The organism is Mucilaginibacter aurantiaciroseus, from assembly GCF_024055595.1.
Taxonomy (GTDB): Bacteria; Bacteroidota; Bacteroidia; order Sphingobacteriales; family Sphingobacteriaceae; genus Mucilaginibacter; species Mucilaginibacter aurantiaciroseus.
The window spans coordinates 575,655-690,997 of record NZ_JAMXOF010000001.1 but is presented as its reverse complement, the minus strand read 5'-3'; the positions used below and the strand labels follow the sequence as shown (position 1 = coordinate 690,997).

Below are 115,343 nucleotides of genomic sequence, written 5' to 3'. Positions count from 1 at the left end.
TTTGCATCGGCCAAAGGCAGGTCAGGGTGGCCTGTCATACCAACGGATCCCCAGTTACCGCTACCACCTTTTATTATTTTTCCTGCCAGCATATCAATATCGCTTTCCTTGTATCTTTTGGCGATATCAACCAGCGCAGGGCCAATAACTTTACTTTGCGCGTTGTGGCAGGTGTTACAATCGCTGTTTGCCATTAATGCTTCGCCTTTGTTGGCCGGCGTACCGCTGTTGTTATCGGTACCAATTTTATTTGCTGCTGTACTGTTAGCCGCGTTGCTTTGTTGTGCTACAGCGTTGTTGTTGCTTGATGCTGCACTGTCCGTTTTATCACCTTGCGTTGCGTTGCCACCACAGGCTGCCAATGCCAGGCTTATACCTAATATTACGAATACCTTTTTCATTTTGCGTTGTGTTTATTTTAGAGCGTTTTTATTACGTTTTATTTATAATCCAATTAGTGATCTGTTAAATGCGTCATCGCTGCCCGATGCCGCGAAATCATCAAAGGCACGATCTGTTATCCTGATGATATGGTTTTTGATGAACTGCGCGCCTTCGCGGGCGCCATCTTCCGAGTTTTTTAAGGCACACTCCCACTCCAGCACTGCCCAGCCTTTGTAATCGTACTGGGTTAGCTTGCTAAAGATACCTTTAAAATCAACCTGCCCATCTCCTAACGAGCGGAAACGGCCTGCGCGGTCGATCCAGTCGGCATAGCCACCGTAAACACCTTGCCTGCCCGTAGGGTTAAACTCGGCATCCTTTACGTGGAACATTTTGATGCGTTCGTGGTAAATGTCGATGTATTCCAGGTAATCCATCGCCTGCAATACAAAGTGCGATGGATCATATAACAAATTAGCACGCTTATGGTTGTTTACTTTGCTCAAAAATCTTTCGTAGCTCACACCGTCATGCAGGTCTTCGCCCGGGTGGATCTCGTAGCAAAGGTCAATCCCGTTCTCGTCAAATACGTTCAGGATCGGTTCCCAGCGTTTGGCAAGCTCGTCAAAAGCAGCATCAACCAAACCTGCGGGGCGCTGCGGCCATGGATAAACCATGCCCCAGATAAGCGCACCACTAAAGGTAACGTGCGCATCCAAGCCCAGGTTTTTTGATGCTTTGGCTGCTGCATGTAACTGCGATACCGCCCATTTTTGCCTTTCGGCAGGGTTGCCTTTAACCTGTGCGGGTGCAAAGGCGTCGAACAGGCTATCGTAAGCAGGGTTAACCGCTACTAATTGGCCTTGTAAATGTGTAGACAGCTCAGTAATTTCTAAACCGGCTTCGTTCACAATACCTTTTATCTCGTCGGCGTAGGTTTTGCTATCGGCCGCTTTTTGCAGGTCGATAAAGCGCAGATCATTGGTTGGCAGCTGCACACCTTTGTAACCTAAACCGGCTGCCCACTGGCAAATCGACTTCAGATCGTTAAACGGTGCTTCGTCACCAATAAACTGGGCTAAAAATATGGCCGGTCCTTTAATGGTAGTCATGTGTTAGATAGTATATTTTGTCCACTTCTCGTTGCTCTCGTTTGATGCAACAACATTGTTTATAAATGCCATGCCCCTGATACCATCGTCGATAGACGGGAAATCGAGCCATTCGGCATTTGGTTCCACTCCTTCTATTTTAGCACTAAGCGCTAAAGCGAAATTGCGGTATAAGTTACCGAAAGCTTCTAAATAACCTTCAGGGTGGCCTCCCGGTGTGCGGCAGTTTGATGTAGCGTAGGTTGATAATCTGTCGGCATAGTTGCTACCTGCGCGTAAAGTTTCGGCAGGTTTGTCTATCCATTTCACGGTTAGGGTATTTGGCTCCATCTGGGCCCATTCTAAACTACCTTCTTCACCGTACACACGGATCTTAAGGGCGTTCTCCTCACCTGCTGCAACTTGCGATGCGATCAGTGTACCTGTAGCGCCTTCTTCAAAGCGTAAAAGTACCGCGCCGTCATCATCAAGCATACGGCCATCAACCACAATATTTAAGGAAGCATTAAGCTCCGTAATCTTCAAACCTGAAATATATTCGGCAAGGTGGGCTGCGTGTGTACCAATATCGCCCATACATCCACTTTTACCCGATTTTTTAGGATCTGTACGCCATGCTGCGCCGGCATTTCCCTCACGTTCAGACAAGCGGCTTAACCAGCCCTGCATATACTCAACATAAATCTTTCTAACTTTACCAAGCTTACCGCTTTTAACAAGCTGCCTGGCCTCTTTTACCATTGGGTAACCAGCGTAAGTGTGAGTAAGTAACAACATCAGGCCGGTTTCTTCAACCTTAGCTTTTAGCTGCTGGGCTTCTTCTAATGTAAAAGTTACGGGTTTTTCTACCACCACGTTAAAGCCATTCTCTAAAGCCTGCATTGCCGGGGCAAAGTGGGCAAAGTTTGGTGTAACAATGGTTACAAAGTCCATACGTTCATCCGCCGGCTTTTGAGCCTCAGCTTTAAACATATCATCATAGGTGTCGTAAATTCTGTCGGGAGCTAAAAAAAGCAGTTTGCCGCTTTCCTGTGCTACATCGGCATGCATGCTTAGTGCACCGCATACTAAATCAATTTGGCCGTCCATGTTGGCTGCAATACGGTGGATGGCCCCGATAAAGGCATCCTTTCCGCCCCCGATCATGCCCATGCGCAATTTTCTGTTACTCATATTATGGTAGATAAACTTTTAAGCCCTGCCCCGCAAGTTAGCAGGGAGGATTTAAAAGTATAAAATTTAGAATTAAAAACAAAAGCCCTTCCGCAGGAACGGAAAGGCTTATTTTATAATGTCCTATGAAAGTGCCCAGGCCCTGTCCCCTTTTTTGTAGGGATAGTTTCCATCATATTTTCCCGGTACCGCTACGTAGCGTAATGCTTTTGTAGCGCCTTCTTCTGATGTGAAGAAACCCAGCAGGGTTAATTGTTTAATCATGGTGAAGTAGTGGTTAGGATCTTCAGGTTTTTTAGTTTTTGAGTATTCCTTTGCTTCTTTGTCAAGGTCGGTCAAAATCTCGGTACGTTGCTTGGCGTCTGCTTCCATAAAGCTCTTTTTAAACTTTTTGTCGGTTGCTTCGTTTAGCTGAGATAAACCTTTATTGAAGATCTTCTGGTCAGCTGCCGTGTAGCAATCACGTACCATAATGGCCATAAAACCACCAACGTTTGCCGCTTTAGCACCCGGGGTTTTGGTTTCTGGTAAAATAGTTTCGCCAACCTCATTTAAATATGCGGTGGTTTCTTTTGAAAAAAGGTCATCTGTGTTAACCTTGCTTCCGGATTTACAGCCTGATATGAAGAACTCGGCACCTATTACCGTTCCTCCAAGTATCAAACCAACTCTGCTTATCGCGTCTCTTCTATTCATTTTTTATAGAATTATGAGTTAATATTTTAATTGTTTTTTATTACTAAGCCTTCAGCTCAAAACCCGCAGGGTATTGGCGTTTAACGTACTGGTTAACAGCATCAAAGTTGGTAACCTTCATGGCATTGTTATCCCATGTGTATTTAAATTCACCGCCTTTAAGATCATGGCCACGTACCGCTAAATTAGCCATCAGTAACGCCTCGGTAAGCGGGCCGGCAACTTCAAACGGAGAGCTTACTTCCATTTTACCGTAACCTGCTAAACATGCCTCTACCCACTGCGCGTAGTGGCCGTTAGCGCCACCCGGTACACGTTTGTATTTTTGAGGTGCCTTCGCATCTTTGGTACGCTCTTTTGGCAACAAAGTAGCCGCATCAGAATAAGTACTGGCGTACATTTTACCTTTTGAACCAATAAATAACGTACCGTTACCTTCTTCGCCACCCCATTTTTCGTTAGGGCCAAGCTCTTCAGGTCTTTCCGGTTGGATACCACCATCCATCCAGTGAAGGGTAACATCACCTTTTGTTTTGGCTGTTTTTGGGAATGTTAACGTGATATGGCTTGATGGAGGGCAGCTCTCAGGGAACGATCCTTTCCTAAACGAATCAACATAAACACTACCAACACTTGCCTGTACATCTTTAACATACTGAAGGCCTAACACACGGAAAGGGGCTTCAACCAGGTGGCAACCCATATCGCCAAGGGCGCCGGTTCCATAATCCCACCAGCCACGCCAGTTAAAGGGAACAAGTTTTTCAACGTAATCCTTTTTAGGTGCTGTACCTAACCACAGGTCCCAATCCAGTTCTTTTGGTATATTTTGGCTTGGATCGGGCCATTTGATGCCTTGCGGCCATACCGGGCGGTTAGTCCAGCAGTAAATAGTATCCACATCGCCAATAAGGCCTGCATCGTACCATTCGGCCATTAAACGGGTACCATCATTTGATGCACCCTGGTTACCCATTTGGGTAACCACCTTAAATTTCTTGGCAGCATCCGTTAATAAACGGGCTTCCCAAATATCATGCGTTAGGGGTTTTTGCACGTAAACGTGTTTGCCCTGCGCCATAGCATTGTAAGCTATAATAGCGTGGTTATGATCTGGAGTTGATACAGACACGGCATCAAAATGCTTGTGCTCTTTATCGTACATCTCGCGCCAGTCCTTATAGTACTTAGCTTTGGGGAATGCCGCTCTTGATTTTGCTGCGCTACGGTCGTCAACGTCGCACAGGAAAGCAATATTAGCTTTTCCGCTTTTAGCAAAGTTCGCAATATCACTTTCGCCCTTACCGCCGGCACCTACACCTGCAACATTAAGCATATCGCTTGGTGCGGTGTAACCGGTTCCGCCTAATACAAAACGTGGCACAATCATAAAGCCCGCGGCGGCTAATGCACCCGATTTTATAAAGTTCCTTCTCGAGGGGTTTGATTCCTCGTTCGTTATGGTTTCTTTCTCTTCAGTCATTGTAAGTCGAATTTCAATACTGTTAAATATTACCTTTCTTAAGTTCTTTTACCGCGAAGTCTACCGCACGGGCTGTAAGCGCCATGTAAGTAAGCGACGGGTTTTGGCAGGCTGACGATGCCATTGCCGCACCATCTGTAACAAATACGTTTTTGGCATCCCAAACCTGATTGTTGCCATTCAATACAGATGATTTTGGATCGCGGCCCATACGTGCCGTACCCATTTCGTGGATACCACGGCCTAATACAGGGTCAGTTGTGTAAGATTTTACATCTTTAACGCCTGCATTTTCCAGCATTTCTTTTGCATCGTTCATCATATCGATACGCATCTTACGCTCGTTATCTTTACACTCTACATCAAAAGCCAGGATAGGCAAGCCCCATTTATCTTTGTTGGTTTTGTCGAGTGTGATCTTGTTTTCGTGATACGGCAATGTTTCACCAAAACCGCCCATACCAAATCCCCAGCTTCCCGGTTCAGTTAAAGCATCTTTAAAATCGCCACCGATGTTTAATTCGGCAATATCACGGCTCCAACCGCTGCGGCTACCGCCACCCTGGTAACCAAATCCACGAATGTAATCGCGTTTTTCGCCATTTAAGTTACGGTAACGTGGTATGTATATACCATTAGCCCTGCGGCCAAAAGTGTATTTATCTTCAAAGCCTTCTACACGGCCACCAGCACCAACACCTAAGTGGTGGTCCATCACGTTATGACCAAGCTGGCCGCTGCTGCTGCCTAAGCCGCCTTCCCATACGTCGGTAGCAGAGTTCATTAACACCCAGGCGCTGTTTAGTGCCGATGCGTTAACGAAAACTATCTTTGCGAAAAATTCATATGTTTTGTTGGTTTCAGCATCCAATACTTCAACGCCTTTAGCTTTCTTGGTGTTTTTATCGTAAAGGATCTTGGTTACGATAGACCATGGGCGAAGGGTTAAGTTACCAGTTGCCACAGCAGCCGGTAAAGTAGCAGATTGTGTACTGAAATACGCACCAAACGGACAGCCTAACCAACACTTGTTACGGTACTGGCAATTTGTACGGTTGTTATGCGGCACGGTGATGTTGGCTGTACGGCCAATTACAAAGTGACGGGTATCTTTATAAAACTCTTTATAACGTTTCTGAACATCTTTTTCAACAATGTTCATTTCCATCGGCGGCATAAAATCGCCATCCGGAAGAATTGGAACGCCATCTTTGTTACCGGAGATACCTGCAAAGCGCTCTGCATAACCATACCAGTCGTGCAGGTCTTTATAACGGATAGGCCAGTCTGTACCTATGCCGTCTTTAGCGTTAGCTTCAAAATCGGTATCGTGCCAGCGGTAAGATTGACGGCCCCACATTAATGAACGGCCACCTACCTGGTAACCCCTAAACCAGTCGAAACGCTTAATTTCTGTGTACGGACTTTCTTTTTCGTTGGTCCAAAAATCCAGATTGGTCTCATTTAGTGGATAATCGCGTTTTAATACCGGGTAATCATCAATCATTTGTTGCGTACGGCCGCCCCTGTGTTCAAATTCCCACGGGCCTTTGTTTGCGTTTACGTAATCTTTGATGTGCTCGATATTTTTACCGCGCTCCAACATGATGGTTTTTAAGCCCTTCTCGGTCAGTTCTTTAGCAGCCCAGCCGCCTGAAATTCCTGAACCAATGACAATAGCGTCATAAGTGTTTGTAGACATAAAAGTATAGCGTTTAATAAAATGTTTTAGTAATTGGTTGTTCCGTCTAATGTATGAATAAAAATTATTTTACAAACTTTTTTCATTGTGTTTTTTATACACAATAAACCTCTCCCCAACCTTTCTTCGGTAGAGAGGGGCTTTATCGTGTTCCTTTCGGGTGAGGATTTAGGTGGGGCTTATATATTCCCCTTTTTCATTTCGCCTATTGCATGGTCTACCGCGCGGGCAGTAAAGGCCATGTAGGTAAGCGATGGATTTTGGCAGCCTGTTGATGTCATGCTCGCGCCATCTGTAACGTAAACGTTTGAACAAGCGTGCAGGCGATGCCATTTATCAAGCATTGATGTTTTTGGGTCTTTACCCATCCGTACGCCACCCATTTCGTGAATATCTAGCCCCGGTGCCCGGTGGTCGGTTGATGCCTGGATATTTTTGAAACCGGCCGAGGTAAACATTTCTGTCATCTGCTCCACGTAATCCTTTTTCATTTTCTCGTCGTTGTCATCATAATCAACCGAAATTCTCAATTGAGGTACTCCGAAAGGATCTTTCAGCGATTTATCTAACGCTACGAAGTTCGTTTCCTTAGGGATGGTTTCGCCCATCATGTGCGAGCCTACGTGCCAGCCGCTCAGGTCTTTTTTAACGAGGTTCTTTTTTAGATCTTCGCCAATGCCGTCGCTGCTGTGCTGCTCCCAGCGATAAGCGCTAAAGCCTGCCGCGTAACCGCGTAAAAAGTTAGTTTCCTGCTTATAAACATTTCTGAAACGAGGCATATAACCACCACCAGCCGGGTTACGGCCATCAGTGGTCCATTCCTTAGCCCCGTCATACTCGGCATTTATATGTGCCGAATAATTATGGAATGCTACGTATTTACCCAACGTACCGCTATCGTTACCCAAACCATTAGGGAAACGGTGCGATGTTGAATTAAGCAGTATGAGGTTACTATTTAAAGCCGCCGCATTTACAAAAATAACGTTGGCATAATATTCTATCGCTTCTTTGGTGTTGGCATCAATAACCCTTACGCCCGTAGCCTTGCCCTTTTTCTCATCGTAGATGATAGACTCCACAACCGAATGCGGCCTCAACGTGCAATGCCCCGAGCGTAACGCCCATGGAATAGTAGATGAGTTAGCACTAAAGTACCCGCCAAACGGGCAGCCGCGCTGGCAAAGGATACGCTCCTGGCATTGCCCCCTGCCCTGGTCCAGGTGGATCTGGTTTGGTTTTGATAAGTGTGCGCAACGGGCGCTTATTACGTGCCTGTTCTTATAATTTTTTTTAATGTGGTTACTAAAGAATGTCTCCACCGCGTTTAACGGGAATGCAGGTAAAAACTCACCATCGGGCAGTTCTGCCAGGCCATCTCGGTTACCCGAGATACCAGCGAATTTTTCTACATAACTGTACCATGGTGCAATATCCGCGTAGCGGATAGGCCAGTCTACCGCGAAACCATCACGTGCGGGGCCTTCAAAATCAAACTCGCTCCAACGTTGGGTTTGGCGTGCCCATAACAAGGATTTACCACCGGTTTGGTACCCGCGGATCCAGTCGAAAGGTTTTTCCTGCACATAAGGGTGCTCGGCATCCTTTACAAAAAAGTGGGCCGCATCCTCGCCAAAGGCATAGCAACGGTTCACTATGGGGTTTGCTTTCTGCACATCATCGGGCAAAACGCCATGATGCGGAAACTCCCATGGATATAAGTTTGTTGTTGGGTAATCTTTTAAATGCTTTACATCGCGGCCACGCTCCAAAACCAGGGTTTTAAGGCCTTTATCGGTAAATTCTTTCGCGGCCCAGCCACCACTCATGCCCGAGCCTATAACAATGGCATCAAACGTACGGTCCTTAATACTATCTATATTTAAATTTGCCATTATACTGCTGCAAGCTTTTTAACAGGGAAGTACGCGTTGTACCTGCCCGGAACCAATTCATAAACTATTTGCTTCGTCATAAAATATTTAGACGTAGTGTAACCAAACACGGTTTGGTCTTTTACCATTTTGTAAAAAGCGGTAAGCTTTGTAACATCCTTGTATTTTTCGTTTTTAGCGTTAATATCAACAGTATTTACAAAAGCTGTGCGTTCTGCAACGGTGGCTTCGTTAAACGATTTACCGAGTTGTTTTTTGGCGGCATCCGCAAAATCGCAAAGGCCTTTTATAAAATCGGCCTGGTGCTCTTTGTCGTAGCAATCATCTATCATTTTAAAAACAAACAGGTTGATGCCTAACTCGGCAGCACCCGGGGTATCTGTTTTTGGCAGGATGGTTTCGGCAAGGTTGTTAACCACTTTTTCCTGATCGGCATCTACCTTAAGCTTTTTTAGCTGTACAACAGGTTTACCCTTATCTGTTAGGCACGACGGCAAAATTGCCGCGCTGCCTAAAATAAGGGCCATGTTCCTGATGGCGATGCGCCGGTTCATATTTAAATTCAATGGGGAGGGATTAAATGTTATAAATACGGTTACGAGAGTGTAAGATAGTTTTTAACTCCTAATATCCCCACTTTTTCATGGTTTGTAAGTCAATTTTTACACAATCCATCGGGTCAAGGCCCTGGTATGATTCCTGTTCGATGATCAGATACACCGTACCGCCTACCTTTTTAGCTGTTTTCAGCACTTCTTTAACAGGTAAAACACCTTTACCAAGGATGGTACTTTCGTAACCGGTACCTTCATTTTTATCGGCGCTTTTTATCTCGTCCTTCACGTGCATGGAGATAAACCTTCCCGGGTATTTCTCAATAATACCCATGGCGTTGTTCTCGCGGCCGTACATGTTACCAATATCCAGTTGCTGCGATACTTTTTCAGGATCGGTGTTTTGCATAATGTAGTCGAACAGGCGGATATCGCCTACCATAGTGGTAAATTCAAAATCGTGGTTGTGGTAACCAAACTTCATGTTATACTTTTGGCAAAGCTCGCCACTTTTGTTAAACTGATCCATCGTGCTTTTAAGCAGGTCTGTGTCGTGCCTAACCTTATCGTCCATCCACGGGCTGATCACAAATTTTTGGCCCATGGTGGCTGCGTCTTCAACGGTAAGTTTCCAAACGTCGGTAAAATCGTTGGTGGTAGCGTCCCAATGCGCAGATGTCATCACGGTGTGGCCGCTCGGCATTTGCAAACCCAGGTCGTCCAGTCGTTTTTTAAATTCTTTTGCCGTCCAGCCGTAAAACTTGCGGTTTACATAATTGGCATGCTCTACATGCTGGTAACCCATATCGGCCAATTTTTTAAGCGTGGCGGCAGGGTCTATCATCATGGCATCGCGTACCGAGTAAAGCTGTAAGCCTACCCTTTGGATCTGGGCCGGCGCTGCAAATATACTTTTAGGCATTATAGCTGCCGCTGTGGCTGCAATGGCACCGGTTTTTAAAAAACTTCTGCGTGATGGATTCATTTTATTTGAGATTTAATTGAATTTAGTTTTTACTTATAGGAAACGTTGGGAAAAGCAAACTAGTATTACTTACAAACGCAATATGCTTACTATCTGGCGACCATGACGGCGTATTGATGGTACCCTGCCCGCCATAAAGGTAGGCTACCACTTTTTGTTCGCCACCGCCTATTGGCATTACACGTATGTAAACATGTTTATAAAAAGGATGCGCCCCCGGCTCCACTTCGTTTTTCAGGAAGGTGATAAATACGATGGACTTGCCATCGGGCGATACATGCGGGAACCAGTTATTATTATCGTCGTTGGTGATCTGGGTTTGATTAGTGCCATCGGCATCCATGCGCCAAACCTGCATCAGGCCGCTGCGTACCGAATTGAAGTAGATGTGTTTACCATCCGGTGTATATTCCGGCCCGTCATCAAGGCCTTTGGCTGTGGTAAACCTTTCTTCGGCGCCACCGGCAACCGGTATGCGGTAAACATCATATTCGCCACCGCGCTCACCACAAAATACCAGGTATTTACCATCCGGCGACCAACCATGCATATAAGACGCGCCTTTACCAAAAGTAACTTTGCGTGCTTCGCCACCTTTAATAGGCACCACGTAGCCTGTTGACGGGCCACCATCGCCACTGCTAATGGTGAGCCATTTGCCATCGAAAGATATTACGTGATCATTATTGTTATTTTTTGCTTTGCCTGTGTTGATGGCTTTGGGAGTATTGGTAGCCAGGTTGAAATTGTACAGTGTGCCCTCGCTGTTGTAGATAAGCGATTTACTATCAGTTGTCCAGTTTGGTGCCTGTAATGATTTTGGAGATTGATATACAATGCGGCTGTTATGGGTTTCCATATCCAGCAGTTCAATACTGCTGCCAATGTATTCCTTATCGCGCACCAAGGTTGGCGGTGCAGGCACTACAATGCGAACGTTATTGAAAACAGCCTTCTCTGTAACATCAGCATTGTGCGAACATACAAATACACCTACGTATACATCCTCGCCCAGGTTAAGGTCTATTTTTTGCGGCGGGCCAAATAATTCGCCTTTGCGCGCTACCGACATGGTAAAACTATTACCAACCCTTTCTAATTGTAATACGCCGGCACTAATAATCTCACTCTTTTGTTCTCGGGTGCTATCCCCGGCTGTTTTACGGTATTGTAACGAGGTTAGGCCATCACCATGCACAACAGTGTTTATATGGGCCGAATTAGCTGCTAACGTTGTGCGTACCATTAAACCAAACTTACGGTGTGCTTCTTTTCCGTTGCTTGTAAAAGCCGCGTTTGTTCTTAGTAAAAAATCGCCTTTTATTTTTTTCCAAACGAAGTAAAACTCGTCCTTGTCAAGCCAAATATTTGTGCCCGAGCCCGAAACCGTATACTGCTGCGATTTGGCGTCGTAAGCCACCGTACCCGGATGTTTTATCACCCCAATATCTGTACTGCCATCAAATATGCCAACGGGTTTGATTTGCGCATATACATGTGCGGCAAAAAAAGCAGTTACCAGCAAGCCGGTAAAAACGCAAATAGTTTTTTTAAACATCAGATTATTAGGTTATGAATAATTGGTTGCCGAAGTTATATATTCATTTCTAAAAATCACAGCGCTAAATCGCTTTTAAACAAAAAAAGGGGCACTTTCGTACCCCTTTTTTTTAGTTTGATGTTTATTAAATCTCTGTAGCAAATACCTGCTTGCCTGTTGTTGGGCAAAACTCCGGTTCTGCAACAAACTTTACAGGTTCGGCCTTAATATAATCTTTATAGAATTGTTTTTTTGAATCGTGGTAGTGGCTTACTGCACCTATTGTGTGCATAAACTTAATAAAATACCAAGCGCTATCAACCTGGTGCGGCTTAAAGCCCGAACGCGCGCTTTTTGGGTACAAGTGGTGGTTGTTATGCCATTCGCCGGCAACAATACCGGGCCAAAGCTGGTTAACCGACATATCCTTGCGGTTATGGTCTACACCTTCGCGGCGTTTATCTTCGCCTTTACCGTGGCCTTCATAATTAAAGGTACGTACACCTACAGCCCAAAAACCGGCCGCGCCAAATATAGCGCAAGCTAAGCCTATGCCGCCAAGCAGGTAAAATACGGTAAACCAAAATGCCCAGTTGGCAATTACACCCAGTACCATGTGGAACGGGTTTACTATTGAACCCCATTTTTTATATTGGGCATAAGTGTTACAGGTAACCCCGGTGTGTTTCATTAAAGTAATACAACGGTTAAAGCCTTTTTCATCCAGGTTACGGTTAACCGGCTGGTGGTTTGCATCTGCCAAAAAGCAGTACAGGAAACCGCCCTGCGCGTTGTATGGGTCGCCCGGGGTGTCAGACAACGCGTGGTGCACGTGGTGCGATATAGCGTAGATCTCTTCAGGAATAATTTTAAGGGTAAGGTTTTGAGTTACAAAACGCCAAAAGTTATTACGGAATTTGAAAGCGCCGTGTGTGCAATACCTGTGGTACCAAATGGTACCGTGGGTACCCATCACCATCATGCTGTAAATAAAGGCTACAACAAGGCCTTTAATTGAAAAGTACTTAAAAAGGAACAAAAATAAAAACGGCGCAAGGAACAATACCATGCCCCAGCTCATGAAAGAAAGCCAGTTTTTTTTATCCTTAAATATGTTTAGTCGTGTAAAAAGTTCCGAGAAGATCTGTTTCGGCGTAGGCTTAAATAGTTCGCCATTCGCATCCTTCCATCCGTAAGATGGTTCCTGTAGCACATCATGTATAAATGCCATTCGTATCGGTAGTTAGTTTAATTAATATAGGTTAATCATAGGGAATATACGCAATAAAGATAGCCATTGATTTTGAAAACCAGCTAAAAAATTAATAAAATAATAAAATTATCAGTCAAATACGTGCCCCGTTGCAACAATTATACAATCACTGCACAACTCCCTGCAACAATCATATGATGGATAATATAATGCTCAAACTTTACTGATACCTTCATTGTGGTAAAGCTAAATAACGGCATCCATTGTAAAATATTTCCTCCTCACGCTTTTCGGCATATTTTTTACCGGAAGGGCCATTCGCGCAGCAACCGCGTGATATTAATAATACGGTTACCGATACCCTTGGCGATGTAGGGGGCGTAACGATTAAACTACCCCCGGCGGCAAACAGCATCATTGTGGGCAGCGACCTAAGCGGCAAGTTCCATTTCCCGCAGGTATAGGCAAAAAATTTCAAGATCACTGTTTCGGGCCCGGGTTACCAGGTATTTACCCGCCGGTATGTGATGGATAACGATACCAAGCCCATCCAGCTTGCCCCTATTAAATTAACCATCCAAGTAAACAAATTAACCTACGTGGAATAACAGTTTATTAAAAGCCATTTGGCGGCCCTGCGTTTCCAGGTGTTTGTCCTGTTGAACTAAAATACAGGGATTACGCGCTTGGTTAGCGGTAACCAGATCATCGATACGCGCAACAACCGTTTGGGCCGGTACTTTATGTTATCGTTCACCTTGCGCCTACAGCAGTTTGCCGGGAGGCAGGGCCGTGGCGGTGTTAGTGGCCGCAGCGAGCGTGGTGGTGGTGGCCGAAGTGGAAGTGGTGCATAATTTTAGGTTTTTACCTATCTTTATAAAATGACAACCGCTGATAAAGTTTATCCTACTAAAAAAGGATTCATTATTTACATTGTAATTGGCCTGTTGCTTATTATGGAGGTAAGTTACTTTTTTAACGGGCTGTATCTATCGGCAGTGTTGCTAATAGCTTTAACAAGCGTTATCGTTTTTCCGTTGATGAATACCCGCTACACCATTACCGCAGATAACACCCTAAAAGTTAAATGTGGCTTTTTTGTGAACCTCAGCATCCCAATTGAAAGCATCCGCAAAATTACCTCCACCAAAACTATTTTAAGCGCCCCTGCCCTTTCTTTCGACAGGTACGAGGTTTTTTATAACAAGTTTGATTCGGTGGTGATATCGCCCACCAATAAAAAAGAATTTATTGCCGATCTGCAAAACATAAACCCGGCTATTGAGTATATTCATGGCGTTAAATAACCATACCCTACCTGCTAAAATGTTAAAAAATTACCTGCTACTATTTGCTGCTATAACCTTTGTAAATACCTGCATGGCGCAGGATACCGTTGAAGTAAAGCGCAAGATATCTACCGATGTAACCGAAGTTTACAAGGTGTTAGCAAAAGACGTTAACACGCGCCAGGGCTTATTTAAAGCGCTGTACAAAAACAAGATCCCGGTAGCCAGCGGGCTTTATGTAAATGACAAAAGGATGGGCCTTTGGAAGTTTACAGACCGTGATGGAGTGATCATACAAACATATGACTATACCAACAACCGCCTGTTTTATGAAGCGAAGGAAGACACCACATCTCGCCTTAGATATTTTGTTGATAAGGAACTTAAAGAGGGTGATAAAGTTACCAAGCCTATAAAAATGGGCGGTACTTTTTATGGCTACCTCCCTTATCTCACCTTGTTTACGCTCCCAAAGGAATTTAAAGAAATTGACCGTGATGCGGTTGTAGCAACTGTTGAACTGCTGATAAGCCCTGGCGGAAGGCTTGCGGATTATAAGGTAAACCTAATGCAATATGCAACTGTAGAACCTTTTAAAACCATCAACATGAATATTAAACTGCCCGACCCGGCCGACCTTGTGTTTATACCCGCTACCTTAAACGGCGAACCAATTGCCTGCAGGGTGATCATCCGTTGCGTGGTAAACAGCAGGTTACATTTAGATTTTGAATGAGCCCCAAGTCTGGAGGGGAAGCTGAATAGCTAAGTTTGATAACAAGCACGCCGAATGATGAATTTCATTCGGCGTGCTTGTTATGTAATAAATCCTGCTCCTCCGTTAGCTAACGGAGGAAGGAGGGCTCTGATTAATGATCCTGGTGACCATCCGGGCCGTGCGCGTGTCCGTGAGATAACTCTTCGGGCGTTGCAGGGCGAACGTTCAGGATCGCACCTATAAAGTGAAGGTCCTGACCTGCCATCGGGTGGTTAAGGTCAGCAATTATGGTATCCTCGTTTATAGATACCACCTGGCCCTGAAAACGGTTGCCATTATTATCCTGCAAAGGCAAAACCTCGCCAATTTGCGGCAAATCTTGTCCCTGGAACATTTCTTTTGGCAGGTTAGCTACAGCTTCTTCGTCAAATTCGCCGTAAGCCTCTGCAGATTTAATATGAAAATCGTAAGTATCACCTGTAGACAGGGTGCTTAATTCCTCTTCAAATTTTGGGATCATCTGGCCTGCGCCAAACAAAAAAGTAAGTGGCTGCTCTTGTGTCGCGCTTTCTTGTAAGCCTTCTGTTCCGTCTTCTTTTTTAACATACAGGTCGTATGTTAATGATACTACGTGTTCTGGTTGAATTTTCATTGGTAATAGTTTTTGCAGGCTTGGAACTCCATCCCGGCGTTAGCCGGGTTATTACAATACCTGTTTATTTGTATAAGCAATTAGTTATTTATTTGTTTTAACGCGTCGCTGATATTGTATGCCGGCAAGCCGCAGGTTTTATCCCTGCATACAAATATCCGCGTTTGGCTGTTAAACTTTTCTGCCAGCAAAGGTAAACTTCCATCTTTACCGCCCAAGATTATTTTATTGGGAATGTAATTTTGTTCCATTTCAACGCGCTTGGCTTCAGCGTCGTTCCCGGTAATGGCCACCTCGTAGGTGCCAAAAACCTCATCGAGCAGTAATACCTGCCAGTTGGAATAGGCCGTACCATATTTAGCCAAATGTGGTACAATGTTGCGCAGCAGCTGTGCCGATACCTCCAGGTAGCCCTCGTTATCAAAAAACAGTCCCAGCTTTTTAAGGTTGCGCGCCATTACCGAGTTTGATGCCGGGATCACCCCATCCATAATTTCGGATTTACGGGCGATAAGCACCTCATCATTGTCGGCTGTGTAAAAGAAGATGCCACCCTCCGGATTGTAATAATGGGCCAGGGTATAATCTGCAAGCTTTTGCGCCCGGATCAACCATGTTTCGTCGAATGTGACTTCGTACAGGGCGATGAAGGCATCTATGACGTTGGCATAATCATCAAGGAAAGAAGCCTCTCCCCAGCCCTCTCCTTCGGAGAGGGAGCTTTTGTAAACTCGCCTTACTTTGGCGCCGGATATTAAATTCTCTGTTATAAAATCGGCGTTTTTCAAAGCCAATTCCAGATATTCGGGTTTGTGGAAAGCGCGGTAAGCCTCGCAAAGGCCTTTTAGCATGAGGCCGTTCCATGATGCAAGTATTTTATTGTCTAGTCCCGGGCGGATGCGCTTGCCGCGGGCATCCAACACTTTTTGGCGGGATGCGGTTATCCTGCTTACCAGGTCATCAACTTTTAAGCCGAGTAATTTTGCCAGTTCGGCATCCTCTTCGCGGCGGTAAAAAACGTTGGATCGCTCTTCTTCCCAGTTGCCATCTTCGGTAACGTGGTAATAGATGTTGAACACGTCGGCATCGTTGCCCAATATCTCTTCTATCTCTGTTTTTGTAAAGATGTAAAACTTACCTTCCTTACCCTCGCTATCAGCATCAAGCGCGGAGTAAAAACCATTTTGGGGCGATGTTAGTTCTCGACTTATAAAAGTGATTATCTCATCTGCGATGGTTTTATAAAGCGGGTCGGGCTGCCAGATGTAGGCCTCGGCGTAGAGGCTCAGCAACTGCCCGTTATCGTATAGCATTTTTTCGAAGTGCGGCACATGCCATACCCCATCCACCGCGTAACGGGCAAAGCCGCCGCCAATATGATCATAAATGCCACCGAATGCCATTTTTTTGAGGGTGAGCTTAACATTTTCGGCAAGTTCATTGTCTTTCATCAAATGCGCGTAACGCATCAAAAACAGCGAATTATTAGGCATCGGGAATTTGGGCGCGCCGCCAAAACCACCCTCAACCGGGTCTATGTACCTGCGCCATGTGGCCAATATGGTTTCCAGGTCGGCTTTGCTATATTGGGGCTGCTCGGTTACAAATGCAACGCTCTCGTATTGTTTGATGCCATCGGTTAGGCGCACGGCGTAGTCTTCGGCTTCTTCGGGTTTGGTTTTGTAGAAATCGGCCAGGTTAAACAGCAGGCTCGTCCAGTCGTTTTTACGGAAGTAGGTACCACCGTAGATGGGCCTTTGGTCGGGCAGGCAAATACAGTTCAGTGGCCAGCCGCCACGACCACTCATCAATTGAATAGCACTCATGTAGATCTGATCTACGTCGGGTCGTTCTTCCCTATCCACCTTAATACACACAAAGTATTCGTTCATCACCCCTGCAACGGCCTCGTCCTCAAAGCTCTCATGCTCCATTACGTGGCACCAGTGGCATGCCGAGTAACCAATGCTTACCAATATCAGTTTGTTCTCGTCCTTAGCTTTTTGCAGCGCTTCTGCCCCCCATGGGTACCAGTTAACCGGGTTATTGGCATGCTGCAGTAAATATGGCGAGGTGGAGTTGGCAAGTTTGTTCATGCGGGTGGATATAAGTGGCGCTGTTAATGAAATTAACAAGCATGCAATTTGTTTTGTAAGGAATGCAAATCTGATACTTATTATTGAAGATATTATCAGCAAAAAGTTAAAAGTTGATTACAATTATACATTATACTTGCGTAAGTAAATCCTATTATGAAATTAACCACCTTGCCTTATCTAATTTTATGCTCATTGTTTTTTTTAATCATCGCTTGCCAACAGAAAAAATCCGCCGTACCAATTAGTAGCGGCTTAGATATAGATAGCGCACGATTAAACGAATATCAAGAGGTTTCGCTTATATCATTAATTGCCAATCCGGAAAAGTATAATAAACGGCATGTGCGTGTTATTGGTTATTTAAATCTTGAGTTTGAAGGTAATGGATTATATTTTCACAAAGAAGATTATGATAGGGCGATTGAAAAAAACGGCTTATGGGTAGAGATGTCAAGAGATAGTATTTTTTCGCCCCAAATAAAGAAATGCAATCGTAAGTATGTTTTAATTGAAGGTACATTTGATAGCGAAAATACCGGCCACAAAGGTATGTGGAGTGGTTCATTGAAAGATATTAAAAGGTTAGAAGTATGGCAAAGCTTAAGTACGCTTCCTGCAAGTAAGCCTTAACCCTTACACAAATGAATACCAAACTAAAAGCCGCTAAAACCATCATGTTCCTGGCGGCGGTATATAATATTTTCTGGGGTATAATAATATCCGCTTACCCGCAAATAATACTTTTTGGCAACCCGCCTACCGATTTCCTGCTCATCATTTTGCGATGCGTGGGGATGCTGGTTGGTGTTTATGGCATCGCTTATTATTTTGCATCTAAAGACCCGGTGGCTTATTGGCCGCTGATACTGGTTGGCTTTATTGGCAAGGTGCTTGGGCCAATCGGTTCGGTATATTACATCTGGCTGGGCAAACTGGCCCCGTCCTTCTTTTAAGTAAATGTTTGGAACGATATGATCTGGCTTGTGCCATTTGGTTGGATCATTTTTCAGGCGATAAAAAAGAGGTTATAACAATATCCATAAAATAGTTTGTTAGGGGTTGTTTTTCTCATCGAAATAACAGTACAAATTAGCCGGATAAAGTTCGCCGCAGGGCGTTTCAAAGTCGTTTTTTGGTGGTTTAAGGGCGAATAATTTCGCCGATTTTCGCCGATTTTTTAACTATTAAGAAACATGGTTTTTCGCCGGCGATTGCACAATCGTTAACAAGATTGGGCACGTTGAAAATTTCAGTTACCAAATTATTTAGCTTTCCCGTGCAAAACACTAATTTCGCGGTACAAGAAAAGAGGAACAGGATTTGGATTATTTAGAGGGGTTAAATCCCGAACAAAAAGCAGCAGTATTACAAATAAAAGGCCCGGTAATGATCATTGCCGGCGCGGGTTCTGGCAAAACACGGGTTATTACATTTAGGGTTGCGCACCTTATCCGCAGCGGTGTGGATAGCTTTAATATACTGGTACTTACGTTTACCAACAAGGCCGCCCGCGAGATGCGCGAGCGTATCAACCACATATGCGGCCCCGAAGCTAAAAACATCTGGATGGGTACCTTCCACTCCGTTTTTGCCAAGCTTTTAAGGGTGGAGGCCAACCGCATTGGCTACCCAAGCAACTTCACCATTTACGATACCGACGACAGCAAAAGTGTACTGCGCGCCATACTCAAAGAGATGCAGCTGGACGATAAGATGTATAGCGTAAACGCTGTTTTGAACCGTATTTCTGCCGCAAAAAGCAGTTTGCTTACCCCCGGTGAATATCAAAATAATGCTCAAATACAAGCTGACGATGATTCGGCGAAACGCCCGTTAATTGGAAAGATATATGAAACTTATGCGCAACGCTGCTATCGCGCGGGTGCTATGGATTTTGACGATCTACTGTTCAAAACCAACCAGCTGTTAAGAGATCATGCGGATGTGCTTAATAAATATCAGCACAAATTTAAATATGTTATGGTTGATGAGTACCAGGATACAAATTACTCGCAATATATGATTGTTAAAAGGTTAGCCGCTGTGTATGAAAACCTTTGTGTTGTTGGCGATGACGCGCAAAGTATCTATGCTTTCCGTGGGGCAACCATTCAAAACATCCTCAATTTTGAAAAGGATTATCCTGATCTTCAAATATTTAAGTTGGAACAAAATTATCGCTCTACCCAAAATATTGTAAACGTTGCCAACAGTATTATAGCCAACAATAAGGACCAGCTTAAAAAGAATGTGTTCTCTGAAAAGGAAACAGGCGACAAAATAAAGGTAATGCGCGCTTTTAGCGACAATGAGGAAGGCAAACTGGTTGCAGATGCCATTATGTACCAGCGCAGCTCAAACGGCCTAAAATGGCACGATTTCGCCATCCTGTACCGTACAAACGCCCAGTCGCGCTCTATGGAGGAGGCCTTGCGTAAGAATGGTATCCCATATAAAATTTATGGTGGCTTGTCGTTTTATCAGCGTAAAGAGATCAAAGATCTTATCGCCTACTTCCGCCTAACGTTTAATCCTAATGATGAGGAGGCGCTTAAACGGGTTATCAACTACCCAAAACGTGGCATTGGAGATACCACGCTAGACCGGATCATTGTTGCTGCCGATAAAAATAATATCACCCCCTTTGAGGTGATCCTGGAATCATCAAGATACATCGAGAAGGCACCTGCATCACTAAGCGCCTTTGCCGTCATGATCCAGAGTTTCCAGGTGATCACCAAAAACCAGACTGCTTACGAGGCGGCATTGCACATTGCGCAGCATTCGCGCTTGCTTAAAGACTTGTACGAAGATAAATCTGTAGAGGGGCTTAACAGGTATGAAAACATACAGGAGCTGCTAAACGGGATCAAGGAGTTCTCGGAACGGGAAGACATTGAGGAAAAAGGGCTTGACATTTTTATGCAGGATATTGCCTTATTAACCAATGACGATAAGGATAAGAACAAAGATGCTGATACGGTGTCGCTGATGACCATCCACTCATCCAAGGGGCTAGAGTTTCCGCAGGTACATGTTGTGGGGTTGGAAGAAAACCTGTTCCCGTCGCAAATGTCTCTCAACTCGCGCAGCGACCTGGAAGAAGAACGCCGCCTGTTTTACGTAGCCATCACCCGCGCAGAGTACAAATTAACCATCAGTTACGCCACATCGCGTTTTAAATTCGGCACACTTATTAGTTGTGAGCCAAGCCGTTTCCTGGATGAGATAGACGCCAAATACCTCGAACTTGATTTTACAGCCAAGCCGGCTTCATCTTTTGACGATGAACGCAACGCCTGGACACGTAAAAACGACACCTATTCTAAACCAAAAGCAGCCACTGCGCCTCCTGTAAAAACAACATCTATACTGGCTAAAGCGCATGTGCCATCGCCCGATTTTAAACCGTCTGACACCTCAAATTTACAAGTAGGCATGCAAGTAGAGCACGAGCGTTTTGGCTTTGGCAAAGTACTTACACTGGAAGGTAACAAGCCGGATATTAAAGCAACCATATTTTTTAAAGAAATTGGCCAAAAACAATTGCTTTTAAAATTTGCCAAACTAAGTATAATAAGTGGGGTGGAGTAACCTATTATTCCCAATTTATGTGGCAGTAATTCCACAGTTTCCCACAAGGCAACATTAACTATGTGTTAATTACACACAATAAGCGTATGTTTAGTGTATGGCATTAAGTTTGACTAATAGTTAGTATCCTATTTTTCTAATTAACTATTATTATGTATATGATGAGTGAGATTATCAAAAAGAAAACAAATAAATCGGCCGGTAAAAATATTCGTACCCTGCGCCACGAACACGGCTGGAGCCAAGAAGATGTTGCAAACCGTTTAGGCATATCTATCCCCGCATTCTCAAAAATTGAAACCGGAGTGACGGATATTAATCTATCGAGGCTTGAGCAAATTGCCAATATTTTTGAGGTAAGTGTTGTTAACCTGCTTTCGCTTGAATACACCGAAGAGCCAAGCACACAAGATGTAAGCCTTAGCATCATCCAGAAAAAACTGGTTGACAGGGAAGCCGAGATCACCAATTTGCAACGTAAAGTAATTTTACTTTATGAAGAATTGCTGAGCAAAGGCAATGTTGCTATCTAATTTCACAAGTACTGTTCAATAAATACAACAGTTAGTCGCTATTTTATTACGGTAATAAATCGATTTTTATTCACTTTCATTTAATTATTTTAAGTTAATCTTAATTAATTAAGCGAGATTAAAATAAAGGCCGATTTATTATCGTTTTACGTTTAAAATCAATCCAATTGCCCGGATTGGATTTATAATTGCAATGGCATAAGTATAACACAGAAGTGAACTACTATGTCAAACTACATGATATCTATTGCCAATACCGACCAGCAAACCATAGGTACTATACACGATAGGCGCAGCAAGCTAAAGGTTAAAGCATTCGGGTTATTCAGATCCCGTTTAAAACCGCGTGAGGGCGAGGTGAGGTTTTTTGTTACTGCCGGCGATGAGACCTTAGCGTTTGAAACAGAAGGTTATAAAAGGCACAAGCAGTTACTTATCCTGCAAATGATATCAAGGTATTGTATGTACTTAGGGTTGATTGAAGCACAAATCCATAGCACCTATCCGAGGCTATAATATATTACTTAACCTGTAGTCCTGCCGGTATCGTTGAGCATTTCGCTCATTTCGATGATCTTTTGGTCGATATCAGAAACGCACTTATCCATCATATTGATACATTCTTTTTCGTCCACCAGGCCTTCTTTCTCCAGGTTCATCAAACCGCGCAGGGTGGCAATAGGCCCACGGATCTGGTGCGAAAGATAGGATGAGTATTCGGAAAGTTTCTTGTTCTTTATCTGCAGATCCTTGGTACGCTCATCAATAATTTCTTCGAGGTGATGGTTCACCCTATCCAGGTTATCTTTCTGGCGCGAAACTTCTTCGTTCAAATCGGTAAGCTTTGTATTGGTAATGGTTTTGCGTTTAACATTGCTCACCAGCAACACTATAACTACCAACAAAAGGCCTGCTACTACTGTAACGGCCCAAAACTTAATCCGGTCATTTTGCTGCCGCTGAATAGTTAGTTCATTTTCGCGTTGCCTTGCCTGCTGCTTAAACTGTTCCTGCAACATGTTAATCTGGGTAGATTCGTTGGAGGCATAAATAGTACTATCCTGCCTAAATATCGTTTGTAAATACGTGAGGGCTTTCTCGTAGTGTTTCTGCTTTGCCTCTAACTGGTAGTTGGTGTAGTTGTAATCAGATTCCAGCTTTTCATCTTTAAGGGCCTTTGAATAAGCCTGGCCTTCTAATACTACCTTAGTAGCATCAGCAAAGCGCCCCTGCGCTATATATAAGGATGCAAGGGTAAGGTTGGTACTGGCAACAGGTTTGTTCAAATCCTTTTCTTTAGCGGCTTTATTGGCAGCCAGCAAAAGCTGTTCGGCTTTATCATACTGGTTTAGGTTAAAGTAAATTACCCCCCTGTTTTGCAAGGCCTGTATAGTATTAAATGTATCTTTTATAGCTAAAAATATGGTGTTACCCTTGTCGTAGTAACTTAACGCCTGGTAAAAAATCTTCTTACGGTAATAAACATTACCAATATTTAAATAGGTGGATCCTATAAGTTGCTGATCATTTAATTTTTGACCGATTGCCAGCGATTTTTTCAGGTACTCTAATGAGCTTGTATAGTTATTATCGAGGTATAAGTTTCCAATGTTGTTGTAAACTTTAGCCTCACTGCGCAGATCTTTGATTTTCGCAAAACTTGCAAGGGCCTGTAAGTAATCCCGGATAGCGGCGCTTGCCTGGTTCAAATAATAATTACCTATCCCCCTTACGCGGTAAGCCTCACCAATACCCTTTTCATAACCCGCCTTTTCTGCAAGGGTTAAGGCCTTATTAGCAAAGGCAACCGTCTGTTCGGGATTGGTACCGCGGTTATCATAAGCCAGCTTATTAAGCTTATTTACCTCATTAGTATCCTGAGCGGCAACGTTGATTTTATCTACTGCGCGTGCAGTAGCACATTTAATCAGAAATATAAAAAGCAGCGTAAAAATTCTATTCATTAGGGCTCTATACGTTGATATAATGGTGAAAGTTATAAAATAATTACAAACTACATCTTTTTAAGTTAAAGTTAAAAAAAAACAACAAGAAATTTTTTTTTAAACATTGCATAATAATTAAAAAACATAATTATATTTGTGATGTTAATTTACTGATTGTTAAGAAGTTACACAGTTATTAACACGTTATCGTAATATACGTTAATAGGTAAAACTTAACTATTTAATTAACTAATAGTTAGTAAAAAATAGTTAAACTATAGCAAATAGTTGTATAATTAAAAATTGCTTAAGGGATAAATAAAACTGGTAAATTAAGAGTAAATAAAATATGAAAAAAATAGCACTTGCATACGTAGTTATACTTAGTGGATTGTTAGTATCCGGCAGCGTAAAACCCACAAATATTCGCATTGCGATGAACATGTTTTTAAAGGCGACCACAGGTATCAGAAAAGATATTGGTACTGCAGACTAATTTAAAACAAACAAGAATAAAAATATTAAAACACAGCATATGAAAAAGTTAATTATCGCAGCAGCATTAATCTTAACAACAGGCGTTTTACCGTCATACACCAAACAGGTTAATGTAAGACCGGCGGCAACAATTGAGCAAAACAACATCACATTCAGAAAAGACGTTGGCACCGCCGATTAATTAACCCTATCGAAATATTTAACACCCCTTAAAAATCAAATAATACAGTTATGAAAAAGATATTAATAGTAGCATCAATCATTTTATCAACAGCGGTTTTACCATCGTACACCAAACAGGTAACTGTAAAACCAATTGCCAACATTTCAATTGACTTAAGCCTGGCGCTTGTTAAAAAAGACATTGGCACTGCCGACTAATTATCTAACATCATAACAATAACAACCATGAAAAAATCAATCATAGCAGCAGCAATCATCATCTTAAGCGCAGGCGCATTACCATCATGCACAAAAAACGCCGAGATTAAACCAACTGCAACTTTTGAAAAAAGCACAGTAGCCAACAAAAAAGACGTAGGCACTGCAGACTAATTCGCAACAGCGATAAATAACAATTACACATACAAACACAAATAACATCGCAACCACAAAACACATAACACATATCATGAAAAAATTAATCATAGCAACAGCAATCATCTTTAGCGCACTTACAGCAACTACCGTTAACGCAGCAACTTTCACAAACAAAAAAGACGTTGGCACTGCTGACGCTAAAAACAAAAAAGATGTTGGTACCGCAGATAACAAAAAAGACGTAGGCACTGCTGACGCTAAAAACAAAAAAGATGTTGGTACCGCTGATAACAAAAAAGACGTAGGCACTGCAGACTAATAAACAATCACAACATATATCAACCACACTCACAAATAACATCACAACCACAAAACACATATCATGAAAAAATTAATCATAGCAACAGCAATCATCCTTAGCGCACTTACAGCAACTACCGTTAACGCAGCAACTTTCACAAACAAAAAAGACGTTGGTACTGCTGACGCTAAAAACAAAAAAGATGTTGGTACCGCAGATAACAAAAAAGACGTAGGCACTGCTGACGCTAAAAACAAAAAAGATGTTGGTACCGCTGATAACAAAAAAGACGTAGGCACTGCTGACTAATAAACAACAGCGATAAATAACAATAACACATACAAACACGAATAACATCACAACCACAAAACACATAACATGAAAAAATTAATCATAGCAACAGCAATCATCTTTAGCGCACTTACAGCAACTACCGTTAACGCAGCAACTTTCACAAACAAAAAAGACGTTGGTACTGCTGACGCTAAAAACAAAAAAGATGTTGGTACCGCAGATAATAAAAAAGACGTTGGCACTGCTGACGCTAAAAACAAAAAAGATGTTGGTACCGCTGATAACAAAAAAGACGTAGGCACTGCAGACTAATAAACAACAGCGATAAATAACAATAACACATACAAACACAAATAACATCATAACCACAAAACACATAACACATATCATGAAAAAATTAATCATAGCAACAGCAATCATCTTTAGCGCACTAACAGCAACTACCGTTAACGCAGCAACTTTCACAAACAAAAAAGACGTTGGCACTGCTGACGCTAAAAACAAAAAAGATGTTGGTACCGCAGATAATAAAAAAGACGTTGGCACTGCTGACGCTAAAAACAAAAAAGATGTTGGTACCGCTGATAACAAAAAAGACGTAGGCACTGCAGACTAATAAACAACCATCACTACAGTTCACCAGCAAATACAACAAACATGAAAAAGATAATCATAGTCGCAGCATTAGTGTTAACATCAGCAGTAACTGCATTTTCGCTTACTACCAAAACTGATAACAAAGTAAATGCTAACAAATTGAAAGAAGACGCAGTAACAGTTAGTGTAAAGAGCGCAAACACTCCAAAAGCAGACGTAGGCTCAGCCGACTAACTGTAAGTACCATATCGTAGATATCATGAAAAAAACTATCGTAGCCGCAGCATTAATATTAACATCAGCAGTAACCGCATATTCGCTTACAATTAAAACTGATAATAAAGCTGAAGCGAACAAACTAAAACAGGATGCTATAACAACTTCTGTTAAAAGCACCGCCGCCCCAAAATCAGACATAGGCACTGCTGACTGATCTTCGCGTTAAACTTGTATCAACATAAAACAAAAATGCCCCGCTATAAATAACGAGGCTTTAAATAAAGTAGAAGTTTTTAAAAACTCAATTTTTCATTTATATATTATAAGGCCGGTTTGGCAGCAGTTTTAAATTTGCTACAATTATCAAGCTTATATATTATAGTATAACCCGCGGCCCCGTCAGTTTCCTGGCGGCCATCTTTAGTAACCTTAAATGGTTTCTGGCCCAACTCCTGCGCAGATAGTTTAAACGCAACAGCCATTGTATCTTTCGTCCCTTCCTGCAAAAAAGTCCACACCGCTTTAATATCGTTACCTTTCATAGTACCTTCAAGGGTTCCCTTACGCGCATCCTTCTCTTTGGGTAGCCATTGCATTTCGCCATTTACCTTTTCGGCATTAATAATTAAATGTATTGCTGTAGTATCCTGGTTGCTTGTGCCCTCGGTACGCAAAAAGCAATACTCCATATTTTGGGCGGGTGCATTCAGCCTAGCCCCTTTAGAGGTATCTTCTGCAACCGTTTTAGTTGTATCCGACCCTTTGTTTCCGTTACCTGTACACGAGGCCAGGGCCAGCGCGCATATGCTTAATATAGTGTATGGTTTCATGCTAAATATTTTATTGTTTGATTAATAAACGTCGGGTTTGTTAAAAAGTTCGATACTTTATTATACATGCATCATTTCAGACAGCTTATATTAAAGGTATAAATTATGTTGATATAAACCTTTACCATATTATGCTGGTGCTTGCCTATCAGGGCCGGGGCTTGATGACCGAAGCTATTGACGCTATAACCCGCTATGCTTTTGACAAAATTATGCTGCATTGTACCGAATGCTAGCGTAAATCCGTCCAATCTACCTTGTATAGCTGTAATAGAGAAAACAGGCTTTGTAAGAGCGCGTTACTTTAAGCAGAGTTTCTATTATAGCGATGAATTTCCCGATTCGGCCATTTATTCGATAATATGTGCAAAAAAATCATCTTTTGTATAATTTGTTAGTTAAGTATAAATACATATATTGCCTTCATTATTATAAACATTACCTGTTAGGGTGCTAAACAAACTAACAGATAATTAAAACAAAAACATAATTAATCCAGTTACAATTAAAATTTAAAAAAAACTAAACATGGCAGCTTCAGGAATCACAGCGTATTCAGTAAAGACTAAAACTAAAAATGTTCCAATGATCGATCCGGTTATCGACATCAAATCTGGCAGATACATTGCTACAGGTAAAGATGCAGAAGGTAACAAAATGGCAGCTATAATGGGCAAAGCTACAGCAGAAGAGCACGTTAAAGCAGGTAATGCAAAAAAAGGTTCTGGCTGGTAAATAATATTAATCCAATAAAAAACCTGCCTCAATTAGGCAGATTTTTTATTGGATTAATATTTAATACGGTTAGGCCCACACCTTATATGGATTTACTGACAGGCTGGCGTTGGTATATCGGCCATCGTGGCTTACTTCTTCCCCTACCCAATCGGGTTTTTCAAATTGTTCATCTTCGCTTTTAAGTTCAATTTCTGCAACAATAAGTCCGTTGTTTACGCCTCTAAAAACATCAACTTCCCACAAATGCCCTCCATAGTTAATGTCATAACGTATTTTCTCTATATATGATGTAGCAAAGTTTTGCAATATCTCGTTACCCTCGTTAACAGGTATAGTGTACTCATACTCGCTTCGGCTAATGCCTGTAGTTGCCCCCTTTAGCGTAATATAAGCGACTGTATCCGTAACACGAATCCTTACCGTGCGTTTTTCTTCACTTAATATATAGCCTTGCTTATACAGCTTACCATTGGGTTTTATAACTTTTTCCCATTTGGTATGGTCTACCAAAAATTTCCGTTCTATTTCTGTTGGCATAAGCTAATGTTTTGTAGCACTTAATTTACAATAATACTATTTTTAAAAAATCGTTTATACAGTTTACTTAATCTTCAATTTCATCAGCCTAAAAGTTAATGAAATGTTAAAACTTAAACCGCTTAATATGCGGTAAAGCTAAATGTTTATATTAGCCAAGCTACTTTAACTATTATAATGAGCCTGAAAAAATTCGCGCTGACCACACTTTTGGCCACCTGTTTAATTGCCCCTGCCTTTGCCCAACGTGATACTGTTGCCCTAAGTACCATTATTACCAAAACGGTCAACTACATCACCAACTTCCCGATAGAGAAAGTTTACCTGCATTTAGATAAACCCTATTATGCCGCCGGCGATACCATTTGGTTTAAAGCATATGTATCGCTTGATAAGCATCAGCCATCAAACCTTAGTAATATAGTGTATATAGATATTGCCGGCCAGGATTCTATCATGAAACTGGTTAAACTGCCGGTTATAAATGGCGTAGCCCATGGTAACATCATCCTATCGCCCGATACTTACAAACAAGGCAACTATCATTTAAGGGCCTATACTAACTGGATGCGTAATTTCGAAACGGATTATTATTACAATAAAACCATTACCATTGGCAATGCCATACAAACCCAGGTTAACACCAGTATTACATTTAACCGCACAGCAGGCCAACCCAAAGTTAGCGCTACTATCACCTACACTCAACCCGGTGAAGTATTAGCCAACAAAAAAGTAAACTGGAGCATAACTAACCCCACCGGCGATGAATTAAGCAAAGGCAAAGGCACTACCGACGTCAACGGCGTACTAAATGTTGTACTTACCGAAACTGCCGTTGCATCGCTAAAAACCGCCACGCTAACAACTAATTTAGAACTGCCCGGCAAAAAAGAAACGCTTAAAAAATTCCTGCTAACCGCCGCCGCCGCCGACCGCGACGTGCAGTTTTTTCCCGAAGGAGGCGAGCTTACTCTTGGCGTACGCTCAAAAATTGCGTTTAAGGCCATTGGCACTAATGGGCTTGGTGTAAATATTAAAGGCACCATTACTGATAATGTGGGTGCAGTTATAGCAAATTTAGAATCGTCCCACATGGGTATGGGTATTTTTGCGCTAATGCCTGAGGATGGTAAAACCTACAAAGCCAACGTCACGTTTGGAGACGGGGTTACAACAACTTACGAAATGCCGCGGATAAAACCTGCCGGTATCACGTTATCCGTTTACAATACCGATGCTGATAACATTAATATAAAACTATCTGCAAACGATCCGTATTTTAAAGCCAACCAGGGCAAGATCTATTACGTAGCGGCCCAAAACGGCGGTGCTATTTATTTTGCAGCTAAAACTGCTTTAGAAACGCTAACCTACAGCGCGGCCATCCCCAAAAATAAATTCCCAACAGGGCTTATACAATTAACTTTATTTAGTGATCGTGGCATTGCCCTGGCCGAGCGTATTGTATTTATTAAACGTAATAACGCGCTTAACCTAACCATAGCACCAGATCGTAAGACGTTCTCGGTAAGGCAAAAGGTAAAGTTTGCAGTATCTGCAAAAAATAATGCTATACCTGCCGAGGGAGAATTTTCTGTAGCAGTTATTGATGAAACGAAAGTGCCCGTTGATGAAGACAGCGAAACCACTATTATGAGTAACCTTTTGCTAACATCAGACATTAAGGGTTACATCGAAAAACCAAACTATTATTTTGTAAGTAAGGATCCTAATGTAGATGCCAATTTGGATATCCTAATGTTAACGCAGGGGTACCGCCGTATTTCGTACCGTAATATTATAACCGGCAAGTTCCCGCAGATCTTCCTTACACCCGAGCAGCAAGGCCTGGAAGTGAGTGGCATTTTACGCAATAACACAGGCATGCCAATTTCTAAAGGTAACCTGCGTATCCAGATACCGGCTAAAAATTATTATGCAGAAACCGTAGCAGATATGAGCGGCAATTTCAAGTTCTCCAAATTAACCTACCCCGATTCGGCACAGGTAATTATCAGTGCGCGTAATAATCCCAATAGCAAAAGCATGATGATATCGGTAACCGGAGACAGCTACCAACCGGCCACAAAAAATACAAACGCTTTAGATGAAGTTGCCAATATAGACAGCACCTACAAAAACTTAATGTTAAACAGTAAGCGCCAATACGATAATTTGCACATTTTAAAGGAAGTGGTTATTAAGTCTACATCTTTAGTGAAAAAAGCAACCCATAGTGACTACGGCACCCTATCTGCCCTGCCTATGATGTCCGACCAGCAAATCCCAGGCGAACGTTTTAAAGATTGCCCAAACCTATATGTTTGCTTGCCTACAATGTTATTAGGCGTATCGGCAGAAAATAATGCCCTCTATTTCACAAAAAACATATCCAATCAAAACAAACTACCACTGCAGGTATTTTTGAACGGTAGCCCCGTGGACTACCAAACGCTTAACGGCTATCGTGGTAACGATGTAGAAACAATAGAGGTATTTAAATCTGACGGATTAAGCAACATCAACAAAAATTACATGTCTGATGGTATTATATCCATTATTACTCGTAAGATCAAAACCGATAAAATAACCTTCGCACAACTGCAAGAGATGCTCCCTAAAGGCAACTTACTTAGTTACAATGCGCAGGGCTACAGTATCCCGCGTGAATTCTACTCACCTAAGTACGACCCTTTAAAATCAGGTACCTTTGGCGGCGATCTGCGCAGCACAATTTTTTGGAGCCCCAAAATCAAAACCGATAAAACAGGGTTAACATCTTTCGAGTACTTTAATTCGGATAGCAAAGGCAGTTACCGCGCGGTTATAGAAGGCATGGACACCGAGGGTAACCTGGGCAGGTATATATTTAGATATACCATAAAGTAAATCGGCATGTTACGTTTGCATTATTAATTTATTTACATACGCTAAGGTAAACTAAACCTAACCCGTATGGATGCATCACTTATTTACTGGCCTGCCGTTGCTGTAGCAGGTTTATCGGGCTTTGCTGTTGGCGGTATCTGGTATGCACCTCCCGTATTTGGCAAAGCATGGATGGCAGACAGTAACAACAGAACTGTTACAAAAAGGCAAAAAAGCGAAGATCTTTGGTTTCACGTTCTTTTTATAGCTGATAATGACGGTAAACCTCGCGGCTTTTTTGGCCAATGCTAAAACAGATGTTGCCTGGGGCACTACGGCGGGTTTCATGGCCGGTGTATGGACGTTTTTTGCTATCGCAACCGCCTCATTATTTGAACTTAAAACCTGGCGCTACATTTATATAAATGGTGGCTATAGCGTGGTATTATTAACCATTATAGGTACTATATTAGGTGCCAAGCGGTAAGCATCACTATTAAAATCTCCTATATTTGTTATCATTTTAATTACTCCAACCAGGCGATATGACACTTCTGTGAACCGTTGCCCCGAACAATAAGCCTTATTTAGCGTTTATTCATTTTACCATAAGAACCAATATTATGAGTGACGCAACAACATCAACATCGCCAAAAACATTTAGCATAGGCGGCGACCTGGAGATTAACCGCATAGGTTACGGCGCAATGCGCATTACCGGCAAAGGCATCTGGGGCCCGCCAAAAGACCACGACGAAGCTATTGCCGTTTTAAAACGCGCGATAGAACTTGGAGTGAATTTTATTGATACTGCCGATAGCTACGGCCCGCATATTTCAGAAGAATTAATAGCCGAGGCATTATATCCATACCCTGCCGATTTGATCATTGGTACAAAGGGTGGCTTGCTCCGCACCGGGCCCGATCAATGGCCGGTAAATTCGAGCCCCGAGCATCTAAAAGAAGCACTTGAAGGTAGCTTGAAACGTTTAAAACTTGATCAGATAGACCTTTACCAATTGCACCGTATTGACCCTAACGTACCTGCCGAGCAAAGCTTTGAATTTTTAAAACAAGCACAAGCCGAAGGAAAGATCCGCCATATTGGTTTATCTGAGGTTGATATCGACGATATTAAAAAAGCACAGGACTATTTTGAGGTGGTATCGGTACAGAATATGTACAGTGTGGACAACCGTAAGTGGGAAGGCGTACTAAATTTTTGCGAGGATAACGATATCGCGTTCATCCCATGGTTCCCGCTGAATGCAGGTAACGTGGCAGCACAGGAAAAACTCCAAAAGGTAGCTGAAAAATATGGCGCAACTGTACACCAGGTTGCTTTGAGTTGGTTACTAAACCACTCTAAAAACATCCTGCTGATACCGGGTACATCAAGCGTAGCTCACCTGGAAGAAAACATGAAAACAGCCGGCGTAGTGCTGGATGCTGAGGACATTGACGAACTGGATGGTATATCGCCTCCTGTTGGATAATTCCAAAATATCTACTATAACAAAAAAGGATGCTGAAATGATCAGCATCCTTTTTTGTTAATATGTATTTTTGTGCCTGTGAAAAGCAAAGAGGAAATATTAAACAGCTATTATTCGCATGGCGAGGACGGCACACCAGAAATAGCAGCCTATGGTTTACTACAAGCCATGGAAGAATACCGCCAACAAGCAGAAGAAGCCGCTTTTAACGCAGCACGAGAGCTTGATGGCCATAAGCCAGCCTTCACCAACTTTGTAGACTATCAAGCCAGCCTTCAAGCTAAAACAGAACAGCTACCCAAAGAAGATACAGTACGCTTAGTAGCTGACAGCATCATAGAACAATTCCTGCCCGATGACCCCGCCGAGCAAACTTTTGAATTTAGCTTTAAAGCCGAAGGCACAAACCAAACCGTTCTTTACAAAAGAAACGCCGCCGGCCAATGGATATATGCCGAAAAAGTATAATCTTTCTCTTCCAAGTAGTCTTGTTTCCTGACTCTTAATTTCTTGTCTCTCTACTAAACATTTGCTACTTTAAACGGCTTAACATCCACCGTTTCCCAGATCTTTTGGGTAATGTAGGATTCGCTTTGCTTCCAGGCCTCGAGGCCGTCTTCGCTCTCAAATTGCAGCACCATTACCGATCCTATCATCTTGCCTTCGTCGTTTAGTACGGCGCCGCCTAAAACGTAATTGCCGCTTTCCTTTAAAGCTTTGGCTCCATCAAGATGGTGCGGGCGGATGTTCATGCGGCGTTCAAGTGCGCCTTCGTCGGTATAGTCGTAGCCTGTAACAATATATTGGTTCATAGTAGTTTTGTTTAATAACGGATAATTAACAAATAAATGCAAGTTCTGTTTAGCATGCAAATTTATTGTTCTAAAAAAACTTTTGCCTATCGTTACGGAATAACTGTATAATTTACAATATTTGTTTTCCCAACTATAAAACCAATTTATGAGAACTGATCTGAAACAAGAATTTGTTAAACAGTACGGTAAAGAAGCAACCAAAACCTACTTTTCACCCGGCCGCGTAAACCTTATTGGCGAGCATATCGACTATAATGGTGGCTTGGTTATGCCATGTGCCATCACATTCGGCTCTTGCTTACTGGTATCGCCCAATAACGAAAACGTGTTCCGTTTCAAAAGCCTCAACTTTAACGAACAAGCCGAAGTACCTTTAAACTCCGAGCATAAAAAAGTTGGCGAGGTTTGGTATAACTATCCTGTTGGTGTGATTGCCCATTTTTTGAAGGATGGTAAAAAGCTGCAAGGCATTGATATGCTGTTTTATGGTGATATCCCTATTGGCTCGGGCCTTTCCTCTTCTGCATCCATAGAGGTGGTTACCGCTTATGCGCTCAATGATCTTTTTACGGCAGGTTACAGCCGCCTTGACCTGGTTAAGCTTTCGCAAGCTGTTGAGAATAAGTTTATTGGCGTAAACTGTGGCATTATGGACCAGTTTGCCGTTGCCTTTGGCGAGAAGAATAAAGCCCTGATGCTAAACTGCGATACGCTGGACTACCAGGCAGTCGACAGTAACCTTGGCGATTACCTGCTGGCAATCATCAATACTAACAAACCTCGTAAACTGGCCGAATCTAAATACAACCAACGCGTACAGGAATGCCGAAGCGCCCTTGTTGCCCTAAAACAGGAACTGGATATCAATTACCTGTGCGATATTGATGGCGCAACGTTCGAAAAATACAAACACCTCATAACTGACGCCACTGTACAGGACCGCGCCAAACACGTGGTAGCAGAGAACGATCGTGTAAAACTGGCCGCAAAAGCGCTTAGCAATAATAACCTTACCGAGTTTGGTAGGCTGATGTATGCATCGCACCAATCCCTGCGCGACCTTTACGAGGTAAGCGGCATAGAACTGGATACCGTGGTAAATTATGCTAAAACAAACCCCGACGTAGCTGGCGCACGTATGACCGGTGCAGGCTTTGGTGGCTGTGCCATAGCATTGGTTAAAAAAGACACCTTTGATAAATTCAGCAAAGAAGTAAGCGCTTATTACACAGATAAAATTGGTTACGCGCCATCCGTTTATGCATCATTAATTGGTGATGGTGTAGGTATATTGAATGAAGTGGTGAGCAGTAAATAGTGAATGGTGAGTAGAGAGTGGTTAAAAACGATAACCATTGATATATTTGCACTTTATTAATACCCTTCTATGCGCAAGTTAAAACTGGACGAATTGAACCGTGCTACTGTAGATGAATTTAAGGCTCAGGACAAATTACCTGTGGCCGTAGTGCTGGATAATGTGCGCAGTATGCATAATATTGGCTCTATCTTCCGCACATCTGATGGTTTTGCAGTTGAACAGGTTTGCCTTTGCGGCATAACCGCCCAGCCGCCGCATCGCGAGATAGAGAAAACCGCCCTTGGTGCCACACAATCCATCAACTGGACATATTTTGAAACACCCTTGCAAGCTGTGGAAGCCCTCCGCGCAGATGGTTATAAAATAATAGCTATTGAGCAAGCCGAAAACAGTATTATGCTCAACACTTTCACCCCTGCGTCAAACGAAAAATACGCGCTTATCTTCGGCAACGAGGTAAATGGCGTGAGCGACGAGGTAATGCAAAATATAGATGCCTGCATTGAGATTCCGCAGTTTGGCACCAAGCATTCGTTCAACATTGTGGTATCGGCAGGTATTGTTTTGTGGGATTTCTTCTCGAAGATAGTTCGCTCTTAGTTCATGGTTCATGGTGGGGACCCGCGCTAACCGCGTTTTGAAAATGATTAAAATATTGACGACAGGTAAGAAAATCCATCGGAAAAATAGGCACATTCAGACAGGTGTCTCACTATTTATATTAGAAAACGAAACACTTTTTACAAGCGCCTCATAATCAATTAATTAAAATTTGACTTTATGCATTAAAAAGTCAACTAAAATTGTAAGTTTTTGAAAATTAGTGACTTATATTTTAAAAAAAGTGTTCCACTATTTTCTGAATGGGACGGAATGGGACACCCTTTTTGATGACCCGTACTGAAATAAGTTTACACTTATGGTTGTAAATATCGTATAATTTACAGGTTTTTCATTCACCTAAATTCGCCCTCAGATCACCATAAAACGACAAGAGAACAATACTAAAAAAGCCCTTGCAGAATTAACTGACAAGGGCTCGGGATTATAACTTACTGACTAATTATTCTTAATAAAACACCTGGTCGAACTGGTTAACCGCGTCCTTACTTTCCAGGTTGGAGTGGCCCATCAAAAACTCATCTACCTTGCGGGCAGCTTCGCGGCCTTCTGATATGGCCCAAACAACCAATGACTGGCCGCGGCGAATATCGCCCGCTGCAAACACTTTGCTTACATTGGTGCGGTAAACACCCTCTTTGGCTTTAACATTCTTGCGCTCATCAAGCTCTACGCCTAACTGCTCCAGGGTCCCTTCAAACTGCGGGTTCACAAAACCCATCGCCAGGAATACACGCTGGCATGGTATTTCGCGCTCGCTGCCTTCAACTTCGTTGAATTTGATCGGGCGGCCCATTACATCAATCTCCCAGCTTACATCGGTCACTTTAAGGGCTCTTAGGTTACCTTCAGCGTCCCCTAAAAACTCTTTAGTGTTGATGCCCCATGAACGTTCAACGCCTTCCTCGTGCGAGCTGGTGGTCTTTAAAACCATTGGGTAAGTTGGCCATGGCATGTGTGATGTACGTTGTTCCGGTGGTTGCACCATTACTTCAAACTGCCTTACAGAACGTGCGCCCTGGCGGTTTGATGTGCCCACGCAATCGCTGCCGGTATCGCCACCACCAATAACAACCACATCTTTGTCGGTAGCAAAAATATCTTCCACTTCAACAGCGATGCTGCTAACACGTTTGTTTTGTTGTTTCAGGAAATCCATGGCGAAGTACACGCCTTTAAACTCCCTGCCGGGGATAGGTAAGTTACGCGGGATAGTAGATCCACCTGCCAGTACTACCGCGTGGTGGTTACGCAATACCTCATCGGCAGCTACGTTTTTACCTACTTCGGCATTGCATTTAAACTCGATGCCATCCTCTTCCATGATTTGGATACGGCGGTCTATCACCCATTTCTCCAGTTTAAAATCGGGGATACCGTAACGCAGCAAACCACCGGGGCGGTCGTCGCGTTCAAAAACGGTAACAGCGTGGCCTGCTTTGCTCAATTGCGCTGCGGCAGCTAAACCTGCAGGGCCGGAACCTATTACGGCTACCTTTTTGCCCGTTTTAATTAACGGGGCAACTGGTTTAACCATATTTTTAGAATAAGCAACCTCTATAATATGTTTTTCAATTTCCTCGATAGCTACCGGTGGTTTGTTGATGCCCAGTACACATGCAGACTCGCATGGCGCAGGGCAAATACGGCCGGTAAACTCCGGAAAGTTATTTGTTGACGATAAGATCTGGTACGCTTCGTCCCAATTTTTGCGGTATACGGCATCATTAAACTCGGGGATAACATTGCCAAGCGGGCAACCCGAGTGGCAGAACGGGATCCCACAGTTCATGCAGCGTGCCGATTGCTGGTTTAGTTTTTCATCAGAATACAAACCAACAAATTCATTAAAGTTTTTTACCCTTTCAACAACAGGCGTTTTTTGGGGAAGCTCCCTGTTAAATTCCTGAAATCCTGTAACTTTTCCCATTCTGATATTTAGCTTACGGTTTGATACTCTAATTTTTCTAACACTTTTTTATATTCTTTAGGGAATACTTTTACAAATTGCGATGATGCCTTACCCCAATTCTTCAGGATACTTTGCGCCAGCTTGCTGCCGGTTAGGCTAACATGCTTCTTCAGCAAGGCGGTTATCTGCTCTTCGTCTTTTAACGATAGCGGGTCAAGGTCAACCATTTCGGTATTGCAGTTTTCTGCAAAGTTGCCCTTAGGGTTGTAGATCCACGCTAAACCACCGCTCATACCTGCCGCGAAGTTCCTTCCGGTTTCGCCCAGGATAAGTGCGCGGCCGCCGGTCATGTACTCGCAACCGTGGTCGCCAATACCTTCTACAACCGTTGTAGCGCCCGAGTTACGCACCGCGAAACGTTCGCCTGCCATACCCCTTACATACAACTCGCCGCTTGTTGCACCATATAGGGCAACATTACCTATCAGGATGTTATCCTCGGGCTTAAACGTAGCGTTTGCAGATGGATAGATGGCTAATTGCGCGCCGGAAAGGCCTTTACCAACATAGTCATTGGCTTCGCCCTCCAGCTCAAAAGAAATTCCTTTTGCAGCGAAAGCGCCAAAGCTTTGCCCTGCAGATCCTTTAAATTTATAGTTGATGGTATTGTCGGGCAAGCCCGCAGAACCATAGATCTTCGAAATTTCATTCGATAATAAGGTACCTATGGTACGGTTCACGTTGATAACATCAAACGTAGCGAATACCGGCGTTTTATCTTCCAGCGCTGCTTTAGCGGCTTTCAACAATTCCCAGTCGATGATCTCGTCCATACCATGGTCTTGTTTTTCGCTATTATAAAGCGTGCTGCCTTTGCTTACCGTAACCGGGTGCAGGATAGCCGACAGGTTAATGGTTTTCGCTTTCCAGCTTTTTAAGTTTTCTTTAACCTTTAAGAACTGTACGCGGCCAACCATTTCGTTAATGGTACGGAAACCAAGCTCGGCCATGATCTCGCGCAACTCCTCGGCCATAAAGCGGAACAGGTTTACAACGTGATCCGGGCTACCGCTGAACAATTTCCTTAACTCAGGGTCCTGCGTGGCAACACCAACCGGGCAAGTGTTCAGGTGGCATTTACGCATCATTATACAGCCACCGGCAACAAGGGCCGCGGTTGCAACACCCCACTCCTCGGCACCCATTAAGGTAGCAATAGCCAAATCGCGACCGGTCTTTAACTGACCGTCAGTTTGCAATACTACTCGGCTGCGCAGTTTGTTACGTACCAATGTCTGGTGCGCTTCGGCAAGGCCAAGCTCCCATGGTAAACCGGCATGTTTAACCGAACTTATTGGTGATGCACCTGTACCGCCATCATATCCGGCGATCAGAATAACATCCGCGTGTGCTTTGGCAACACCCGCCGCTATAGTACCTACCCCTGCTTTGGATACCAACTTAACGTTGATACGTGCAGCACGGTTAGCGTTCTTTAGATCAAAAATCAGCTGCGCCAAATCCTCAATAGAATAAATATCGTGGTGCGGTGGTGGCGATATTAAACCAACACCCGGTGTAGAGTGGCGTGTTTTAGCTATCCAGTCGTCAACCTTGTGGCCCGGCAGTTGCCCGCCTTCGCCCGGTTTTGCACCCTGCGCCATTTTTATCTGTAACTCATCGGCATTGGTAAGGTAATTTGAGGTTACCCCGAAACGTGCCGATGCAACCTGCTTAATAGCCGAGCGCATCGAATCGCCGTTCGCCATTTTCTCATAGCGCATTTCGTCCTCTCCGCCTTCGCCGGTATTGCTTTTGCCGCCTATGCGGTTCATGGCAATAGCCATAGTGCTATGCGCTTCGTGCGAGATAGAACCGAACGACATCGCGCCTGTTGCAAAGCGGGTCATGATGTTTTCTATCGGCTCAACCTCGTCAATGCTTATCGCTTCGCGGTGATGGGCAAAATCAAGCAAGCCACGGATGGTGTAATGCTTGTCTGCCTGCTCATTTATCGCGGCAGCATAATTTTTATATACCGTGTAGCTGTTGCTGCGGGTTGCATGCTGCAGCAAGTGCACCGTGGTTGGGTTAAACAAGTGGGCTTCGCCGCGGCGTTTCCACTGGTAAATACCACCCTCGGGCAATAAATGATTTTCTGTTTTGGGGCTGTTAAAGCCAATTTTGTGTTTGCAAAGCGATTCTTTAGCGATCTCGTCCAAGCCTAAACCTTCTATACGGGTAACCGCGCCGGTAAAGTAATGGTCAACCACCTCTTTATTCAATCCCAGTATCTCGAATACCTGCGAACCGTGGTATGATTGCAGCGTAGAGATCCCCATTTTAGAGAAGATCTTCAACAAGCCATCGTTAACCGATTTTACGTAGTTTTTGTAAAGGGTTTTTATATCAAGGCTGGTTTCTAAATGCCCGTTATTCTTTAAAGTTTCAATAGTAGATAGCGCCAGGTACGGGTTAATAGCCGTAGCACCGAAGGCTAACAAAGTGGCAAAGTGGTGTACTTCCCAAACGTCGGCGGTTTCGGCAACAATACCTACCGCGCCACGGCGGCCTTTTTTAATTAAGTGGTGATGCACGGCAGATACCGCTAATAGCATCGGGATAGGCGCATGTTCCGAGTCGATAGCACGGTCGCTTAGTATTAATACCTCAAAGCCATCATCAACGGCGTCTTCGGCATAGCGGCATAGCCTTGCAATACCTTTTTTCATCGATCCCGGGTTGCCATCTGCATTATAGTAAGTTTGCAGGGTTTTAGCGTGGAACATCCCGGTATCTATAGAACGCAGTTTTTCTAACTGGTGATTTTTTAATATCGGGTGGTTTAGCACAACGCAATGGCAGTGCATTTTATCCTCGTCCAACAAGTTACCGTTGTTACCGATGAAGGTAGCCAAACTCATCACCAAACGCTCGCGGATAGGGTCTATCGGCGGGTTGGTAACCTGTGCGAAGAACTGCTTAAAGTAGCTGGAAAGGTGCTGTGGCTTGTCAGACAATATCGCCAAAGGCACATCGGTACCCATTGAGCCAATTGGTTCTTTACCATCCAAAGCCATTGGTTTGATGATGGTATCAATATCCTCGCGGCTGTAACCAAATACCTGTTGGTAACGGTAAACAGCATCAGCACTAAGGCTGGCGAATGATAAACGCGGCTCAGGCAAATTACCTAAACGGATCTTATAATTATCAAGCCAGGTACCATAAGGCTGCTGGCCGCTGATTTCTTTTTTAATTTCTTCATCTGTTATGATCTTCCCTTTTTCGGTATCTATCAATAACATTTTGCCCGGTTGCAGGCGCCCTTTGCGAATAACTGTGCTTTCGTCGATCTTTAAGGTACCTGCCTCTGATGCGGCTATAACGCGGCCATCATTGGTGATCACAAAACGAAGCGGGCGAAGGCCGTTACGGTCAAGCAAGGCACCAACCAATTTACCATCGGTAAAACTGATAGCGGCCGGGCCATCCCAGGGTTCCATTAAAGTAGCGTGGTATTCGTAAAATGCTTTTTTAATTGGGTCCATCTGCTCGTTGCCATCCCATGCCTCAGGTATCAGCATCATCATTACGTGTGGTAACGAGCGGCCGGTGTGCAACAAAATTTCGATGATGTTATCCAAACAGGCACTATCTGACTGGTTGTTATCGATAACCGGCAAAAGCATCTCCATTTCCTCGTTGGTGAAATAGGCAGACGCGAAAGATTTTACGCCCGAATAGAACCAGTTAAGGTTACCGGTTAGCGTATTTATCTCGCCGTTATGCGCAATTAAGCGGAAGGGCTGCGCCAGTTTCCACGACGGAAAGGTGTTGGTTGAGAAACGTGAGTGGATTAAAGCCAGGCCCGATGTAACGCGGGGATCGGCCAGATCAGGGAAGTACTTACGCAATTGGTAAGTGGTTACCTGCCCTTTATAAATAATGGTTTTACAAGAAAACGAGGTAAAGTAAAAATGCTCTGCCGCTGCCGGGATAGTTTCGGTAACAGTTTTATTGATATAGCGGCGCAAAACGTAAAGTTTACGCTCAAAATCTTCGGTGTTGGTAACCGCGCGGGGGCGTGCAACAAACAGCTGTTCGCTATCCGGCTCTGCCTGGCGGGCGGTTTCGCCAATTACAGATGAATTAACATTTAACTTACGGTAACCTAGTAAAGTAAAGCCCAGTTTTTCGATAGCAGCGGCAATAATTTTGCGGCTGGCTTTCTTCAAAGCGGGCTCTTTTGGGAAGAATAACATACCTACACCGTACTCGCCCGGCTCGGGTAAACTGATCTCCAGATCAGAACATTCTTCCATTAAAAACTCGTGGGGGAGTTGTATAAGGATACCTGCGCCATCACCACTTTCGGGGTCGCAACCACATGCACCACGGTGCTCCATATTCTCTAACATGGTTAAGGCATCGCTAACAATAGCATGCGATTTATGACCGTTTATATGTGTAATAAATCCTGTTCCGCAGGAATCGTGCTCAAATTCTGACCTGTATAGGCCCTGCTGGTTACAATCAGTTTGGTCCATTCTCTTATCCGCTTATTAGTGATGCGGGTAATAACGAAATTACCAAATTTTCATATTTTTATAAAATAGATACTTATTTTTTTAAATTTATCAAAACAATGGCGTTTTTTTGCAATTCAATTATTAAGTCGACAATAATCATATACTTTATGTATGAATTTAATAATTCTTAACGTTTATTTAATATGCGTACATAGCAAATAAACATAATAATCTAATTTTGCCAAAGGCCCTCCCAACCCTCCCCGGAAGGAAGGGCTTAAATTCTCCCCTATCGGTGTAGATATAGAGGGGGCTTACTTATACCTTATATTAACATGGCCGAAAAAATTAAAGCAGTATTTTTAGACAGAGACGGTGTTTTAAACCGCGAAATGGGTGATTACGTATGTAAACTGGAAGATTTCCACGTACTGGATAATTTTGACGCGCTTAAAGAACTGCAAAACCGTGGCTATATGCTACTGGTAGCTACTAACCAGGGTGGTTTAGCCAAAGGCTGGTATACCGAAACTGAACTTGGTAAAATGCACGTGCACTTAAAACAGGTTTATCAAGAACATGGTGTAGAAATAACCGACTTTTTCTACTGCCCCCACCACCCCAACTTTACCGGCGACTGCGATTGCCGCAAACCAAAACCGGGTTTGCTTTTTCAGGGGATTGAGAAATATAACATCGACCCATCCCGATCATACTTTATTGGCGACCGCGAGCGCGATGTAGAGGCCGGCACTGCGGCAGGCGTTAAAGGTATTTTGATTGATAGCGACCAGCCCATAAGCACCGTTTTAGATCAGATAGCATAATCATCGATGAATAAAATATCCTTTATTATATTTATACTGACGGCCTTTGTGCTTACTACCGCATCTGCACAAGACGAAAATTACCAGGCCAGGCAGCAATTTAATCAGTTTAAAATGAAGAGCAGACTTAAGCCCGAAACCGGTGAGATCAATTACCGCGGTTTGCCTAAGCCCGAACTGCAATCCAAACTAAATAACATCTTAAACGTTTCTGTTGATGACTTTGTAAGAACGTGGAATGACAGGCCTACAGAAAAGAAGTTCCTGGAGGATATAAAGTTGGGCCTATCCCGCTTCAATGGTTTTTATGCCGACCTTGATGCCGAGGATAAAACCCACATTTGTGCGTACTTTGCCAAACTGATGGACGACGTGGGCATGGAAAGCCCCGAAGCGCTATTAAACAGATGGATCCAAAACCTGGAACCTGCCGACAAACAGTAAACGAACTACATGCAGATACCTGACAAATTAAAAAACTACGACACGCTACTGTTTTCGGCGATGGCTTTTTATGCCATATACCTGTTTACCAGTTATAGCGGCATAGGTATCTCGCCCGATTCTATCATGTACACCAGCGCCGCCCGTAGTTTTGTTGCGCATGCCACCCTGCATACGTTCAATAACATCCCCATTGTAGATTTCCCGGTATTTTACCCGCTATTTTTAGGCCTTATTAGTTTTGTAAGCCAGACAGACCCTGTTGCTTTTGGCGCGGTACTCAACATGTTTATGTTTGCCACGCTGGTATTTACCAGCGGGTGGATCATGTCGCGGTTCGTACCGTCTTCGCACGTATATAAATGGCTGGTATTGGCGGCAATCATATTAAACCCCGGCTTGTTGCAGGTGTACTCCTATCTATGGTCGGAAACACTTTTTATCCTCGAGGTACTGCTCTTCATCATCGTTTTCCGCAAATATTTGCTTACCCACGCAGGCAAGTGGCTCATCTTTGCTGCCGGTATTGCCGCTGTGGCTTGTATCACCCGTTATGCTGCGGTAACTATTGTTGGTACAGGTGGCTTGTTATTACTGCTGGACAGAAAACTTCCCATCAAGAAAAAGATCACCCATATATTAATATACGGTGCTATATGTATTTCGTTGCTGGTTGCTAACCTTACTTTTAACGCCCTGCATACCGGCACGGTAACCGGGCCAAGGGAACCATCTATCACCTCATTCAGCCAAAACCTTTATTACTTCGGCAGCGTATTTTGCGAATGGATGGGCATGACGCCGGATATGTACCCTGTGTTCGCTTTACCACTGGGTGTGATTATTTTGGTTGGCTTTATAGCCGCGCTGGCCTTTAATTTCACCCGCCGAAAACTGGACAGTTTTGAGAACTTAGCCATCACCTTCGCCTTGGTTTATGGGTTATTCATTGTGCTGTCGTCCACTTTTTCACGTTACGAACGCATCAATCCGCGTTTGCTGGCGCCGATGTACATCCCTGCTTTATGGGGTTATACCAGTTGGGGCCTGCTGCTGTTGAAACGCATATTAAATAAACGTGTACGCATAGCCGTTGCTGCTATTTTTATACTGATGATGCTGGGCTATATCACCAAGATCTTTTTGGTGGACAAACAGCGCTACAACGACCAGATAGCCGACGAATACGGTAACCCCGGCTACACCGATAACGACTGGATGGACTCCGAATTTGCTAAATATTTAAAAACGATAGATAAAGGCATGTTTGCGCCGAATGTGGGTATATATTCGGATGCACACGAAGCGGTTTACTTCTTCTCGGGAATGTCATCATACCTGGTGCCGCATATATTCTTTAAAAAGGATGTAGAGAAATTTTACAAGATCAAGCGCTTTTACCTCATCTGGTTCAACAACCTCGAGAACCCGGAACTTATCAACATTAAAGACATCCAAAAGGTAAAAAAACTGAAAGTTATAAAGCAGTTTGACGAGGGTGCTATTTATGAGTATGAGGGAGAAAGATAGTCTGAACTCAAATTTAGGAATTTAGGCTAATTCATTCTGTTAATTCATTAATTCCAAAAATTCGATTTCAAACAATTACATAAGCACTTATACATATTGCCATTCTTATAAAAAAGCATATCAAAAATTATATTTTTTATAATCATTTTCACATAAAATTTTGATTTAATAAAATAGGACATATATTTGCATCGCTTACCCAAAGCAAAATATAAAAATGAACGGACTTAACATATATCATTTACATCTGCACCATCACCACCATGTGGTGATCAGATAATATATGTTTCTACGCGAAATATCGTCCTCCGTTTATATTCATTTCCTAAAAATCAATTTGTGAAAACATTAAAAATAGCGATCCAGAAATCGGGTCGGCTCAACGAAAAATCCGTTGAATTATTAAAAAATTGCGGCCTTAATTTCGAAAATTATAAGAGCTCGCTTATCTCCCCTGTATCAAATTTCCCGTTAGAGATCCTTTTTCTGCGCGATGATGACATCCCCGAATACGTGCAAGACGGCATTGCCGACCTGGGCATTGTAGGCGAAAACGTTATAGAAGAAACCGAGGTGGAAGTTAGCTATCTGCAAAAACTTGGTTTTGGTAAATGCTCATTAAAAATAGCGGTGCCAAACAACAATAGCATCACCGCTTTAGATCAGCTTAATGGTAAAGCTATTGCTACAACCTACCCTGTTATATTAGGAAAATACCTTAAAGAAAAAGGCATTACATCCGACATTCGCACCATTTCGGGTTCGGTAGAGATCTCACCGGGCCTTGGTTTAAGCGATGCCATTTGCGACCTGGTATCTACCGGCGGCACATTAAAAAGCAACGGACTTGTGCCATTTGCGGATGTGATGAGCAGCGAAGCGATATTGATTGGCCAAAAAGGCAGCGAGAACGATGACCTGATCAAAGAACTGATCCAGCGCATCCAGTCGGTATTGCGTGCTAAAGAAACCAAGTACGTGGTACTAAATGTAGAGCGTAAAAACCTTGACGCGGTAATCGCATTATTACCGGGCGTTAAAAGCCCATCGGTAGTGCCATTGGCCGAGGTTGACTGGATGGCAGTACACACCGTTATCCCCGAGCGCGATTTTTGGGACCGCATTAGCCAGTTAAAACAAGCCGGCGCGCAAGGCATTGTAGTAATGCCAATAGAGAAGATAATATTATAAAGCCCCACCCAAACCCTCTCCGCTGGTAAGCGGAAGGACTTTATGGAGTGGGTATAAAAAAATAAAAGTCTCCCCTACCGGGGGCGATTATTCACAAGGTGTTGTTCTTATGGTGTTCATGAGGGCTACGCCGTTTAGAGGGGCTTATGGAAACATTCAATTATTCAGACTTAAGTAAAAAAGACATCGCCCGCCTGGTACAACGTAATGTTGACCCTGCGAACGAGATACGTGCTTTGGTTGAGGAGGTTATAGAAAACGTTAAGCAACATGGCGATAGCGCCCTGATTGACTACGCCAGCAAGTTTGACAAAGTTGACCTGACCAAACTTTACTTGGACAAGGCCGAACTGGAAGAGATCGCCTCAGCGATATCCGAACATCAGCAGGAAGCTTTGCAAACGGCTTACGCCAATATCTATAAATTCCACAAGGCGCAATTAAAAAACGAGGATAAGGTAGAAACCATGCCCGGCGTAACCTGCTGGCGCGAGCTAAGAGCAATTGAAAAGGTTGGCCTTTATATCCCCGGTGGTACGGCTGTATTGCCATCTACATTTTTAATGCTGGGTATCCCCGCAAGGATAGCGGGATGCAAGGAGATCGTAGTTTGCTCGCCACCGCAAAAAAACGGCAAGGTTAACGCGTTTATCGCCTATGTAGCGTTGATGATGGGTATTAATAAAGTTTATTTAGTTGGTGGTTCACAGGCCATCGCCTCAATGGCTTACGGTACGGAAACTATTGCGAAGGTTGATAAGATCTTTGGACCAGGCAATCAGTTTGTAACTAAAGCAAAAACCATTATTCAATCAACCACTACTACTGCTATCGATATGCCTGCGGGCCCTTCGGAAGTTTTGGTGATTGCTGATACAAGTGCCAAACCTGCTTACGTAGCCGCCGACTTACTGGCACAAGCCGAGCACGGGATAGACAGCCAGTCGATACTGGTTTGTACTTCGCAGGATATCGCTGATAAAACTTTGGCAGAAGTACAAAAGCAACTGGCCGTTTTACCACGTGCCGAAATTGCAAAACAGGCATTGGATAATTCATACATCATCATCACCCAAAATTTGGATGAGGCGATGGATTTCAGTAATGAATACGCGCCCGAGCACTTAATTTTAGCAACCGAAAAATGGAAAGAGTTAACGCCAAAAATCATCAACGCAGGTTCTGTTTTCCTTGGTAATTTAACCCCGGAGAGCGTGGGAGATTATGCATCGGGAACCAACCATACATTGCCAACCAGCAGTTATGCAAGGGCATATTCGGGTGTATCGGTAGATTCGTTTGTGAAGAAGATAACCTTCCAGTATTTAACCGAAGAAGGCATCCAAAATATAGGCCCCTCGGTAGAGATACTGGCCGAAATGGAAGGCCTGCACGCGCATAGGAATGCGGTAAGTGTGAGGATGAAGAAATAAGAAGCAATGAAATAACAAATAAGCGCGTCATTGGGGCGAAAGCCTCACCTAAATCTTTCTTAAAGGAGAGGATTTAAAAACAATAGAACCCCTGCTTTGGAAAGGGCCGGGTGAGGCTACCTCGCAATGACGGACGGAACTAAAGACTATACAATGTTCGAGTTAAACAACATATTACGCGAAAACATCAAAAACCTAACCCCCTACTCATCCGCACGTGATGAGTATACGGGCGAGGCAAGTGTGTTTTTGGATGCTAACGAAAACGCGTTCGGTTCGCCTTTGGAACAGGCCTACAACCGCTATCCCGACCCTTTGCAGTACCAGGTAAAGATGAAGCTGAGCGAAATTAAAGGCGTACCTGCCCGCAACATCTTTTTGGGCAATGGCAGCGATGAAGCCATCGATATCCTGTTTCGCAGTTTCTGTAACCCGGGGGTAGACAATGTGATAATTGTACCGCCAACGTACGGCATGTACCAGGTATCGGCCAACATTAATGATATCGAGGCCAAAAAAGTATTACTTACCGAAGAGTACCAGCTCGACCTTGACGGCATTTCCGAAGCTATTGATAAAAACACTAAACTGATCTTTATCTGCTCGCCAAATAATCCAACGGGCAATTCCATCAACCGCGATGATATTGAAACCTTACTGGCAAACTTTAACGGTTTGGTTATTATAGATGAGGCTTACATCAATTACAGTCGCCAAAAAACTTTTATACAGGAATTGACCGAGTACGCCAATTTAGTTGTGCTGCAAACCCTTTCCAAAGCCTGGGGGCTGGCAGGTTTACGTGTTGGGATGGCCTTTGCCAGCGAGGAGATCATCGAAGTGATGAACAAGGTTAAGCCACCTTATAACGTGAATGAGGCGTCGCAACAACTGGCTTTGCAAGCGCTAAACAACGTATCGCTGGTAAACCTATGGATAAAAGAAACGCTTGAACAGCGCGACAAACTGGTGCTTACCTTAAAAGAGTTTAATTTTGTGCTGGACATTTATCCATCCGATGCCAACTTCATTTTAGTAAAAACCATCAACCCAAAAGCCATTTACGACTTTTTAGTGCAACACGGCATCATCATTCGCGACCGCTCTAAAGTGGAGCTTTGCGAGGGCTGCCTGCGCATTACCATTGGCACGCCAAATGAAAATAAAACACTGATAGAAACCTTACAGCAATACAAATAATAATGAGCAAGCTGCAAAAAGTACTTTTTATTGACCGAGACGGCACCATCATTAACGAAACACCCGATGAGCAGATAGATTCGTTCGCGAAGCTGACGTTTTACCCCGGCGCTTTACAATACCTGCCTAAAATTGCCGCCGAATTGGATTTTGAGTTAGTAATGGTAACAAACCAGGATGGTTTAGGCACAGCCGTTTACCCGGAGGATACCTTTTACCCGGTGCATAATTTTATTCTCAAAACGTTTGAGAACGAGGGTGTACACTTTTCAGATCAGGCTATTGACCGTACGTTCCCGGCTGATAACGCCCTTACCCGCAAACCGGCAACGGGCTTATTAACAAAATATCTGGATGCAACTAAATACGATCTGATCAATTCATTTACCATTGGCGACCGTAAGAACGACGTCCTGCTGGCTAAAAACCTGGGCGCAAAAGCTATTTGGTTAAATAACAAGTCGGGTTTGGGCGATGGTGAGTTTAAAACTGAAACAGATAGCGATATTGCCGGTGTAGTAGCCTTGCAAACCATAGATTGGAATGATATTTACGAATTTTTAAAGCTGGGTCAACGTGTTTTTGAGCACAGCCGGGTTACAAAAGAAACCGACATCCGCATCAAAATAAACCTGGATGGTACGGGTGAGGCTAAAGTTTCAACAGGCCTGCACTTTTTCGACCACATGCTGGACCAGATCGCCCGCCACGGCAGCATCGACCTGGAAGTTACCGCAAAAGGCGACTTGCATATCGACGAGCATCATACCATTGAAGATACCGGCATTGCGTTAGGCGAAATTTTCGCTACCGCATTGGGCAATAAAATGGGTATTGAGCGCTATGGTTTCTGCCTGCCTATGGATGATTGCCTGGCACAGGCCGCCATAGATTTTGGCGGGAGAAACTGGATAGTATGGGATGCCGCATTTAACAGGGAAAAAGTTGGCGACGTTCCTACTGAGATGTTCTACCACTTTTTTAAATCGTTCAGCGATGCCTCTAAATGTAACCTAAACATTAAAGCCGAAGGGCAAAACGAACATCACAAAATAGAAGCTATATTTAAAGCCTTTGCCAAAGCCATAAAAATGGCCGTAAAGCGCGACGTTAATAAAATGGTTTTACCTTCTACTAAAGGACTTTTGTAGGGAGGCAAGATGACAGGAAACAAAAAAATCAGGACAAAAAATTCTTGATTCTTAGGTCTTGACATCTTGATTCAATTTTAAAAATATGATTGGTATAATTCGATATGGCGCCGGGAACATTTTTTCGCTTACTGCTGCTTTAGAGCGGCTGGGGATCGGCTATGGTATGGTGAACACCGAGGCCGATCTGCTACAGTTTGACCGTTATATCATTCCGGGTGTTGGGCATGCGGGTGCTGCCATGCGAAAATTGGAACAAACAGGCTTGGTTCCGGCTATAAAAGCGCTTAAAAAACCCACGTTGGGTATTTGTGTGGGAATGCAGCTACTTACGGCTTACAGCGAAGAGGCCGATGCTAATTTGCTTAACCTGTTCCCTATCAAAACCTTAAAGTTTCCGCATAAAAACAGTTTTAAAGTACCGCATACGGGCTGGAACCAGGTGTTCGCTGAGAAAGAAAACCCCTTATTTGAAAATATACCGCTTGGGTCACACTTTTACTTCGTACATTCATACTTTATTGAGTACGATCAATCATTCACTTTGTCTTCAACCAGTTACATAAATAAATTTTCGGCATCAATTTGGCATGATAACTTTTACGGTGTGCAATTTCACCCTGAAAAGTCGGGCCCTTATGGCGAAACATTATTAAAAAACTTCTCTAAAATATAAAACATGTATATTATTCCTGCCATTGATATTCTGAATAAAAAAGTTGTGCGCCTGCGCGAAGGTGATTATCAGCAGGTTACAGAATACGATGTTACCCTCGAAGAAATGATAGATAGGTACCAGAGCAACGGTACCAACTTCATCCATATAATTGACCTTAACGGTGCCAAAAACGATTTTAGCAACCAGCAATATCTGTTTGATGTGATCCGTAAAACAGACATGCAGGTGCAATACGGTGGTGGCATCCGCAGTATTGATAAGGTTAAGGAACTGATAGATGCCGGCGTTCACCGCGTTATTGTGGGCACACAGGCTATTACTAACCCATCTTTTTTAGAGGACTTGAGCAAAGCCGTTTGTGGCCGCGATAAATGCAGCGACCAGGTGGTAATCGCCATTGATGTGTTAGACGAAGTAATAAAATACTCAGGCTGGATGGAAAGCTCGCCCATTAAACTAATGGATTACGTGGACAAGTGCCTGGCGCTTGGTTTCTTCCGTTTCTTGTGTACTGATATTAATAAAGACGGTAAACTGGGCGGCGCGGGTGTAGACTTGTATAGCAAACTGCTTGACCATTCTCCGTTCATCAAACTTATCGCATCGGGTGGTGTAAGCTCAATGGCTGACATCGACGAACTAAGTAAAATAAAGGTGGAAGCCTGCGTGGTAGGCAAAGCCATTTACGAAAACCATATCAGTATCGAAGAAATTAAAAATTGGAATTTGGAATCTTTGATGTCCATATAATCGCGTCCGAAAGACGCATACCCAAACCGCCATTGCGAGCGTAGCATAGCAATCTCTTTGCTATACAGAGCCGTCGCTCTGTATAGCAAAGAGATTGCTTCGTAGCTCAAAATAACGATCTTATAAAATCATGCTCGCTAAAAGAATTATTCCCTGCCTTGACGTTAAAAACGGCCGCACAGTAAAAGGTGTGAACTTTGTTGACCTGCGCGATGCCGGCGACCCTGTAGAACTTGCCTGGAACTATTCGCAGCAAGGCGCGGACGAACTGGTTTTCCTGGATATTACCGCTACGGTAGAGCGCCGCAAAACCATGGTAGAATTGGTAAAATCGGTAGCGAGGCAAATTAATATCCCCTTTACTATTGGCGGTGGCATAAACGAGATTGCCGATGCCGATGCATTGCTTAATGCCGGTGCTGATAAGATCTCCATTAATTCTGCCGCGGTACGTAACCCGGCTTTGATTGATGAATTGGCAAAGGCGTTTGGGGTACAGTTTGTGGTGATAGCGGTTGATACAAGGGTGATTGGTGATAAAAATATCGTCCATCTGAATGGCGGGCGCTTAGCAACAGAAAAACAAACCTTAGACTGGATCATAGAAGCCGAAAGCCGTGGTGCAGGCGAGATACTGCTTACCTCCATGGACCACGATGGCACCAAAGCAGGCTTTGATAACGGTTTGCTTAAATTAGTGAACGATACGGTAAACATCCCCGTAATAGCATCGGGTGGTGCAGGATCGGTGCAGCATTTTGTGGATGTGTTTCAAAAAACAAACGTTGATGCCGCGCTGGCAGCATCGGTATTTCATTACGGTGAGATATTGATACCCGATCTAAAATCGGTTTTAAGAGAAAATAATATTGAGGTGAGGGTGTAAAACCCCACTCAAACCCTCCGAAAGGGAGGGCTTAACAAGAATTTAACAACAATAATTACAAATCTCTTCGCTAACCAGCGGAGGAGATTTAGAGGGGGCTTATGAACATCGACTTTAAAAAAACAGACGGTTTAGTGCCGGTAGTGATACAGGACGAGCAAACGCTTGAGGTGCTGATGCTGGGTTATATGAACCAGGATGCATACGATAAAACAGTGCAGGAAAACATCGTTACTTTCTTCTCACGTTCAAAAAACCGCTTGTGGACCAAGGGCGAAACCAGTCAGAATTTTTTGCATGTAAAAAGCATGCATATCGATTGCGATAATGATACCATCCTGATAAAAGTAAAAGCCGACGGCCCAACCTGCCACACCGGCGCTCGCAGCTGTTTCCAAACAGAGTACAACCAAAACTTTTTGATGCAGCTGGAAAACATCATTACCGACAGGTACGAGAACCCTAAAGAGGATTCGTATATCAACAAACTGCGTAAAAAAGGACTTAAAAAGATCACCCAAAAAGTTGGTGAAGAGGGCGTTGAAGTGGTAATTGCCGCCCTTTACGAAACAGAAACAGAACTGGTTGATGAAGCATCCGATCTGATGTTTCACCTGTTGGTACTACTAAAAGAAAAAGGCTTAAATTTGGAGCGCATAGCAAAGAATTTAGAGGAAAGACATAAGTAGTTCATAGTGGATAGTTTATGGTTCATAGCAGCTCAAACACCATGAAGTATCCACTATCAACCTATAGCATGGATGTACAAAAATCAGCAGAATTAACGGGCCACAGCAACCCTATATTTAGCCTGGAGCTTTCTCAAAAGCCCGGCATATTGTTTACCGGGGGTAACGATAAAGGGCTTGTTGAATGGAACCTGGAAACCAACTCGTTCATTAAAGTAATGTTCCCGGTGATGGCTTCTATTTATGCTATCCATTGCCCTGCGGGTTATCCTTTGATGTTTGCAGGTTTACGCAGCGGCGAGGTGCTGGTGTTCAACTTTATCGAGCAAAAGATAACGCATCGCTTAAGGCATCACGTAAAACCCATCTTCGATATAAAATCATCAGCCAAAAAAGATGAGCTATTGATAGCATCCGAGGATGGCACCGTATCTGTTTGGAGCTTAAAAACCTTAGAACTACTTCATAGCATAAAGGTATCAAACGATACCATACGCTGCATTGCCATAAACCCTTCCGAAAACCGCATTGCTTTTGGCTGCCGCGATAACCGCGTTGTTATTTACGACTTGGAAGATTACAGCCTGATAAAAGCTTTGATAGGCCATACCATGGCGGTATTCTCTTTGCAATACTCGCCCACCGGCGATTACCTCGTATCCGGCGCACGAGATGCACAGATAAAGATCTGGGATGTTAAAACGTATTCGCTAATTCAAAATATTCCCGCGCACCTATTTGCGGTTAACCATATCCTCTTCCATCCTACCCAACCATATTTCGCTACAGCAAGCATGGATAAGAGCATCAAAATTTGGGATGCGGTTGATTTTAAGCTCCGAAAGATTATTAGCAGAGAAAAAGGTTACGCCAGCCATGTATTATCAATTAATAAATTGGCCTGGAATGGCGACCAACTCCTTTCTGCAGGTGATGACAAAAAGATAGTTATTTGGAATACAACCTTTTAGAATATTCTCAATAACTCTAAATTTAATTAATAATTACCATTTTGTTCACAATGGTTCAATCTGTTCATTTTATTCATTGTATTTTTAACTATAACAGTCTACCTACAACTGGCGCGGAGGTACAAGCGCAGACTGGAGCAACGTCGCCAACTGGCGCATTGGCGCAGCTACTGTGGCACCCGCAAACCCACCTACTGCAACAGACAACGTTTTTATAGGGGTAAACGGCACCACTTTTACTAATCAAGCTCAAATTAATTCAGGATATCTACAACTGTTGCTTCGGTAACAATGGGCACGTTTAAAACAGTTAATCTTATTGTTAACGGTATCCTTACTGTTACCGGGTCAATTTTGCAAAATCACGATGGTGCAACTGGTTTAAAAAAAGTGCACCGAATGTTTTACTGATGGCTGGTTAAGCATATTAATGATCTTGAGAGTAGCTTATGGTGCTTACGCTAGTAGCAGATCAAAAAAACGGGTCAAAAAAAACAAGAATGAAAAAGAAATGAGTTTTAAGAATATCGCTTCACAACTTTAAGCCTGTGGGTATGGCGCTTAAGTTCTTCCGAGTAGATGCCCTCAGTATCGATAGAATCTATCTTAACTTTGCCGGAGGCATGTATTATTTTACCCCCGCCCATAATAATACCCACGTGGGTGATGCGCCCTTCGGGGTTATTGAAGAAAGCAAGGTCGCCGGGTTTTGCTTTTAGTACCGATTCTACCAGTTCGCCCTGTTCTGCCTGTTGCGAGGCATCGCGTTTTAAAGCTATTCCCCTTAATTTATAAACTACCTGGGTAAAACCCGAGCAATCTATCCCAAAATGTGTGCGGCCACCCCACAAATAGGGCGCGTTTAAAAACGATTGGGCAATATTTAATATACTATTAGTATCGCCGATGGTGCCTATGATCTCAAATTTTTGATTGCCAATGTAACTTGTAGTCCCTTCTAAAAAAGCAAGCGAAGCACCCGCGGGGAGATGAATTACAGTATTATCTATAATTTTCCAGGCTTGGGTAACGGCGCTAAAGGTTACAGGCGGCGGTGTTTGTACAAGGCGCTTATAAGCCAGGTGGCCAAGCATAACAAACTGTAAACGATCTATCCAACCGGTATAATTGTCATAAGCAGTGGTGATTTGAACCCACTTATCTTTCCACTCTAAAATCTCGAAGGCTTCTCCAAACAAAACTTGCGACACCATTTCGCTGCGGTCATTTGGTTCGGCACGTAAGGGTACAACGCTTAAATTACAGATTCCGTATTCCATTTATCAAGTCACAGATTATGACGTTAAAGTAGTTATAAACTTTTGTTAAACAAAAAAGGGGATAGCATTATCTGCTTTCCCCTTTTTAATAAGTATTTTAAAATTATCCGTTTTGATGCAACCAGTCTTTTTTGGCGTGCAATTCTTCTTCGGTTTCGCGTACATCTTCGTCATCCACACAGCAATCAACCGGGCAAACAGCAGCACATTGCGGCTCGTCATGAAAACCAACACACTCGGTACATTTATCCGGAACTATATAATAAATATCGTCAGACAATGCAGCCTGAGTTTCTTCGGAATTTAAGGTATTACCGTCGCCAAAATCAATTATTCCTTTTAAATCTGTCCCGTCGCTAAAGCGCCAAGCCGCACCTGCATCATAAATAGCATTGTTTGGGCACTCTGGTTCGCAGGCCCCGCAGTTTATGCATTCATCGGTGATTATAATCGCCATATTATTTAAATATTCTTGTAGTATTCTATTTACCTTTGCCCTATAATTCGGGTTGTGCAAATATAACAAAAAAAGGCCTTAAGGGTTTAGCCCGTTAACATATATATGTCAAAATTTAATATTCCGGGTATAGTAAATACATTTTCGGCGTTGGGGGAACTGTTGGCCGCGCCTGATCATGAACTAATGGAAGTAATAGAGACCGAACGCCAGCACAACGCCTGGTTTACACCCCAAAGCGTATTAAATGCCGTAAAAGCTAACGGCGAAATGCTTAACAAAACCGACCTGGAGCAATGGATTGGCAAATACAATATTGCACAAGGTGGCAACAAAAAAGTTGGTTTGGTACTTGCCGGCAATATCCCGCTGGTGGGCTTCCATGATGTGCTTTGTGTGCTGGCAACCGGCAACCATGCGCTTATAAAAGCCTCCTCGCAAGATTCGCGCCTGATCAAATACGTACTGAACAAATTGGTGGAGATAGATGGTTCATATGCCGATAAATACAGCATAGTAGAAAGGTTAGAAAATTTTGACGCTATCATCGCCACCGGCAGCAACAATACATCGCGCTATTTTGAGTATTACTTTGGCAAGGTGCCCAACATCGTCCGTAAAAACCGCAACAGTATTGCGTTGCTTACAGGCGATGAAACAGCAGAGCAGTTAGCTGCTTTAGGCCACGATATTTTTGATTATTTTGGCTTGGGATGTCGTAATGTATCTAAGCTTTTGGTGCCCGAGGGTTATGTATTCAATTTCTTTTTTGAATCGATAGAGCACTTTGCCCCTATCATCCATCATCACAAATACAATAACAATTACGATTATAATAAATCTATTTACCTGGTAAACCGCGACTTGCATTTGGATAACGGCTTCCTGTTATTGAAACAGGATACCCGATTAACTTCACCCCTGGCCTGCCTGTTTTACGATACCTATACCGATCTTGCAGCAGCCGAACGATTATTGCAGGAACAAAGCGAAAACCTGCAGTGCATTGTCACCAATGCTAGTATAAAAACAGAAAACCAAGTGGTAACGTTTGGCCAAAGCCAGCACCCCCGGTTACAAGATTATGCCGATGGTGTAGATACGATGGAATTTTTGTGGAGCTTAAGCTGAAAGCCGAATGCTAAAAGCAAAAAGCTTATTTCGGAATAACGATACGGCTTTCGGCTAAAAAAAGTAAATTTGAAACCTAAAGCTTTAAGCGCTCTGCTTTTAGATTTTAGTTAAAAATATGTACATTATAAAAGTAAAAGGCGTTGCCAAAATACCAGATTACGTGCAGTTGCGGGACGATAAATTCACCTTGCTAGCATACTTTAGGGTAGACAGGCCCGAGAAATCGTTACAAAAAATTGGCCTTTCTGATAAACATGACTACATTATGGGCGTTGTTAAAGAGCTGCCCTTTGGTAAAATATTAAAATTAGAGCTGTAAGTAAAATGATTGGAAACTCTATTATAAAACTAAATAACGTTGATATTTTTCAGCAAAAACACCTGGTTTTATCAAACGTAAACCTGCATATTGATAAAGGCGATTTTGTTTGGCTTATTGGCCAAACCGGTTCAGGTAAAAGTAGTTTGCTAAAAGTTATTTATGGCGATCTGAACATTACCAGCGGCACAGGCCACGCATGTGGCTACGAGTTAAGTAAACTTGCTACCAAAGATGTGCCTTACCTGCGCCGCAAGCTGGGTATAGTTTTCCAGGATTTTCAATTATTGACAGATAGATCTGTTGAGCAAAACCTGCATTTTGTATTACGTGCCACCGGCTGGGACGATAAAAAACAAATTACCGACCGCATTTTAGATGTATTAGAAAAAGTTGGCCTGCGTTCTAAACTTAAAAAAATGCCTCATGAGCTTTCGGGCGGCGAGCAGCAACGCGTAGTTATTGCCCGTGCATTGCTTAACAATCCCGAGATCATATTAGCTGATGAGCCTACAGGTAACCTGGACCCTGATACTTCTGAAGAGATCGTTTTACTGCTTAAACAAATTAGCCAAAGCGGCACCGCTGTTGTTGTTGCCACACACGATTATCATATCATCCGCACCTTCCCATCGCGTATTATCAAATGCGAGAACGGTAAGGTTTTAGAGGACGTGCAGATTGCATAGTTTTTAGTAGCAGTTGCAGGTAGCAGCAGCAGTTTTAAACATACTGCCACTGCCACTTTTAACTGCCACATTACTTTCTGCCAGTATTTACAACATTTTCAAACCACTACTGCCAGCTTGTCGGGTTTAACCCGATGGCAGGATACTTGATTAGCACTACTTGCTATGAATTTTAACGACATGCTAAAGAAAAAAAATAAAGGAAATTCAGAAACTCCTGAAAATACCGCCGAAGTGACCAATGAAAACGGACAAGCTGACGGACAGGAACAAACTACTGAAACCACAGAGGCCGAAAATGGCCCTTCTGCCGAGGAAAAACATAAAGAAGAGTTAACCCAGGCAAATGATAAATATTTAAGGCTTTATGCCGAGTTTGATAACTTCCGTCGCCGTACTATCAAGGAGCGCGAAGATGTACGCAAAACAGAAGGTAAGGACATTATTATTGCCCTGTTGCCCGTTTTGGACGATTTTGAACGCGCTTTACGTGCTATGGATACGGTTACCGATGTTGTGCCTGTTAAAGAAGGTGTTGCTTTGATACAGCACAAACTAAAAAATATCCTCACCCAAAAGGGTTTAAAAGAAATGCAATCCATAGGCACCACGTTTGACCCTGATTTGCACGAGGCCATTACCAACATCCCTGCCCCGACTGACGATATGAAAGGCAAGGTAGTTGATGAAATGGAAAAAGGTTACGAGCTTAACGAGAAAGTTATCCGTTTCGCCAAAGTAATTGTTGGAGCGTAAGGATAATTAGTGATTTAGTGAATGACTGATTTAGTGATTAAGTTAGTCGGCAACAGATCCTTCTTAATTCAAATACAGATTACAAAGCGTTAAAGATAAGTGATGCGGAAATCATCAATTCACTATCCCGATAGCTATCGGGACAATAAATAAATAATTAAAAACAATGGCTAAAAGAGATTATTACGATGTGCTGGGGATTAGCAAAGGCGCAGAGGCTGATGAGATAAAAAAGGCATATCGTAAAATGGCTATTAAATATCACCCCGATAAAAACGAAGGCGATAAAGAGGCTGAAGAAATGTTTAAGGAAGCTGCCGAAGCCTACGAGGTTTTAAGCAACCCCGAAAAACGCCAGCGCTACAACCAGTTTGGCCACGCTGCCAACGCGTCATCACCAAATGGTGGTGGTTACGGTGGCGGCAGCATGAATATGGACGACATATTTAGCCAGTTTGGTGATATATTTGGTGGTGGTAGCCCGTTCGAAGGTTTCTTTAATGGTGGCGGCGGTGGCCGCCAGGGTGGTGGCCGCAGGGTTGCCCGCGGCAGTAACCTGCGCATTAAAGTAAGGCTTTCGCTTGAGGAGATCGCTAACGGTGCCGAAAAGAAAATAAAAGTAAACAAGCAGATTCTATGTAAAACCTGTGACGGTACAGGTGCTAAAGATAAATCATCTTTCCAAACGTGTAAAACTTGTGGCGGCCAGGGTGCTGTACGCAGGGTTACCAATACCATTTTGGGCCAGATGCAAACAACCAGCACCTGCCCTACCTGTAACGGCGAAGGATCTACCATTACCTCAAAATGTACTGTTTGCCATAGCGACGGCGTTGTACGTGGCGAAGAAACCATCACCATAAACGTACCTGCCGGTGTAAGCGAAGGCATGCAGTTAAGCATGAGCGGCAAAGGTAACGCAGCCCCACGTGGTGGCGTACCGGGAGACCTGATCATATTGATAGAAGAGATTCCTCACGAAACTTTAAAGCGCGACGGAAACAATGTGATATATGACCTGCATGTAAACTTTGTTGATGCAGCATTAGGTACCAGTATAGAAATACCTACCATTGATGGTAAGGCCAAAATAAAACTAGAGCCTGGCACACAAGGTGGTAAAATATTGCGCCTGAAAGGCAAAGGCGTACCGGAGGTAAACTCATACCACCGCGGCGATCAATTGATCCACATAAACATCTGGACACCAAAAGCCCTGAGCCGCGAAGAACGCGAAGCTTTAGAAAAATTACAAGGCTCACCAAACTTTAAACCCAACCCCGGCAAAAACGAAAAAAGCTTTTTCGAACGGATGAAAGAATATTTTGAATAGGTTTTGAGATGAAAGCAGAAAAATAAACGACGAAAATTTTAGGAGCCCGTGATCAAATTGATCATGGGCTTTTTTGTTTTTATAGCTCACTAACGGTATCTTTAACGCATACCTAATTCTCGCCATCTTGTTATATTATCCCTTATATTTTTCTTTCATTTCCCCATTGCTTAAAAACCGGCTATTAAAAATAATTACCAAACAGAAGCGGAATTGCAGCATCAAAAGATAGAGCGGTCAATGATTTATTTGCCCGATACCCTACACCTTTACGACCCCAATTCCTTAGTATTGTCTCTATCCGCAGATGGGAAACAATTCAACAAGAACTACATTATAGCCAATGAGCTTTACCACCTGAAACAAGAGCGACTATGGAAGGACGGCCAATATGGCTATCCGGTCAGCATGGTCTACAATGGCGAAATGTACGTGATCATTTCCAGGCAAAAAGAATCGGTAGAGGTTTTACAGTTTAAATTAAATCAGCTTAAATAGCCCTTGGTTGTAACAATAATATCCCTGCAATATCTAATTTAGCATAAAATTAAACCCAGTTATGCTAAGTATTCGCAACATTGTTAAACAATACGCCGGCCACCGCGCGTTAAACGATGTGAGCCTGGAGGTTGAAAGCGGCAAAATATTTGGCCTGCTTGGGCCAAATGGCGCCGGCAAAACCTCGCTCATCCGTATCATTAATCAAATTACAGCGCCTGATAGTGGCGAGGTATATTTTAACGGCGAAAAGTTAAACCAGTCGCACATCGAGCGCATTGGCTATCTGCCCGAAGAACGCGGCCTGTACAAAAAAATGGAGATAGGCGAGCAAATGATCTACCTGGCCCGCTTAAAAGGTCTAACCCGCGATGACGCTACCAAGAAACTTAAATTCTGGTTCGAGAAACTGGGCATGGAAACCTGGTGGAAGAAAAAAATCGAAGAACTATCTAAAGGGATGCAGCAAAAGGCACAGTTTGTTGCTACCGTTTTGCATGAGCCAGATTTGATCATATTAGACGAGCCCTTTAGCGGCTTTGACCCGGTAAATGCCGAATTGATAAAGGATGAGATCTTAGAACTAAACCGCAAAGGCGCTACCATCCTCTTCTCTACCCACCGTATGGAGTCTGTTGAGGAACTTTGCGACTCTATCGCCCTCATCCATAAATCGCATAAGATATTGGATGGCCGTGTTAAGCATATCCGCAACTCGTACAAAAACGAAACTTACCTGGTAGAATATACCGGCGAGCCGCTTGCCTTTGATGGCTCGCAGCCGTTTGATATTATCAGCGAACTTGCGGGCGAGGATAACAGCAATACTATCAAGCTAAAACTGAACAACAGCAATACCGCTAATGATGTGTTGCAGTACCTGTTACCTAAAACACGCATCAACATGCTGCAGGAAGTTATCCCGAGCATGAACGAGATCTTCATCGAAAAAGTAAACTTAATTGCCTAGGTCATGAACAAAATATTACTCATCATACAGCGCGAATACGTTACCCGTGTGCGCAAAAAAGCATTTTTGATTATGATGTTTGCCGTGCCCTTGCTATTGGCAGGCATGACCGCATTGATCGCTTATGTGGCGAAGGACAACAACCAAATCACCAAACCGCAGATAGTTAAGGTTATCGACGAAAGCCATTTGTTTGAGGGAAAACTAAAGAATGCTAAAAACATCCAATTTATCCCTACCAACGAGCCGATAGAAAAGGCCAAACAAGAGCTTAAGGACAATGAAGACCTTTCGGTATTATTGATATCCAAGGATTATGCGCACAAGCCTGTGCAGTTCTTCTCTAAAAAGAAACCATCTTTCACGCTTACCGGCGAGGTGGAAAACCAAATGAACGAGATCGCATCCACCAATACTATGCTGGCTAACCACATTGACACCGCATTGCTTAACCAGGCAAAAAAAAACAGGGTTAATGTAAGTGCAATGGAAGTTACAGAAGCTGGCACAAAAGATGCTAATGTTGGTGCGAGTATGGGCGTGGGCATTGCCTGTGCAATCCTCATTTATATGTCGCTGTTTATATATGGTGCACAGGTAATGCGTGGTGTTATCGAAGAAAAAACAAGCCGTATTATTGAGGTGATCATTTCGTCTGTAAAGCCGTTTCAACTGATGCTGGGCAAAATTATCGGCGTTGGCCTGGTGGGTTTAACCCAATTTACTGCTTGGATAGTGTTATCTATTATCGCCACAAAATTTGCGGGCAATAACTCTTCAAGTGGCATTATGGGTGCTTTACAAACCCTGCAAACCATCCCGGTTGGTTACGTGCTCGGTTGTTTCCTGTTTTACTTTATAACCGGCTACTTGTTGTACAGCGCGTTGTTCGCGGCGGTAGGCTCAGCGGTTGACAGCGAAACCGAAACGCAGCAGTTTATGTTCCCCATTACTTTACCACTATTGTTTACTTACATTTTGTCTGTATCAGTATTATTCCAGGCACCGGATAGTCCGTTGGCTGTTTGGTTATCCATCATACCATTTACAGCCCCGGTTGCCATGATGGTAAGGATCCCGTTCGGCGGCGTGCCCGACTGGCAGTTAGGCCTGTCGATGTTTATGATGGTAGTAGGCTTCCTATTCACCACCTACGTAGCAGCACGTATTTACCGCGTAGGCATCCTGATGTATGGTAAAAAAGCAAGCTTTAAAGAATTGTCTAAATGGTTCTTTTATAAAGAGTAGTTTCCTAGACTAACAAATTTTAAAAAACCCTGCCTAAGCCAAAACTTTTGCAGGTTTTTTTTAATTTAGCTGTTGATGAATAACAAGCGCATTGCCGTAATGGATCTCGGTACAAATACCTTTCACCTACTGATAGCAGAAGGCCCTGCAGATAACTTTACCGAAATACTGCATCTTAACGAAGATGTAAAACTGGGCAAGGGCGGCATCAACAAAGGTATCATCCAGCCAGAGGCATTTGAACGCGGTATTGCGGCTATGAAACGCTTCCGCAGTTATATTGACGTCAACAGCGTTACCGACATTAGGGCTATTGCTACATCAGCCATCCGCAGCGCGGCAAATGGGCAGGATTTTATCCGCAAGGTAAAGGAACAGGCCCACATAGATATTGAACTGATAACCGGCGAACAGGAAGCGGCCTATATTTACGAAGGCATTAACGCAAGCGGATGCCTTACAGATGATAACGCCCTTATTATGGATATTGGCGGTGGGAGTGTGGAGTTCATCATCGGCAATACTGATGAGGTGCTGTGGAAACAAAGTTTTGAGATTGGCGCCGCCCGCCTGATGGACAAGTTCCACCAAACCGACCCAGTACCTGTACAAGCCATTAAAGAGCTTACCCAATATTTAAACAGCAAATTACCCGAGCTATTCCTGGCGGCCTCAAAATACAAACCCGCTATCCTCATCGGTTCATCAGGCGCGTTCGAGAGTTTTGCCGAGGTGATTGAACTGGAAAAAGGCAAAAACTTCAACCTCAAACAAACCAAAGTTTACAATTTTGATATAGATGAACTGCTGGACCTGATAGAACGCCTCATCAAATCATCGCACAGCCAGCGTGCTAAAATAAAAGGCATTATCCCGGTACGGGTAGATATGATCGTGGTGGCCAGCCTCATTACCATTTACATGATGCAAAAAATGGGCATAGCCGATGTCACCATGTCTACCTACTCATTAAAAGAGGGCGTACTGGCGCAAATGCTGAGTTAGAAAACACGCTTTAGTTTGTACCACCATACTTTGTAAAATGGCACTTTGCGAACTATCACGATTGCCCCGCCCAATACTTGCGACTGCATTCTTAACGAAATACAGTTGGACTGATTTGTCAAACTTGCAATATTTGCCTCGTAATTTTGATAGCCAATAAAGGATATTGATAAAGTTTCTGATGTTGTTGGCACACGCAAGATAAATTCTCCTGCTGCATTAGTTACAGTACCTTGGTTGGTTCCTTTAATACGGATACTTACACCCGGCAAAATGCTATTATCATCATCTGCAATAATCTTACCTTTTACAACTCTGTAGGCAATACTATTCGGCAACGTTATATTTCTATCTGTACTAACAAATTGTGAAACAGCCACCCTCCCTATTGTTACCGTTGTTTGTGCCTTAACTGTGGTAAATAAGCTTGTAACCGCAGCCGCCAACGCCAGCTTTTTCCAACTAAAATGCGGCTTCTCATCTATAACAAGGTAATTATTCAGCCCAACCAATTGTTGTTCGCTAAATCTGCCGCATAAGTTGCCATGCTTTGCAAAATAATTGATGACCTCATTATTACTCATCACAGTAAAGTCGATAACGGTTTTACTGCAAGAGTCGCAATGCCTACCTTGATCAACCGATGTCATCTGGTTCCAGTTTTCGTGGCAGGGCTGTGAGATGGCGATACTTTGTATAGGCTGCATAATGTTGTGTTTTATGGTAAGATGCTGTATGAGTCGGTTTTCCATAAAGTCATCAAAAAACAATCCCGCATCCTTTGTATCTTGCTCTCCTTATCGTCATCATACATGAAAAAACTTATCGGTGCGTCCTTGCTCCTGCTTTCTGCCACCTTTGCTCAGGCGCAAAAAAAAACTAACGATACCATTATTACCAGCTACCAGCCTGCGCTGCTATTCGCTCCTATTACTTATACCGAAAAGGGGAACGAGTTCCACTCCGTAAACGGCGACCCGGGGCCAAAGTACTGGCAAAACCGGGTAGATTATAAATTGGCCGTAAAGCTGGATACTGTTACTAAAAGCATAAGCGGTACTGCCGATATTAGCTATACCAATAATAGCCCTGATGCCCTTCAATATTTATGGCTGCAACTGGACCAAAACACTTATAAAAAAGATGCCCGCTCTAACTTTGTTACCGGCGCGCAGGCTACGCAGCATACCTCCGGCTACGAGATTGAATCTGTAGAGGTTGTTTTAGGGAACATTCGCACTAAAGCCAATTATAAAATTACAGATACCCGCATGCAGGTGCGTTTGAATACGCCTTTGTTGAAAGAGCTTATTAAACTAAGCATCAAATACCGTTATACCATCCCCGGTAATTTTGGCGGCCGTACCGATTATGTGGATACCAAAAATGGCAAGATCTACGAGATAGCGCAGTTTTTCCCGAGGATGTGCGTTTATGACGATAGCAGAGGCTGGGCAACTGCGCCATTTTTGGGAAGCGGCGAATTTTACTGCGAGTATGGCGATATTGACTACACCGTAACCGTACCATGGGATGTGTTGGTGGCCGGCCCAGGCGACTTGCTGAACCCCAAAGAAGTTTTGACCGCTAAACAAATTGCAAGATTAGAGGCTGCGCGCAACAGCGATAAAACCATCATGATCCGCAGCGCGGCAGAAATTAAAGACCCTTCATCGCGCCCTATAAATAAAGGCACATTAACGTGGCATTACAAAATGCTGAACACCCGTGATGTGGCTTTCGGCGCATCTAAAGCGTTTATTTGGGATGCCGCGAGGGTGAACCTGCCCGGTGGTAAAAAGTCGATGGCTATGTCGGTTTACCCGGTGGAGAGCGAGGGCAACGATGCCTGGGGCCGTGCGACAGAATACCTAAAAGGTTCAATAGAATATTTTTCGGAAAAGTGGTTTGTGTACCCATGGCCGACAGCCATCAACGAGGCTGGGATTGCCGGCGGTATGGAATACCCCGGAATTGTGTTCGATGGGATAAACGATAAGGGTAAAGAGCTTTACTGGGTTACCGCGCATGAAATAGGCCACAACTGGTTCCCGATGATCGTAGGCAGTGACGAGCGCCGCTTTGCCTGGATGGACGAAGGGTTTAATACGTTCATCGACATCTATGCCTCGGATGCCTTCAACAAAGGCGAGTACGCCCCTAAACGCGATGGCGAATATGCACCGGGTGGCGGCAATCCTGCCGACGAGATCATAGAACATATCATCGACCCAAATTCGCCCAGTATAATGACTGCACCGGATGCTATACCCGAAAAGTATCGCCATCCCTTAACCTACTTTAAACCTGCCTTTGGTATGGTTTTGATGCGCGAGCAGATCTTAGGGAAAGACAGGTTTGATTATGCTTTTAAAAACTACATCAAAAAATGGGCGTACAAACACCCTCAGCCCGATGATTTTTTCCGTTCGATGGAGAACGGCGCCGGCGAAGATCTGAGCTGGTTCTGGAAAGGCTGGTTCTATAATAACTACAAACTGGATATAGCCCTGATAGATGCCAAATACGTGGATAAAGACCACAATAAAGGTGTAAAACTAACCATCGCCAATAAAGAAATGATGGCTATGCCATTTACCGTTGAGGCTAAACTGAAAGATGGCAGCAAGCAACGTACCTATTTCCCGGTTGAAACCTGGTTGCAAAACAAGGTAACCACCTACATTTTACCAATAACGCAGGATGTAGAAAGCGTTACCATTGACCCCGATAATGCGTTACCGGATGTGAACAGAAAAAATAATAGTAGGAAGTTGTAACCCATCATGTAATTGCGAGAAACGTTGTGACGTGGCAATCTCAGAGGACATGCGGAATGCTAAGGTTACCACGCTATCGCTCGCAATGACATAGTTTTATTATTCTGAAAATTTTAAAATTCTGTTAATTCTGATTCAGACCATCTTCTTCAACTGCTGATATACCTTCTCTGTAGGTAAACCCACCACATTGGTATATGAGCCGTTGATCCGCTCGATGCCGATAAGGCCGATGCGTTGCTGGATGCCGTATGAGCCGGCTTTATCCATGGGCTGGTATTCCTCTACATAACTGCGGATCTCTTCATCCGTAAGCTTACGGAAAAACACTTCGCTCCTGTCGTAAAATTTATTGTACTGGCCTTTGTAGAGCAGGCAAACGCCTGTATAAACTTCATGCACCTTCCCCGATAAACGCTGCAACATTTCAATAGCATGCTCGGTTGATTCGGGTTTACCCAATATCAGGCCATCGATGGCTACGATGGTATCTGCTGTAAGTACGATCTCGTCATTTACATCCTCATCAAAGGCTTCAGCCTTTTTGGCAGCGATGAAAAGGGCGATTTCCGCAGGCGTTAAACCATCCGGGTACGATTCATCCACCTCTTTTAAAACCACACGGAAATCAATATCCATCAGCTTTAAAAGTTCCTGCCTGCGTGGTGATTTAGATGCGAGAATGATTTGTGGGAATTTTTGATTCATCGTTTATGAAAGTTGATGGTTCATAGATCATGGTTTATACTAAGAGTTGATTAATGATAGCTATAGTAAGATCAAGAGCGATACAATGAATTATCAACCATGATGCAAACGCTAAAATCTAACTATTCGCAAAAACTTACCAGCTATACGCCTCGGCGCTCATCCATTTGCCCTGTACCTTCATTACCTTTTCAATAATGTCGCGGGCGCAGCCTTTACCACCTGCGTAAGGCGATACATAAGCGCTAATGGCTTTGATCTCTTCGGCGGCATCTGCGGGGCAAACCGGCAAGCCAACCAATTTCATTACAGCCAGATCGGGAATATCATCGGCCATGTAAAGGATGTTGGCCGGGTTAATACTTTTCTCCTCGATATAGATCTTAAACCTTTCAGATTTGGTATGTGCACCTAAATAAACATCGTTTACACCCAGGCTATTTAAACGGAACAAAGCACTTTTAGACCTGCTACCAGATATTGCTACAACGTTATAACCGCATTTAACAGCCAGTTGCAGGGCGTAACCATCTTTAATATTAAAGGCGCGGCTTTGCACACCGGTTTCGGTCACAAATATCGACCCATCGGTCAGCACGCCATCCACATCAAAAATAAACGTGGTAATATCTTTAAGCTTGGTTAAAAAAGATTCCATTGTTTGGGATTACACAAATTTAATATGATTTCACCGATTGCAAAGCATGTACACATCTAAAATTTGCACATCTGCACATACAAAAAACTACTGGTTATCTCTCCACTCATACACCCAGGCGCTTTGTATTTGTTCCAGGTGGCCTTCGCTCGATTCTTCGCGCGTGCCTTTAAAGTTTGGCAGGCTAAGTACCCAATCCAAAAGCTCGGTAAAGCGGATGCGGTATATTTTTGATTCACCAAAATCGTCACCAAACTTTTCGTAAAGGCTCATGGCTATGTCCTCATGGTCGTTCCAGTGTATTGGCAAAGCGAATTTATCGTCGTTCATGTTTTCTCTTGATTCTTAATTCTAAATGTCTTGATTTTACAGTTAGTGTCCCATAAAGCCCGATTGATCCGGCAGGGTAACTTCAATATCGCCATCAATGATAACACACTGGCAACCCAGGCGCGATGTAATGCGCGGGTTTACAGCCCTATCGATAAAGTCTTCTTCCTTATCAGATATCTCCTGGATGTTATCCATCCCTTTGTTAACATATATATGGCAGGTACTGCAACCGCATACGCCACCGCAATTATGCTGCAGGTCGATGCCGTTTTCCAGACAAACGTCTAAAACAGATTCTCCTTCGGCAATAGCAAGTTCCACGCTTTCGTGGTCCTTCTCCTCAAAGTTAATCTTTACTTTAAAAATATTCATTTTGTCAAAAGTAACAAAATTACTTATTCCAGTTGCGGGTGTTTTGGTTTTTGATAATATCCTGACTTAAACGTGTATAAATTTCCTGCAAGTCGGGTTTGCCGTTAAGCATCTGCAAATGGGTTTGCATGGTTTGTTCATCGTTACGCATAGCCGGGCCTGTTTGTACACCGCCAGGTGAGTGCTTTTTTATTTTATCAGCAGTTTCAGCTATCAGCGGGCGTAACATGTCGAAACCCATGTCGCTTCCAGCCAAAAGCTGCTCACCTATATTATAAAGGTGATTAGTAAAATTACAGGCAAACACCGCAGCTAAATGCAACACTTTGCGCTGCGCGGAATTTACACGGTATACGTTATTGCTGATGTCGCGGGCGAGCCTTTCCAACGTTTTAGTAATTGCTTCATCGGCACCGTCGATGCAAAGCGGCACTTCTCTAAAATTCACCTCTTTGGTTTTGCTGAAGGTTTGTAGCGGATAAAATACACCCGCGTTCGGTGTGCTTTTTAAGATTTCCTGCAGACCTACGGCCCCGGAAGTATGCGCAATAAGTTTATTATGGGTGGATAAACGCGAGACAAATGACGCGATGGCATCGTCTTTTATGGCGAGTATGTAAATATCGGTATCGGGTCTGATGTTTTCAGTTTTATCAATTGCTTCTGCCCCTACGTGGTACGCTAACAGTGAGGCACTGTGCAGGTTACGGCTATAAACCTGTACAATGCTATGGCCTGCATTTTTAAATGCCGCCGCCAAATGAGTGGCAACATTGCCCGAACCAATAATAGTAATGCGCATAACAACTATATAAATAGATGGCGCTAAATTAAATATTTAAAGTATTTTTAATGACTTAAATGTGTCAACCTAATTGATATGAAATTTTTGAAGAAACTCTTCTGGTTCATCGTAATCCTGTTGGTGTTTGTAGCCGCTGCAGGCTATATTATTTACGACCATTACAACGTCGAGAAAAAAGAACTGACCTACGACCTCCGTAAAAATAGCAACGGCAGCTACATCGAACTTAGCAACGGCGTTACCCACTACGAACTTGACGGCCCAGATACCGGCAAAGTGGTGGTACTCATCCACGGCTTTAGCGTACCCTATTACATATGGAACGGTACTTATGAATACCTAACCGAACACGGTTTCCGCGTTTTACGATACGACCAGTTTGGCCGCGGCTTTTCCGACCGGCCGAACGTTACTTACAACAAACAGCTTTATTTTGAGCAGTTGAACGAACTGCTGGACAAACTTCACCTTAAAAAACCGGTAAGCCTGGTTGGTGTATCATTCGGCGGCGAGGTAGCTACAGATTTTACAGCCGCTTATCCTGATGCGGTAAATAAAGTGGTATTGATAGACCCGGGCTATGTTGCCGAAAAACCAAAGTACCCATCCTTTGTGCTTGATTTTTACGAAGCTACCCATGCCGAACAACGCGCGCTTGGGCAAATGACTGATTTTAAATACCCAACCCGCCACCCAAGTTGGGTTGACCAATACCAGCCGCAGATGGAATACAAAGGCTTCCGCAGGGCGCTGATCTCGACATTATATAACTACAACTACAATGCCCGCGAGGCCAATACTGCCCTGAATGATAAACATAAACAGGTTTTACTAATATGGGGCAAGGAAGATAACACCGTACCGTTTAAATACAGCGATTCGGTACGAAGCGTGCTTAAAACAGAGTTTTTACCTGTAGATGATGCCGGCCACCTGCCTTACATTGAGCAGGACCAGATTGTTAACCCCGCTTTGGTAACATTTTTGAAGAAATAGTATCTAACTAAAAACAAACACTAATTAAACTACTATGGACATTTCCTTAATTACCACCAGCACCGGGTTAGACGGTTATAAAGTTGTTAAACATTTAGGCGTTGTACGCGGCATTACCGTGCGCAGCCGCAGCGTTATAGGCAATTTTGCCGGTGGCATCCAATCGCTGTTTGGCGGCAGGCTTTCTGTTTATGTAGAACTTTGCGAGAACGCCCGCGAAGAAGCTTACCACCTGTTGATACAACATGCCCAAGCTTTAGGGGCAAACGCCATCATAGGTATGCGTTATGATGCCAACGAGGTGATGCAAGGCATTACCGAAGTATTGGCTTATGGTACCGCTGTGGTGGTTGAGAAAGTGGCGGAATAAATATTTTAATTGTCATGGTGAGCTTGTCGAACCATTTATCTTGCGCACAAGTCTTCGACAAGCTCAGACTGACAAAACACAATAATCTTCTATCTTTGCTTCAAATTACACTCCTATGCAAGTAATAAAGCAATATATAGAAGAGAACAAGCAACGCCTGCTTGACGAATTATTTGAACTGCTGCGCTTCCCATCTGTTAGCGCCGATCCAAAATACGCGGCCGATGTTTTAAACGCTGCCGATTTCGTAGCCAAAAAACTTACCGACGCCGGTGCCGATAACGTGGAGGTTTGCAAAACTGCAGGCTACCCTATTGTTTACGGCGACAAAATAATTGACGCTTCCCTGCCAACAGTTTTGGTTTACGGCCATTACGATGTGCAACCGCCGGATCCGTTGGAATTATGGCATACCCCACCCTTTGAGCCAACCGTGCGCGATGGTAAAATTTATGCCCGTGGCGCTTGTGATGATAAAGGCCAGTTTTATATGCATGTAAAGGCATTTGAACTAATGATGCAAACCGATACCCTGCCCTGCAATATCAAATTTATTATAGAGGGTGAGGAAGAAGTGGGTTCCAACAATCTGGGCATCTTTGTAAAAGAAAATAAAGACCGATTGAAGGCTGATGTGGTATTGATCTCTGATACCTCAATGATCAGCATGGAGCATCCGTCTTTAGAAACAGGCTTGCGTGGTTTATCATACCTGGAAGTGGAAGTGACCGGCCCTAACCGCGACCTGCACTCCGGTGTTTACGGTGGCGCTGTGGCAAACCCGGCAACTGTTTTGGCTAAAATGATCGCGTCGTTACATGACGATGATAACCATATCACCATCCCCGGTTTTTATGACGATGTTACCGAACTTACCCCTGCCGAACGTGCAGAACTAAACGCAGCACCATACGACGAGGAAAAATATAAAAAAGACCTTGATATTGCCGAAACCTGGGGCGAAAAAGGTTATACCACATTTGAGCGTACCGGCACCCGCCCAACCTTAGAAGTTAATGGTATTTGGGGTGGTTACATTGGCGAAGGCGCCAAAACCGTATTACCATCTAAAGCAAGTGCCAAAATTTCGATGAGATTGGTACCTAACCAAACCTCAGAAAAGATCACCCAATTGTTTACAGATCATTTCCTGAAAATAGCGCCGAAATATGTTAAGGTAAAAGTTACCCCGCACCATGGCGGTGAGCCGGTAGTTACCCCTACCGATAGCGTTGCATACCGTGCTGCCCAAAAAGCCATTGCAGAGGCATTTGGCAAACAGCCTATCCCCACCCGTGGTGGCGGCAGTATCCCAATTGTGGCCCTTTTTGAGGCGGAATTAGGCCTAAAAACGGTGTTGATGGGCTTTGGTTTGGACAGTGATGCCCTGCACTCACCAAATGAGAAGTACGATATCTTCAACTACTATAAAGGGATTGAGACAATACCGTTGTTCCACAAGTATTTTGCGGAATTGAGTAAGTAGAATAGTTTTGAATTTATCGAATTAAGGAATGAACAGAATTTATAAACTTTCATTCATAATTCGATAAATTCTTTAATTCCTTAAAATTCAGATTCAGATAGTAATTTTGTCACACCCACTCAAAAACTCCTCATCAGCATCTGCTCCGATACCAATAGCGTTACTGATGTTTAGTTTGTAGCCATCGTAAGTAACACCGCCAACGCACGGGTCAACAAGATGGCCGAGCATGCAGGTATCCATATCATAAAAATGAATATTGGGGCTGGCGTAAACAAAATGCAGCTTTGCGCTCAGGGCTATTCGGCTTTCCAGCATACCACCCATCATACAGGGGATGCCACGCTCGACAGCTATGTCGTGAATTTTCTTAGCTTCTAATATCCCGCCCGATTTTGCCATTTTGATATTGATGTAATCGCATGAATTGCTTTCTATCTGCATCCTCGCATCGTGATGGTTATACACACTTTCGTCAGCCATGATTTTTACGGGCGATAACTTCATCAGTTCGGGCAGGCGGTCGTTGTACCAGGTGCGCATGGGTTGTTCGCAAAACTCAATATCGTAGGCGCCAATCGCCAGCAAAGCAAAAACAGCATCATCAAAACTCCAGCCCTGGTTGGCGTCAACCCTTATCTTCATTTGCGGACCAACATCCTCGCGAATTTGCTTAATGCGTTCCACATCGGTTTCGGCACCTTTGCCCAGTTTTACTTTCAGGATATTTGCGCCGGATGCTTTAAAGTCGATTGCTTTCTTTGCCATAACTTCCGGCGTACTGATGCCAATGGTGATATCGCTTTCTATCACACGCTTCTCTCCTCCCAAAAATTGGTATAAAGGCTTGCCCGCGTTCTTAGCCGCAATATCAAAAAGTGCAATATCAAATGCGCTCTTAATAGTAGTGTTACCCGCAACGGCATCATGTAATTGCTGCATCCGGGCGGGGATATCAAGCGCATCCTTGCCTATCCACAACCCGGCAAAATATTTAGCCATCACCAAACAGGTATCCTGCGTTTCGCCAACGATCATCGGGAAGGCTGAACATTCGCCCACGCCATAAAAACCAATATCAGTATGGATGCGGATAAACACATTTTGCGCGTGGTCCATAGTACCGGTTGCAATGGTAAACGGCTTCATGGGGATACTGAAACGGTATATATCGATGGAAGTGATGGTAACTGACATGGTAGAATTGCTTATCGCTAAATTAAGCGAATTAAATGTCGGTTTAAAAAAAATGTACATTAACACATTTATACTATATTTGCGTTAGTACTTCGTACTAATTCATTTCGGTTCTCCGGTTTCTGCCCTATGTTCTAAGAAACTGTCCATGCACCGAAAACATCTTCAAGACAATTTATTTAAATAAAAAAATACATGGCATTAACAAATTTGCCTGGTCCGTTTGATTATAACTCAACCAGGAATAAACTTTTATTAACCGAATACGGCCGTAACGTACAAAACATGGTGAAATACATCGTGGCGTTACCAACAAAAGACGAGCGCAACAAATACGCGCAGGTAGTGATAGACCTGATGGGCTTTTTAAACCCGCACCTGCGCGATGTGGCCGATTTTAAACACAAACTTTGGGATCATCTGCACATCATTTCAGATTTTCAGTTGGATGTTGATTCGCCGTACCCAAAACCAAGCCCGGAGGCCATCCACATGAAACCCGACCCGCTTAAATACCCGCATCAGCGTATCAGGTACAAGCACTATGGTAAAACCATCGAGATGATGATCGAGAAGGCCAAAGCGATTGAAGAGCCGGAGCGTAAACGCCACATGGTGCAGGCGATAGCCAACTTCATGAAAATGGCTTACGTGCAGTGGAACAAAGATTCGGTTGCTGATGAAACCATTCTGTCGGATCTTTACGCATTATCCGGCGGCACATTAAAACTGGAAGAAAACATCAACCTAAACCGTGTCGAGTTCCGTGCTAACCCATACCAAAACAACCAGAACAATAACAACAGCCGCGGGCGTACCAACAATAACCAAAACAACCGCAGTGGCAGTGGTGGTAGCAGCAGCGGCGGGCGTACCAATAATAACAACCCGCGCAGCAACAATAACAACAACCAAAACAACCGCAACCGTAACCCGGGAGGGGCAAAAAAATACTAATTGATCATTAGTTCATAGTTGATGGCTAATCGTTCATAGCAAGAATTTGCTACAGGCTATAATCGCGATTATTTTATAATCTTTGTGCCATAAGCATGATCTGACCATATGAATTAGGCCATGAACTATGAATTATCAACCATCAACTAAAAATGAGAAACGCATTCGAAATACAGGGCGGTAAAAAGCTTAAAGGCGAGATCATCCCCCAAGGCGCTAAAAACGAAGCATTACAAATTATAGCGGCGGTTTTATTAACCGGCGAAAAAATGACCATCAGTAATATTCCTGATATACAGGATGTTAACAAACTGATAGAATTACTGGGCGACATGGGCGTTAAGGTTAACCGCACATCGCGCGATACCTGCACATTCGAAGCCAAAGAGATTGACCAAGATTTCTTTAATTCTGAAGCATTTAAAACCAAGGGCGGCGGTTTACGCGGCTCTATTATGATATTGGGCCCGCTGTTAGCACGTTTTGGCAAGGCGTCTATCCCAAAACCGGGTGGCGACAAAATTGGCCGCCGCAGGCTGGATACCCACTTCCTGGGTTTCGAGAAACTGGGCGCACGCTTTGATTTTAATCCCGAGAACGGTTTTTATAACGTAGATGCATCAAACCTGCAGGGTACTTACATCCTGCTTGATGAAGCATCGGTAACCGGTACGGCAAACATTGTAATGGCAGCGGTACTGTCAAAAGGGACAACCACCATTTACAACGCGGCCTGCGAACCTTACCTGCAGCAGCTTTGTAAAATGCTTAACCGCATGGGCGCCAAAATAAGTGGCATCGCATCAAACTTACTGACTATTGAAGGCGTTACCGAACTTGGTGGTACCGAGCACCGTATGCTGCCGGATATGATCGAAATAGGCTCGTTCATTGGCCTTGCCGCCATGACGGGTTCCGAGATCACCATTAAAGATGTGCATTACGACGAATTAGGGATGATCCCTGACGTATTTAAACGCTTAGGTATTAAACTGGAACGCCGTGGTGATGATATTTACATCCCATCACAAGACCATTACGAGATTGATACTTTCATAGATGGATCATTACTAACCGTTGCAGATTCACCATGGCCGGGCTTTACCCCCGACTTATTAAGCATCGTGTTGGTAGTAGCCACACAGGCAAAAGGATCGGTATTGATTCACCAGAAAATGTTCGAAAGCCGTTTATTCTTTGTGGACAAATTGCTGGATATGGGCGCAAACATCATCCTTTGCGATCCGCACCGTGCTACCGTTATCGGTCTTGATAAAATGGTGCAGCTGCGTGGTATCTCCATGACCTCGCCGGATATCCGCGCGGGAGTATCGCTACTAATCGCTGCATTATCGGCACAGGGACAATCTACTATCTACAACATCGAGCAAATAGAACGCGGCTACCAAAATATAGATGAGCGCCTTATTGCGCTTGGTGCTGATATAAAACGCGTTTAAGATATTATGGAATACTAAATATTGAATTTCGAATAATGAAGTGAACTAACTTCATTATTCGGAGTTCTAAATTCCTTGTTCGATATTATTTCTTTTTATCTATTTTTATCGAAACCAATAAACCCTATAATGCCTTACAAAAACCGAAGGTCATCATATTCTACCTTTATACTGATCTTTGTTGCGTTAAAAATCATCCTTAATTTGCTTGCCATAAGCAATTTTGGCTTTCACCGCGATGAGTTACTGCACTTGGTTTTAGGCGACCATTTGGATTGGGGTTATAAAGAAGTACCACCACTCATTGCCCTGCTGGCAAAAATAACCCTTAAAGTTTTTGGCGATTCTGTTTTTGCGGCGCGCATCTTCAGCACTGTAGCAAGCGGCTTTATTGTTTGGCTTACCGGCCAGATAACCACTGAATTGGGTGGCCGCAGGTATGCCATCACCATCGCTTGTTTATCACTGATCTTCGCCCCTGCCTTTGCCGCGAGCGGTTATTTATTCCAACCCGTGGTGTTCGATCAACTTTGGTGGGTGCTAACGGTTTGGCTATTTGCCAGGTATTTAAATACAGCAGATGTAAAATACCTTTACTGGATTGGTGCAGCTGTAGGTATAGGGATGCTTACCAAATATACCATGGCATTTTTTACCGCCTCGCTTATTGTAGGGATACTTATTAGCCGTGAGCGAAAGTTGTTGTTTAATAAACATGTTATTTACTCAGCGCTTATAGCCGTTTTGTTATTTCTTCCTAATATAATCTGGCAGTTTGCGCACCATTTGCCGGTTATCCACCATATGCGGGAACTGCGCGAAACCCAGCTTGATTACGTAAAGCCTATAGATTTTGTGATGCAGCAGTTATTGGTAAATGGTGTTGCACTATTTGTTTGGTTCACCGGGTTTTGTTTTCTGCTATTCGCGTTTAAACTGCGCCGGTTCAGGTATCTCGCTATCGCATACATATTGATATTTTTGTTCTTGCTGGAGATGAACGGTAAAAGTTATTACCTGTTTGGTGCCTACCCTATGCTATTTGCAGCAGGTGGGTTCGCTTTAGAGCGGATGCTGAACCGTACCTACTATGTGTTGCGCACGTTAGCCGTTTTACTATTTATTGTTCCTAACCTGCTATTACTGCCACTGGTATTGCCAATACTACCGCTTGGCCGTACGGTTAACTTCATCAAAAGCACCCAACAGCATTTACCGTTTCTTGCCTTCCTCACGAAATGGGAAGACCAAAAACAGCATCCCCTAACCCAAGATTATGCCGACATGCTGGGCTGGGACGAAATGGCTAAAAAAGCCGCTGATACTTATCATAGCCTTACCCCAGAGCAACAAAAGCACACCCAAATATTTGCAGATAATTACGGCCAGGCAGGTGCGCTGCATCATTATAGGCACAAATATAATTTGCCCGAAGTGATCAGCCTAAACAGCAGTTTCCAGCTTTGGGCTGCAGATAGTTTGAGCGCGCACTATATTATTTATGTGGATGATGATGACAACGTAGAGCGCAGGCTTAGCCCGCTTGTAGAAAGCTACCGCGAAACAGGAAAAGTATTAAACCCGCTGGCCCGCGAACATAATTCGCGGATCTACCTCATCATCAACCCATCGCTTAAGCTCAACGAAGTTTACAAGGCAGAACTGGCTAAGAAAAGGTTACAGTAAAAATTGTGCCATGATGTGTTTGTCGAAACATTTATCGATTTGATAAGTCTTCGACAAGCTCAGACTGACTAAATCTAATCAATCCTTGTCAAGCTAAACAATTGTGAAGCATCTCATCGCCACCTTTTGATTCCCTTATCAGATCGCCTTCGCTATACAGGTGACAAAATATACGATCTCTCTAAATTCCGCTCAGATCATCCGCCGGTATAACCAGCTTTAGATGTTTGGATACTTTTTCAAATAAGGTGTCGGGTACAAAGGGCTTGGTCAGATAATCGCACATACCGGCTTCGTAGGCTTTACTATGGGTTTCGGGCATAGCATCGGCTGTAAAAGCAATTACAGGCAGGTTAGGGTTGCTTAGTTTGATGACCCGGGTAGCTTCAAAACCATCCATTACAGGCATCTGCAAGTCCATAATAACCATATCATAGTTTCCGGCGTTCACCATATCAACCGCAATTTGCCCATTCATGGCCTCATCTACTTTAGCCTGCCATTTCTTTAGGAATTTGGAAGCGATCATCAGGTTCATCTTGTTATCATCAACTACCAAAATGTTCATCCCATTAAGATTTAGCGGCAATACAATATCTGCAATGGCATTGGTGTACTCCGGTTCGGTAACAGGCGCGGCAGTTTTGAAGCGGATGCTGAAAGTAAAGCTGGTGCCTTTCCCCAGTTCACTAAATACCTGGATGCTACTTTCGTAAAGCTCTATAAGGCGTTTGGTAATGGTTAAGCCAAGGCCGGTTCCCCCATAATTATGGGTAATGGTTTGCGGGCCTTGTATAAACGGATCGAACACGATAACCATATTCTCTGCTGCTATACCGATGCCTGTATCGTTAATAGTGAACTTGATGCTCACCTCATCGCTGTTCAGCTGTTCCTTTTCAAGGATGATGCTTACTTTTCCCTCATGGGTAAATTTAACGGCATTGCTTACGAGGTTTATTAATATCTGACCAAGGCGGATTTGGTCGCCCATTAAAAAGTCGGGGATAGTTTCGTCGGCAATCAGTTCAATATCCAGGTTCTTTTCAACCGCTTTGGCATAGAATGATTGCCTGATGTTTTGCACCAGTTGGTGGATGTTGAACGGTATATTGCTTAATTGAAGTTTACCAGCCTCTATCTTATTATAATCTAAAATGTCGTTGATGATAGCCAACAAACTCTCGCTGCTAAATTTTAGGGTGTTCAGGTATTCTAATTGCTCGGGCTTGGGGTTTTCTTCGAGCAGGAGGTTTGTTGTGCCAATAACCGCATTCATGGGCGTGCGGATCTCGTGGCTCATGATCGACAAAAACTCCGATTTAAAGTGCGACGAACGCTCGGCCTGTTCCTTAGCCGAGATCAGTTCCTGCCTTACTTTTTGCTGTACTGTAATATCCTCGCCAATACTGGTGGTTTCTTTAATGTTGCCGTTCTCATCATAACTAACCGTGTTTTGCCAGCTAATGGTGCGCAGTTCGCCGTCGCGGCAAATAATAGGATTAACGTAGTGTGCCCGTATCGAGTTTGTTTTGAACCATATTTTCAGGATGTCTTGATGTTCGTGTGGTACAAAATGTTCCATCCAGTCCATACCCAATATTTCCATCTGGCTGTACCCAAGCAGGTTTGCCAGGTACTTGTTACAAAAAATAACTTTACCATCAGCATTTAACGATAAAGCTGCCAGTTTAATGGTTTCCAGCACCAGTCGGTATTTATTTTCGGTACGGCGATAATCAATTTCGGCCTGTTTGCGTTGGGTAATATCCTGCAGGGTGCCGATGATCTTGCGCACGCTGCCATCCTCGCGGTACATTAATTTGCCGGTAATAACACTAATGTGCTTGACAGTGCCGCTTGGGGTAATGATGCGGTATTCGTAGGACGAACCGCTGCTATCGCCACTTTTAAACAGATGTTTTACAATATATTTATCATCGGGGTGGATTTGGTTTAGTAGCATCCGGCCAAAGCGCGATGCTGAACCATCTTGGTTTTCAATCTCGTAAATAGAATTTACCTCGTCGCTCCACGATAGCATGTGTGTGTTGCTATCGTATTTCCAGTTACCAATTTTGGCAATGGTTTGTGCCTCTATTAATTCGGCCTGGCTAACCTTTACAGCTTTTTCGGCCAGCTTAGAATCGGTAATATCCTGTATAATGCCTACTACCCGTTTTAAACTACCATCTTCGTTCTGTGATACCTCACCGCGTAAGATCCTCAGATATTTAAGGTTACCCTGTGGTGTGATGAATTTATGCTCCAAACTATTTTCGCTAACGGAATTGATGTTGGTGAAATAGTTAACAGCAAGCTCACGATCATCGGGGTGAACCATGCCCATGTAATATTCAAAACGGCTTAAATCTTCAGGCGCTTCATCAACTTCTAAAATTTTAAAAAGACTTTCAGACCAGTAGTTTTCTTTGGTTTCGTCATCGTACCACCAGTTACCGGTTTTGGCAATATCCTGCGCCTGTAACAAAAGATTTTTATTTTCGATAAGGGCGTCGGCATGTTTCTTTTGCTCAGAAATATCTGTTACCGAAACCGAGATGCGTTTGGTGTAATTGCCATGAACATCAAGCACCGGCGAGGCTTTGGCTACAAACCAGCCCGGCTCGCCATAAACCGATTGAAATTCTACCGTGGTGGTTTTTTGAAAGCGCATTACATCTTCATACACTTCATCAAAAGGCTTAGCCCTTTCGGGGCCAATGGCTTCGACAATAGTTTTATTCAAGAATGCATCAACCGTTAAATAATCGGGGCTGTTGGGGCCAAACCAAACGTTAATGCAAATACGGTTCTCATCAAACTCGAAAATACTATCGTTAACCGAACTTATCAGCGCGTGCATTTGCTGCTGGCTGTGGCGCAGCTTTTCGGTATTGGTTAAAAGTGATTCGTTAAGTTGTATAATATTATTTACCGCTTTGGTAAACTGCATTTTATATGCCAGCATCACTAAAAACGACACGTAGGCTATCACGGTAAATATACACAGCAAAATTATTAATATGTTAACCGATATGGCAACTTTTGGTGCCGTGTAATAAGCGGCAACAACCGCTACAAAATTAACGAGGCTGATACTTACAAATTCGCGCCGTTGTTTACAGAATAACGATAACGCAATAAATATAGTGATAGAACTAAAAACATAAACGTGCGAAAAACCGTTTACACTAATCAGCACAAAATTATTTACAAAAAGGAAAGAGCATATGGTGGTATATACCATAGCTTTAAAAAGTCCTTTATTTTTACTGTAAGATAACCCCAATGTTACCAGACAAAAAGCGCAGTTAATAGCTCGCAGCCAAAGCGGGTCGTAAGAATTATCGAAACAAAGGTAATGCAGCGCAGGGCTGGCTATTAATAAGCCCAATAAAATAAGCCTGTAAATAGTTATGTCGTTTTCAACCAATAGCAGCGCCCTGTTTTTAAATGACATATACAGTAGGGAAATTTTTATTTAAGCCAAACAAAATTGGGTGGTTAACAATAATTAGTTAATAAGAATTTTACAAAGAGTAAATATATCTTACAGGCCATTAATACGCAGATTTATTTACATTTGTTGCAAATACATATTTTTTCTATGTCTGAAACTGCACAATTAAAAATTGGTGATAAAACATACGATTTGCCGGTAATAGAAGGTACCGAAGGCGAAAAGGCTATTGATATTTCTAAACTGCGCGACCTAACCGGTTATGTTACCTTAGATATTGGTTACAAAAATACAGGTGCCACCAAAAGTGCCATCACTTTTTTAGATGGCGAAGTAGGTATATTAAAATATCGCGGTTACCCAATTGAGCAACTTGCCGAAAAATCGACATTTATTGAGGTTGCTTATTTGTTGATATACGGTAAACTGCCAACTACAGACCAATTGCAAGCTTTCGAGTTTGAAATAAGCCACCATACCCTTGTACACGAGGATATGAAAAAGTTCTTCGATGGTTTCCCTTCGGGTTCGCACCCAATGGGTCAGTTGTCATCGTTAATTGGCGCTTTGGCTGCATTTAATCCTGCATCTTTAAAACAAGGCCTGTCTGCCGAAGAGATCAACATCGAGATCATTAAGCTTATTGCTAAAATGAGCACGATAGTATCTTGGATCTATAAAAAATCGTTAGGGCATCCGGTTATTTACCCTCGCAATAAAATGGATTATGTGACAAACTTTCTTCACATGACCTTTGGCCAGCGTACCGAGGATACCGAAATTGACCCTGTTGTAGTAAGCGCGATGAATAAATTACTGATACTGCATGCAGATCATGAGCAAAACTGCTCTACATCTACCGTGCGTATCGTTGGTTCATCAGATGCTAACCTTTACGCTTCTATATCTGCAGGGATCTCGGCACTTTGGGGCCCGCTTCATGGCGGTGCAAACCAGGCTGTTGTAGAAATGCTTCAAAAAATTAAAGAAGACGGCGGCGACGTTGATAAATGGGTTGCCAAAGCAAAAGACAAGAACGATCCTTTTCGATTAATGGGTTTTGGCCACCGTGTGTACAAAAACTTCGACCCGCGCGCCAAGATCATTAAAAAGGCCTGCTATGATATCCTTGAGAAATTAGGCATCAACGACGAAACTTTAGAGATAGCCAAAAAACTGGAAGAAGTTGCTTTAAGCGACCCTTACTTTGTTGAACGTAAGCTTTACCCTAATGTAGATTTTTACTCGGGTATTATTTATACCGCGCTTGGTTTCCCTACAGAAATGTTTACCGTGCTGTTTGCCTTAGGCCGCCTGCCGGGATGGATTGCCCAATGGAAAGAAATGAAAGCGAACAAGGAACCTATTGGCCGCCCACGCCAGATCTATGTTGGTGAAACCAATAAAGATTATACTGATATAAAAAGCAGGTAATTAAAAGCCTAACCCCAGCCCTCCCCAACGAGAGGGAGTAAAATATAATAGTCTCACCTAAATCCTCTCCTTTAACGAGGTTTTAGGTGAGGGCACAAGCCCGCCGAACGACGGGCTTTTTTTGTAAAACGATGACACCACGCGAACTACTTAAACAATATTGGGAACATGACAGCTTCCGGCCGTTGCAGGAGGAGATCATCACATCCGTATTGCAAGGCAGGGATACGTTGGCTTTGCTGCCTACAGGTGGTGGAAAATCGGTATGTTTCCAGGTGCCGGCTATGGCTATGGAGGGAATTTGTATTGTGGTATCCCCGCTTATTGCCCTGATGAAAGACCAAGTCGAGAATCTGAAGACCAAAGGTATCGAGGCGATATATATTGTATCGGGAATGGGCAAGCGCGAGGTAGATATCGCTTTAGATAACTGCGTTTACGGCCCGGTGAAGTTTTTGTACCTATCGCCCGAGCGTTTATTGTCTGACCTGGTGCGCGAGCGGATCAAGTACATGAAGGTAAATCTGTTTGCGGTTGATGAGGCACATTGTATTTCGCAATGGGGCTACGATTTCCGCCCGTCGTACCTGCACCTGTCCGACCTGCGGGAACTGCACCCCAACGTACCGGTACTTGCTCTTACCGCTACCGCAACTGCCGAAGTACGCGATGATATACAGGACAAGCTTCTTTTTAAAAACGGCATTGTTTACCAGCAAAGTTTTGAACGCAAGAACCTGCGCTACGTGGTACAAAATACCGAGGATAAATTGCGCAAGTTATTGGATGTGGCCCACGGCATCAGTGGCAGCGGTATAGTATATGTACGCAGCCGAAAGGAAACCTTTGAAATAGCCAAGCATTATAATCAACATAACATTAGTGCCGATTATTACCATGCAGGCCTGCCAACAGAAGAACGTTCGGCAAAGCAGGACGCCTGGAAAAATAACCGTACCCGTATAATCGTATCAACCAATGCCTTTGGGATGGGGATCGACAAACCGGACGTTAGGTTTGTAATTCATAAAGACATGCCCGAGAGCCTGGAAGCCTACTATCAAGAAGCAGGCAGAGGAGGGCGCGACGAAAAACGTGCTTACGGTATTTTATTATACAACCAAACCGACAGGCTAAGGCAGGAGAAGCGCTTTATCCAGAACTTTCCATCTATCGAAGAAATAAAACAGATCTATCATTTTTTGGCAAATTATTGCCAGATAGCCTATGATGCAGGGGAAGGCATCAGCTTTGACCTTGACTTGGGCGAGTTTTGCAGTCGTTTTCAACTGGATGCTATTAAAACCATCAATGCCCTTAAGTTTTTGGAGCAGGATGAGTACCTCGCCTTTAACGAAAGCGTGTTTCTGCCATCGCGGTTTAGGTTTGAGGTGTTGAACGAGGAACTTTATAACTTCCAGATCCAAAACCCGGGATGGGATCCTTTCATTAAAACGTTACTGCGCTCTTATGGGGGTTCGTTCGAGAATTATGTACGCGTAAAAGAATATGATATTGCTAAACGTACAGGTATGAACACCCAGCAGGTGATTGATGGCTTAAAGCAATTACAGGATTTTAACCTGCTGAGCTACATGCCTCAAACCGATAAACCACAGATAACCTGGCTTAAAACAAGGCAGCATGCCAATAACCTATATATTAATAAGCTGTTCATAGATCAGCGTAAAGAAACCTATCGCCAAAAAATGATAGCCGTTTTTGCTTACGCCGAACATAAGCGTTGCCGCAGCCAGATGCTGCTGAGTTACTTTGATGAAACCAATGCCCCAAAATGTGGCGTATGCGATGTTTGCCTTGAAGAACGCCGCCAAAAAAATGCCGACGAGATCTTTGATGACATCACCAACGAGATAGTGCAGCTGCTAAGCACCGACACCTATACGATAGATGAACTAATTACCTCCCTAAAGCTCGGTTCCGAAAAAGAACGCATCGAAACCATCCGCCTGCTGCTTGATGCCGGTAAGGTTAAAACGGATGGTGGAAATTATTATTTGTAGGGTGATCCCCCGTCATCATTAATGACGTGTTTTTAATAAAGTTTTCTTTTTCAATCCGCTATATCCCCGCCACTGTTACACCCGCTTGAAAAAAAAATCCGCCATTTCACCGTCACAAACAAGCCGTTTACCGACATAAATTACCCGTACATCTATTAGAGCCAAAATGGCTGTAACGTTTTGAAAGTGGTGACGTCATATGGGTGTATTTAAAACAAGAAAATAATTAACACACTCACATTCAAAATAATAATAAAATGAAAACTTCAGTTTTAACCATAGTAACCATCTTCACTTTAGCATTAGGTACAGTAACATCAACCTTTGCATCTGTTACAAATAATAACAACGAAGAAGTAAGTACAGTACTTACAAATGTTAGCAAGATCAACAAAATAGAATTACACGGAAACGTTGAACTGTTCGTATCTGACGGCAACGCGGATGAAGTGAAGGTTTACAACAAATACTACGCAGAAAGCGCATTGGTACAAAGCCAGAACGGTACATTGCGTATCTCATCATACACTGATAAAAAATTAGTGGTTTGGGTAAAAGCTGCCGACCTGCAATCAATTGTTGCCAACGACAACTCAACCGTAAAATCATTCGGTAGTCTTGATAAATTGGATATCAACGTAACGCTGAACAACAACTCATCTGCCGATTTGAACCTTGACGCTTACAAAGCAAGCATCAACGTAAATGACCGTGCTAAAGCAAATATCAGTGGTACCGTTAACGACTACAGCCTTGTACAAGACCAGTCTGCAACTGTAAACCATACTAACCTGGCTGCTGCTAACCGTAGCAAAACAGTAAAAAACAAATTTGTTAAAGCTGAAGTATCTGAGTTAGCCGTACTGTAAGCATTACTTTTGCAAAAGTTCAACATATATTTAGGAAGCCATCGCTATAAGCGGTGACTTTTTTGTTTATAGGCGAGTTGTCACGCTAAGAGTTTACTCACCCCGACTACGCTTCGCTAGTAGACCCTTTCTGCTGCGCAAAGGGGGTAACGCACATTGTTATAAATAAATCCCCCTCTCTGCTGCGCAAAGAGGGGGCAGGGGGTGAGTTAACTCGTTGATAGCATCTGTCAATCTAATACCCTGCATCCTGATTCCTCCCCTCCTGCTTCAAAATATCCTCCTTTTCACCGACTGTTTTCTACCATTTACCGATAGAAACCCGCACTGTATCTAATACACCCAAAACGGCTGTAACGTTTCTCACGCACGTTCGTCATATAGGTGTATTTAATAACATAACACAACTTATAGTATTCATAATCATAATATTAATAAAATGAAAACAACAATCTTAACCATGGTAGCCGTAATGATTATGGCAGTGGTAACCACAACAAACACTTATGCAAGCGTTAATAATACTAACGAAGAAGCAGCAACTGTATTAACCAATATAAGCAAGATCAACAAGATAGAAATCCACGGAAATGTTGAGCTTTATGTATCTGACGGCGCTACCGACCAGGTTAAGGTTTACAACAAATACTACTCAGAAAGCGCTTTAGTGCAAAGCAAAAATGGCGTGTTAAGGATTTCATCTTACAAAAATCAAAAATTAGTAGTTTGGGTAACCGCAGCAGACTTACAAATCATCAACGCTTATGATAATGCTGAAGTAAGATCATTTGGTAAATTAGAAAAATTAGAGCTTGAAGTTAACTTATACAACACCGCAACTGCCGATTTAAATTTAGAAGCCTATAAAGCAACAGTAAACGTTAACGATGATGCCAAAGTAAGTTTAACAGGTAACATCAACGATTATAACTTAACCTGCTCACACCCTGCAAACGTTAGCCACAAAAATTTTGTAGCCGTTAATACTACCGCACAAACCACAGGGCCGGCAATTGCCAAAGCAAAACAAAACGAAATAGCAGTTTTATAATCAGCCCTACTTTGCAAAAGTCCATCATATATTAAAAGCCGTTAGATTAATCAGCGGCTTTTTTTACTTTTAGTGTAACTTCAACCCGTAAACCATCGTCCAAACACTAAACTAACAAAACATGAAAAACTTAAACTTTAAAATAGTGCTGCTGGTAGCAGCTGTATCCATCACCTTGTTCTCATCGTGCCGCAGGTTCAGGTGTATAAAAGGTACCGGTAACGTAAGTACCGAAACCCGTAAGATGAAAGGCTTTACCAAAATAGATATCTCCGGCGGTTACAAGGTTACCTTAAAACAGGATAGTACCGAATCTATCTCCATCAGCATAGATGATAACTTGTTTAAATATGTAGAAACAACAGTGGAAGGCGGTACCCTAAAAGTACACAGTCGCCGTAACATTTGCCCAAGCGGCGAAAGTGTATTGGTAATCGGTGTTAAAAACCTGGAAGAGATTGGTGCATCAGACGCAGTTGAGGTAAGATCTGATGGCCGCTTAAACGTAAAAGACCTTAATATCGACCTATCCGGCTCAACAAAAATTGATCTTGACCTTAACGCCGGCAAAGTGCGTACAAGTGCTAGCGGCTCAAGCGAGATCTATCTGAAAGGCCAGGCGGCATCAAATGATATTGATATAAGCGGATCCGGTAAAGTTGAAGCCCTTGACTTTGTAGTAGGTAAATACAAGATCAGCACATCGGGCGCAAGCGAATGTAAAATAAATGTTTTGAACGAGTTGGATGTACATACCAGCGGCTCGAGCGACATCCAATACCGCGGTAACCCGTCAAAAGTAAACAACGATCAATCGGGCGCGTCGTCTGTTAAAAAGATCGACTAAAAAATTATAATTTATATACTATTTTTAAACAATGGCGGCTTTTAGCCGCCATTGTTGTTTTAGTGCAATTTTAAATTCCATAGTACATTGGGCGTTTATCTTAAAAAGCTTAAACCAGTAAACAACAGGGTAGTTAAATTTCAAAGCCAAGCCAAATGCTTAACTAAATTCAAAATAAATTTATACTTTTGCCCCTCTAATTTTGTGCAGCCACAGGGCTATATTTTCAAAAAATGATTAATTAATACCAGGTAAAAAAGATGAATATATCACAGGAAAAAATTGATAACCTGAATACAGTTGTTAAAATCAACATCCACCCGGAAGATTACCAGCCACGTGTTGAAAAAGCAATGAAAGACCAGGCTAAGAAAGCGAAATTACCAGGCTTCCGCCCGGGTATGGTTCCGGTTGGTCACATAAAAAAAATGTACGGAAAAAGCATTTTGGTAGATGAGATCAACAACATGCTATCTGATACTTTAAATAAATATTTAGACGAAGAAAAACTTGAAGTATTAGGCCAGCCTTTACCAAAAGTTGACGACAGTAAAGAATACAACTGGGATTTTGCCGATAACTTTGAGTTTAACTACGAAGTTGGTTTGGCCCCACAGTTTGATATCGATTTTTCATCGAAAGATAAATTACAGCAGTACGTAATTAAAGTTGATGACGAGACTTTAGCATCACGTATAAAAAACATTCGCCGTAGCTATGGCAAAATGACAAATCCTGACGTATCGGCAGATGATGACGTGCTTTATTCTGAATTAACGCAACTTTCTCCGGATGGTTCTGTTTTTGAAGGAGGCATAAGCAATATCGCATCTGTACGTTTAGACCAGATCAAGGATGAGAAAATTAAAAAATCTCTATTAGGTTTGAAAAAAAGCGACGAGCTGGTATTTGACATCAATGCGGCTTTTGATAACGATACAGCTAAGGTTGCCGGTTTATTGAAAATTGAAGAAGATGAAGCAGCTGATTTAAAATCGAACTTCAAACTAACGATAAAAAACATTAATCGTTTAGAAGAAGGCGACTTGAACCAGGAGTTCTTTGATAAAATATTTGGTGAAGGTGTTGTTACCGACGAAGCAGGTTTCAAAGCTAAAATTACCGAAGAGTTAGAAATGATGATGACCCAGGATGCTGACCGCAAACTGCAGGACGAAATTTACAGTTACAGCGTTAATAAAGTAGATTTTGAACTACCCGATGCATTTTTAAAACGTTGGTTAAAAGCTACAAACGAAAAGCTTACCGGGGAAGAACTGGAAGGTGGCTACAACGATTTTGCAAAAAATCTTAAATGGACACTTATCGAAAATAAATTGATGAAGGATAACAACATCGATATTAAATACGAGGAAGTGTTTGAATTTGCAAAAGGCAGTTTAGACCAGCAGTTTCGTATGTACAGCCCACAGGCATTAACAGAAGAACAGTTAGGCCAGTACACTGTACAATACCTTCAAAATAAAGAAAATGCTAACAAGGTATTTGAGCAAGTAAAAGCGCTTAAGGTGTTTGATTACATTAAGAGTGTTATTACGCTTGATAATAAAGAGATCCTGTTCTCTGATTTTAACAAGCTTACTGCATAAACAGTAAAGTTCAAATAACATAATTTATTAAAAGCATTTGCCTTAAAGCAAGTGCTTTTGTGTTATAAGCCCCACCCAAACCCTCCCCGGCAGGGAAGGTTTAGATTTTTTTAAGTCTCCCCTTCCGGGGGAGATTTAAAGGGGGCGGGCGGGGCTAATTTTTTTACTTTCAAAAAACTTAATAGTATAAAATCTATTCAACTAAAAACTATATTTATTGCGGGTAAACGCCCGCTCTACAAAAACTAAAATAACATACACATGAACAGTAATCCAGATAAAAACGAATTCAGAAAATATGCTGTTAAACATCACCGCATCAGCAGTACTTATGTAGACAGGTTTATTGGCGGTGTAAACCGTAACAGTATGCCAACAGGTATTGTAACCCCGCCAATGGGTTATACGCCTTATATTATAGAAGAGCGCCAATTAAACATTTCGCAGTTAGACGTGTTTTCGCGTTTAATGATGGACCGTATCATTTTCCTGGGCGATCCTATTTACGACCAAAACGCTAACGTTATCCAAGCACAATTGTTATTCCTGCAATCTGCCGATGCAAAACGCGATATCCAGCTTTACATTAACTCACCGGGTGGTTCGGTTTATGCAGGTTTAGGTATTTATGATACTATGCAATTGATCTCAAACGATGTGGCTACTATCTGTACAGGTATGGCAGCATCAATGGGTGCGGTATTATTATGCGCCGGTGCAGAAGGCAAACGTGCCGCGTTACCACACTCACGGGTAATGATCCACCAGCCATCAGGCGGTGCACAGGGCCAGCAATCTGACATAGAGATCTCTTACCACGAGATCACTAAATTGAAAAAAGAATTATACCAGATCATTGCTGACCACAGCGGTGCATCATACGACAAAGTTTACTCGGCATCAGACCGTGATTATTGGATGATTGCCGAAGAAGCCAAAGAATTTGGTATGATAGACGAAATATTAAAAGGGAATAAAACAAAAGCAAAATAAATTTATTAGTAGTGATAATTGATCAGGCTGAGTTTTCGGAAGGTATTATACCAGTCAAGCAATTAGCTTGATCATTACTTACTTAAAATTGGTTTATACGAAGCCAAATTCCTATTTTTGATTAAAGCATACAAAAGATGAATAAGAACAGCAAGGAGATCAGGTGCTCGTTTTGTGGCGCCGGCAAGCAGGATTCCCTGATGCTGATTGCCGGTTTGGACGCGCACATTTGTGATAAATGTGTAGACCAGGCAAACGAGATACTGGCAGAAGAATTAAAGGTGCGCAAAGTAAAAGCGGCACCGGCAATACCTTCTATGCTTAAACCAGCCGAAATAAAAGCCCACCTCGACCAATACATCATAGGCCAGGACGATGCCAAAAAGGTATTGTCGGTAGCTGTATATAACCACTACAAAAGGTTAAACCAGCGTATTGATAAGGATGAGGTAGAGATCGAAAAATCGAACATCATTATGGTGGGCGAAACCGGTACAGGTAAAACTCTGCTGGCTAAAACGCTTGCAAAAGTACTTAATGTTCCGTTTTGTATTTGTGATGCTACGGTATTAACAGAGGCTGGTTACGTAGGCGAAGACGTGGAAAGCATCCTTACCCGTTTACTGCAGTCTGCAGATTACGACGTGAATACTGCCGAGCGTGGTATAGTATATATTGATGAGGTTGATAAAATTGCCCGCAAAAGCGATAACGCGTCCATCACCCGTGATGTAAGCGGCGAAGGTGTGCAACAGGCTTTATTGAAGATCTTAGAGGGTACAATGGTTAACGTACCACCACAAGGTGGCCGTAAGCACCCGGATCAAAAAATGATAACGGTAAATACCAATAACATCTTGTTCATTTGCGGTGGCGCTTTTGATAGCATCGAGAAAAAGATAGCTAACCGCTTGCGTACCCAAACAGTTGGTTACAAAATGAAACGCGACGACAACGAGATAGATATGAAGAACCTGTATAAGTATATTACTCCGCAGGATCTAAAATCGTTTGGTTTAATACCCGAGCTGATAGGCCGTTTACCGGTATTAACTTATCTGAACCCGCTTGATCGCGAAGCATTGCATAATATATTGACCGAGCCTAAAAACTCGTTACTTAAACAGTACAAAAAACTGTTTGAATATGAAGGTGTAAAGCTTGATTTTGATACTGATGTGCTTGATTTTATTGTAGATAAAGCAATGGAATTTAAACTTGGCGCGCGTGGATTACGCTCAATATGTGAGGCTATCATGATTGATGCGATGTTCGAATTCCCGTCCAAAAAAGATGTGAAGCGTTTGAACGTAACTTTAGCGTACGCGAGAGACAAATTTGAAAAGAGCGACCTTAAAAAGTTAAAGGTAGCTTAACATTTATTTGATAGTATAAGATTATTTTCGTACATTACATATTAACCCTGGTGACATGCACCGGGGTTTGCTGTATAAAAAGGTTTTATAACCTTAAATTATATACACATACACACAAAAAAGAGGAAAAAAAAAGATGAACGAAGAATTAGACGTAAAAAAAGACGAAAACACAAACCCCGCAAAGAAAATTAAAGAAGTTTCTACTCCGATAAAATCGGGCTTAAAAACTAAAGAAGCCATAGTGGCCAACTGGCTGCCGCGATATACCGGCCGCCCGCTTGATGCCTTTGGCGAATATATCATCCTGACCAATTTCTCCAAATACTTGCAGCTATTTTCTGAATGGCATAATAATGAGCCTATTATGGGTTTGGATAAACCAATGCAAAGCGTAACAGCCGATGGTATCACTATTATCAACTTTGGAATGGGGAGCTCGGTAGCCGCCACGGTAATGGATCTTCTGACAGCTATTCACCCTAAAGCGGTAATATTTTTAGGTAAGTGCGGCGGCTTAAAAAAGAAGAATAACGTAGGAGATCTGATCCTGCCAATAGCCGCTATAAGGGGCGAGGGTACATCAAACGATTATTTACCTGCAGAAGTGCCTGCACTGCCTGCATTTGCCCTTCAAAAGGCAATTTCCACCACCATTCGCGACCAGGCACGCGATTACTGGACTGGCACCTGTTACACCACCAACCGTCGCGTTTGGGAGCATGATAAAGAGTTTAAAAAGTATTTAAAAAGCCTGCGCGCCATGGCGGTAGATATGGAAACAGCCACCATCTTTACCACCGGGTTCGCCAACAAGATCCCGACCGGAGCATTACTGCTGGTATCAGATCAGCCGATGATCCCGGAGGGCGTAAAGACCGCCGAGAGCGACAGCAACGTAACTACTCAATATGTAGAAACCCACCTGCGGGTAGGTATCGAATCGTTAAAGCAACTGATAAACGGTGGCTTGACGGTTAAGCACCTGAAGTTTTAGGGGTTAGTGAGTGGTTGATCAAGTGAATGGTGAGTGGTTTGAACCTTTTTGAAATCTATGTCAAATACTCACTTAATCAACCACTCACTATTCACCATTAATTGCTAATTTTGATGCCTATCCTGTTAAGTATACAGGGTTAGTAGGTTTTATAATATGTGGTACAACAATATACTCGAAACTGTAGGCAACACGCCGATGGTTAAGCTTAATAAGATAGCAAAGGACATCCCTGCTACCGTTTTAGCTAAAATAGAAACAACCAACCCCGGCAACTCTATTAAGGACCGTATGGCCCTTAAAATGATAGAAGACGCCGAGAAAAGCGGTAAACTTAAACCCGGAGGTACCATAATCGAAGGCACATCGGGCAATACCGGCATGGGCTTGGCTATCGCGGCGGTAATAAAAGGCTATAAATGTATTTTTACCAGTACCGATAAACAATCGAAAGAAAAGTTTGATGCCCTGCGCGCTTTCGGTGCCGAGGTTATTGTTTGCCCTACCAATGTAGAGCCGGAAGATCCAAGATCTTATTATTCGGTATCATCCCGTTTGGAGCGCGAGGTACCTAATTCATGGAAACCAAACCAGTACGATAACAAGAGTAATTCGCAGGCGCATTATGAAAGCACCGGGCCCGAGATATGGGAACAAACCGAAGGTAAAATAACCCACCTTATTGCAGGTGTTGGTACCGGCGGAACCATTAGCGGTACGGCCCGTTACCTCAAAGAAAAGAACCCTGCTATCAAGGTTTTAGGTATTGATACTTATGGCTCGGTATTTAAAAAATATAAGGAAACAGGCGAGTTTGATAAGAACGAGATCTACCCTTATATCACCGAAGGTATTGGCGAAGATTTCCTGCCGCAGAATGTTGATTTTAGCCTGATAGACCACTTCGAAAAAGTAAGCGATAAAGATGCTGCCCTGATGACCCGCGAAATTACCCGCAAAGAAGGCATTTTTGCAGGTAACTCAACCGGTTCTGCTGTCGCGGGATTATTGCAGATGAAGGACATGTTTAAAGAAGGTGATGTAGTGGTGATCATCTTCCCTGATCATGGTACCCGCTACCTGGGCAAAATGTATAACGACGATTGGTTGCGCGACCGCGGCTTTATCAAAGAAGAAAAGCTAACCGCACGCCATATCATCAGCAAAAAGGAAAATCAGGAGATCGTTACCATCGATTGTGAAAAAACTGTTTTGGAGGCTATCAATACCATCAAATCACTTAACATCAGCCAGATCCCGGTTACTCAAAAAGGTATGGTGATCGGCAAAATTACCGAAAGCGATATACTGGATTCGCTGATAGAGAACCCGAGCATCAAATCGCAACCCGTAAAAAATATCTCAACCGCGCCATTCCCTTTTATCGACCTGAATACTTCTATCGATAAAATTTCGGGCATGATCAATAAGGATAATATTGCGGTATTGGTTGAGGATGATAATGGTAAAATAGAGATCATCACCCAGTACGATATCATTAACGCGATATCGGCTTAACAGGCTGAATCAAAAGATATACAGAGAGACGCGATACTTCGCGTCTTTTTTTGTTTATATCAATTTTTTACCCTATTAAACATAGTGCTGATCAGATAACTTCACTCATTCAAAACAAGAGCCCTGTAATTTTAATTTGTCCTTATCGCCTCTACCGGGTCAAGCCTTGAAGCAAACCAAGCGGGAACGATGCCAGATATAATACCGATGGCAACCGAGATACCGATACCAAATATGATGTTGCCCATATCAAGCACCACTTCAATACCTGATGCTGCTTTAACACCGAGGGTACCCAAATACACCAGTAACAGGCCTATAACCCCTCCCATCAGGCATAATGATATGGCTTCTATCAAAAATTGAAGCAGGATGAAGTAATTTTTTGCCCCTAATGATTTTTGGATGCCAATGATATTGGTACGCTCTTTAACCGATACAAACATGATATTGGCTATACCAAAACCACCTACCAGTATAGAGAACCCTCCAATGATGGCGCCGGCTATATTTACAATACCAAATAATTGGTCGAGCTGGTTGGTAAGGATGGTTGATTTATTAAGCGAAAAGTCGTCTTCGCCACCGGGGCGGATACTGTGGATAGAACGCATTAAACCGCGGACTTCACTTTCTACCTCTATGTCGCCCAGTTTATCCTGTCCGCGCACAACTATCTGCGGGTTATATTTCTCGTTCTCAATGTCGATAACGTTTTTGGCGAAGTTTAGCGGCAGCAAGATCTGGTTATCGCTGGTGATGCCTAATATATCTTTACCCTCTTTGGCAAAAACACCAATAATGGTAACCTTACGGCCCATAATTTTTATTTGCTTGCCCACACCCGTACCTCCCGGGAAAAGCGCGTCGGCAATATCAGCGCCAATAATGGTAACCGGTGCGCCCGTGCGCGATTCGATATCGGTAAAGTATCTGCCATCCTGAAAATCAAAATTCCACGTTTTATCATGATCGTGCGATACGGCATCTATCTGCGCGCCATCAACCGTATTACTTAGGTATTTGACGGTGCGGTTATCAATGCTTATTTCGTAGGAAAGGGCTTTTGCGGTTTGGCTACGGCGACTTAACTGGTCAAAATCTCGCAGTTTAGGTACCGGGCGCTGCATATATTTCCACCAGGGAAAGTTATCATCCCCTACCCATGGCCATTTTTGCACGTAAATACTGTTACTGCCCAGCTTATTAACGCTTTTTTGCAGGTTATTCCGCAACGTGTCAACTGCCGAAAATACCGCTATAATGGTAAAAATACCAATGGTTACGCCCAATAATGATAGCATGGTACGCAGCTTATTTTGCCTAAGAGCATCGTACGCAAACAAAAAACTTTCGCGGATAAGTTTAAGTAATATCATATCGTTATTTTGATCTAACCGGGTGATTGATTCGCTTTGTTTAAAACAGTATTTGTTAGACGGTGTTAAACTATTTAAGTTACAGTAATTTTCACTTTTACTGTTAACTATTTAGCTGTATCAAAAAAGGGTGGTAAATAACAAATATTCCGTACATTTGCGCCCTGAAAATTCATATATATAAGCATGAAATTATCTCAATTTAAATTCAATTTACCCGAATCATTAATTGCTCATTCTCCGTCAGATATCCGCGACGAATCACGTTTGATGGTCCTACACCGCGATTCTGGCACAATTGAGCATAAAATATTTAAGGATGTATTGGATTATTTTGATGACCAGGATGTAATGATCCTGAACAACACCAAAGTATTCCCGGCGCGTATGTATGGTAACAAAGAAAAAACCGGCGCTACCATCGAAGTATTTTTGCTTCGCGAATTAAATAAAGAATTACGCCTTTGGGATGTATTAGTTGACCCCGCCCGTAAAATACGCGTTGGTAACAAACTATACTTTGGCGACGACGACCTGCTTATTGCCGAGGTTGTAGATAACACCACATCACGTGGGCGTACCATCCGTTTTCTTTTTGACGGTACCGACGAAGAGTTTCGCCGCAATGTGGAGATCCTGGGTGAAACACCACTTCCAAAATACATAAAACGCAAGGCTACTGCCGACGATAAAGAGCGTTACCAAACCATATTTGCCAAGCACGAAGGCGCTGTTGCAGCCCCTACCGCCGGCTTACACTTTAGCCGCGAGCTAATGAAACGCCTTGAATTAAAAGGTGTTGAATTTGCCGAGGTTACCCTGCACGTTGGTTTAGGCACCTTCCGCCCGGTTGAGGTGGAGGATCTGACCAAACACAAAATGGATTCTGAGCAATTCATTATTGAAGATAACCAAGCAAGAATAGTTAACCGTGGTATCGAAAGAAAAAAACAGATTTGCGCGGTTGGTACAACATCTATGCGTGCAGTTGAATCGGCAGTATCTGCAGGTAAGATCTTGAAACCCGCAAACGACTGGACCAGCAAATTCATTTTCCCGCCGTACGAATTTAGTATCGCAAATACCATGATTACCAACTTCCACACACCCGAATCAACTTTGTTGATGATGGTTGCAGCATTTGGCGGTTACGACCATGTAATGAACGCCTACGAAGTAGCGGTTAAAGAAAAATACCGTTTCTACAGCTATGGCGACGCGATGCTGATTATTTAAGCTTCGCTGAGATATGAGATTTGAGATATGAGACGGAAGTTCATATCTCATTTTTGTTTTATAGCTTTGGCTTATCAATAATTGTACATGCCCGGTCTCATTTCTCAAATCTCATTTCTCAAATCTACCTATGCAGTCATCGTCGCCGGTGGTTCGGGCAGCAGGATGCAGTCGGTATTGCCCAAGCAATTTATTGAGCTTTGTGGCGAGCCGGTTTTGATGCACACCATCAGGGCGTTTAAGCAAAGCCATTCATCGCCAAAAATCATCTTAGCGTTGCATGCAGGCTATCACGGGCTTTGGGCCGAACTTTGCAACAAACATAATTTCACTATCCCCCATACCGTAATTACCGGTGGCGAAACCCGGTTCCATTCCGTAAAAAATGCTATTGATACAATTGACGGTGAGGATGCCCTGATTGCCTTGCATGACGCCGTGCGGCCGCTTGTAAGCACTGCAATTATCGACGAAGCTTACCGATGCGCTTTTAAGGATGGCACCGCCGTAACAGCCGTAAAAAGCCGCGATTCGATAAGGCAGGTGGTTGATAGAAGATCTACCAGTTTAAACCGTGATAACATCTACCTGGTACAAACCCCGCAAACATTTCAATTAGCTTTATTAAAGAAAGCTTACGAGCAGCCATACACCGATAATTTTACCGATGATGCATCGGTTGTAGAAAAAAGCGGCGTTGCCATAACGCTGATAGAAGGTAGTTACAGCAATATCAAAATTACTTTCCCCGAGGATATTACCATTGCAGAAGCACTTATAAATAAAAAAGCCACCATCCGTTAATAACGTATGGTGGCTGTAAATATATCTGATAAAATTATCAGGCCCTTCTGATCACGCCAAGTAATAAAGCGATGATTGCTATTACCAGTAAAATGTGAATTAAGCCGCCCGCGTGATTTACAAAGAATCCAAAGATCCATCCTATTACCAAAATAACTGCGATGATGTACAATAAGCCTCTCATAATGTTGTGTGTTTAGTTAAATGTTTAAGTATATGTAAATAATAAACCAACGTTATTATAAAAAGTTTTGGCATAAAAGAGGCCGGCATATACCGGGTTTATATTTTTATCGCTTTTACTAAGCCCTCCTGATCACGCCTAATATTACAGCGATAATTGCTATAACCAATAAAACATGAATAATGCTGCCACCAAATGGTGATATAAATGCTCCAAAGATCCAGGCTATTACAAGAACTACAGCGATAAGGTACAATAAGCTTCTCATGGCAAAATGTTTTTTCTATTGTTTAAATAAATGTATTTATAACATCTATACCAAAATCATTCCAAAAAGAGGTGTAAACAAAAAAAGCCCTGCATGCAGGGCTTCTAAATTACTTAACCGGGGGCGCGTTAGTACTCGTCCTCGTTAAAAAAGAAGTCGTCTTTGGTAGGGTAATCCGGCCAGATTTCCTCTATATTTTCATACGGTTCACCATCATCTTCAAGTGCCTGCAGGTTCTCTATAACCTCTACAGGCGCTCCCGAACGTATGGCGTAATCTATTAATTCGTCTTTCGTGGCAGGCCATGGCGCATCTTCAAGGTGCGATGCTAATTCAAGTGTCCAATACATCTTTTTATGTTAAATGGTAAATTTTGCTTTTTCGCAAAAGTATAATATTTTTAAAATGATTATCAATATTTTTTGTAATTTTTTTACATACGCGGGATCCATTGATTTTCAGAGATTTTATCAGCGTATCCAACCATCCTTGCTAAAGTGAATAAGTAATCGCTCAACCTGTTCAGATAAATATTCACTTTCTCATCCACGGTGCTTTCTTCGGCCAAATGTACGCTCAACCTTTCGGCACGGCGGCATACGCAGCGCGCTATGTGGCAGTAAGATATGGTATTATTACCGCCTGGCAAAATAAAGTGGCGCAGTTGGGGCAGGGTTTCGTTCATGCGATCCATTTCTTTCTCCAGCAGCTCAATATCTTCGGGGTAAAGGTCCGGTATAACCATTTTAGATTTTTCAGGATCAGCCGCCAATGACGAGCCTATGGTGAACAACCTGTCCTGTATTTGTTTCAGGACGTCCTTATCGTAGTCGGTAATTTGCTGGTCGCGGATGAGGCCGATGTACGAGTTAAGTTCATCTACAGTTCCGTAGCTTTCTATCCGTAAGTGGTGCTTGGGCACTCGGGTACCGCCAATTAACGATGTATAGCCCTTATCCCCTGTTTTGGTGTATATCTTCATAACTACAATAGCAATTTAATAATTTTAACAGCGTTTTAACATATTGTGCTAAACTTGTAGAGTATTATATTGTTCAAATATATTATTTTGAAACTATGAAACCCATAATATCATCGGCCAAAGTGTCGCTTATCTGTTTAATTACAGTTGCATTACTAAGCTTTAAATGCAGCAACGGCAGTGCAAAAAAAAACGTTGTCGAAACGCCAAAATCAAAGGCGGATTTTGCCACCTTTTTAACCGAAAAACAGTTTAACGCCCTGTTTCCCCAGCGCGACAAATTTTATACCTATAAAGCCTTTGTGCAGGCCGTTAACCAACTTGCGCAAATAAAGGTGCAGGTTACCCGCAGGGCGGTATCGGTATACCAATTCATTCGTACCGATAAAACCACCGGCAAGGCCACCACCGTGCGCCAGGACGGCGACTGGAACGAAGCCTGGGCCAAAATGAAACCCGATAGTGTTTACACCGTAGATTATGGAAACTTTTGTGCAGAAAAAGACGCGGCCGGTAACAAACGCGAACTGGCAGCCTTTTTTGCCCAAATAGCGCACGAAACCCGCCACGGCCAAAACGAAAGCTATACCGATGGACTAATGCTGATCCACGAAGATAATACCTCGTTAAATTACGTTAGCGATAGCGACGAGTACCCGCCCGTTAAAGGACAAAAATATTATGGCCGCGGGCCGATGCAGATCAGTTATAACGGCAATTACGGCTATGCATCCGACTGTATTTTTGGAGACAGGCACGTATTGCTTAACAACCCTGCCTTAATAGAAACGGACCCGGTTGTTGCATTTAAAACGGCTATTTATTTTTGGATGACGCCCGAAACCCACAAACCATCGGCACATGATGTTATGATAGGCAAATGGCAGCCAAATACCGTAGACAAAGCCAAAGGCCGTACACCAGGTTTTGGCATGACCATCCTGATTGTTAATGGCGAACTTGAATGCAATAAAGGTGAAGATAACTACAGCATGAAAGACCGTGTTGGCTTTTACCAGTTCTTCCTAAAAAAATTGGGGGTAACCGATGATAACTGCGCATGTAGCTGTGGCAAAATGGAGCCGTATAAGTGATAAAGAATTTAAATAATTGCCGTTCAAGCGTCCGCGCTTGAGTTGGCGAGTTATTAAAATTGATATTAGCTTTCATTACTGTCCGATAAAAATCGGGTTGAATAAAAGTAAACGGTTTTTGATATACTTGGGGTATAATTTGTGAATTGCAAAAGTGCCCCCTACCCATCAAATATAGAGACCTGCGTGGCAGGTTTTTTCCTTTATCCTGGTTACAAAGTGTACCTGTTCTGTTGTCCATTTAGCGTACTGCTGATAATCAACATATGCACGGTCAAAAACAATATAAAAAGCGGGAGGGCTCAGGCCTTCCCGCTAAATTTTCGTTTTATCAAACAACAATGATTAGCTTTATTTCATTAAACCCACACAATGAAAAAGCTATTGTTTTTGATAATTGTAAGTTTACAATTCATTACCGCTTTTGCACAAACTGAAGCGGAAAAATTCAGGAACGGAAAATTAAACAATCCTTGTCTTTCTCCCATCGAATTAAAAAGCACGCTCATACACTACGACTACTCAAAATTATTTATCGTTACAAATAATGCTTTTGTCTACGGTTTTATCGGCAATAGTTTTCAGCGCATCCGTATAAAGATCATCTCGGTAACAAAAGATAAGTTTTTGCCGGATACCTACAACCTTTATGGTAAATCGATGGTTAAAACAAACATCGATGAATTTCGCGGCACGCTTAAAATAACAAATATCCATAAGTACAAGCAAACTTCGTACGGGGTAGATGATGAGCTTAAAGGCAAAGGCATCAAAGGCGAATATTTATTGATTGGCGCCTATAATTTTGCTGAGCCTACAAAACAAGAACATGCAGGAGTATTTAAGGGGATTTTTAGTTCAGGATTTTATATCGATAAAAACAATGTAGTTAACTATGATGATATTGATAAGAACGCTGACGGCTATTCAAATAATGAATTTGTAGGTCAATGGATAAGTCACAATAATAAACTGACTAAAAGATGCAATTGGAGCGATTTCCGTATTCCAAACTCGCAAGGGCTTGATGAAGGAACAGGTGAGTTTTCTCCGAATAATAAATATATTTCGGCCGGCTGGCAAAGTTTACGCGATGCTTATCATGACAAATCGGCCATTGCAACAAAAGCCAAACAGGTTGAAAATGCTAAATAATGGAAATAAAATTCCTCTTTTAGCTTGCCAGAATCGATAACTTCCACATTCTTAACTCCAAACAATATTATAAGCCGCTAAGGCAAATGAATTTGTTACCAAACTGTAACATCTGTTATTATCTTTAGTCTGATTTTTTTATGGTAACGAATGGATAAATTTTTATTTGACACAACCGGCCCATCTTCAACCGAAACCGACGATTTTGAAGCCACCAGCCGGGCATTAAAAGAACAATTGCGGATAGAAGTGCCGGGCTATATAGATTTCCAGCTGGAGCAGTTCGAGGTATTAAATCACCACCAGGCGGTAAACATCCGCGATACCTTCGCCATTAAAAATACCTGCGGTGATAGCTACCTGCTATTTGTGGATATGGATACCGAGGATACCCCCCCAAAAGGCCACAAAACCCTAATTACCGAATACCAACCCTGGGCCCTCGCCTACTTAAAGCGCGATTTTGGCAGGGTTTTTATCCGCACCGAAACCATCATTGATAAGATCCGCGAGATCATATTCCCGATAGAGCTCGATTTTAAGGAGGACAAGCCCTTTAGCGACCGCTACTACGTACTAACCGACGATAAACGCAAGGCCGAGTATGCCATGACACAAGAGTTTAGAGATGCCATGATGGCTATCAAAGAAATCGATTTTGTGGTGGAGATTTTCGAGCATACCCTTATCATCGGCAACCGCAAACCCATAACACCCGAGCATACCCTTTACCTTGCCGATTTTGTAGCGAGGCTGGCGGAACTGAAGTGTTAACAGGGGTATTATTTTAATACCGCCGGTAGAATATATTTTTGCATCATTTTATCAACCTGTGGGTGGGCGTAGCCTTCGTTGTAAGCAACTGAGGTCACTACTACAACTAAGGGTACATCTTTGAAAACAAAGATCTTGTTGCCGCCATTGCCGGTGCAGTACCAAGTTTCGTAGGGTTTATTATTGATAGTGTAGGTTTTATTCCAAAACAGATAGCCGTAATAACCGAGGCCAACCACATCGGCAGGTAAAGCCATTTGTTTGGTAAATGATTTTTGAACCCAACTTTTCGGGATCACCTGCTTTCCATTCCATAAACCGTCGTTTTTATAAAGCTGACCAAATTTGGCAAAATCAACAGCACGCAATTTTATGCCACCAGCCGTGTTAGGCACATTTTGAGGCGTATATTGCCATTTATAATTGGTGATGCCTAATGGTTTAAATAGTTTGGCGTCGGCATATTTATCTAAGCCGCCGGGTACTTTCTTATTTAAAATATCGCCCAGTACAACAACGCCGGCTGTAAAATAATGCCAGCTTTTGTAGGCTTTTTTTGAGCTGTCGGTTTTCAGGTCGAGGGCAAATTTTACCCAGTTCTCGGTTGGATACATATTGTTCTCATTGCCCGGCGATTCGTCGTTATTGTCATCAGCATCAAAAACAGAACTCATGGTCAGCATGCTTTTTAGCGTGATGCTATCCTTTTGCGGCGAGTAATTCTTGTAGGCCTTCAAGTCATAAAAATCTTCAAGCGTTTGCAATTCCGATTTAATATACCCATCATTTATGGCTATCCCCATTGTAGCGGCCGCAAACGTTTTACCTACAGAGCGTGGGTCATGTAAAGTATCGCGCCCGCTGCCGTTAAAATATTCTTCTATCAGCAGCTTTCCGTTTTTGATCACCACAATACCGCTTATATTTTTAAACTTGTTTTGCAGGATCTTTTCATTTAAATCGGTTATCAACTTTTTGTTATACGTTTCTGACGAAACAGCCCAGCCACTTTTACGCGCTATTGGCTGTATGGCCTTTTCTTTTACCTTTACGGTTGGGATAATCACTTTTAACTCGCCTTGTGCAATTAGATGGCCCACTTTTAGGTCGGGAATGTTTACATAAGGGCGCAGTTCTATTTTTAGGATATGTGCACCGGTGGTTAAAGCATCTTCACCTCCCCTAACCATAAAGCGGGTAAACATATACCTGCTCCACATGTCCTCATGCAATGTGCTAAGCAACTTTACATTCAAAACGGTACGGCTGTTTTTAAAAAGCGCGTACCCCGCACCCTTATTCAGGTTCTCCTGGTAGATCTGTTTACCATCTACATAAAAGGTAAACTGATAATTACCCTGGTTAAGCTGCTCAACCGTAAGGTTTGGCGCTATTTGGTGCTGATAGTTAGTCAAAGAGTTACCCATAAAAGCCAGCATACTTAGGTTACTTATTGATGTTATCGTCAATTCTTTTAAAATATCTGCATCGGTAAGATTTGCCGCGGGGATAGTATCCTTCAGGAAAATGATGCGGCCAATATTTGCTTTGTGAACGGGAATAGCGATTGGGTTTGCCGGTAAAATATCTACTGTTTGTGCAGATACTTTAACAAACGTGGCGAAAAAACCTAAAACGATAAGTAAGGAATATTTCATGGTGATGGTTCTCATATTTAATTATATCGCAAACTTATCTTAATGCTGCCCGGTAAAATAGAACAGGATTAACATGCATTAAATAAATTGCGGTATACTGTGGGGTTTTGCTGCCCGTAATTTTTAAAGCAGCGTAAAAAATGGCTTTGGTCTGCAAAACCACAGGCCATCGCAATTTCGGTTAACGACAGCCTTTTATCCGGTATCAGCGTAAATGCTTTTGCCACACGCAACGCGCGGATGTATTCGCCAAGGTTACAGTTAAAGTATTTCGAAAAATCCCTGGAAAGATGCACGGGATGCACATTTACCAATGCAGAAAGCCCTGCGAGCGAAAATTTGCAGGCGACATCATCATTTATAATTTCTTTAATTTGCTTTACCCAAGGTGGTGCACTTAACGCGGCATTTTCTTTATCGCCCTGCATTTTTACCAGCACCTGTAGCGTTAAAGCCTGGGCAGCTAAAGGCGTAAGATTGTCGTTAGTTTTGGTTTCTTTAAACAGCTTGTAAAAAAGCAGCCTTATTTGCGGGTTGTTTACAGCGAAGCTGCCTTGTAAATTATCGCGGTATAAATCGAGGCTGTTAAACCATTGCTCGTGAAGTTCGATGTGGAAGCCGCGGGTATAGCCTTTGGGTTTAATGTTATAATGCGGGTCCTGCCAATTATGAAATAGCAGGCTGCCGGCATTGCAGTTGTAAACTTCTTTTTTGTTGCCCTCAGTTACTTTACCATCTAAAATAAAAGTAAAGTAGGCGTTTTCATGGTAGTGCCAGTCTACCTTATCATGGGTATATTCGGTATCGGTAATGGTCGCAAAATCCAGGTGGAGGGTTTGGTTGGTTTGCCCATAAAACCTACCTGTTTTTAGCGTTTCCAAACCGTTATTTTTCTAAGTCGATGCCTACTTTTTCGGGCACGCGCCTGCTAACGGTTTGGATATTCTCGTTCTGATAATCGTTCTCTACCAAACCATCGCGCATGCGCACAATACGGTGGGCATGCATGGCAATATCTTCTTCGTGTGTAACTAATATAATGGTGTTGCCTTTAGCGTGGATATCTTCCAGCAGGCCCATAATTTCTATAGATGTTTTGGTATCCAGGTTACCGGTAGGCTCATCGGCAAGGATAATAGAGGGATCGTTGATTAAGGCGCGGGCTACGGCCACGCGCTGGCGCTGCCCACCGGATAATTCGTTAGGCCTGTGATCGGTACGGTTGCCAAGGCCAACATTTTCGAGTGCAAGGCGGGCGCGTTCATTACGTTTTTCTTTGCTGATGCCGGCGTAAACCAATGGCAGGGCAACATTATCTAAAGCGCTGTTACGTGGTAAAAGGTTAAACGTTTGAAAAACGAAACCAATCTCGGTGTTACGCACTTCGGCAAGGTCATTATCCGTCATGTGGCTTACGTTGATGCCATTAAGGATGTATTCGCCTTTGGTTGGGGTATCCAAACAGCCCAAAATATTCATCAGTGTTGACTTACCGGAACCCGATGGACCCATCAGCGCCACAAATTCGCCTTTATTAATATTTAAGGTTACCGATTTTATAGCGTGGATAATCTCCGAACCAATAACGTATTTACGCCCGATATCTTTAATTATAATAAGTGGTTCGTTCTTTTTGGTAACTGTTGGCATGTTCCGTTTTTGTTACTTTGACAGCAGAGTGATAGGAAATGTTACACGGTAAAAGATAAAAGATTACAAGAAGCAGGAGGCAAAATTTTCTCCTCGTCTTGGCTCTTGTGTCTTTATTTCCTGCCTCTCTTCAATACTACTTTATAACCTTCTCCACCAAAAAATGGCTTTCGTCATGGTCGGGAGCGTTTTCAAGGGCTTCTTCGGTGGTGATTTCTTGTTTTACCACGTCTTCGCGCAGTATGTTTTGCTCGGCGGTCATGTATACCAATGGTTCAACGCCTGTGGTATCTACCTCGTTCAGTTTATCCATAAACCCCAATATCTTGTTCATGTCTTTGATCATGTCCTGCTTTTCGCTGTCGGCCAGTTTAAGGCGGGCCAGGTGGGCAATTTTATCAACTGTTTGTTCATCTATGGTCATGCTCATTAATTTTATTGCTGATGATGGCATACACCTCGTCTCGCAGGGCATCGGCATCATCTATTGTTAAGTGCGCCGTTTCAATCGGCTTATGTACAAATATATCACATACGCCCGGCTTGCTGCCATATTTCTTGCCATCGTCCCAAAAAATCTTCCAGGTATTTAATGATGTTACCGGGATGATAGGTACTTTAAGCTCGATAGCCATCCGGAACGGGCCGTTTTTAAAAGTATGCAGTTGGGGTGGGAACCGGTCCGGTATGGTTGCCTCGGGGAAGATGATCACCGTTACGCCGTTACCCAAACGCTCCATAGCCACTTTAAACGCACGGAAGGATGCTATTTTGCTCTCGCGATTAACCGGGATATCCACCGTACGGAAGAAAAGGCGCGTAACAATACCATTAACTAATTCCTCTTTACCCATAAAACAGCAGTTACTTTTTACCAATATGCTAAGTGCGGTAATATCAAGGTTTGAGGTATGGTTGGGGCAAACGATGTATGTTTTACTCCAGTCGATAGGTTGTTCGAATTGATAGTTGTACCTGACGCCCACACAAAACGAACTTATCAGCCCCCACACACGGCGAACGGCATTCATGTTCTTGTATCTTTCGGCTTTGCGTGAAAAGTAATATAGTGAAGGCCAAAACAGAAAATAGAAAAGCCCAACGCTACCTTGGTAAAGGTATAGGTGCACTTTCTTCAATATCATTTTCATCGCCGTCAAAAATATAAAAAATAGTGACGTTTTAGCCTCCGATAAACGGTGGAGACTTCATGGGTGCTATTAAAACAAACACGCTGTGAATAATCTCCACCGATAGGGAATACTTATTTAAAAAAAAGCCCCTCTCCCCCGGGGAGGGGTTTGGGGTGAGGCCAAAAAATACTTACTTTCGCCCACTATATGGAAACTGTTGTTAGCGGTATACGTTCTACCGGAAATTTGCACCTGGGTAATTACTACGGGGCTATTCAAAACTTCGTTAAAATGCAGGATGAATACAAGTGCTATTTTTTTATAGCCGACCTGCATTCCTTAACCACGCACCCTACCCCTGCCAACCTGCACGGCAACGTTAAACAGGTTTTGGTGGAATATCTGGCGGCAGGCATCGACCCTGAAAAAGCCACCATTTATGTACAAAGCGATGTGCCAGAAGTTACCGAGTTGTACCTGTACCTGAACATGAACGCCTACCAGGGCGAGTTGGAACGCAGTACATCCTTTAAAGATAAAGTACGTGCCAACCCGGATAACGTGAACGCCGGCCTTTTAACCTACCCGGTTTTAATGGCGGCTGATATATTGATCCACAAAGCAACAAAAGTACCTGTTGGTAAAGACCAGGAGCAGCACCTTGAAATGGCGCGCACCTTTGGCAACCGCTTTAACAGGCTTTACAATAACGATTACTTCCCCGAGCCATACGCGTTTAGCATGGGCGAGAGCCTGGTGAAAATACCGGGGCTTGACGGTAAAGGTAAAATGGGCAAAAGCGAAGGCGAAGGCAATGCCATTTTCCTGAGCGACACGCCGGAAGCCATCCGCAAAAAAGTAATGCGCGCGGTTACCGATAGCGGCCCAACCGAGGATAATCAGGCCAAGCCGCAGGAGATCCAAAATCTGTTCGAGCTGATGAAGGTGGTATCCACACCAGACACTATCGCGCACTTCGATAACCTGTACAATACCTGCGCTATCCGCTACGGCGATTTGAAGAAACAGCTTGCCGAAGATATGATCATTGCCACAACGCCTATCCGCGAAAAGATTGCCGACATAGCCAACAATGCACCAATGCTAAGGCAGGTTGCCCGCTATGGTGCTGCAAAGGCACGTGAAAGTGCTGCCAAAACCATTAAAGAAGTAAGAGAAATTATCGGTTTCAGGAATTTTTAGAGCCCTCTCTAATCTCTTCCATAGGGTGAGACTTTAAAATTAAATAAAAAGCCCTCCCTATCGGGGAGGATTTGGGTGGGGCTAATTTGTACTTTCAACTTTTGAATTATACCTTTAGAAAATGCACATAGCTATTGTAGGAAATATAGGCGCCGGTAAAACTACTCTTACCGAGATGTTAGCGAAAAATTACGGATGGGACCCCCTTTACGAGGCGGTTGACAATAACCCCTATCTGGAAGATTTTTATAACGAAATGAAACGCTGGAGCTTTAACCTGCAGATCTATTTCCTCAATAGCCGCTACCGCCAGATCGTAGACATCCAAAAAGGTGGCCGCGATATTATCCAGGACCGTACCATATACGAGGATGCCTACATTTTTGCAGAAAACCTGCACGATATGGGCCTGATGACCACCCGCGATTACGAGAACTACCAAAGCATGTTTGATAACATTACCGAGTTTATCAAACCACCAGACTTGCTGGTATACTTAAAAGCATCTGTACCTACCCTGGTAAATAACATCCAACGCCGCGGCCGCGAGTACGAGATTGGCATCCGGATAGACTACCTATCCAAACTGAACGAAAAATACGACAAGTGGATAAACAGCTACAAGCTGGGCAAACTACTTGTACTGGATAAAGACAACCTGGATTTTGCCAACAATACCGAAGATATGGCCTCTATTGTTGAGAAAATAGAGCGGGAAGTGAACGGGTTGTTTTAGCATTTTGTTGTGTGTCTAAGCTTGTCGAAGGCTCATACACCTTGCTAATGGCTTGACAGGCTCACCATGACAGTTTTCTATCGTTATTATTGCTATCGCAAGCGTCCCGCTTGTGGCCGTACGCATGCTTTCTTAAACTATTTAATGGGGAGTATCATTTTTATAAGCTTGCCCGTGTTATCATACTCAGCTTCAAAAATGAGTTTATGATCTGATGAATATTCCTGCCACCTGCCAAGACGCACTTCGTTGTATTCGTTTTTCCCAATAATACTTGCCGCGGTGGAAAATTGCTTTTCTACAATAACAAAATAATTTAAATGGGCATCATTTAGGGGGGCATATAAGGGTTTTTGATAATTGATATCATTTGCGCCATATTCCTGATTATAAAAACCCTTCCAATTAATAATTTCAACAGCGCTTATTATCTTATTCGAATAAAACTTTTCATCAAAAGGCCATTCCTTAATCGTAGTATCTTTAGCTACATAAAAAGCAATACTATCCTTATTAGTGTAATAAAAATACCGTGACGCATCGGTAGATGACCATTCAAAATTGGGGAAGGCTTTTTCTACGTCTTTTACGGTAGTTTTCCCGGGCTCCGTTTTAAATCCCCTTATATTTCCCGAAAAACCTTTCAGTAACCTTATTTTGGTAATAACGTCCGTGCTATCATTTCCCTGCAACACAATCATGCCCGGTTTTATGGTGTAACCATGGCTTAAAACATTAATCCCCCAGCTACTGCCTTGTAAAGTGGCGTTTATGCTATCTATGTCACCCATATTTAAATCATTCACCTTTACCCGCGACAATTTAAACCCGGTGTTCTTTAAATCGGCAAGGGTGGTGTAACCAGGTGTTATTTTATCTACCGTTAAGCCAGGTAAATAACTACTATTATAAAGCGAATCTTTAGGTTTGAAGGGGAAATGCTGCGCTTCTGCTTTGAATGAACTTAAAACAATAAAAAGTGAGAGTAAAATCCGTGCGTTGATCTTCATGATTCAGGTTTTGTTAAAGATAACATATCGTACATCAAATCTCTAAAAATTGCTAACCGATTATTTGCAAGCCTTAACACACTCCAATTTTCTCTTTCCCAATCTTTTCCACAAATGTAAAATCGCTCCCAAAATGCCGTTATTTTTCCTACTTTTGTATCCCGTACACAAACAATTGGTTTCGGCCTTAAAACCGCTAACCGGATTTCAAAAAAATCATGACTAAATACATTTTTGTTACGGGTGGAGTTACCTCATCGTTAGGAAAAGGCATTATTTCTGCCTCATTAGCTAAACTTTTACAGGCACGCGGCTATCGCGTAACCATCCAAAAATTCGATCCTTACATTAACATAGATCCGGGAACTTTAAACCCTTACGAACACGGCGAATGCTATGTTACCGAGGATGGTGCCGAAACCGACCTTGACCTTGGCCACTATGAGCGTTTCCTGAACACGCCAACATCAAAAGCCAACAATATTACCACCGGCCGTATCTACCAAAATGTCATCAACCGCGAACGCGAGGGTGCATTTCTTGGTAAAACCGTGCAGGTTGTACCACACATAACCGACGAGATAAAACGCAACATGCGTATCCTTGGCGAAACCGGCGATTACGATATTGTAATTACCGAGATTGGTGGTACCGTGGGCGATATCGAATCGTTACCGTTTGTAGAAGCTGTAAGGCAGTTTAAATGGGAAGCCGGCCCGGGCAACGCGCTGGTTATCCACCTAACGCTTATTCCTTTCCTTGCTGCAGCGGGCGAGCTGAAAACCAAACCTACCCAGCACTCGGTTAAGATGTTGCTGGAGTACGGCATCCAGCCGGATATATTGGTTTGCCGCACCGAGCACCATATTAATATGGATATCAGAAAAAAAATCGCATTATTTTGTAACGTTAACATCAACGCGGTTGTCGAATCGATGGATGCGTCAACAATTTATGATGTGCCTTTGCTAATGCTGAAAGAACAATTAGATAAAACAGTTTTAACCAAATTAAAGCTATCGCACAAAAACGAGCCTAACCTGGATAACTGGAAAGACTTTTTGGGCCGCTTAAAAAACCCAACATCCGAAGTAAAAATCGGCTTGGTTGGTAAATACGTGGAGCTGCCTGATGCTTATAAATCTATCATCGAATCGTTCATCCACGCGGGTGCTAAAAACGAGTGTAAGGTGCGTGTACAATATATCCCGTCGGAACAATTGACTATTGAGAACGCAGTTGACAAATTGCGTGGCCTGCATGGTGTGCTTGTTGCACCGGGCTTTGGCGAGCGTGGTTTTGAGGGTAAAATTGAAGCTATCCGTTATGTGCGCGAAAACAATATTCCGTTCTTCGGCATCTGTTTGGGTATGCAATGTTCGGTTGTGGAGTTTGGCCGTAACGTGCTTAATTTAAAAGATGCCAGCAGTACCGAAATGAACCCTGATACCCCTCACCCGGTTATCGCTATGATGGAAGACCAAAAAAATGTGATAAATAAAGGTGGTACCATGCGTTTAGGCGCTTACCCGTGCGATCTTAAAAAAGGCAGCAAGGCGGCTTTGGCTTACGGTAAAACACACATCAGCGAGCGCCACAGGCACCGTTACGAGTTTAACAACAGTTACTTAAAAGATTACGAGGCCGCAGGCTTAACCCCGTCTGGCATTAACCCGGATAACGGCTTGGTTGAGGTTGTGGAATTAAAAAACCACCCGTTTTTTGTGGGCGCGCAGTTTCACCCCGAATTAAAATCAACAGTTGCTAATCCGCATCCGCTTTTTATTAACTTTGTCGCCGCTTCGCTGGCTTACGCCCGCAAGAACTGATTAATAGTACGATACAATACATAATGGATAAAAATACGTTTACAGGGTTATTCCTGATCATGATTATTATGGGCGCTTCCATATATTTTATGAAACCTTCTGAAGCTGATATTAAAAAAGAACAGCTTACCGTTCATCTTGACTCGATCAAAAAAGGACTGATAAAAGACCCGGCTGCAAAAGCTGCCGTAAAAACCGCAACCAAACTTGATACCGCTAAAAAAGCAGGTGTTGTTGATTCGGCCGTTTTAAAAACACCTTTTGGCGCAGCTACTGTTGGCAGCGAGCAATTTGTAACCATCGAAAACAAAGAAATGCGCCTGAAGCTATCTACCAAAGGTGGCCGCATTTACTCTGCCGAGCTTAAAAACTACAAAACGTTCGATAAAAAACCATTAATATTATTTGATGGTAACGATAACAAGTTTGGCCTTGCCTTAAAAGCAGGCGACAGGACCTTAATCACCAACGACCTTTACTTTACGCCAAGCGGAACAGGTTTACAGGTGGCAGATAAAGATTCATCGTCTATCACTATGCGTTTAAGCTATAGCCCAACGCAGTATGTAGATTATATTTACTCGCTTAAAGGCACAGGCTTTAAAGTTGGGTTGAACATCAAATCTACCGGTTTAGAGCAAGTAGTATCTACCACGGGTGGTTATAACCTTAACTGGAGCGCAAGTTTGCCTAAAAAGGAAAAGGATATGACGCAGGAGCGCCAATACTCTACCGTGTATTACAAAAATACCGATAACGAGGTTGACTACCTGAGCGAAACCAAAGATGATAAAAAAGCTATTGTAGAAAAGAAAATGCAATGGGTTGCGTTCAAGCAACACTTCTTCTCTAACGTGCTGATCGCTAAAGAAGGCATCGCGAAGTCAGATTTTGAGGTTGCTACCGATGTTGCAGATACTGTAAATGTTAAACAGATGAAAGCCAACCTTACCCTTACGCCAAACGCGGCGGGTGCGGTACCTTTAGAGTTTTATTTTGGCCCTAACCGTTTCAATACTTTAAAGGATCAGGGTTACGACCTGCAAAAATTGGTTAACCTGGGCTGGGGGCCTTTAAAATACATCAACCAGTTTGCGGTATTACCATTGTTCAACTTTTTGAACAAATTTAATTGGAACTACGGTATCATCATTTTGATACTAACAATCGTACTAAAATTGGTTTTGGCGCCGCTTACATACAAGTCGTACCTTTCAATGGCGAAAATGCGTGTTTTAAAGCCGGAAATGGACGAAATAAAAGGCAAAGTTGGCGAAGATAACCCTACCCTTTTACAACAGGAGTACCTAAAGCTTTATAAAAAGGCCGGAGTGAACCCATTGGGTGGTTGTTTGCCATTGCTGATCCAGATGCCTATCGTGATCGCGTTCTTCCGTTTCTTCCCAAGCTTATTTGAGCTTAGGGGCGAGAGTTTCCTTTGGATGCACGATCTATCCACTTACGATGCGGTTATTACCTTTGCTAAAATCCCTTTCATTGGTAACCACATCAGTTTAATGTGTTTGTTGATGACGATATCTACATTGATATACACGTACTTCAACAATCAGATCTCGGGTGCTACCGGGCAGATGAAATACATAGGTTACATTACCCCTATCATTTTCCTGGCTACGCTTAACAGCTACCCATCTGGTTTGAACTACTACTACTTTTTGGCTAACATGCTAACCTTTTTACAGCAATACTTAATTAAGTTTATGGTTGATGATAAAAAGATTCACGCGCAGATCCAGGAGAACAAAAAAAAACCTGATGAACCTAACAAGAAAAAAACAGGCTTCGGTGCTAAATTCGAAGAAATGATGCGCCAGCAACAACAAGTGCAGGCGAAGAAAAAGTAAGGTGATTGGTTGATTAGAGATTAGTTGCCTTAAGAATATAGAAACCCATAGCCATAAAGCGCTATGGGTTTTTTGTTGAATTATTTTGACAACATTTTTAAATTTTTCCACATCCGCAACTAAAAATATTAGCAAAATTGTTTTACATTTGAACCATGTATGCAATTGTGGATATTGAGACGACGGGTGGGCATGCCAGCGCTAATGGCATTACCGAGATTGCTATATGCATCCACGATGGCAACAAAGTAACCCGCCGATTCGAGTCGCTGGTTAACCCGCAACGGGATATTCCGGTTTATATCCGTGCCTTAACAGGCATCACCAACGAAATGGTGCAGAAAGCGCCACTTTTTGAGGATGTGGCGCACGAGATCTACCACCTGCTTAAAGGCCAGATCTTTGTGGCCCACAACGTAAATTTCGATTATTCTTTCTTAAGATATCACCTGAATGCAGCTGGTTACGAACTGAATGCAAACAAGCTTTGCACAGTACGTTTAGGCCGTAAAATTATGCCGGGGCTGATGTCTTACAGCCTTGGTAAACTGTGCACCCATTTAGGCATCCAGAACAACAGCCGCCACCGTGCCATGGGCGATGCAGAGGCAACCGCGCAATTATTCAGCCTATATTTAAAAAGCGATACTTCAAATCATATTAGTGCGGCGTTAAAGCAAAATAGTAAAGAACAAGTACTACCTGCCAACCTGCCTAAAGCGGACATTGAAGCCTTACCGCCATCGCCGGGCATCTATTATTTCCATGATGAAAAAGGCAAAGTGGTTTATGTAGGCAAAGCCAAGAATATCAAAAAACGCGTTTGCAGTCACTTTACCGGCAATAATCCAAACCTGCAACGCCAGGAGTTTTTAAAGAACATTTATCGCATTAGTCACCAGGTTTGTGGAAACGAACTTATAGCACTGGTAACCGAGGCAGTAGAGATCAAACGGCTATGGCCAAAGTACAACCGTTCGCTAAAGCGGTTCGAGAATACCTTTGGCATTTATATGTACGAAGACCAGCGGGGTTACCTGCGCATGGCTGTAGATAAGCACCGCAAACACATGCCGACAGTTTATGCCTGCAACTCGCTTTACGAAGGGCGTAACCTGTTGCTTAACCTGATAGATACCTTCGGCCTATGCCCAAAACTTTGTTTTATTCAAAAGAACGACCAGCCATGCTCGGGTGCTAATGTTGGTACTTGCGCCTGCGAAGGGCACGAATTGCCCGAGGTTTATAACGACCGCATCCAGGGTGCTTTAGATGAATTGAAAAAAGTACTGCCAACCTTTGCTATCCGCGATGAAGGCCGCACCGATGATGAGCATAGCTGCATCCTGATAGAAGAGGGCCGCTTTTATGGTATGGGTTATATTTCCCATTACTATGATGTTGGCAACATCCAGGCGCTTAAGAACTACCTTACACCCTACCCGGGAAATGATTATATCCGCAATATTGTAACGGGTTATGCGGAAAGGTTCCCACAAAGAAAGGTTAGTTTTTCGGCGTAATGTTCGCCAAACGCTGGCAAAAGCTTTCAGCTTGTGCCTAAAAAAGTTCAGCTTTCAGCTAACTTAAGCTAAAAGCTTGCTGTAAATTCCCACACAAGTTACGCTACGCTAAACTTGCGCGGGTAAAATGATCCAAATGTTCACGTTCACGATTGTAAACACATGCGAGTATCTACATATCGCAAATAATCAGATATTTAAAAAATTAAATGCTGACAAAATTGCGCCACCACAGCTATCATTTATAATATTAATATACAAATCGCTCGAAAAGTAAAGTAAATTCTTTTTTGTCATCCTGATTGATAGCAAAAAATCTATTATTGAACTATCCTCTTCGTTTTGCATGTCGGCGATTAGATGCTTCACGATGTTCAGTATCACAATGTGGACAAACGCGTCTACCACATACTTTCCAAAGAGTTATTAAAAGCAGCAACATTTTCTTTCCAATTTCTCAAACAAATAAATTTCTAACAGGTTAATATATTATCATTTAAATATACAAAACCTATTATGGATAGCATTAACCAAAATCAACCTGAAGATAATTTTGAGAACCTGGAAGGCAACGAAGCTTGGAAAAAATTAAAAGAAATGGCCGAAGGCTCAAGCTGTTTTTTTTGCAGTAGCATTAAAACCGGCTTACCTTTCTCTACCCGCCCTATGTCGCCACAAAAAGTTGACGATAACGGCGACCTATGGTTCCTTAGCGCAAATGACAGCTACAAGAACGCGGAGATAGCAGTAGACCCAATGGTGCAGCTATTGTTCCAGGGATCAAAGTACTCTGATTTCCTTAACATTTACGGCATAGCCGAAATAAATGAGGACAAGGAAAAAATTAAAGAATTATGGGAACCGATCCTAAAAACTTGGTTTACCGAAGGTGTGGACGACCCGAGGATATCTGTCATTAAAGTATCGCCCACACAGGGATATTACTGGGATAACAAACACGGCAACGCCGTAGCATTTGTTAAACAACTGGTAGGAGCCGCTATTGGTAAAACACTTGATGACTCTATTGAAGGGAAACTGGAAATATAATAGAGGAAGCAAGAATTAAAGATACAAGAATCAAGACAGGAAATTTTTCCTGTACTGTCTTGTCTCTCGGTTCTTACAGTCCTTAATCCTTAAATTACTCCTGTTTTCTCCAGCTCCGCCTGCATTTGTTGTTGAATCTTTAAAGCTTCAGCGCGTGCGGCATCAGCAAAATCTTCGCCGTTACTTGCATATATGATCCCACGGGATGAGTTTACGATCAAGCCACAATCTTTGGTCATACCATATTGGCAAACATCCTCCAGGCTTCCACCTTGCGCGCCAACACCGGGTACCAGCAAGAAATTGTCTGGCGCGTATTTACGGATATTGGTAAACTCGGTGCTTTTGGTAGCGCCAACCACAAACATCAGCCTATCTGCACCTGCCCAGGTATTGGCTTTTTGGATCACAGTTTCATATAGCAAGCCGGTTTCAGTTTCCAGGTACTGAAAATCCTTACTCCCTATTGATGAGGTAAGCGCCAAAATGATCACCCATTTACCATCGTACTTTAAATACGGCGTAATACTGTCATTACCCATATATGGTGTAACGGTAATGGCATCAAAGCTCATACCTGATGTTTCTTCATTAAAAAAGGCTTTGGCGTAATTATCAGATGTATTGCCTATATCGCCGCGCTTAGCGTCAATAATGTTCAAAATATCCTTAGGAGTGTATTGCGCGGTG

118 protein-coding genes (2 of these 118 cut by a window edge) are annotated in these 115,343 nt (G+C 43.0%); 76 read left to right on the top strand and 42 right to left on the bottom strand.

Going from position 1 to position 115,343, the window contains the following annotated elements:
- The 12 genes from NAF17_RS03225 to NAF17_RS03170 form a co-directional block, all read right to left on the bottom strand.
- Nucleotides 1-401 carry the 5' portion of a c-type cytochrome gene (locus tag NAF17_RS03225; protein ID WP_252756539.1) on the bottom strand. Its footprint begins 34 nt before the window's first position, so 401 of the gene's 435 nt are visible here — the first part of the coding sequence; the start codon lies at nucleotides 399-401; its stop codon lies off the left edge, out of view.
- A 42-nt stretch (nucleotides 402-443) separates the two neighbouring features.
- On the bottom strand, nucleotides 444-1,496 hold the full coding sequence (locus tag NAF17_RS03220) for a sugar phosphate isomerase/epimerase family protein (RefSeq protein WP_252756538.1): 1,053 nt from the start codon (nucleotides 1,494-1,496) through the stop codon (nucleotides 444-446).
- A 3-nt stretch (nucleotides 1,497-1,499) separates the two neighbouring features.
- Entirely contained in the window at nucleotides 1,500-2,669 is a 1,170-nt protein-coding gene (locus NAF17_RS03215; RefSeq protein WP_252756537.1) for a Gfo/Idh/MocA family protein, read from the bottom strand.
- Nucleotides 2,670-2,792: 123 nt separating this feature from the next.
- Entirely contained in the window at nucleotides 2,793-3,365 is a 573-nt protein-coding gene (locus tag NAF17_RS03210; protein WP_252756536.1) for a gluconate 2-dehydrogenase subunit 3 family protein, read from the bottom strand.
- Between the two features lie 43 nt (nucleotides 3,366-3,408).
- Nucleotides 3,409-4,848 carry a Gfo/Idh/MocA family protein gene (locus tag NAF17_RS03205; RefSeq protein WP_252756535.1) on the bottom strand — a complete coding sequence of 480 codons (1,440 nt, stop codon included), beginning with the start codon at nucleotides 4,846-4,848 and terminating at the stop codon, nucleotides 3,409-3,411.
- Between the two features lie 22 nt (nucleotides 4,849-4,870).
- Complete coding sequence (locus NAF17_RS03200) at nucleotides 4,871-6,550, bottom strand: GMC oxidoreductase (protein ID WP_252756534.1); 1,680 nt, start codon at nucleotides 6,548-6,550, stop codon at nucleotides 4,871-4,873.
- A 179-nt stretch (nucleotides 6,551-6,729) separates the two neighbouring features.
- A complete protein-coding gene (locus NAF17_RS03195; RefSeq protein WP_252756533.1) occupies nucleotides 6,730-8,445 on the bottom strand; it encodes a GMC oxidoreductase in 1,716 nt (571 codons plus the stop codon).
- Nucleotides 8,445-8,999 carry a gluconate 2-dehydrogenase subunit 3 family protein gene (locus NAF17_RS03190; RefSeq protein ID WP_252756532.1) on the bottom strand — a complete coding sequence of 185 codons (555 nt, stop codon included), beginning with the start codon at nucleotides 8,997-8,999 and terminating at the stop codon, nucleotides 8,445-8,447. Before NAF17_RS03190 ends, NAF17_RS03195 begins: the two co-directional genes overlap by 1 nt.
- 70 nt (nucleotides 9,000-9,069) lie before the next feature.
- The gene (locus NAF17_RS03185; RefSeq protein ID WP_252756531.1) at nucleotides 9,070-9,984 is read right to left on the bottom strand and encodes a sugar phosphate isomerase/epimerase family protein; all 915 of its coding nucleotides are present in this window, start codon (nucleotides 9,982-9,984) and stop codon (nucleotides 9,070-9,072) included.
- A gap of 22 nt (nucleotides 9,985-10,006) precedes the next feature.
- Nucleotides 10,007-11,542 carry a TolB family protein gene (locus NAF17_RS03180; RefSeq protein ID WP_252756530.1) on the bottom strand — a complete coding sequence of 512 codons (1,536 nt, stop codon included), beginning with the start codon at nucleotides 11,540-11,542 and terminating at the stop codon, nucleotides 10,007-10,009.
- Between the two features lie 127 nt (nucleotides 11,543-11,669).
- Nucleotides 11,670-12,755 carry a fatty acid desaturase gene (locus NAF17_RS03175; RefSeq protein ID WP_252756529.1) on the bottom strand — a complete coding sequence of 362 codons (1,086 nt, stop codon included), beginning with the start codon at nucleotides 12,753-12,755 and terminating at the stop codon, nucleotides 11,670-11,672.
- Between the two features lie 214 nt (nucleotides 12,756-12,969).
- Nucleotides 12,970-13,215, bottom strand: a complete 246-nt coding sequence (locus NAF17_RS03170; protein WP_252756528.1) for a hypothetical protein — start codon at nucleotides 13,213-13,215, stop codon at nucleotides 12,970-12,972.
- Nucleotides 13,216-13,423: 208 nt separating this feature from the next.
- On the opposite strand from NAF17_RS03170, the gene NAF17_RS03165 reads away from it, so the two are divergent.
- The 3 genes from NAF17_RS03165 to NAF17_RS03155 are packed head-to-tail and all read left to right on the top strand — an operon-like array spanning nucleotide 13,424 to nucleotide 14,762.
- A complete protein-coding gene (locus NAF17_RS03165; RefSeq protein WP_252756527.1) occupies nucleotides 13,424-13,591 on the top strand; it encodes a hypothetical protein in 168 nt (55 codons plus the stop codon).
- Between the two features lie 27 nt (nucleotides 13,592-13,618).
- Entirely contained in the window at nucleotides 13,619-14,044 is a 426-nt protein-coding gene (locus NAF17_RS03160) for a PH domain-containing protein (RefSeq protein ID WP_252756526.1), read from the top strand.
- Between the two features lie 19 nt (nucleotides 14,045-14,063).
- A complete protein-coding gene (locus NAF17_RS03155; RefSeq protein ID WP_252756525.1) occupies nucleotides 14,064-14,762 on the top strand; it encodes a toxin-antitoxin system YwqK family antitoxin in 699 nt (232 codons plus the stop codon).
- 133 nt (nucleotides 14,763-14,895) lie between these two features.
- On the opposite strand, the gene NAF17_RS03150 is transcribed toward NAF17_RS03155, so the two are convergent.
- Together NAF17_RS03150 and NAF17_RS03145 are read right to left on the bottom strand one after the other, a co-directional pair.
- Nucleotides 14,896-15,396, bottom strand: coding sequence for an FKBP-type peptidyl-prolyl cis-trans isomerase (locus NAF17_RS03150; protein WP_252756524.1), 501 nt, complete (start codon nucleotides 15,394-15,396; stop codon nucleotides 14,896-14,898).
- Between the two features lie 80 nt (nucleotides 15,397-15,476).
- Entirely contained in the window at nucleotides 15,477-17,492 is a 2,016-nt protein-coding gene (locus NAF17_RS03145) for a thioredoxin domain-containing protein (RefSeq protein ID WP_252756523.1), read from the bottom strand.
- Nucleotides 17,493-17,648: 156 nt separating this feature from the next.
- On the opposite strand from NAF17_RS03145, the gene NAF17_RS03140 reads away from it, so the two are divergent.
- From NAF17_RS03140 to NAF17_RS03120, 5 genes are all read left to right on the top strand, one after another.
- Complete coding sequence (locus NAF17_RS03140) at nucleotides 17,649-18,125, top strand: hypothetical protein (RefSeq protein ID WP_252756522.1); 477 nt, start codon at nucleotides 17,649-17,651, stop codon at nucleotides 18,123-18,125.
- Nucleotides 18,126-18,136: 11 nt separating this feature from the next.
- On the top strand, nucleotides 18,137-18,448 hold the full coding sequence (locus tag NAF17_RS03135; RefSeq protein ID WP_252756521.1) for a hypothetical protein: 312 nt from the start codon (nucleotides 18,137-18,139) through the stop codon (nucleotides 18,446-18,448).
- Nucleotides 18,449-18,815: 367 nt separating this feature from the next.
- A complete protein-coding gene (locus tag NAF17_RS03130; protein ID WP_252756520.1) occupies nucleotides 18,816-21,089 on the top strand; it encodes an ATP-dependent helicase in 2,274 nt (757 codons plus the stop codon).
- Nucleotides 21,090-21,247: 158 nt separating this feature from the next.
- Nucleotides 21,248-21,622 carry a helix-turn-helix domain-containing protein gene (locus NAF17_RS03125; protein ID WP_252756519.1) on the top strand — a complete coding sequence of 125 codons (375 nt, stop codon included), beginning with the start codon at nucleotides 21,248-21,250 and terminating at the stop codon, nucleotides 21,620-21,622.
- Between the two features lie 225 nt (nucleotides 21,623-21,847).
- Nucleotides 21,848-22,138, top strand: coding sequence for a hypothetical protein (locus NAF17_RS03120; RefSeq protein WP_252756518.1), 291 nt, complete (start codon nucleotides 21,848-21,850; stop codon nucleotides 22,136-22,138).
- A gap of 8 nt (nucleotides 22,139-22,146) precedes the next feature.
- Here the strand turns inward: NAF17_RS03120 and NAF17_RS03115 are convergent, their stop codons facing one another.
- Entirely contained in the window at nucleotides 22,147-23,586 is a 1,440-nt protein-coding gene (locus NAF17_RS03115) for a tetratricopeptide repeat protein (RefSeq protein ID WP_252756517.1), read from the bottom strand.
- Between the two features lie 331 nt (nucleotides 23,587-23,917).
- On the opposite strand from NAF17_RS03115, the gene NAF17_RS03110 reads away from it, so the two are divergent.
- The 10 genes from NAF17_RS03110 (at nucleotide 23,918) to NAF17_RS03065 (ending at nucleotide 26,231) form a co-directional block, all read left to right on the top strand.
- Entirely contained in the window at nucleotides 23,918-24,064 is a 147-nt protein-coding gene (locus NAF17_RS03110) for a hypothetical protein (protein ID WP_252756516.1), read from the top strand.
- Nucleotides 24,065-24,103: 39 nt separating this feature from the next.
- Entirely contained in the window at nucleotides 24,104-24,247 is a 144-nt protein-coding gene (locus tag NAF17_RS03105) for a hypothetical protein (RefSeq protein ID WP_252756515.1), read from the top strand.
- 50 nt (nucleotides 24,248-24,297) lie between these two features.
- Complete coding sequence (locus tag NAF17_RS03100) at nucleotides 24,298-24,447, top strand: hypothetical protein (RefSeq protein ID WP_252756514.1); 150 nt, start codon at nucleotides 24,298-24,300, stop codon at nucleotides 24,445-24,447.
- 27 nt (nucleotides 24,448-24,474) lie between these two features.
- Complete coding sequence (locus tag NAF17_RS03095; RefSeq protein ID WP_252756513.1) at nucleotides 24,475-24,621, top strand: hypothetical protein; 147 nt, start codon at nucleotides 24,475-24,477, stop codon at nucleotides 24,619-24,621.
- Nucleotides 24,622-24,697: 76 nt separating this feature from the next.
- Nucleotides 24,698-24,925 (top strand): hypothetical protein, encoded by a 228-nt coding sequence (locus NAF17_RS03090; RefSeq protein ID WP_252756511.1) that lies wholly within the window; start codon nucleotides 24,698-24,700, stop codon nucleotides 24,923-24,925.
- A 63-nt stretch (nucleotides 24,926-24,988) separates the two neighbouring features.
- Nucleotides 24,989-25,216, top strand: a complete 228-nt coding sequence (locus tag NAF17_RS03085) for a hypothetical protein (protein WP_252756512.1) — start codon at nucleotides 24,989-24,991, stop codon at nucleotides 25,214-25,216.
- Nucleotides 25,217-25,285: 69 nt separating this feature from the next.
- Nucleotides 25,286-25,513: a hypothetical protein gene (locus tag NAF17_RS03080; RefSeq protein WP_252756511.1), complete on the top strand. Its 228-nt coding sequence runs from the start codon at nucleotides 25,286-25,288 to the stop codon at nucleotides 25,511-25,513.
- A gap of 76 nt (nucleotides 25,514-25,589) precedes the next feature.
- Nucleotides 25,590-25,817 carry a hypothetical protein gene (locus NAF17_RS03075; protein WP_252756511.1) on the top strand — a complete coding sequence of 76 codons (228 nt, stop codon included), beginning with the start codon at nucleotides 25,590-25,592 and terminating at the stop codon, nucleotides 25,815-25,817.
- Between the two features lie 41 nt (nucleotides 25,818-25,858).
- Nucleotides 25,859-26,032, top strand: a complete 174-nt coding sequence (locus NAF17_RS03070; RefSeq protein WP_252756510.1) for a hypothetical protein — start codon at nucleotides 25,859-25,861, stop codon at nucleotides 26,030-26,032.
- A 25-nt stretch (nucleotides 26,033-26,057) separates the two neighbouring features.
- Nucleotides 26,058-26,231, top strand: a complete 174-nt coding sequence (locus NAF17_RS03065; protein WP_252756509.1) for a hypothetical protein — start codon at nucleotides 26,058-26,060, stop codon at nucleotides 26,229-26,231.
- 106 nt (nucleotides 26,232-26,337) lie between these two features.
- Here NAF17_RS03065 and NAF17_RS03060 read toward each other — a convergent pair whose 3' ends face one another.
- Nucleotides 26,338-26,847: a hypothetical protein gene (locus tag NAF17_RS03060; protein ID WP_252756508.1), complete on the bottom strand. Its 510-nt coding sequence runs from the start codon at nucleotides 26,845-26,847 to the stop codon at nucleotides 26,338-26,340.
- 131 nt (nucleotides 26,848-26,978) lie between these two features.
- On the opposite strand from NAF17_RS03060, the gene NAF17_RS03055 reads away from it, so the two are divergent.
- Entirely contained in the window at nucleotides 26,979-27,083 is a 105-nt protein-coding gene (locus NAF17_RS03055) for a GNAT family protein (protein WP_252756507.1), read from the top strand.
- A gap of 292 nt (nucleotides 27,084-27,375) precedes the next feature.
- A complete protein-coding gene (locus tag NAF17_RS03050; protein ID WP_252756506.1) occupies nucleotides 27,376-27,582 on the top strand; it encodes a hypothetical protein in 207 nt (68 codons plus the stop codon).
- 69 nt (nucleotides 27,583-27,651) lie between these two features.
- Here the strand turns inward: NAF17_RS03050 and NAF17_RS03045 are convergent, their stop codons facing one another.
- Nucleotides 27,652-28,122 (bottom strand): CYTH domain-containing protein, encoded by a 471-nt coding sequence (locus tag NAF17_RS03045; protein ID WP_252756505.1) that lies wholly within the window; start codon nucleotides 28,120-28,122, stop codon nucleotides 27,652-27,654.
- 177 nt (nucleotides 28,123-28,299) lie between these two features.
- Here NAF17_RS03045 and NAF17_RS03040 point away from each other — a divergent pair, with 177 nt between their 5' ends.
- The 5 genes from NAF17_RS03040 to NAF17_RS03020 all read left to right on the top strand — a co-directional run bounded on the left by NAF17_RS03040 (nucleotide 28,300) and on the right by NAF17_RS03020 (nucleotide 32,957).
- Complete coding sequence (locus tag NAF17_RS03040) at nucleotides 28,300-31,014, top strand: carboxypeptidase regulatory-like domain-containing protein (protein ID WP_252756504.1); 2,715 nt, start codon at nucleotides 28,300-28,302, stop codon at nucleotides 31,012-31,014.
- A 66-nt stretch (nucleotides 31,015-31,080) separates the two neighbouring features.
- On the top strand, nucleotides 31,081-31,305 hold the full coding sequence (locus NAF17_RS03035) for a DUF1761 domain-containing protein (protein WP_252756503.1): 225 nt from the start codon (nucleotides 31,081-31,083) through the stop codon (nucleotides 31,303-31,305).
- Nucleotides 31,268-31,480: a DUF1761 family protein gene (locus NAF17_RS03030; protein ID WP_252756502.1), complete on the top strand. Its 213-nt coding sequence runs from the start codon at nucleotides 31,268-31,270 to the stop codon at nucleotides 31,478-31,480. Before NAF17_RS03035 ends, NAF17_RS03030 begins: the two co-directional genes overlap by 38 nt.
- A gap of 136 nt (nucleotides 31,481-31,616) precedes the next feature.
- Nucleotides 31,617-32,489, top strand: a complete 873-nt coding sequence (locus NAF17_RS03025) for an aldo/keto reductase (RefSeq protein WP_252756501.1) — start codon at nucleotides 31,617-31,619, stop codon at nucleotides 32,487-32,489.
- A 78-nt stretch (nucleotides 32,490-32,567) separates the two neighbouring features.
- Complete coding sequence (locus tag NAF17_RS03020; RefSeq protein ID WP_252756500.1) at nucleotides 32,568-32,957, top strand: hypothetical protein; 390 nt, start codon at nucleotides 32,568-32,570, stop codon at nucleotides 32,955-32,957.
- A 53-nt stretch (nucleotides 32,958-33,010) separates the two neighbouring features.
- Here the strand turns inward: NAF17_RS03020 and NAF17_RS03015 are convergent, their stop codons facing one another.
- On the bottom strand, nucleotides 33,011-33,301 hold the full coding sequence (locus tag NAF17_RS03015) for a YciI family protein (RefSeq protein WP_252756499.1): 291 nt from the start codon (nucleotides 33,299-33,301) through the stop codon (nucleotides 33,011-33,013).
- A gap of 148 nt (nucleotides 33,302-33,449) precedes the next feature.
- Here NAF17_RS03015 and NAF17_RS03010 point away from each other — a divergent pair, with 148 nt between their 5' ends.
- Together NAF17_RS03010 and NAF17_RS03005 are read left to right on the top strand one after the other, a co-directional pair.
- The gene (locus NAF17_RS03010) at nucleotides 33,450-34,622 is read left to right on the top strand and encodes a galactokinase (protein ID WP_252756498.1); all 1,173 of its coding nucleotides are present in this window, start codon (nucleotides 33,450-33,452) and stop codon (nucleotides 34,620-34,622) included.
- A gap of 69 nt (nucleotides 34,623-34,691) precedes the next feature.
- Nucleotides 34,692-35,225: an RNA methyltransferase gene (locus NAF17_RS03005; RefSeq protein ID WP_252756497.1), complete on the top strand. Its 534-nt coding sequence runs from the start codon at nucleotides 34,692-34,694 to the stop codon at nucleotides 35,223-35,225.
- 469 nt (nucleotides 35,226-35,694) lie between these two features.
- Here the strand turns inward: NAF17_RS03005 and NAF17_RS03000 are convergent, their stop codons facing one another.
- Together NAF17_RS03000 and gltB are read right to left on the bottom strand one after the other, a co-directional pair.
- Nucleotides 35,695-37,176 (bottom strand): glutamate synthase subunit beta, encoded by a 1,482-nt coding sequence (locus tag NAF17_RS03000; protein WP_252756496.1) that lies wholly within the window; start codon nucleotides 37,174-37,176, stop codon nucleotides 35,695-35,697.
- 8 nt (nucleotides 37,177-37,184) lie between these two features.
- A complete protein-coding gene (gene gltB / locus NAF17_RS02995) occupies nucleotides 37,185-41,708 on the bottom strand; it encodes a glutamate synthase large subunit (RefSeq protein ID WP_252756495.1) in 4,524 nt (1,507 codons plus the stop codon).
- Nucleotides 41,709-42,025: 317 nt separating this feature from the next.
- Here gltB and NAF17_RS02990 point away from each other — a divergent pair, with 317 nt between their 5' ends.
- From NAF17_RS02990 to NAF17_RS02935, 12 genes are all read left to right on the top strand, one after another.
- Nucleotides 42,026-42,517: a D-glycero-alpha-D-manno-heptose-1,7-bisphosphate 7-phosphatase gene (locus NAF17_RS02990; protein ID WP_252756494.1), complete on the top strand. Its 492-nt coding sequence runs from the start codon at nucleotides 42,026-42,028 to the stop codon at nucleotides 42,515-42,517.
- Nucleotides 42,518-42,523: 6 nt separating this feature from the next.
- The gene (locus tag NAF17_RS02985) at nucleotides 42,524-42,961 is read left to right on the top strand and encodes a DUF4844 domain-containing protein (RefSeq protein WP_252756493.1); all 438 of its coding nucleotides are present in this window, start codon (nucleotides 42,524-42,526) and stop codon (nucleotides 42,959-42,961) included.
- Between the two features lie 9 nt (nucleotides 42,962-42,970).
- Entirely contained in the window at nucleotides 42,971-44,491 is a 1,521-nt protein-coding gene (locus NAF17_RS02980) for a hypothetical protein (RefSeq protein ID WP_252756492.1), read from the top strand.
- Nucleotides 44,492-44,830: 339 nt separating this feature from the next.
- Nucleotides 44,831-45,682, top strand: coding sequence for an ATP phosphoribosyltransferase (gene hisG, locus NAF17_RS02975; protein WP_252756491.1), 852 nt, complete (start codon nucleotides 44,831-44,833; stop codon nucleotides 45,680-45,682).
- A 146-nt stretch (nucleotides 45,683-45,828) separates the two neighbouring features.
- The gene (hisD, locus tag NAF17_RS02970) at nucleotides 45,829-47,115 is read left to right on the top strand and encodes a histidinol dehydrogenase (protein ID WP_252756490.1); all 1,287 of its coding nucleotides are present in this window, start codon (nucleotides 45,829-45,831) and stop codon (nucleotides 47,113-47,115) included.
- Nucleotides 47,116-47,241: 126 nt separating this feature from the next.
- Nucleotides 47,242-48,315 (top strand): histidinol-phosphate transaminase, encoded by a 1,074-nt coding sequence (gene hisC, locus NAF17_RS02965; protein ID WP_252756489.1) that lies wholly within the window; start codon nucleotides 47,242-47,244, stop codon nucleotides 48,313-48,315.
- Between the two features lie 2 nt (nucleotides 48,316-48,317).
- A complete protein-coding gene (hisB, locus tag NAF17_RS02960) occupies nucleotides 48,318-49,466 on the top strand; it encodes a bifunctional histidinol-phosphatase/imidazoleglycerol-phosphate dehydratase HisB (protein WP_252756488.1) in 1,149 nt (382 codons plus the stop codon).
- An 85-nt stretch (nucleotides 49,467-49,551) separates the two neighbouring features.
- Complete coding sequence (gene hisH, locus NAF17_RS02955; protein WP_252756487.1) at nucleotides 49,552-50,142, top strand: imidazole glycerol phosphate synthase subunit HisH; 591 nt, start codon at nucleotides 49,552-49,554, stop codon at nucleotides 50,140-50,142.
- Between the two features lie 3 nt (nucleotides 50,143-50,145).
- Nucleotides 50,146-50,895: a 1-(5-phosphoribosyl)-5-[(5-phosphoribosylamino)methylideneamino]imidazole-4-carboxamide isomerase gene (locus NAF17_RS02950; RefSeq protein ID WP_252756486.1), complete on the top strand. Its 750-nt coding sequence runs from the start codon at nucleotides 50,146-50,148 to the stop codon at nucleotides 50,893-50,895.
- Between the two features lie 130 nt (nucleotides 50,896-51,025).
- Nucleotides 51,026-51,781 (top strand): imidazole glycerol phosphate synthase subunit HisF, encoded by a 756-nt coding sequence (gene hisF, locus NAF17_RS02945; protein ID WP_252756485.1) that lies wholly within the window; start codon nucleotides 51,026-51,028, stop codon nucleotides 51,779-51,781.
- A gap of 101 nt (nucleotides 51,782-51,882) precedes the next feature.
- Complete coding sequence (gene hisIE, locus NAF17_RS02940) at nucleotides 51,883-52,470, top strand: bifunctional phosphoribosyl-AMP cyclohydrolase/phosphoribosyl-ATP diphosphatase HisIE (protein WP_252756484.1); 588 nt, start codon at nucleotides 51,883-51,885, stop codon at nucleotides 52,468-52,470.
- A gap of 41 nt (nucleotides 52,471-52,511) precedes the next feature.
- Nucleotides 52,512-53,441 carry a WD40 repeat domain-containing protein gene (locus NAF17_RS02935; protein ID WP_252756483.1) on the top strand — a complete coding sequence of 310 codons (930 nt, stop codon included), beginning with the start codon at nucleotides 52,512-52,514 and terminating at the stop codon, nucleotides 53,439-53,441.
- A gap of 518 nt (nucleotides 53,442-53,959) precedes the next feature.
- Here NAF17_RS02935 and NAF17_RS02930 read toward each other — a convergent pair.
- Both NAF17_RS02930 and NAF17_RS02925 read right to left on the bottom strand, forming a co-directional pair.
- On the bottom strand, nucleotides 53,960-54,721 hold the full coding sequence (locus NAF17_RS02930) for a C40 family peptidase (protein WP_252756482.1): 762 nt from the start codon (nucleotides 54,719-54,721) through the stop codon (nucleotides 53,960-53,962).
- A 103-nt stretch (nucleotides 54,722-54,824) separates the two neighbouring features.
- Entirely contained in the window at nucleotides 54,825-55,178 is a 354-nt protein-coding gene (locus NAF17_RS02925; RefSeq protein WP_370340444.1) for a 4Fe-4S dicluster domain-containing protein, read from the bottom strand.
- 105 nt (nucleotides 55,179-55,283) lie between these two features.
- Between NAF17_RS02925 and NAF17_RS02920 the strand changes: the two genes are divergently transcribed.
- The 9 genes from NAF17_RS02920 to NAF17_RS02880 all read left to right on the top strand — a co-directional run bounded on the left by NAF17_RS02920 (nucleotide 55,284) and on the right by NAF17_RS02880 (nucleotide 63,130).
- Nucleotides 55,284-56,309 carry an acyl-CoA reductase gene (locus tag NAF17_RS02920; protein ID WP_252756481.1) on the top strand — a complete coding sequence of 342 codons (1,026 nt, stop codon included), beginning with the start codon at nucleotides 55,284-55,286 and terminating at the stop codon, nucleotides 56,307-56,309.
- A 118-nt stretch (nucleotides 56,310-56,427) separates the two neighbouring features.
- Complete coding sequence (locus NAF17_RS02915) at nucleotides 56,428-56,631, top strand: fructose-6-phosphate aldolase (RefSeq protein ID WP_252756480.1); 204 nt, start codon at nucleotides 56,428-56,430, stop codon at nucleotides 56,629-56,631.
- A 5-nt stretch (nucleotides 56,632-56,636) separates the two neighbouring features.
- Nucleotides 56,637-57,320, top strand: a complete 684-nt coding sequence (locus NAF17_RS02910) for a cell division ATP-binding protein FtsE (protein WP_252756479.1) — start codon at nucleotides 56,637-56,639, stop codon at nucleotides 57,318-57,320.
- A gap of 165 nt (nucleotides 57,321-57,485) precedes the next feature.
- Nucleotides 57,486-58,076 carry a nucleotide exchange factor GrpE gene (locus tag NAF17_RS02905; RefSeq protein ID WP_252756478.1) on the top strand — a complete coding sequence of 197 codons (591 nt, stop codon included), beginning with the start codon at nucleotides 57,486-57,488 and terminating at the stop codon, nucleotides 58,074-58,076.
- 166 nt (nucleotides 58,077-58,242) lie between these two features.
- Complete coding sequence (gene dnaJ / locus NAF17_RS02900) at nucleotides 58,243-59,409, top strand: molecular chaperone DnaJ (RefSeq protein WP_252756477.1); 1,167 nt, start codon at nucleotides 58,243-58,245, stop codon at nucleotides 59,407-59,409.
- A gap of 213 nt (nucleotides 59,410-59,622) precedes the next feature.
- Nucleotides 59,623-59,907 carry a hypothetical protein gene (locus NAF17_RS02895; protein ID WP_252756476.1) on the top strand — a complete coding sequence of 95 codons (285 nt, stop codon included), beginning with the start codon at nucleotides 59,623-59,625 and terminating at the stop codon, nucleotides 59,905-59,907.
- Between the two features lie 61 nt (nucleotides 59,908-59,968).
- Nucleotides 59,969-60,877, top strand: a complete 909-nt coding sequence (locus NAF17_RS02890; RefSeq protein ID WP_252756475.1) for an ABC transporter ATP-binding protein — start codon at nucleotides 59,969-59,971, stop codon at nucleotides 60,875-60,877.
- Nucleotides 60,878-60,880: 3 nt separating this feature from the next.
- The gene (locus tag NAF17_RS02885; protein WP_252756474.1) at nucleotides 60,881-62,125 is read left to right on the top strand and encodes an ABC transporter permease; all 1,245 of its coding nucleotides are present in this window, start codon (nucleotides 60,881-60,883) and stop codon (nucleotides 62,123-62,125) included.
- 75 nt (nucleotides 62,126-62,200) lie between these two features.
- Entirely contained in the window at nucleotides 62,201-63,130 is a 930-nt protein-coding gene (locus NAF17_RS02880) for a Ppx/GppA phosphatase family protein (RefSeq protein WP_252756473.1), read from the top strand.
- On the opposite strand, the gene NAF17_RS02875 is transcribed toward NAF17_RS02880, so the two are convergent.
- Nucleotides 63,127-63,837, bottom strand: coding sequence for a carboxypeptidase-like regulatory domain-containing protein (locus tag NAF17_RS02875; protein WP_252756472.1), 711 nt, complete (start codon nucleotides 63,835-63,837; stop codon nucleotides 63,127-63,129). The two genes, NAF17_RS02880 and NAF17_RS02875, sit on opposite strands and share 4 nt — an antisense overlap.
- Nucleotides 63,838-63,942: 105 nt before the next feature.
- On the opposite strand from NAF17_RS02875, the gene NAF17_RS02870 reads away from it, so the two are divergent.
- Nucleotides 63,943-65,910 carry a M1 family metallopeptidase gene (locus NAF17_RS02870; protein ID WP_252756471.1) on the top strand — a complete coding sequence of 656 codons (1,968 nt, stop codon included), beginning with the start codon at nucleotides 63,943-63,945 and terminating at the stop codon, nucleotides 65,908-65,910.
- Between the two features lie 135 nt (nucleotides 65,911-66,045).
- Here the strand turns inward: NAF17_RS02870 and NAF17_RS02865 are convergent, their stop codons facing one another.
- From NAF17_RS02865 to NAF17_RS02845, 5 genes are all read right to left on the bottom strand, one after another.
- The gene (locus NAF17_RS02865) at nucleotides 66,046-66,618 is read right to left on the bottom strand and encodes a Maf family protein (protein WP_252756470.1); all 573 of its coding nucleotides are present in this window, start codon (nucleotides 66,616-66,618) and stop codon (nucleotides 66,046-66,048) included.
- Between the two features lie 136 nt (nucleotides 66,619-66,754).
- Entirely contained in the window at nucleotides 66,755-67,276 is a 522-nt protein-coding gene (locus NAF17_RS02860; RefSeq protein WP_252756469.1) for a KdsC family phosphatase, read from the bottom strand.
- 87 nt (nucleotides 67,277-67,363) lie between these two features.
- Nucleotides 67,364-67,606 (bottom strand): Fe-S cluster assembly protein IscX, encoded by a 243-nt coding sequence (gene iscX / locus NAF17_RS02855; protein WP_252756468.1) that lies wholly within the window; start codon nucleotides 67,604-67,606, stop codon nucleotides 67,364-67,366.
- A 42-nt stretch (nucleotides 67,607-67,648) separates the two neighbouring features.
- Nucleotides 67,649-67,981 (bottom strand): 2Fe-2S iron-sulfur cluster-binding protein, encoded by a 333-nt coding sequence (locus NAF17_RS02850; protein WP_134337556.1) that lies wholly within the window; start codon nucleotides 67,979-67,981, stop codon nucleotides 67,649-67,651.
- Between the two features lie 19 nt (nucleotides 67,982-68,000).
- Complete coding sequence (locus NAF17_RS02845; protein ID WP_252756467.1) at nucleotides 68,001-68,783, bottom strand: Rossmann-like and DUF2520 domain-containing protein; 783 nt, start codon at nucleotides 68,781-68,783, stop codon at nucleotides 68,001-68,003.
- 78 nt (nucleotides 68,784-68,861) lie between these two features.
- Here NAF17_RS02845 and NAF17_RS02840 point away from each other — a divergent pair, with 78 nt between their 5' ends.
- From NAF17_RS02840 to NAF17_RS02830, 3 genes are all read left to right on the top strand, one after another.
- Nucleotides 68,862-69,782 carry an alpha/beta fold hydrolase gene (locus tag NAF17_RS02840; RefSeq protein WP_252756466.1) on the top strand — a complete coding sequence of 307 codons (921 nt, stop codon included), beginning with the start codon at nucleotides 68,862-68,864 and terminating at the stop codon, nucleotides 69,780-69,782.
- A 34-nt stretch (nucleotides 69,783-69,816) separates the two neighbouring features.
- A complete protein-coding gene (locus tag NAF17_RS02835; protein ID WP_252756465.1) occupies nucleotides 69,817-70,152 on the top strand; it encodes a YbjQ family protein in 336 nt (111 codons plus the stop codon).
- Between the two features lie 115 nt (nucleotides 70,153-70,267).
- The gene (locus NAF17_RS02830; protein ID WP_252756464.1) at nucleotides 70,268-71,638 is read left to right on the top strand and encodes a dipeptidase; all 1,371 of its coding nucleotides are present in this window, start codon (nucleotides 70,268-70,270) and stop codon (nucleotides 71,636-71,638) included.
- A gap of 93 nt (nucleotides 71,639-71,731) precedes the next feature.
- Here NAF17_RS02830 and NAF17_RS02825 read toward each other — a convergent pair whose 3' ends face one another.
- Nucleotides 71,732-72,835, bottom strand: a complete 1,104-nt coding sequence (locus NAF17_RS02825) for a mandelate racemase/muconate lactonizing enzyme family protein (protein WP_252756463.1) — start codon at nucleotides 72,833-72,835, stop codon at nucleotides 71,732-71,734.
- Between the two features lie 195 nt (nucleotides 72,836-73,030).
- Between NAF17_RS02825 and NAF17_RS02820 the strand changes: the two genes are divergently transcribed.
- The 3 genes from NAF17_RS02820 to NAF17_RS02810 all read left to right on the top strand — a co-directional run bounded on the left by NAF17_RS02820 (nucleotide 73,031) and on the right by NAF17_RS02810 (nucleotide 76,938).
- The gene (locus NAF17_RS02820) at nucleotides 73,031-73,792 is read left to right on the top strand and encodes a DUF4290 domain-containing protein (RefSeq protein WP_252756462.1); all 762 of its coding nucleotides are present in this window, start codon (nucleotides 73,031-73,033) and stop codon (nucleotides 73,790-73,792) included.
- A gap of 152 nt (nucleotides 73,793-73,944) precedes the next feature.
- Entirely contained in the window at nucleotides 73,945-75,252 is a 1,308-nt protein-coding gene (gene murA, locus NAF17_RS02815) for a UDP-N-acetylglucosamine 1-carboxyvinyltransferase (protein WP_252756461.1), read from the top strand.
- Between the two features lie 129 nt (nucleotides 75,253-75,381).
- On the top strand, nucleotides 75,382-76,938 hold the full coding sequence (locus NAF17_RS02810; protein WP_252756460.1) for an ArnT family glycosyltransferase: 1,557 nt from the start codon (nucleotides 75,382-75,384) through the stop codon (nucleotides 76,936-76,938).
- A 181-nt stretch (nucleotides 76,939-77,119) separates the two neighbouring features.
- On the opposite strand, the gene NAF17_RS02805 is transcribed toward NAF17_RS02810, so the two are convergent.
- On the bottom strand, nucleotides 77,120-80,401 hold the full coding sequence (locus tag NAF17_RS02805; protein WP_252756459.1) for a PAS domain S-box protein: 3,282 nt from the start codon (nucleotides 80,399-80,401) through the stop codon (nucleotides 77,120-77,122).
- 147 nt (nucleotides 80,402-80,548) lie between these two features.
- On the opposite strand from NAF17_RS02805, the gene NAF17_RS02800 reads away from it, so the two are divergent.
- From NAF17_RS02800 to NAF17_RS02755, 10 genes are all read left to right on the top strand, one after another.
- Entirely contained in the window at nucleotides 80,549-81,835 is a 1,287-nt protein-coding gene (locus NAF17_RS02800) for a citrate synthase (protein WP_252756458.1), read from the top strand.
- Between the two features lie 131 nt (nucleotides 81,836-81,966).
- Nucleotides 81,967-83,859 carry a RecQ family ATP-dependent DNA helicase gene (locus NAF17_RS02795; protein ID WP_252756457.1) on the top strand — a complete coding sequence of 631 codons (1,893 nt, stop codon included), beginning with the start codon at nucleotides 81,967-81,969 and terminating at the stop codon, nucleotides 83,857-83,859.
- Between the two features lie 257 nt (nucleotides 83,860-84,116).
- Nucleotides 84,117-84,728, top strand: a complete 612-nt coding sequence (locus NAF17_RS02790) for a GIN domain-containing protein (protein ID WP_252756456.1) — start codon at nucleotides 84,117-84,119, stop codon at nucleotides 84,726-84,728.
- Between the two features lie 439 nt (nucleotides 84,729-85,167).
- Nucleotides 85,168-85,779 (top strand): GIN domain-containing protein, encoded by a 612-nt coding sequence (locus NAF17_RS02785; protein WP_252756455.1) that lies wholly within the window; start codon nucleotides 85,168-85,170, stop codon nucleotides 85,777-85,779.
- A 121-nt stretch (nucleotides 85,780-85,900) separates the two neighbouring features.
- The gene (locus tag NAF17_RS02780; protein WP_252756454.1) at nucleotides 85,901-86,626 is read left to right on the top strand and encodes a head GIN domain-containing protein; all 726 of its coding nucleotides are present in this window, start codon (nucleotides 85,901-85,903) and stop codon (nucleotides 86,624-86,626) included.
- 260 nt (nucleotides 86,627-86,886) lie between these two features.
- Nucleotides 86,887-88,236: a trigger factor gene (tig, locus tag NAF17_RS02775; RefSeq protein WP_252756453.1), complete on the top strand. Its 1,350-nt coding sequence runs from the start codon at nucleotides 86,887-86,889 to the stop codon at nucleotides 88,234-88,236.
- A 261-nt stretch (nucleotides 88,237-88,497) separates the two neighbouring features.
- The gene (locus NAF17_RS02770; RefSeq protein ID WP_256474407.1) at nucleotides 88,498-89,229 is read left to right on the top strand and encodes an ATP-dependent Clp protease proteolytic subunit; all 732 of its coding nucleotides are present in this window, start codon (nucleotides 88,498-88,500) and stop codon (nucleotides 89,227-89,229) included.
- Between the two features lie 137 nt (nucleotides 89,230-89,366).
- Entirely contained in the window at nucleotides 89,367-90,605 is a 1,239-nt protein-coding gene (gene clpX, locus NAF17_RS02765; protein ID WP_252756452.1) for an ATP-dependent Clp protease ATP-binding subunit ClpX, read from the top strand.
- A 136-nt stretch (nucleotides 90,606-90,741) separates the two neighbouring features.
- Nucleotides 90,742-91,602, top strand: a complete 861-nt coding sequence (locus NAF17_RS02760) for an AMP nucleosidase (RefSeq protein ID WP_252756451.1) — start codon at nucleotides 90,742-90,744, stop codon at nucleotides 91,600-91,602.
- A gap of 156 nt (nucleotides 91,603-91,758) precedes the next feature.
- Complete coding sequence (locus tag NAF17_RS02755; RefSeq protein WP_252756450.1) at nucleotides 91,759-93,120, top strand: pyridoxal-phosphate dependent enzyme; 1,362 nt, start codon at nucleotides 91,759-91,761, stop codon at nucleotides 93,118-93,120.
- A 131-nt stretch (nucleotides 93,121-93,251) separates the two neighbouring features.
- Here NAF17_RS02755 and NAF17_RS02750 read toward each other — a convergent pair whose 3' ends face one another.
- A complete protein-coding gene (locus tag NAF17_RS02750) occupies nucleotides 93,252-94,499 on the bottom strand; it encodes an ABC transporter permease (RefSeq protein WP_252756449.1) in 1,248 nt (415 codons plus the stop codon).
- Between the two features lie 186 nt (nucleotides 94,500-94,685).
- Here NAF17_RS02750 and queA point away from each other — a divergent pair, with 186 nt between their 5' ends.
- Nucleotides 94,686-95,735: a tRNA preQ1(34) S-adenosylmethionine ribosyltransferase-isomerase QueA gene (gene queA / locus NAF17_RS02745; RefSeq protein ID WP_252756448.1), complete on the top strand. Its 1,050-nt coding sequence runs from the start codon at nucleotides 94,686-94,688 to the stop codon at nucleotides 95,733-95,735.
- Nucleotides 95,736-95,822: 87 nt separating this feature from the next.
- Nucleotides 95,823-96,539, top strand: a complete 717-nt coding sequence (locus NAF17_RS02740; protein ID WP_252756447.1) for a 2-C-methyl-D-erythritol 4-phosphate cytidylyltransferase — start codon at nucleotides 95,823-95,825, stop codon at nucleotides 96,537-96,539.
- A 37-nt stretch (nucleotides 96,540-96,576) separates the two neighbouring features.
- Here NAF17_RS02740 and NAF17_RS02735 read toward each other — a convergent pair whose 3' ends face one another.
- The 4 genes from NAF17_RS02735 to NAF17_RS02720 form a co-directional block, all read right to left on the bottom strand.
- A complete protein-coding gene (locus NAF17_RS02735) occupies nucleotides 96,577-96,723 on the bottom strand; it encodes a lmo0937 family membrane protein (RefSeq protein WP_252756446.1) in 147 nt (48 codons plus the stop codon).
- Between the two features lie 118 nt (nucleotides 96,724-96,841).
- Entirely contained in the window at nucleotides 96,842-96,991 is a 150-nt protein-coding gene (locus tag NAF17_RS02730) for a lmo0937 family membrane protein (RefSeq protein WP_252756445.1), read from the bottom strand.
- A 128-nt stretch (nucleotides 96,992-97,119) separates the two neighbouring features.
- Nucleotides 97,120-97,341, bottom strand: a complete 222-nt coding sequence (locus tag NAF17_RS02725) for a DUF2795 domain-containing protein (RefSeq protein ID WP_002996718.1) — start codon at nucleotides 97,339-97,341, stop codon at nucleotides 97,120-97,122.
- Between the two features lie 83 nt (nucleotides 97,342-97,424).
- Nucleotides 97,425-97,973 carry a cob(I)yrinic acid a,c-diamide adenosyltransferase gene (locus NAF17_RS02720; RefSeq protein WP_252756444.1) on the bottom strand — a complete coding sequence of 183 codons (549 nt, stop codon included), beginning with the start codon at nucleotides 97,971-97,973 and terminating at the stop codon, nucleotides 97,425-97,427.
- 95 nt (nucleotides 97,974-98,068) lie between these two features.
- Between NAF17_RS02720 and NAF17_RS02715 the strand changes: the two genes are divergently transcribed.
- The 3 genes from NAF17_RS02715 to NAF17_RS02705 all read left to right on the top strand — a co-directional run bounded on the left by NAF17_RS02715 (nucleotide 98,069) and on the right by NAF17_RS02705 (nucleotide 100,996).
- Nucleotides 98,069-99,067, top strand: coding sequence for a chitinase (locus tag NAF17_RS02715; RefSeq protein WP_252756443.1), 999 nt, complete (start codon nucleotides 98,069-98,071; stop codon nucleotides 99,065-99,067).
- A gap of 372 nt (nucleotides 99,068-99,439) precedes the next feature.
- Nucleotides 99,440-100,222, top strand: a complete 783-nt coding sequence (locus tag NAF17_RS02710; RefSeq protein ID WP_252756442.1) for a hypothetical protein — start codon at nucleotides 99,440-99,442, stop codon at nucleotides 100,220-100,222.
- 150 nt (nucleotides 100,223-100,372) lie between these two features.
- Entirely contained in the window at nucleotides 100,373-100,996 is a 624-nt protein-coding gene (locus NAF17_RS02705) for a hypothetical protein (RefSeq protein ID WP_252756441.1), read from the top strand.
- Between the two features lie 8 nt (nucleotides 100,997-101,004).
- Here NAF17_RS02705 and NAF17_RS02700 read toward each other — a convergent pair whose 3' ends face one another.
- The 5 genes from NAF17_RS02700 to NAF17_RS02680 form a co-directional block, all read right to left on the bottom strand.
- Nucleotides 101,005-102,669, bottom strand: a complete 1,665-nt coding sequence (locus tag NAF17_RS02700) for a serine hydrolase domain-containing protein (protein WP_252756440.1) — start codon at nucleotides 102,667-102,669, stop codon at nucleotides 101,005-101,007.
- A gap of 53 nt (nucleotides 102,670-102,722) precedes the next feature.
- Nucleotides 102,723-103,535 (bottom strand): helix-turn-helix domain-containing protein, encoded by an 813-nt coding sequence (locus NAF17_RS02695; RefSeq protein ID WP_252756439.1) that lies wholly within the window; start codon nucleotides 103,533-103,535, stop codon nucleotides 102,723-102,725.
- A gap of 4 nt (nucleotides 103,536-103,539) precedes the next feature.
- On the bottom strand, nucleotides 103,540-104,304 hold the full coding sequence (locus NAF17_RS02690) for an ABC transporter ATP-binding protein (protein WP_252756438.1): 765 nt from the start codon (nucleotides 104,302-104,304) through the stop codon (nucleotides 103,540-103,542).
- 136 nt (nucleotides 104,305-104,440) lie between these two features.
- Nucleotides 104,441-104,728 carry an Asp-tRNA(Asn)/Glu-tRNA(Gln) amidotransferase subunit GatC gene (gene gatC / locus NAF17_RS02685; RefSeq protein ID WP_252756437.1) on the bottom strand — a complete coding sequence of 96 codons (288 nt, stop codon included), beginning with the start codon at nucleotides 104,726-104,728 and terminating at the stop codon, nucleotides 104,441-104,443.
- Complete coding sequence (locus NAF17_RS02680; RefSeq protein ID WP_252756436.1) at nucleotides 104,715-105,335, bottom strand: lysophospholipid acyltransferase family protein; 621 nt, start codon at nucleotides 105,333-105,335, stop codon at nucleotides 104,715-104,717. The genes gatC and NAF17_RS02680 overlap by 14 nt, the downstream gene beginning before the upstream one ends.
- Nucleotides 105,336-105,644: 309 nt before the next feature.
- Between NAF17_RS02680 and trpS the strand changes: the two genes are divergently transcribed.
- Together trpS and NAF17_RS02670 are read left to right on the top strand one after the other, a co-directional pair.
- Nucleotides 105,645-106,640, top strand: a complete 996-nt coding sequence (gene trpS, locus NAF17_RS02675) for a tryptophan--tRNA ligase (RefSeq protein WP_252756435.1) — start codon at nucleotides 105,645-105,647, stop codon at nucleotides 106,638-106,640.
- 121 nt (nucleotides 106,641-106,761) lie between these two features.
- Nucleotides 106,762-107,376 carry a deoxynucleoside kinase gene (locus tag NAF17_RS02670; RefSeq protein WP_252756434.1) on the top strand — a complete coding sequence of 205 codons (615 nt, stop codon included), beginning with the start codon at nucleotides 106,762-106,764 and terminating at the stop codon, nucleotides 107,374-107,376.
- Between the two features lie 137 nt (nucleotides 107,377-107,513).
- Here NAF17_RS02670 and NAF17_RS02665 read toward each other — a convergent pair whose 3' ends face one another.
- Nucleotides 107,514-108,386, bottom strand: coding sequence for a hypothetical protein (locus NAF17_RS02665; RefSeq protein ID WP_252756433.1), 873 nt, complete (start codon nucleotides 108,384-108,386; stop codon nucleotides 107,514-107,516).
- A 218-nt stretch (nucleotides 108,387-108,604) separates the two neighbouring features.
- On the opposite strand from NAF17_RS02665, the gene pyrG reads away from it, so the two are divergent.
- From pyrG to NAF17_RS02645, 4 genes are all read left to right on the top strand, one after another.
- Nucleotides 108,605-110,215 carry a CTP synthase gene (gene pyrG / locus NAF17_RS02660; RefSeq protein ID WP_252756432.1) on the top strand — a complete coding sequence of 537 codons (1,611 nt, stop codon included), beginning with the start codon at nucleotides 108,605-108,607 and terminating at the stop codon, nucleotides 110,213-110,215.
- A gap of 23 nt (nucleotides 110,216-110,238) precedes the next feature.
- A complete protein-coding gene (gene yidC / locus NAF17_RS02655) occupies nucleotides 110,239-112,080 on the top strand; it encodes a membrane protein insertase YidC (protein ID WP_252756431.1) in 1,842 nt (613 codons plus the stop codon).
- 155 nt (nucleotides 112,081-112,235) lie between these two features.
- Nucleotides 112,236-113,603, top strand: a complete 1,368-nt coding sequence (locus NAF17_RS02650) for an exonuclease domain-containing protein (RefSeq protein WP_252756430.1) — start codon at nucleotides 112,236-112,238, stop codon at nucleotides 113,601-113,603.
- Nucleotides 113,604-114,119: 516 nt separating this feature from the next.
- The gene (locus NAF17_RS02645) at nucleotides 114,120-114,653 is read left to right on the top strand and encodes a pyridoxamine 5'-phosphate oxidase family protein (protein WP_252756429.1); all 534 of its coding nucleotides are present in this window, start codon (nucleotides 114,120-114,122) and stop codon (nucleotides 114,651-114,653) included.
- 89 nt (nucleotides 114,654-114,742) lie between these two features.
- Here the strand turns inward: NAF17_RS02645 and pyrF are convergent, their stop codons facing one another.
- On the bottom strand, nucleotides 114,743-115,343 hold the 3' portion of the coding sequence (pyrF, locus tag NAF17_RS02640; protein WP_252757470.1) for an orotidine-5'-phosphate decarboxylase. The gene runs 230 nt beyond the window's last position; 601 of the gene's 831 nt are visible here — the last part of the coding sequence; its start codon lies off the right edge, out of view; its stop codon occupies nucleotides 114,743-114,745.

Bases quoted from the DNA above. Each gene is read 5' to 3' on its own strand.
- NAF17_RS03220 (WP_252756538.1), bottom strand. From the start codon at position 1,496: ATGACTACCATTAAAGGACCGGCCATATTTTTAGCCCAGTTTATTGGT.
- NAF17_RS03215 (WP_252756537.1), bottom strand. From the start codon at position 2,669: ATGAGTAACAGAAAATTGCGCATGGGCATGATCGGGGGCGGAAAGGAT.
- NAF17_RS03210 (WP_252756536.1), bottom strand. From the start codon at position 3,365: ATGAATAGAAGAGACGCGATAAGCAGAGTTGGTTTGATACTTGGAGGA.
- NAF17_RS03205 (WP_252756535.1), bottom strand. From the start codon at position 4,848: ATGACTGAAGAGAAAGAAACCATAACGAACGAGGAATCAAACCCCTCG.
- NAF17_RS03200 (WP_252756534.1), bottom strand. From the start codon at position 6,550: ATGTCTACAAACACTTATGACGCTATTGTCATTGGTTCAGGAATTTCA.
- NAF17_RS03195 (WP_252756533.1), bottom strand. From the start codon at position 8,445: ATGGCAAATTTAAATATAGATAGTATTAAGGACCGTACGTTTGATGCC.
- NAF17_RS03190 (WP_252756532.1), bottom strand. From the start codon at position 8,999: ATGAACCGGCGCATCGCCATCAGGAACATGGCCCTTATTTTAGGCAGC.
- NAF17_RS03185 (WP_252756531.1), bottom strand. From the start codon at position 9,984: ATGAATCCATCACGCAGAAGTTTTTTAAAAACCGGTGCCATTGCAGCC.
- NAF17_RS03180 (WP_252756530.1), bottom strand. From the start codon at position 11,542: ATGTTTAAAAAAACTATTTGCGTTTTTACCGGCTTGCTGGTAACTGCT.
- NAF17_RS03175 (WP_252756529.1), bottom strand. From the start codon at position 12,755: ATGGCATTTATACATGATGTGCTACAGGAACCATCTTACGGATGGAAG.
- NAF17_RS03160 (WP_252756526.1), top strand. From the start codon at position 13,619: ATGACAACCGCTGATAAAGTTTATCCTACTAAAAAAGGATTCATTATT.
- NAF17_RS03155 (WP_252756525.1), top strand. From the start codon at position 14,064: ATGTTAAAAAATTACCTGCTACTATTTGCTGCTATAACCTTTGTAAAT.
- NAF17_RS03150 (WP_252756524.1), bottom strand. From the start codon at position 15,396: ATGAAAATTCAACCAGAACACGTAGTATCATTAACATACGACCTGTAT.
- NAF17_RS03145 (WP_252756523.1), bottom strand. From the start codon at position 17,492: ATGAACAAACTTGCCAACTCCACCTCGCCATATTTACTGCAGCATGCC.
- NAF17_RS03140 (WP_252756522.1), top strand. From the start codon at position 17,649: ATGAAATTAACCACCTTGCCTTATCTAATTTTATGCTCATTGTTTTTT.
- NAF17_RS03135 (WP_252756521.1), top strand. From the start codon at position 18,137: ATGAATACCAAACTAAAAGCCGCTAAAACCATCATGTTCCTGGCGGCG.
- NAF17_RS03125 (WP_252756519.1), top strand. From the start codon at position 21,248: ATGATGAGTGAGATTATCAAAAAGAAAACAAATAAATCGGCCGGTAAA.
- NAF17_RS03120 (WP_252756518.1), top strand. From the start codon at position 21,848: ATGTCAAACTACATGATATCTATTGCCAATACCGACCAGCAAACCATA.
- NAF17_RS03115 (WP_252756517.1), bottom strand. From the start codon at position 23,586: ATGAATAGAATTTTTACGCTGCTTTTTATATTTCTGATTAAATGTGCT.
- NAF17_RS03110 (WP_252756516.1), top strand. From the start codon at position 23,918: ATGAAAAAAATAGCACTTGCATACGTAGTTATACTTAGTGGATTGTTA.
- NAF17_RS03105 (WP_252756515.1), top strand. From the start codon at position 24,104: ATGAAAAAGTTAATTATCGCAGCAGCATTAATCTTAACAACAGGCGTT.
- NAF17_RS03100 (WP_252756514.1), top strand. From the start codon at position 24,298: ATGAAAAAGATATTAATAGTAGCATCAATCATTTTATCAACAGCGGTT.
- NAF17_RS03095 (WP_252756513.1), top strand. From the start codon at position 24,475: ATGAAAAAATCAATCATAGCAGCAGCAATCATCATCTTAAGCGCAGGC.
- NAF17_RS03090 (WP_252756511.1), top strand. From the start codon at position 24,698: ATGAAAAAATTAATCATAGCAACAGCAATCATCTTTAGCGCACTTACA.
- NAF17_RS03085 (WP_252756512.1), top strand. From the start codon at position 24,989: ATGAAAAAATTAATCATAGCAACAGCAATCATCCTTAGCGCACTTACA.
- NAF17_RS03080 (WP_252756511.1), top strand. From the start codon at position 25,286: ATGAAAAAATTAATCATAGCAACAGCAATCATCTTTAGCGCACTTACA.
- NAF17_RS03075 (WP_252756511.1), top strand. From the start codon at position 25,590: ATGAAAAAATTAATCATAGCAACAGCAATCATCTTTAGCGCACTAACA.
- NAF17_RS03070 (WP_252756510.1), top strand. From the start codon at position 25,859: ATGAAAAAGATAATCATAGTCGCAGCATTAGTGTTAACATCAGCAGTA.
- NAF17_RS03065 (WP_252756509.1), top strand. From the start codon at position 26,058: ATGAAAAAAACTATCGTAGCCGCAGCATTAATATTAACATCAGCAGTA.
- NAF17_RS03060 (WP_252756508.1), bottom strand. From the start codon at position 26,847: ATGAAACCATACACTATATTAAGCATATGCGCGCTGGCCCTGGCCTCG.
- NAF17_RS03055 (WP_252756507.1), top strand. From the start codon at position 26,979: ATGCTGGTGCTTGCCTATCAGGGCCGGGGCTTGATGACCGAAGCTATT.
- NAF17_RS03050 (WP_252756506.1), top strand. From the start codon at position 27,376: ATGGCAGCTTCAGGAATCACAGCGTATTCAGTAAAGACTAAAACTAAA.
- NAF17_RS03045 (WP_252756505.1), bottom strand. From the start codon at position 28,122: ATGCCAACAGAAATAGAACGGAAATTTTTGGTAGACCATACCAAATGG.
- NAF17_RS03040 (WP_252756504.1), top strand. From the start codon at position 28,300: ATGAGCCTGAAAAAATTCGCGCTGACCACACTTTTGGCCACCTGTTTA.
- NAF17_RS03035 (WP_252756503.1), top strand. From the start codon at position 31,081: ATGGATGCATCACTTATTTACTGGCCTGCCGTTGCTGTAGCAGGTTTA.
- NAF17_RS03030 (WP_252756502.1), top strand. From the start codon at position 31,268: ATGACGGTAAACCTCGCGGCTTTTTTGGCCAATGCTAAAACAGATGTT.
- NAF17_RS03025 (WP_252756501.1), top strand. From the start codon at position 31,617: ATGAGTGACGCAACAACATCAACATCGCCAAAAACATTTAGCATAGGC.
- NAF17_RS03015 (WP_252756499.1), bottom strand. From the start codon at position 33,301: ATGAACCAATATATTGTTACAGGCTACGACTATACCGACGAAGGCGCA.
- NAF17_RS03010 (WP_252756498.1), top strand. From the start codon at position 33,450: ATGAGAACTGATCTGAAACAAGAATTTGTTAAACAGTACGGTAAAGAA.
- NAF17_RS03005 (WP_252756497.1), top strand. From the start codon at position 34,692: ATGCGCAAGTTAAAACTGGACGAATTGAACCGTGCTACTGTAGATGAA.
- NAF17_RS03000 (WP_252756496.1), bottom strand. From the start codon at position 37,176: ATGGGAAAAGTTACAGGATTTCAGGAATTTAACAGGGAGCTTCCCCAA.
- gltB (WP_252756495.1), bottom strand. From the start codon at position 41,708: ATGGACCAAACTGATTGTAACCAGCAGGGCCTATACAGGTCAGAATTT.
- NAF17_RS02990 (WP_252756494.1), top strand. From the start codon at position 42,026: ATGGCCGAAAAAATTAAAGCAGTATTTTTAGACAGAGACGGTGTTTTA.
- NAF17_RS02985 (WP_252756493.1), top strand. From the start codon at position 42,524: ATGAATAAAATATCCTTTATTATATTTATACTGACGGCCTTTGTGCTT.
- NAF17_RS02980 (WP_252756492.1), top strand. From the start codon at position 42,971: ATGCAGATACCTGACAAATTAAAAAACTACGACACGCTACTGTTTTCG.
- hisD (WP_252756490.1), top strand. From the start codon at position 45,829: ATGGAAACATTCAATTATTCAGACTTAAGTAAAAAAGACATCGCCCGC.
- hisC (WP_252756489.1), top strand. From the start codon at position 47,242: ATGACGGACGGAACTAAAGACTATACAATGTTCGAGTTAAACAACATA.
- hisB (WP_252756488.1), top strand. From the start codon at position 48,318: ATGAGCAAGCTGCAAAAAGTACTTTTTATTGACCGAGACGGCACCATC.
- hisH (WP_252756487.1), top strand. From the start codon at position 49,552: ATGATTGGTATAATTCGATATGGCGCCGGGAACATTTTTTCGCTTACT.
- NAF17_RS02950 (WP_252756486.1), top strand. From the start codon at position 50,146: ATGTATATTATTCCTGCCATTGATATTCTGAATAAAAAAGTTGTGCGC.
- hisF (WP_252756485.1), top strand. From the start codon at position 51,026: ATGCTCGCTAAAAGAATTATTCCCTGCCTTGACGTTAAAAACGGCCGC.
- hisIE (WP_252756484.1), top strand. From the start codon at position 51,883: ATGAACATCGACTTTAAAAAAACAGACGGTTTAGTGCCGGTAGTGATA.
- NAF17_RS02935 (WP_252756483.1), top strand. From the start codon at position 52,512: ATGAAGTATCCACTATCAACCTATAGCATGGATGTACAAAAATCAGCA.
- NAF17_RS02930 (WP_252756482.1), bottom strand. From the start codon at position 54,721: ATGGAATACGGAATCTGTAATTTAAGCGTTGTACCCTTACGTGCCGAA.
- NAF17_RS02925 (WP_370340444.1), bottom strand. From the start codon at position 55,178: ATGGCGATTATAATCACCGATGAATGCATAAACTGCGGGGCCTGCGAA.
- NAF17_RS02920 (WP_252756481.1), top strand. From the start codon at position 55,284: ATGTCAAAATTTAATATTCCGGGTATAGTAAATACATTTTCGGCGTTG.
- NAF17_RS02915 (WP_252756480.1), top strand. From the start codon at position 56,428: ATGTACATTATAAAAGTAAAAGGCGTTGCCAAAATACCAGATTACGTG.
- NAF17_RS02910 (WP_252756479.1), top strand. From the start codon at position 56,637: ATGATTGGAAACTCTATTATAAAACTAAATAACGTTGATATTTTTCAG.
- NAF17_RS02905 (WP_252756478.1), top strand. From the start codon at position 57,486: ATGAATTTTAACGACATGCTAAAGAAAAAAAATAAAGGAAATTCAGAA.
- dnaJ (WP_252756477.1), top strand. From the start codon at position 58,243: ATGGCTAAAAGAGATTATTACGATGTGCTGGGGATTAGCAAAGGCGCA.
- NAF17_RS02890 (WP_252756475.1), top strand. From the start codon at position 59,969: ATGCTAAGTATTCGCAACATTGTTAAACAATACGCCGGCCACCGCGCG.
- NAF17_RS02885 (WP_252756474.1), top strand. From the start codon at position 60,881: ATGAACAAAATATTACTCATCATACAGCGCGAATACGTTACCCGTGTG.
- NAF17_RS02880 (WP_252756473.1), top strand. From the start codon at position 62,201: ATGAATAACAAGCGCATTGCCGTAATGGATCTCGGTACAAATACCTTT.
- NAF17_RS02875 (WP_252756472.1), bottom strand. From the start codon at position 63,837: ATGCAGCCTATACAAAGTATCGCCATCTCACAGCCCTGCCACGAAAAC.
- NAF17_RS02870 (WP_252756471.1), top strand. From the start codon at position 63,943: ATGAAAAAACTTATCGGTGCGTCCTTGCTCCTGCTTTCTGCCACCTTT.
- NAF17_RS02865 (WP_252756470.1), bottom strand. From the start codon at position 66,618: ATGAATCAAAAATTCCCACAAATCATTCTCGCATCTAAATCACCACGC.
- NAF17_RS02860 (WP_252756469.1), bottom strand. From the start codon at position 67,276: ATGGAATCTTTTTTAACCAAGCTTAAAGATATTACCACGTTTATTTTT.
- iscX (WP_252756468.1), bottom strand. From the start codon at position 67,606: ATGAACGACGATAAATTCGCTTTGCCAATACACTGGAACGACCATGAG.
- NAF17_RS02850 (WP_134337556.1), bottom strand. From the start codon at position 67,981: ATGAATATTTTTAAAGTAAAGATTAACTTTGAGGAGAAGGACCACGAA.
- NAF17_RS02845 (WP_252756467.1), bottom strand. From the start codon at position 68,783: ATGCGCATTACTATTATTGGTTCGGGCAATGTTGCCACTCATTTGGCG.
- NAF17_RS02840 (WP_252756466.1), top strand. From the start codon at position 68,862: ATGAAATTTTTGAAGAAACTCTTCTGGTTCATCGTAATCCTGTTGGTG.
- NAF17_RS02835 (WP_252756465.1), top strand. From the start codon at position 69,817: ATGGACATTTCCTTAATTACCACCAGCACCGGGTTAGACGGTTATAAA.
- NAF17_RS02830 (WP_252756464.1), top strand. From the start codon at position 70,268: ATGCAAGTAATAAAGCAATATATAGAAGAGAACAAGCAACGCCTGCTT.
- NAF17_RS02825 (WP_252756463.1), bottom strand. From the start codon at position 72,835: ATGTCAGTTACCATCACTTCCATCGATATATACCGTTTCAGTATCCCC.
- NAF17_RS02820 (WP_252756462.1), top strand. From the start codon at position 73,031: ATGGCATTAACAAATTTGCCTGGTCCGTTTGATTATAACTCAACCAGG.
- murA (WP_252756461.1), top strand. From the start codon at position 73,945: ATGAGAAACGCATTCGAAATACAGGGCGGTAAAAAGCTTAAAGGCGAG.
- NAF17_RS02810 (WP_252756460.1), top strand. From the start codon at position 75,382: ATGCCTTACAAAAACCGAAGGTCATCATATTCTACCTTTATACTGATC.
- NAF17_RS02805 (WP_252756459.1), bottom strand. From the start codon at position 80,401: ATGTCATTTAAAAACAGGGCGCTGCTATTGGTTGAAAACGACATAACT.
- NAF17_RS02800 (WP_252756458.1), top strand. From the start codon at position 80,549: ATGTCTGAAACTGCACAATTAAAAATTGGTGATAAAACATACGATTTG.
- NAF17_RS02795 (WP_252756457.1), top strand. From the start codon at position 81,967: ATGACACCACGCGAACTACTTAAACAATATTGGGAACATGACAGCTTC.
- NAF17_RS02790 (WP_252756456.1), top strand. From the start codon at position 84,117: ATGAAAACTTCAGTTTTAACCATAGTAACCATCTTCACTTTAGCATTA.
- NAF17_RS02785 (WP_252756455.1), top strand. From the start codon at position 85,168: ATGAAAACAACAATCTTAACCATGGTAGCCGTAATGATTATGGCAGTG.
- NAF17_RS02780 (WP_252756454.1), top strand. From the start codon at position 85,901: ATGAAAAACTTAAACTTTAAAATAGTGCTGCTGGTAGCAGCTGTATCC.
- tig (WP_252756453.1), top strand. From the start codon at position 86,887: ATGAATATATCACAGGAAAAAATTGATAACCTGAATACAGTTGTTAAA.
- NAF17_RS02770 (WP_256474407.1), top strand. From the start codon at position 88,498: ATGAACAGTAATCCAGATAAAAACGAATTCAGAAAATATGCTGTTAAA.
- clpX (WP_252756452.1), top strand. From the start codon at position 89,367: ATGAATAAGAACAGCAAGGAGATCAGGTGCTCGTTTTGTGGCGCCGGC.
- NAF17_RS02760 (WP_252756451.1), top strand. From the start codon at position 90,742: ATGAACGAAGAATTAGACGTAAAAAAAGACGAAAACACAAACCCCGCA.
- NAF17_RS02755 (WP_252756450.1), top strand. From the start codon at position 91,759: ATGTGGTACAACAATATACTCGAAACTGTAGGCAACACGCCGATGGTT.
- NAF17_RS02750 (WP_252756449.1), bottom strand. From the start codon at position 94,499: ATGATATTACTTAAACTTATCCGCGAAAGTTTTTTGTTTGCGTACGAT.
- queA (WP_252756448.1), top strand. From the start codon at position 94,686: ATGAAATTATCTCAATTTAAATTCAATTTACCCGAATCATTAATTGCT.
- NAF17_RS02740 (WP_252756447.1), top strand. From the start codon at position 95,823: ATGCCCGGTCTCATTTCTCAAATCTCATTTCTCAAATCTACCTATGCA.
- NAF17_RS02735 (WP_252756446.1), bottom strand. From the start codon at position 96,723: ATGAGAGGCTTATTGTACATCATCGCAGTTATTTTGGTAATAGGATGG.
- NAF17_RS02730 (WP_252756445.1), bottom strand. From the start codon at position 96,991: ATGAGAAGCTTATTGTACCTTATCGCTGTAGTTCTTGTAATAGCCTGG.
- NAF17_RS02725 (WP_002996718.1), bottom strand. From the start codon at position 97,341: ATGTATTGGACACTTGAATTAGCATCGCACCTTGAAGATGCGCCATGG.
- NAF17_RS02720 (WP_252756444.1), bottom strand. From the start codon at position 97,973: ATGAAGATATACACCAAAACAGGGGATAAGGGCTATACATCGTTAATT.
- NAF17_RS02715 (WP_252756443.1), top strand. From the start codon at position 98,069: ATGAAACCCATAATATCATCGGCCAAAGTGTCGCTTATCTGTTTAATT.
- NAF17_RS02710 (WP_252756442.1), top strand. From the start codon at position 99,440: ATGAAAAAGCTATTGTTTTTGATAATTGTAAGTTTACAATTCATTACC.
- NAF17_RS02705 (WP_252756441.1), top strand. From the start codon at position 100,373: ATGGATAAATTTTTATTTGACACAACCGGCCCATCTTCAACCGAAACC.
- NAF17_RS02700 (WP_252756440.1), bottom strand. From the start codon at position 102,669: ATGAGAACCATCACCATGAAATATTCCTTACTTATCGTTTTAGGTTTT.
- NAF17_RS02690 (WP_252756438.1), bottom strand. From the start codon at position 104,304: ATGCCAACAGTTACCAAAAAGAACGAACCACTTATTATAATTAAAGAT.
- gatC (WP_252756437.1), bottom strand. From the start codon at position 104,728: ATGACCATAGATGAACAAACAGTTGATAAAATTGCCCACCTGGCCCGC.
- NAF17_RS02680 (WP_252756436.1), bottom strand. From the start codon at position 105,335: ATGAATGCCGTTCGCCGTGTGTGGGGGCTGATAAGTTCGTTTTGTGTG.
- trpS (WP_252756435.1), top strand. From the start codon at position 105,645: ATGGAAACTGTTGTTAGCGGTATACGTTCTACCGGAAATTTGCACCTG.
- NAF17_RS02670 (WP_252756434.1), top strand. From the start codon at position 106,762: ATGCACATAGCTATTGTAGGAAATATAGGCGCCGGTAAAACTACTCTT.
- NAF17_RS02665 (WP_252756433.1), bottom strand. From the start codon at position 108,386: ATGAAGATCAACGCACGGATTTTACTCTCACTTTTTATTGTTTTAAGT.
- pyrG (WP_252756432.1), top strand. From the start codon at position 108,605: ATGACTAAATACATTTTTGTTACGGGTGGAGTTACCTCATCGTTAGGA.
- yidC (WP_252756431.1), top strand. From the start codon at position 110,239: ATGGATAAAAATACGTTTACAGGGTTATTCCTGATCATGATTATTATG.
- NAF17_RS02650 (WP_252756430.1), top strand. From the start codon at position 112,236: ATGTATGCAATTGTGGATATTGAGACGACGGGTGGGCATGCCAGCGCT.
- NAF17_RS02645 (WP_252756429.1), top strand. From the start codon at position 114,120: ATGGATAGCATTAACCAAAATCAACCTGAAGATAATTTTGAGAACCTG.